The 113,608-nt window shown below is 71.2% G+C and carries 100 protein-coding genes, 3 tRNA genes, 1 pseudogene and 2 riboswitches (2 of these 106 cut by a window edge); of the genes and pseudogenes, 64 read left to right on the top strand and 40 right to left on the bottom strand.

The features are described 5' to 3' along the window. Window positions 1-1,045: the 3' portion of an RDD family protein gene (locus ACLJPL_RS04570; RefSeq protein ID WP_411079332.1), read on the top strand. 584 nt of this gene lie to the left of the window's left edge; the window shows 1,045 of its 1,629 coding nt (coding positions 585-1,629); its start codon lies off the left edge, out of view; the stop codon is at window positions 1,043-1,045. A 290-nt stretch (window positions 1,046-1,335) separates the two neighbouring features. Further along, a complete protein-coding gene (locus tag ACLJPL_RS04565) occupies window positions 1,336-2,001 on the top strand; it encodes an RDD family protein (RefSeq protein WP_411079331.1) in 666 nt (221 codons plus the stop codon). A gap of 33 nt (window positions 2,002-2,034) precedes the next feature. On the opposite strand, the gene ACLJPL_RS04560 is transcribed toward ACLJPL_RS04565, so the two are convergent. Beyond that, on the bottom strand, window positions 2,035-2,307 hold the full coding sequence (locus ACLJPL_RS04560; protein ID WP_411079330.1) for a hypothetical protein: 273 nt from the start codon (window positions 2,305-2,307) through the stop codon (window positions 2,035-2,037). Between the two features lie 371 nt (window positions 2,308-2,678). Here ACLJPL_RS04560 and ACLJPL_RS04555 point away from each other — a divergent pair, with 371 nt between their 5' ends. Both ACLJPL_RS04555 and ACLJPL_RS04550 read left to right on the top strand, forming a co-directional pair. Continuing rightward, the gene (locus ACLJPL_RS04555; RefSeq protein WP_411079329.1) at window positions 2,679-5,087 is read left to right on the top strand and encodes an immune inhibitor A domain-containing protein; all 2,409 of its coding nucleotides are present in this window, start codon (window positions 2,679-2,681) and stop codon (window positions 5,085-5,087) included. 124 nt (window positions 5,088-5,211) lie between these two features. Continuing rightward, on the top strand, window positions 5,212-5,637 hold the full coding sequence (locus tag ACLJPL_RS04550) for a hypothetical protein (protein WP_411079328.1): 426 nt from the start codon (window positions 5,212-5,214) through the stop codon (window positions 5,635-5,637). A gap of 72 nt (window positions 5,638-5,709) precedes the next feature. Here the strand turns inward: ACLJPL_RS04550 and ACLJPL_RS04545 are convergent, their stop codons facing one another. Both ACLJPL_RS04545 and ACLJPL_RS04540 read right to left on the bottom strand, forming a co-directional pair. Next, the gene (locus ACLJPL_RS04545; RefSeq protein WP_411079327.1) at window positions 5,710-6,306 is read right to left on the bottom strand and encodes an isochorismatase family protein; all 597 of its coding nucleotides are present in this window, start codon (window positions 6,304-6,306) and stop codon (window positions 5,710-5,712) included. A 296-nt stretch (window positions 6,307-6,602) separates the two neighbouring features. Next, window positions 6,603-7,940, bottom strand: coding sequence for a nicotinate phosphoribosyltransferase (locus ACLJPL_RS04540; RefSeq protein ID WP_411079326.1), 1,338 nt, complete (start codon window positions 7,938-7,940; stop codon window positions 6,603-6,605). 79 nt (window positions 7,941-8,019) lie between these two features. Between ACLJPL_RS04540 and clpS the strand changes: the two genes are divergently transcribed. The 10 genes from clpS (at window position 8,020) to ACLJPL_RS04490 (ending at window position 16,157) form a co-directional block, all read left to right on the top strand. Then, a complete protein-coding gene (clpS, locus tag ACLJPL_RS04535) occupies window positions 8,020-8,337 on the top strand; it encodes an ATP-dependent Clp protease adapter ClpS (protein WP_030567742.1) in 318 nt (105 codons plus the stop codon). A gap of 48 nt (window positions 8,338-8,385) precedes the next feature. Then, entirely contained in the window at window positions 8,386-9,003 is a 618-nt protein-coding gene (locus tag ACLJPL_RS04530) for a DUF2017 domain-containing protein (RefSeq protein WP_411079325.1), read from the top strand. A gap of 332 nt (window positions 9,004-9,335) precedes the next feature. Further along, complete coding sequence (locus ACLJPL_RS04525) at window positions 9,336-10,781, top strand: amino acid permease (protein ID WP_411079324.1); 1,446 nt, start codon at window positions 9,336-9,338, stop codon at window positions 10,779-10,781. 240 nt (window positions 10,782-11,021) lie between these two features. Next, window positions 11,022-11,444, top strand: a complete 423-nt coding sequence (locus ACLJPL_RS04520) for a Mov34/MPN/PAD-1 family protein (protein WP_411079323.1) — start codon at window positions 11,022-11,024, stop codon at window positions 11,442-11,444. Between the two features lie 107 nt (window positions 11,445-11,551). After that, a riboswitch (cobalamin riboswitch) is annotated at window positions 11,552-11,655 on the top strand. 59 nt (window positions 11,656-11,714) lie between these two features. Then, entirely contained in the window at window positions 11,715-12,713 is a 999-nt protein-coding gene (locus tag ACLJPL_RS04515) for an ABC transporter substrate-binding protein (RefSeq protein WP_411079322.1), read from the top strand. Then, complete coding sequence (locus ACLJPL_RS04510) at window positions 12,710-13,750, top strand: FecCD family ABC transporter permease (RefSeq protein ID WP_411079321.1); 1,041 nt, start codon at window positions 12,710-12,712, stop codon at window positions 13,748-13,750. The genes ACLJPL_RS04515 and ACLJPL_RS04510 overlap by 4 nt, the downstream gene beginning before the upstream one ends. Before the next feature lie 61 nt (window positions 13,751-13,811). Further along, on the top strand, window positions 13,812-14,609 hold the full coding sequence (locus ACLJPL_RS04505; protein WP_411079320.1) for an ABC transporter ATP-binding protein: 798 nt from the start codon (window positions 13,812-13,814) through the stop codon (window positions 14,607-14,609). Window positions 14,610-14,678: 69 nt separating this feature from the next. Then, window positions 14,679-14,795 carry a putative leader peptide gene (locus tag ACLJPL_RS04500; protein ID WP_411079319.1) on the top strand — a complete coding sequence of 39 codons (117 nt, stop codon included), beginning with the start codon at window positions 14,679-14,681 and terminating at the stop codon, window positions 14,793-14,795. Between the two features lie 124 nt (window positions 14,796-14,919). After that, a complete protein-coding gene (locus ACLJPL_RS04495) occupies window positions 14,920-15,207 on the top strand; it encodes a MoaD/ThiS family protein (protein ID WP_384337962.1) in 288 nt (95 codons plus the stop codon). After that, window positions 15,207-16,157: a PLP-dependent cysteine synthase family protein gene (locus ACLJPL_RS04490; protein ID WP_128847410.1), complete on the top strand. Its 951-nt coding sequence runs from the start codon at window positions 15,207-15,209 to the stop codon at window positions 16,155-16,157. The genes ACLJPL_RS04495 and ACLJPL_RS04490 overlap by 1 nt, the downstream gene beginning before the upstream one ends. 242 nt (window positions 16,158-16,399) lie before the next feature. On the opposite strand, the gene ACLJPL_RS04485 is transcribed toward ACLJPL_RS04490, so the two are convergent. Next, window positions 16,400-16,921, bottom strand: a complete 522-nt coding sequence (locus ACLJPL_RS04485) for a type II toxin-antitoxin system PemK/MazF family toxin (RefSeq protein WP_411079318.1) — start codon at window positions 16,919-16,921, stop codon at window positions 16,400-16,402. Between the two features lie 248 nt (window positions 16,922-17,169). Between ACLJPL_RS04485 and ACLJPL_RS04480 the strand changes: the two genes are divergently transcribed. Further along, entirely contained in the window at window positions 17,170-17,922 is a 753-nt protein-coding gene (locus tag ACLJPL_RS04480; RefSeq protein WP_411079317.1) for an MBL fold metallo-hydrolase, read from the top strand. Between the two features lie 43 nt (window positions 17,923-17,965). After that, complete coding sequence (locus ACLJPL_RS04475; protein ID WP_411079316.1) at window positions 17,966-18,478, top strand: GNAT family N-acetyltransferase; 513 nt, start codon at window positions 17,966-17,968, stop codon at window positions 18,476-18,478. A gap of 110 nt (window positions 18,479-18,588) precedes the next feature. Here the strand turns inward: ACLJPL_RS04475 and ACLJPL_RS04470 are convergent, their stop codons facing one another. Continuing rightward, complete coding sequence (locus ACLJPL_RS04470; RefSeq protein WP_411079315.1) at window positions 18,589-19,854, bottom strand: PTS transporter subunit EIIC; 1,266 nt, start codon at window positions 19,852-19,854, stop codon at window positions 18,589-18,591. 258 nt (window positions 19,855-20,112) lie between these two features. Next, window positions 20,113-21,372, bottom strand: a complete 1,260-nt coding sequence (locus tag ACLJPL_RS04465; protein ID WP_411079314.1) for a PTS transporter subunit EIIC — start codon at window positions 21,370-21,372, stop codon at window positions 20,113-20,115. Window positions 21,373-21,595: 223 nt separating this feature from the next. Here ACLJPL_RS04465 and ACLJPL_RS04460 point away from each other — a divergent pair, with 223 nt between their 5' ends. From ACLJPL_RS04460 to rdgB, 4 genes are all read left to right on the top strand, one after another. Then, entirely contained in the window at window positions 21,596-21,829 is a 234-nt protein-coding gene (locus ACLJPL_RS04460; protein WP_015608814.1) for a glucose PTS transporter subunit EIIB, read from the top strand. 181 nt (window positions 21,830-22,010) lie between these two features. Beyond that, window positions 22,011-22,748, top strand: a complete 738-nt coding sequence (gene rph / locus ACLJPL_RS04455; RefSeq protein ID WP_411079313.1) for a ribonuclease PH — start codon at window positions 22,011-22,013, stop codon at window positions 22,746-22,748. A gap of 123 nt (window positions 22,749-22,871) precedes the next feature. Next, the gene (locus tag ACLJPL_RS04450; RefSeq protein ID WP_411079312.1) at window positions 22,872-23,261 is read left to right on the top strand and encodes a hypothetical protein; all 390 of its coding nucleotides are present in this window, start codon (window positions 22,872-22,874) and stop codon (window positions 23,259-23,261) included. 120 nt (window positions 23,262-23,381) lie between these two features. Beyond that, window positions 23,382-23,984: an RdgB/HAM1 family non-canonical purine NTP pyrophosphatase gene (gene rdgB, locus ACLJPL_RS04445; RefSeq protein WP_411079311.1), complete on the top strand. Its 603-nt coding sequence runs from the start codon at window positions 23,382-23,384 to the stop codon at window positions 23,982-23,984. Window positions 23,985-24,040: 56 nt separating this feature from the next. On the opposite strand, the gene ACLJPL_RS04440 is transcribed toward rdgB, so the two are convergent. The 3 genes from ACLJPL_RS04440 to bcp form a co-directional block, all read right to left on the bottom strand. Further along, a tRNA-Leu gene (locus ACLJPL_RS04440) sits at window positions 24,041-24,125 on the bottom strand. Window positions 24,126-24,533: 408 nt separating this feature from the next. Then, complete coding sequence (gene proP, locus ACLJPL_RS04435) at window positions 24,534-26,030, bottom strand: glycine betaine/L-proline transporter ProP (protein WP_411079310.1); 1,497 nt, start codon at window positions 26,028-26,030, stop codon at window positions 24,534-24,536. A 372-nt stretch (window positions 26,031-26,402) separates the two neighbouring features. Continuing rightward, window positions 26,403-26,870, bottom strand: a complete 468-nt coding sequence (gene bcp / locus ACLJPL_RS04430; RefSeq protein WP_411079309.1) for a thioredoxin-dependent thiol peroxidase — start codon at window positions 26,868-26,870, stop codon at window positions 26,403-26,405. 141 nt (window positions 26,871-27,011) lie between these two features. Between bcp and ACLJPL_RS04425 the strand changes: the two genes are divergently transcribed. From ACLJPL_RS04425 to ACLJPL_RS04415, 3 genes are all read left to right on the top strand, one after another. After that, entirely contained in the window at window positions 27,012-27,329 is a 318-nt protein-coding gene (locus ACLJPL_RS04425) for a DUF3618 domain-containing protein (protein WP_411079308.1), read from the top strand. A gap of 70 nt (window positions 27,330-27,399) precedes the next feature. Next, window positions 27,400-27,741, top strand: a complete 342-nt coding sequence (locus tag ACLJPL_RS04420; RefSeq protein WP_411079307.1) for a GroES family chaperonin — start codon at window positions 27,400-27,402, stop codon at window positions 27,739-27,741. A 141-nt stretch (window positions 27,742-27,882) separates the two neighbouring features. Beyond that, window positions 27,883-27,946, top strand: a riboswitch (guanidine-III (ykkC-III) riboswitch). Between the two features lie 36 nt (window positions 27,947-27,982). Then, window positions 27,983-28,303: a DMT family transporter gene (locus ACLJPL_RS04415; protein ID WP_018488630.1), complete on the top strand. Its 321-nt coding sequence runs from the start codon at window positions 27,983-27,985 to the stop codon at window positions 28,301-28,303. A 61-nt stretch (window positions 28,304-28,364) separates the two neighbouring features. On the opposite strand, the gene ACLJPL_RS04410 is transcribed toward ACLJPL_RS04415, so the two are convergent. Beyond that, window positions 28,365-30,752: a transglycosylase domain-containing protein gene (locus tag ACLJPL_RS04410; protein WP_411079306.1), complete on the bottom strand. Its 2,388-nt coding sequence runs from the start codon at window positions 30,750-30,752 to the stop codon at window positions 28,365-28,367. 264 nt (window positions 30,753-31,016) lie between these two features. On the opposite strand from ACLJPL_RS04410, the gene ACLJPL_RS04405 reads away from it, so the two are divergent. The 4 genes from ACLJPL_RS04405 to ACLJPL_RS04390 all read left to right on the top strand — a co-directional run bounded on the left by ACLJPL_RS04405 (window position 31,017) and on the right by ACLJPL_RS04390 (window position 34,674). Then, the gene (locus tag ACLJPL_RS04405; protein WP_411079305.1) at window positions 31,017-31,817 is read left to right on the top strand and encodes an ABC transporter permease; all 801 of its coding nucleotides are present in this window, start codon (window positions 31,017-31,019) and stop codon (window positions 31,815-31,817) included. Further along, complete coding sequence (locus ACLJPL_RS04400) at window positions 31,810-32,688, top strand: ABC transporter permease (protein WP_411079304.1); 879 nt, start codon at window positions 31,810-31,812, stop codon at window positions 32,686-32,688. The genes ACLJPL_RS04405 and ACLJPL_RS04400 overlap by 8 nt, the downstream gene beginning before the upstream one ends. A gap of 80 nt (window positions 32,689-32,768) precedes the next feature. Next, complete coding sequence (locus ACLJPL_RS04395) at window positions 32,769-33,851, top strand: ATP-binding cassette domain-containing protein (RefSeq protein ID WP_411079465.1); 1,083 nt, start codon at window positions 32,769-32,771, stop codon at window positions 33,849-33,851. Between the two features lie 118 nt (window positions 33,852-33,969). Next, complete coding sequence (locus tag ACLJPL_RS04390) at window positions 33,970-34,674, top strand: DUF1707 domain-containing protein (RefSeq protein WP_411079464.1); 705 nt, start codon at window positions 33,970-33,972, stop codon at window positions 34,672-34,674. 137 nt (window positions 34,675-34,811) lie between these two features. Here ACLJPL_RS04390 and ACLJPL_RS04385 read toward each other — a convergent pair whose 3' ends face one another. Continuing rightward, the gene (locus ACLJPL_RS04385; protein WP_411079303.1) at window positions 34,812-36,053 is read right to left on the bottom strand and encodes an SGNH/GDSL hydrolase family protein; all 1,242 of its coding nucleotides are present in this window, start codon (window positions 36,051-36,053) and stop codon (window positions 34,812-34,814) included. Between the two features lie 451 nt (window positions 36,054-36,504). On the opposite strand from ACLJPL_RS04385, the gene ACLJPL_RS04380 reads away from it, so the two are divergent. Beyond that, window positions 36,505-37,971, top strand: coding sequence for a DUF445 domain-containing protein (locus ACLJPL_RS04380; RefSeq protein WP_411079463.1), 1,467 nt, complete (start codon window positions 36,505-36,507; stop codon window positions 37,969-37,971). A 168-nt stretch (window positions 37,972-38,139) separates the two neighbouring features. Here the strand turns inward: ACLJPL_RS04380 and ACLJPL_RS04375 are convergent, their stop codons facing one another. Further along, on the bottom strand, window positions 38,140-38,646 hold the full coding sequence (locus ACLJPL_RS04375) for a MarR family winged helix-turn-helix transcriptional regulator (RefSeq protein ID WP_411079302.1): 507 nt from the start codon (window positions 38,644-38,646) through the stop codon (window positions 38,140-38,142). Window positions 38,647-38,807: 161 nt separating this feature from the next. Here ACLJPL_RS04375 and ACLJPL_RS04370 point away from each other — a divergent pair, with 161 nt between their 5' ends. Then, window positions 38,808-39,440, top strand: a complete 633-nt coding sequence (locus ACLJPL_RS04370) for a YczE/YyaS/YitT family protein (RefSeq protein ID WP_411079462.1) — start codon at window positions 38,808-38,810, stop codon at window positions 39,438-39,440. A gap of 95 nt (window positions 39,441-39,535) precedes the next feature. After that, window positions 39,536-40,102 (top strand): NADPH-dependent FMN reductase, encoded by a 567-nt coding sequence (locus tag ACLJPL_RS04365; protein WP_411079301.1) that lies wholly within the window; start codon window positions 39,536-39,538, stop codon window positions 40,100-40,102. A gap of 81 nt (window positions 40,103-40,183) precedes the next feature. Here the strand turns inward: ACLJPL_RS04365 and ACLJPL_RS04360 are convergent, their stop codons facing one another. Next, window positions 40,184-40,489, bottom strand: a complete 306-nt coding sequence (locus ACLJPL_RS04360; RefSeq protein WP_411079461.1) for a hypothetical protein — start codon at window positions 40,487-40,489, stop codon at window positions 40,184-40,186. Window positions 40,490-40,681: 192 nt separating this feature from the next. Here ACLJPL_RS04360 and ACLJPL_RS04355 point away from each other — a divergent pair, with 192 nt between their 5' ends. Beyond that, entirely contained in the window at window positions 40,682-41,536 is an 855-nt protein-coding gene (locus tag ACLJPL_RS04355; RefSeq protein WP_411079300.1) for an alpha/beta fold hydrolase, read from the top strand. A gap of 150 nt (window positions 41,537-41,686) precedes the next feature. After that, entirely contained in the window at window positions 41,687-42,532 is an 846-nt protein-coding gene (locus ACLJPL_RS04350; protein WP_411079299.1) for an aldo/keto reductase, read from the top strand. 466 nt (window positions 42,533-42,998) lie between these two features. On the opposite strand, the gene ACLJPL_RS04345 is transcribed toward ACLJPL_RS04350, so the two are convergent. Together ACLJPL_RS04345 and ACLJPL_RS04340 are read right to left on the bottom strand one after the other, a co-directional pair. Then, window positions 42,999-43,655 (bottom strand): hypothetical protein, encoded by a 657-nt coding sequence (locus ACLJPL_RS04345; RefSeq protein WP_411079298.1) that lies wholly within the window; start codon window positions 43,653-43,655, stop codon window positions 42,999-43,001. Next, the gene (locus ACLJPL_RS04340) at window positions 43,652-44,599 is read right to left on the bottom strand and encodes an ATP-binding cassette domain-containing protein (RefSeq protein WP_411079297.1); all 948 of its coding nucleotides are present in this window, start codon (window positions 44,597-44,599) and stop codon (window positions 43,652-43,654) included. The genes ACLJPL_RS04345 and ACLJPL_RS04340 overlap by 4 nt, the downstream gene beginning before the upstream one ends. A gap of 325 nt (window positions 44,600-44,924) precedes the next feature. Here ACLJPL_RS04340 and ACLJPL_RS04335 point away from each other — a divergent pair. The 3 genes and pseudogenes from ACLJPL_RS04335 to ACLJPL_RS04325 all read left to right on the top strand — a co-directional run. Continuing rightward, window positions 44,925-45,142, top strand: a pseudogene (locus ACLJPL_RS04335) (hypothetical protein); the annotation flags it as partial. 106 nt (window positions 45,143-45,248) lie between these two features. Further along, entirely contained in the window at window positions 45,249-46,616 is a 1,368-nt protein-coding gene (locus tag ACLJPL_RS04330) for a VanZ family protein (protein WP_411079296.1), read from the top strand. A 238-nt stretch (window positions 46,617-46,854) separates the two neighbouring features. Then, the gene (locus ACLJPL_RS04325; protein ID WP_411079295.1) at window positions 46,855-47,178 is read left to right on the top strand and encodes a hypothetical protein; all 324 of its coding nucleotides are present in this window, start codon (window positions 46,855-46,857) and stop codon (window positions 47,176-47,178) included. Between the two features lie 62 nt (window positions 47,179-47,240). Here ACLJPL_RS04325 and ACLJPL_RS04320 read toward each other — a convergent pair whose 3' ends face one another. Together ACLJPL_RS04320 and ACLJPL_RS04315 are read right to left on the bottom strand one after the other, a co-directional pair. Beyond that, window positions 47,241-47,840, bottom strand: a complete 600-nt coding sequence (locus ACLJPL_RS04320; RefSeq protein ID WP_411079294.1) for an Imm21 family immunity protein — start codon at window positions 47,838-47,840, stop codon at window positions 47,241-47,243. 1,568 nt (window positions 47,841-49,408) lie between these two features. Next, the gene (locus tag ACLJPL_RS04315; RefSeq protein WP_411079293.1) at window positions 49,409-50,413 is read right to left on the bottom strand and encodes an endonuclease/exonuclease/phosphatase family protein; all 1,005 of its coding nucleotides are present in this window, start codon (window positions 50,411-50,413) and stop codon (window positions 49,409-49,411) included. 177 nt (window positions 50,414-50,590) lie between these two features. On the opposite strand from ACLJPL_RS04315, the gene ACLJPL_RS04310 reads away from it, so the two are divergent. After that, window positions 50,591-51,748, top strand: coding sequence for a hypothetical protein (locus ACLJPL_RS04310; protein WP_411079292.1), 1,158 nt, complete (start codon window positions 50,591-50,593; stop codon window positions 51,746-51,748). Between the two features lie 33 nt (window positions 51,749-51,781). Here the strand turns inward: ACLJPL_RS04310 and drmB are convergent, their stop codons facing one another. The 5 genes from drmB to ACLJPL_RS04285 form a co-directional block, all read right to left on the bottom strand. Next, entirely contained in the window at window positions 51,782-53,626 is a 1,845-nt protein-coding gene (gene drmB, locus ACLJPL_RS04305) for a DrmB family protein (RefSeq protein WP_411079291.1), read from the bottom strand. Further along, window positions 53,623-56,847 carry a helicase-related protein gene (locus ACLJPL_RS04300; RefSeq protein ID WP_411079290.1) on the bottom strand — a complete coding sequence of 1,075 codons (3,225 nt, stop codon included), beginning with the start codon at window positions 56,845-56,847 and terminating at the stop codon, window positions 53,623-53,625. Before ACLJPL_RS04300 ends, drmB begins: the two co-directional genes overlap by 4 nt. Continuing rightward, a complete protein-coding gene (locus ACLJPL_RS04295; protein ID WP_411079289.1) occupies window positions 56,844-58,757 on the bottom strand; it encodes a UvrD-helicase domain-containing protein in 1,914 nt (637 codons plus the stop codon). Before ACLJPL_RS04295 ends, ACLJPL_RS04300 begins: the two co-directional genes overlap by 4 nt. Then, window positions 58,754-63,523, bottom strand: coding sequence for a DEAD/DEAH box helicase (locus tag ACLJPL_RS04290; RefSeq protein ID WP_411079288.1), 4,770 nt, complete (start codon window positions 63,521-63,523; stop codon window positions 58,754-58,756). Before ACLJPL_RS04290 ends, ACLJPL_RS04295 begins: the two co-directional genes overlap by 4 nt. A 150-nt stretch (window positions 63,524-63,673) precedes the next feature. After that, complete coding sequence (locus ACLJPL_RS04285) at window positions 63,674-64,024, bottom strand: hypothetical protein (RefSeq protein WP_411079287.1); 351 nt, start codon at window positions 64,022-64,024, stop codon at window positions 63,674-63,676. A gap of 621 nt (window positions 64,025-64,645) precedes the next feature. Between ACLJPL_RS04285 and ACLJPL_RS04280 the strand changes: the two genes are divergently transcribed. From ACLJPL_RS04280 to ACLJPL_RS04270, 3 genes are read left to right on the top strand one after another with little or no spacing between them, the layout of a single operon-like run. Beyond that, complete coding sequence (locus tag ACLJPL_RS04280; protein WP_411079286.1) at window positions 64,646-66,769, top strand: helix-turn-helix domain-containing protein; 2,124 nt, start codon at window positions 64,646-64,648, stop codon at window positions 66,767-66,769. After that, window positions 66,766-67,758 (top strand): hypothetical protein, encoded by a 993-nt coding sequence (locus tag ACLJPL_RS04275; protein WP_411079285.1) that lies wholly within the window; start codon window positions 66,766-66,768, stop codon window positions 67,756-67,758. The genes ACLJPL_RS04280 and ACLJPL_RS04275 overlap by 4 nt, the downstream gene beginning before the upstream one ends. Further along, entirely contained in the window at window positions 67,755-68,657 is a 903-nt protein-coding gene (locus ACLJPL_RS04270) for a DUF6339 family protein (protein WP_411079284.1), read from the top strand. Before ACLJPL_RS04275 ends, ACLJPL_RS04270 begins: the two co-directional genes overlap by 4 nt. On the opposite strand, the gene ACLJPL_RS04265 is transcribed toward ACLJPL_RS04270, so the two are convergent. From ACLJPL_RS04265 to ACLJPL_RS04250, 4 genes are all read right to left on the bottom strand, one after another. Then, entirely contained in the window at window positions 68,579-69,916 is a 1,338-nt protein-coding gene (locus tag ACLJPL_RS04265; RefSeq protein WP_411079283.1) for a DNA cytosine methyltransferase, read from the bottom strand. The two genes, ACLJPL_RS04270 and ACLJPL_RS04265, sit on opposite strands and share 79 nt — an antisense overlap. A gap of 69 nt (window positions 69,917-69,985) precedes the next feature. Then, window positions 69,986-70,939, bottom strand: coding sequence for a DNA cytosine methyltransferase (locus tag ACLJPL_RS04260; protein WP_411079282.1), 954 nt, complete (start codon window positions 70,937-70,939; stop codon window positions 69,986-69,988). Further along, entirely contained in the window at window positions 70,936-71,337 is a 402-nt protein-coding gene (locus ACLJPL_RS04255) for a very short patch repair endonuclease (RefSeq protein WP_411079460.1), read from the bottom strand. Before ACLJPL_RS04255 ends, ACLJPL_RS04260 begins: the two co-directional genes overlap by 4 nt. A 48-nt stretch (window positions 71,338-71,385) precedes the next feature. Then, window positions 71,386-72,393, bottom strand: coding sequence for an SEC-C domain-containing protein (locus ACLJPL_RS04250; protein WP_411079281.1), 1,008 nt, complete (start codon window positions 72,391-72,393; stop codon window positions 71,386-71,388). Between the two features lie 754 nt (window positions 72,394-73,147). Here ACLJPL_RS04250 and ACLJPL_RS04245 point away from each other — a divergent pair. From ACLJPL_RS04245 to ACLJPL_RS04230, 4 genes are all read left to right on the top strand, one after another. After that, window positions 73,148-73,846, top strand: a complete 699-nt coding sequence (locus ACLJPL_RS04245; RefSeq protein WP_411079459.1) for a class E sortase — start codon at window positions 73,148-73,150, stop codon at window positions 73,844-73,846. A gap of 178 nt (window positions 73,847-74,024) precedes the next feature. Beyond that, complete coding sequence (locus tag ACLJPL_RS04240; RefSeq protein ID WP_411079280.1) at window positions 74,025-74,360, top strand: DUF6412 domain-containing protein; 336 nt, start codon at window positions 74,025-74,027, stop codon at window positions 74,358-74,360. A 116-nt stretch (window positions 74,361-74,476) separates the two neighbouring features. Beyond that, on the top strand, window positions 74,477-75,259 hold the full coding sequence (locus ACLJPL_RS04235) for a YidC/Oxa1 family membrane protein insertase (RefSeq protein WP_411079279.1): 783 nt from the start codon (window positions 74,477-74,479) through the stop codon (window positions 75,257-75,259). Window positions 75,260-75,396: 137 nt separating this feature from the next. Further along, window positions 75,397-76,257 (top strand): fumarylacetoacetate hydrolase family protein, encoded by an 861-nt coding sequence (locus ACLJPL_RS04230; RefSeq protein WP_411079278.1) that lies wholly within the window; start codon window positions 75,397-75,399, stop codon window positions 76,255-76,257. 67 nt (window positions 76,258-76,324) lie between these two features. On the opposite strand, the gene ACLJPL_RS04225 is transcribed toward ACLJPL_RS04230, so the two are convergent. Then, window positions 76,325-76,804 carry a heme-degrading domain-containing protein gene (locus ACLJPL_RS04225; RefSeq protein WP_411079277.1) on the bottom strand — a complete coding sequence of 160 codons (480 nt, stop codon included), beginning with the start codon at window positions 76,802-76,804 and terminating at the stop codon, window positions 76,325-76,327. Further along, window positions 76,801-77,916, bottom strand: coding sequence for a Gfo/Idh/MocA family oxidoreductase (locus tag ACLJPL_RS04220; protein WP_411079276.1), 1,116 nt, complete (start codon window positions 77,914-77,916; stop codon window positions 76,801-76,803). Before ACLJPL_RS04220 ends, ACLJPL_RS04225 begins: the two co-directional genes overlap by 4 nt. 265 nt (window positions 77,917-78,181) lie before the next feature. On the opposite strand from ACLJPL_RS04220, the gene ACLJPL_RS04215 reads away from it, so the two are divergent. Next, the gene (locus ACLJPL_RS04215) at window positions 78,182-79,258 is read left to right on the top strand and encodes an ROK family transcriptional regulator (protein ID WP_411079458.1); all 1,077 of its coding nucleotides are present in this window, start codon (window positions 78,182-78,184) and stop codon (window positions 79,256-79,258) included. A gap of 48 nt (window positions 79,259-79,306) precedes the next feature. Here ACLJPL_RS04215 and ACLJPL_RS04210 read toward each other — a convergent pair whose 3' ends face one another. Further along, on the bottom strand, window positions 79,307-79,717 hold the full coding sequence (locus tag ACLJPL_RS04210) for a hypothetical protein (RefSeq protein ID WP_411079275.1): 411 nt from the start codon (window positions 79,715-79,717) through the stop codon (window positions 79,307-79,309). Between the two features lie 116 nt (window positions 79,718-79,833). Between ACLJPL_RS04210 and ACLJPL_RS04205 the strand changes: the two genes are divergently transcribed. The 14 genes from ACLJPL_RS04205 (at window position 79,834) to ACLJPL_RS04140 (ending at window position 94,500) form a co-directional block, all read left to right on the top strand. Next, entirely contained in the window at window positions 79,834-80,451 is a 618-nt protein-coding gene (locus tag ACLJPL_RS04205; protein ID WP_411079457.1) for a TetR/AcrR family transcriptional regulator, read from the top strand. Between the two features lie 234 nt (window positions 80,452-80,685). Further along, window positions 80,686-81,951 carry a peptidase gene (locus ACLJPL_RS04200; RefSeq protein WP_411079274.1) on the top strand — a complete coding sequence of 422 codons (1,266 nt, stop codon included), beginning with the start codon at window positions 80,686-80,688 and terminating at the stop codon, window positions 81,949-81,951. Window positions 81,952-82,073: 122 nt separating this feature from the next. Beyond that, a complete protein-coding gene (locus ACLJPL_RS04195; RefSeq protein ID WP_411079273.1) occupies window positions 82,074-82,883 on the top strand; it encodes a GntR family transcriptional regulator in 810 nt (269 codons plus the stop codon). 149 nt (window positions 82,884-83,032) lie between these two features. Further along, window positions 83,033-84,157 (top strand): TIGR03364 family FAD-dependent oxidoreductase, encoded by a 1,125-nt coding sequence (locus tag ACLJPL_RS04190; RefSeq protein WP_411079272.1) that lies wholly within the window; start codon window positions 83,033-83,035, stop codon window positions 84,155-84,157. Between the two features lie 5 nt (window positions 84,158-84,162). Further along, window positions 84,163-84,879, top strand: a complete 717-nt coding sequence (locus tag ACLJPL_RS04185) for a phosphonatase-like hydrolase (RefSeq protein ID WP_411079271.1) — start codon at window positions 84,163-84,165, stop codon at window positions 84,877-84,879. Then, a complete protein-coding gene (locus ACLJPL_RS04180; protein WP_411079270.1) occupies window positions 84,876-86,204 on the top strand; it encodes an ATP-binding cassette domain-containing protein in 1,329 nt (442 codons plus the stop codon). Before ACLJPL_RS04185 ends, ACLJPL_RS04180 begins: the two co-directional genes overlap by 4 nt. Further along, on the top strand, window positions 86,197-87,105 hold the full coding sequence (locus ACLJPL_RS04175; protein WP_411079269.1) for a 2-aminoethylphosphonate ABC transporter permease subunit: 909 nt from the start codon (window positions 86,197-86,199) through the stop codon (window positions 87,103-87,105). Before ACLJPL_RS04180 ends, ACLJPL_RS04175 begins: the two co-directional genes overlap by 8 nt. After that, complete coding sequence (locus ACLJPL_RS04170; RefSeq protein WP_411079268.1) at window positions 87,092-87,889, top strand: ABC transporter permease; 798 nt, start codon at window positions 87,092-87,094, stop codon at window positions 87,887-87,889. The genes ACLJPL_RS04175 and ACLJPL_RS04170 overlap by 14 nt, the downstream gene beginning before the upstream one ends. A gap of 80 nt (window positions 87,890-87,969) precedes the next feature. Next, window positions 87,970-89,034 (top strand): 2-aminoethylphosphonate ABC transporter substrate-binding protein, encoded by a 1,065-nt coding sequence (locus ACLJPL_RS04165; RefSeq protein ID WP_411079267.1) that lies wholly within the window; start codon window positions 87,970-87,972, stop codon window positions 89,032-89,034. A 145-nt stretch (window positions 89,035-89,179) separates the two neighbouring features. Beyond that, window positions 89,180-90,724 carry an alkaline phosphatase family protein gene (locus ACLJPL_RS04160; RefSeq protein WP_411079266.1) on the top strand — a complete coding sequence of 515 codons (1,545 nt, stop codon included), beginning with the start codon at window positions 89,180-89,182 and terminating at the stop codon, window positions 90,722-90,724. 74 nt (window positions 90,725-90,798) lie between these two features. Further along, window positions 90,799-91,605: an HAD-IIA family hydrolase gene (locus ACLJPL_RS04155; protein WP_411079265.1), complete on the top strand. Its 807-nt coding sequence runs from the start codon at window positions 90,799-90,801 to the stop codon at window positions 91,603-91,605. Between the two features lie 102 nt (window positions 91,606-91,707). Further along, window positions 91,708-92,274 (top strand): hypothetical protein, encoded by a 567-nt coding sequence (locus tag ACLJPL_RS04150; protein WP_411079264.1) that lies wholly within the window; start codon window positions 91,708-91,710, stop codon window positions 92,272-92,274. 1 nt (window position 92,275) lies between these two features. Beyond that, complete coding sequence (locus ACLJPL_RS04145) at window positions 92,276-92,935, top strand: class F sortase (protein WP_411079263.1); 660 nt, start codon at window positions 92,276-92,278, stop codon at window positions 92,933-92,935. A gap of 500 nt (window positions 92,936-93,435) precedes the next feature. Continuing rightward, the gene (locus ACLJPL_RS04140) at window positions 93,436-94,500 is read left to right on the top strand and encodes a glycoside hydrolase family 6 protein (protein WP_411079262.1); all 1,065 of its coding nucleotides are present in this window, start codon (window positions 93,436-93,438) and stop codon (window positions 94,498-94,500) included. Window positions 94,501-94,566: 66 nt separating this feature from the next. On the opposite strand, the gene ACLJPL_RS04135 is transcribed toward ACLJPL_RS04140, so the two are convergent. The 3 genes from ACLJPL_RS04135 to ACLJPL_RS04125 all read right to left on the bottom strand — a co-directional run bounded on the left by ACLJPL_RS04135 (window position 94,567) and on the right by ACLJPL_RS04125 (window position 99,041). Next, complete coding sequence (locus ACLJPL_RS04135; RefSeq protein ID WP_411079261.1) at window positions 94,567-96,501, bottom strand: galactose oxidase-like domain-containing protein; 1,935 nt, start codon at window positions 96,499-96,501, stop codon at window positions 94,567-94,569. Continuing rightward, the gene (locus ACLJPL_RS04130) at window positions 96,498-98,417 is read right to left on the bottom strand and encodes a glycosyltransferase (protein ID WP_411079260.1); all 1,920 of its coding nucleotides are present in this window, start codon (window positions 98,415-98,417) and stop codon (window positions 96,498-96,500) included. The genes ACLJPL_RS04135 and ACLJPL_RS04130 overlap by 4 nt, the downstream gene beginning before the upstream one ends. 550 nt (window positions 98,418-98,967) lie before the next feature. Beyond that, a tRNA-Lys gene (locus ACLJPL_RS04125) sits at window positions 98,968-99,041 on the bottom strand. A gap of 192 nt (window positions 99,042-99,233) precedes the next feature. Here ACLJPL_RS04125 and ACLJPL_RS04120 point away from each other — a divergent pair. From ACLJPL_RS04120 to ACLJPL_RS04110, 3 genes are all read left to right on the top strand, one after another. Continuing rightward, window positions 99,234-100,526: a peptidoglycan-binding protein gene (locus tag ACLJPL_RS04120; RefSeq protein ID WP_411079259.1), complete on the top strand. Its 1,293-nt coding sequence runs from the start codon at window positions 99,234-99,236 to the stop codon at window positions 100,524-100,526. A 440-nt stretch (window positions 100,527-100,966) separates the two neighbouring features. After that, window positions 100,967-102,661, top strand: coding sequence for an SPFH domain-containing protein (locus tag ACLJPL_RS04115; RefSeq protein WP_411079258.1), 1,695 nt, complete (start codon window positions 100,967-100,969; stop codon window positions 102,659-102,661). Between the two features lie 225 nt (window positions 102,662-102,886). After that, a complete protein-coding gene (locus ACLJPL_RS04110) occupies window positions 102,887-103,477 on the top strand; it encodes a lytic polysaccharide monooxygenase (protein ID WP_411079257.1) in 591 nt (196 codons plus the stop codon). A gap of 157 nt (window positions 103,478-103,634) precedes the next feature. On the opposite strand, the gene ACLJPL_RS04105 is transcribed toward ACLJPL_RS04110, so the two are convergent. After that, window positions 103,635-103,708, bottom strand: a tRNA-Lys gene (locus ACLJPL_RS04105). Between the two features lie 405 nt (window positions 103,709-104,113). On the opposite strand from ACLJPL_RS04105, the gene ACLJPL_RS04100 reads away from it, so the two are divergent. Beyond that, the gene (locus ACLJPL_RS04100; protein ID WP_411079256.1) at window positions 104,114-104,572 is read left to right on the top strand and encodes a hypothetical protein; all 459 of its coding nucleotides are present in this window, start codon (window positions 104,114-104,116) and stop codon (window positions 104,570-104,572) included. A gap of 121 nt (window positions 104,573-104,693) precedes the next feature. Here ACLJPL_RS04100 and ACLJPL_RS04095 read toward each other — a convergent pair whose 3' ends face one another. The 6 genes from ACLJPL_RS04095 to ACLJPL_RS04070 form a co-directional block, all read right to left on the bottom strand. Beyond that, complete coding sequence (locus tag ACLJPL_RS04095; RefSeq protein ID WP_411079255.1) at window positions 104,694-105,452, bottom strand: IclR family transcriptional regulator; 759 nt, start codon at window positions 105,450-105,452, stop codon at window positions 104,694-104,696. Window positions 105,453-105,619: 167 nt separating this feature from the next. Beyond that, the gene (ehuA, locus tag ACLJPL_RS04090; RefSeq protein ID WP_411079254.1) at window positions 105,620-106,465 is read right to left on the bottom strand and encodes an ectoine/hydroxyectoine ABC transporter ATP-binding protein EhuA; all 846 of its coding nucleotides are present in this window, start codon (window positions 106,463-106,465) and stop codon (window positions 105,620-105,622) included. Beyond that, entirely contained in the window at window positions 106,455-107,099 is a 645-nt protein-coding gene (ehuD, locus tag ACLJPL_RS04085; protein WP_411079253.1) for an ectoine/hydroxyectoine ABC transporter permease subunit EhuD, read from the bottom strand. The genes ehuA and ehuD overlap by 11 nt, the downstream gene beginning before the upstream one ends. Further along, window positions 107,096-107,827 (bottom strand): ectoine/hydroxyectoine ABC transporter permease subunit EhuC, encoded by a 732-nt coding sequence (gene ehuC, locus ACLJPL_RS04080; protein ID WP_411079252.1) that lies wholly within the window; start codon window positions 107,825-107,827, stop codon window positions 107,096-107,098. Before ehuC ends, ehuD begins: the two co-directional genes overlap by 4 nt. 18 nt (window positions 107,828-107,845) lie before the next feature. Continuing rightward, window positions 107,846-108,748, bottom strand: coding sequence for an ectoine/hydroxyectoine ABC transporter substrate-binding protein EhuB (gene ehuB / locus ACLJPL_RS04075; RefSeq protein ID WP_411079251.1), 903 nt, complete (start codon window positions 108,746-108,748; stop codon window positions 107,846-107,848). 246 nt (window positions 108,749-108,994) lie between these two features. Continuing rightward, window positions 108,995-109,996, bottom strand: a complete 1,002-nt coding sequence (locus ACLJPL_RS04070; protein ID WP_411079250.1) for a D-2-hydroxyacid dehydrogenase — start codon at window positions 109,994-109,996, stop codon at window positions 108,995-108,997. Between the two features lie 232 nt (window positions 109,997-110,228). On the opposite strand from ACLJPL_RS04070, the gene ACLJPL_RS04065 reads away from it, so the two are divergent. Together ACLJPL_RS04065 and ACLJPL_RS04060 are read left to right on the top strand one after the other, a co-directional pair. Then, a complete protein-coding gene (locus ACLJPL_RS04065; RefSeq protein WP_411079249.1) occupies window positions 110,229-110,996 on the top strand; it encodes a decarboxylase in 768 nt (255 codons plus the stop codon). A 120-nt stretch (window positions 110,997-111,116) separates the two neighbouring features. After that, a complete protein-coding gene (locus tag ACLJPL_RS04060) occupies window positions 111,117-112,241 on the top strand; it encodes an LLM class flavin-dependent oxidoreductase (protein WP_411079248.1) in 1,125 nt (374 codons plus the stop codon). Between the two features lie 24 nt (window positions 112,242-112,265). On the opposite strand, the gene ACLJPL_RS04055 is transcribed toward ACLJPL_RS04060, so the two are convergent. Then, a protein-coding gene (locus ACLJPL_RS04055; protein ID WP_411079247.1) for a putative bifunctional diguanylate cyclase/phosphodiesterase crosses the window boundary here: on the bottom strand, window positions 112,266-113,608 show its 3' portion. The gene runs 589 nt beyond the window's last position; 1,343 of the gene's 1,932 nt are visible here — the last part of the coding sequence; its start codon lies off the right edge, out of view — the gene reads right to left on this strand; the stop codon is at window positions 112,266-112,268.

The following is a 113,608-nucleotide window of genomic DNA, read 5'->3' as shown; positions in this document are numbered from 1 at the left end:
GAACGCCGTACGGGCGAACGCCCCGCAGCCCTCGACCCCCCGGGCCCTCCCGGCGGCGCAGCCTCTGCCGGCACAGGCGCAGGCCCAGGCGCAGGCGCAGGCCCAGGCCCAGGCCCAGCAGCCTGCGGCCCAACGGCCACAGGCCCAGGCACCGGCTCCGGCACTGACTCCAGCCCGGACCCCGGCCCCGATTCCTGCCGCCGCCCCGGCTCCGGCCCCCGCCCCCATCCCCGTCCCGCAGGAGAACCGCCAGGGACCGGTCCAGGCCCCCGCCACCCCCGTACCGTCCCCGGCTCCCGCCCCCGCTCCCGCCGCGCCCACCCCCGTACCTCCGGCAGGTCTGCGCACCCCCATCACGCCGGGACCCGGCGGCGGTTCGGCGTCCTGGGCGCAGCAGCCCCGCCAGCACCAGCCGCCACAGTTCCCACAAGCGCAAGGGCAAGGGCAAGGGCAAGCGGGGGCAGGACCGGGGGCCGGAGCGGACCAGCCCGTCGTGCCCTGGAAGCCCCCGGCGGCCGACGACCCCTTCCAGCAGCTCGCACGCGCGCAGACCTCGGCCAGGCCCGCCGGGCTCGGCAAGCGGTTCGCCGCCCGGCTGGTCGACACCGTGGTGCTCGGCGCGGCCGTGGGAGCGGTGGCCGTCCCCCTCGCCACCCGGGCGCTGGACCACATCGACCGGAAGATCACCGCCGCGAAGCAGACCGGCGAGACGGTCACCGTCTGGCTGCTGGACTCCACGACCGGGACGCTGCTCGGGGCCCTGCTCGGAGCCTTCCTCGTCCTCGGCGTCCTTTTGGAGGCGCTGCCCACCGCCAAGTGGGGCCGCACGCTCGGCAAGAAGCTCTGCGGGCTCGACGTACGGGACATCGAGTCCCACGACACGCCCTCGCTCGGGGCGGCCCTGCGCCGCTGGCTCGTCTACGGGGTGCTGGGGCTCCTCGTCATCGGCGTGGCCAACGTGCTCTGGTGCCTGGTCGACCGCCCCTGGCGGCAGTGCTGGCACGACAAGGCGGCCCGCACCTTCGTCGCCGGCCGGACGGGCTGACGCCGGCCGACACCGGCCGACCAGGCTGACCCGACGTCATACGGCTGACCCGTGGCCATATGGCTGACCCGTGGCCATACGGCTGACCCGTGGTCATACGGCGGGCCCGTCGTCATACGGCTGGGCCCCTCGTCCTGCGACTGACCCGACGTCATACGGCCGACCAGGCGGGGTGCATACGGCTGAACGAGCGCGGTCGGCGGCCCCGATCTAGACTCGTATGCCGCCCCGCGTCCCCCATACGCACCTGAGCCGTTGCGGGCCCCCGTGGCACGGGGTGCACTGCCCCCATGAGCAACGACCAGCCGACGCCCGGCCAGCCGCCCGAGGACGACGATCCGTTCCTCAAGAAGCCGCAGGAGCCCCCGCCGCCGCCGTCAGCGGGTCAGCCGTACGGCAGCGCGCCGCCCCCTCCGCCGCCCCCGCCGAACGACCCGTACGGCGGCGGTGGCTTCGGTGCGCCCGATCCGCTGGCCGGAATGCCGCCGCTCGCCGAGCCGGGCAAGCGGATCCTGGCGCGGCTGATCGACTTCCTCATCATCTCGATCCCGCTGTACCTGATCTCGCTGCCCTGGGGCGGCGCGGTCGACGTGACCTCCGACGACGGCGACTCCGGGTTCGGCGACGCGATCAGCAACTCCTACAGCGGCCACCAGTTCCTGTGGTCGCTGATCGGCCTGGTCGTCTACGTCGCGTACGACACGTACTTCACGCACAAGGACGGCCGGACCCTGGGCAAGCGGCTGCTGAAGCTGCGCGTGGCCATGCTCAACGACGGCCGCGTGCCCGACGTCGGCGCGTCGCTGATGCGCGCGGTCGTGCTGTGGCTCCCGGCGCTGCTGTGCTGCCCGTGCCTGTGGTGGCTGATCAACATCGTGCTGATGTTCACCGACAAGCCCTACCGGCAGGCGCTCCAGGACAAGGCGGCCAAGACCGTGGTGGTCACGGTCCGCTAGGCCGACCAGGCACGGAGGGGAACGGCACGACGCTCACCGGCGCAGCGAGTGCTCCCGCGCCCGGACGGGCTGCGTACGGGCGGCGGCCGCCGCCCGTACCGCTGTCGTCCTGGACGCCGGCCGGGCCGGTGCGGGGGCGGGCTGGGGCAGGCGCACGGCCACCAGCAGGCCGAGCGCGAGTGCCGTGGCGGCGCTGAGCGCCACGCCGAGGCCCGATTCCGTACCGGAGAGCAGCAGCAGGGCGAGGGTCGTCACGACGACGGTGGCCGAACCGTAGACGAGCTGTGCGGCAGTCGGACGCGGCATGGCGGTGTTCCGTCCTCGGGACGTCGGATGGGCGGTCGGTCGGCGCATGCACAGACGCCTTTCCGACCCTACGACGGTGGATGCCCGACCGGGACCCGTAGTAAGCGTGACCTAACCCACGGTGCCGTTGCACAGGGGGCGCACGGAGTCACGCCTCTCACCAAGTGGACGGTGTGACGCGCCTGTTGGCGGCGATCTCGTCCGCATACCGGTAGCGCGGTCCTGCATAGTGCACTTGGTCTGTTCAAGTCAAGGTCTGTCTTTTCTCTCGCAACTCCGATCGAATGTCGTCACTTGTGACGCGTTTACGCGCACGGCCCTCTCCATACCCCCCTGGCCGCTGCGCGGACGCCCGGGGAGGACTGCATCAAGTGACCAATCAGAGACGGGCGCTTCGCGCCGCTGCTGTTGTCGTGGCCATGGCCGCCACCGCAGCGACGGCGTCGACCTTCGCCACCGCCCAGGCGCATGACACCGCATCAGGTTCCACGGCCTCCGCCGCCCCCGCCGACCGCCGCGACCCGGCGCCGGCCAAGGGGCATGTGGAGCACAACCTCGAAGGCCCCTTCAGCGAGCAGCAGGCAGCGCAGCGGGAGGCCGCGCTGGAGCAGGTGCTCGCCGGGGACAAGAAGGTGTCGAACCGCAGCGGTTCCAAGGTCGTCAAGCTCGGCGACAAGAAGTACGTCGAGCTCGGCCGGGAGAAGACCGACAAGATCTTCACCATCCTGCTGGAGTTCGGCGACAAGGTCGACGACACCACGCTGTTCGACCCGGACGGCGACGGCCCCAAGCCGCCGGTCAAGAAGTACGGCGGCACCCCGGGACCGGCGCACAACAAGATCGCCAAGCCGGACCCGAAGAAGGACAACAGCACCGCCTGGAAGGCCGATTACAACCGGGCGCACTTCGAGAAGCTGTACTTCGGCGAGGGCAAGGGCGTCCACTCGCTCAAGACCTACTACGAGAAGACCTCCTCGGGCCGCTACTCGGTCGACGGCGCGGTCTCCGACTGGGTGAAGGTCGACTACAACGAGGCCCGTTACGGCTCCAACTACTGCGGCTCCAGCAACTGCGCCAACGTCTGGGACGCGGTCCGCGACGGCGTCAACGCCTGGGTCGCGGACCAGAAGGCCAAGGGCCGCACCACCGCGCAGATCAAGGCGGACCTGGCCGAGTACGACCAGTGGGACCGCTACGACTACGACGGCGACGGCGACTTCAACGAGCCGGACGGCTACATCGACCACTTCCAGCTGGTCCACGCCGGCGAGGACGAGTCGGCCGGCGGCGGCGCGCAGGGCGGCGACGCCATCTGGGCGCACCGCTGGTACGCGTACGGCACCAACGCGGGTGCGACCGGCCCGGGCGACAACAAGGCCGGCGGCGCGCAGATCGGTGACACGGGCGTCTGGGTCGGCGACTACACCGTGCAGCCCGAGAACGGCGGCCTGGGCGTCTTCGCCCACGAGTACGCCCATGACCTCGGCCTCCCGGACCTGTACGACACCTCCGGCGGCGGCGAGAACTCGGTCGGCTTCTGGTCCCTGATGTCGGCGGGCTCCTGGCTCGGCACCGGCAAGGGCGAGATCGGCGACCTGCCGGGCGACATGACCTCCTGGGACAAGCTCCAGCTGGGCTGGCTCGACTACGACACGGCCAAGGCGGGCAAGACCTCGCTGCACAAGCTGGGCGTCTCGGAGTACAACACCAAGGACCCGCAGGCGCTCGTCGTCGAGCTGCCGAAGAAGTCCGTCACCACCACGGTCGTCAAGCCCGCCGAGGGCACGAAGCAGTGGTGGAGCGACCGGGGCGACAACCTGTCGAACACGCTGACCCGTTCGGTCGACCTGACCGGCAAGTCCTCGGCGAAGCTCGACCTTTCGGGCTGGTACGACATCGAGGCCGACTACGACTACCTCTACACCGAGGTGTCCGACAACGGCGGCGGCAGCTGGACCGCGCTCGACGGCACGGCCGACGGCCGGGCCATCCCGCGCGACGCCAGTGACAAGCCGGCCCTGACCGACGTCTCGGGCGCGTACAAGAAGCTCTCCTTCCCGCTGGACGCCTACGCGGGCAAGAAGATCGACCTGCGCTTCCGCTACCAGACGGACGGCGGCGCGGGCGGCAACGGCTTCGCGGCCGACGGGATCACCGTCACGGCCGATGGCGCGACGCTCTTCTCGGACGACGCCGAGGGCGACGACAACGGCTGGACCGCCAAGGGCTTCTCGCGGATCGGCGAGTCGTTCACGCAGGACTACCCGCAGTACTACATCGCGGAGAACCGCCAGTACGTGTCGTACGACGAGACCCTCAAGGTCGGCCCGTACAACTTCGGCTTCTCCAAGACCCGCCCGAGCTGGGTCGAGCACTACGCGTACCAGACGGGTCTGCTCGTGTGGCTCTGGGACACCTCCCAGAAGGACAACAACACCTCCGTCCACCCGGGCGAGGGCCTGATCCTGCCGGTCGACTCGCACGCGAAGCCGCTGAAGTGGAAGGACGGCACGATCGTGCGCAACAAGATCCAGCCGTTCGACGCCCCGTTCAGCTGGTACCCGAACAAGGGCTTCACGCTGCACAACGCGGACGTGCCGCTGAAGATCCAGCCCTCGCTGGGCAACCCGGTCTTCGACGACCGCAAGGGCACCTACTGGTACAAGGAGAACCCCACGGGCAGTGTCAAGGTTTCTGACACCAACACCCGCATCTCCATCGTGCACGAGCCGCTCAACGGCTCCACGCTGAGCCTGCTCGTCAGCCCCTCGGGCCGATGATCCGGTAAAACCCCAGGTCAGAGCATGATCGGCCGTCGCCCCCTAGCGGGCGGCGGCCGATCGTGTTTAGGTGCGTCTTGTTCACATCCTTATTGACACGACGTCTCACGGGGGAGTGCGGAGCATGGCAGGCGGAGGTTTCTGCAGATTGCCGAACGGCACGGTGGTGGTGGCCCTCACCCTGACCCGGCCGGCCGGGGACACGGTCTCCCGCGGCGGTACGGGGGCGGGCCCAGGAGCGCCCGTACGGGTCCTGGTCCACGCGGCGAACCGGGCGCGCGCCCTGACCAGGCTGCGCAACCTGGGGCTGCGGGCGGTCTATCTCCGGGGCAACGACCGGCCGCCCACGCCGGACGAGGTCACGGCGGTGCTGCACCACCCGGACGGCCTGCTGTGGCGGGCGGCCCCCGAGCCCGGCCCGTCCGGCCAGGCGGCGGGCCCGCCCGGCCAGCCGCCCCGCTCGCTCCAGACCGCCCAGGAGCTGTGGCACCCGATCCGGGCCCTGCTGGGCCCGGCGGGTTACGCGGGCCCGGCCCGCCCGGCGGCGTAAGGGGACGCCCGGGCGGCTCGCGGGGGCTTCCGGGCGGCCCGCGAGGGGCTCGCTGTAGCCCCGGCGCCGGGGCTACAGCGCCTCGGCCACCACGGGCTTCCCGGAGAGCTTCACGCCCGCCGTCCGGAGCTCGTCGAGGGCCCGCTCGGTGGTCGCCGGCGAGACCCCGGCGGTCAGGTCGAGCAGCACATGGGTGACGAAGCCCTCGCGGGCGGAGTCCAGGGCGGTGGCCCGTACGCAGTGGTCGGTGGCGATGCCGACCACGTCGACCTCGGTCACGGACCTCTCGCGCAGCCACTGAGCGAGACCGGTCCCGTTCTCGTCGGCGCCCTCGAAACCGCTGTACGCGGCCGAGTACGCGCCCTTGTCGAACACGGTGTCGATGGCCCCGGAGGCGACGGCGGGCGCGAAGTTCGGGTGGAACCCGACCCCCTCCGTACCGGCGACGCAGTGCACCGGCCAGGAGTCCACGAAGTCCGGGGTCTCGGAGAAGTGACCGCCGGGGTCGACGTGGTGGTCGCGGGTGGCCACCACGTACCGGTAGCCGGGCTGGGCCTCACCGATCAGGTCGGTGATGGCGGCGGCGACATCGGCGCCACCCGCCACCGCGAGGCTGCCGCCCTCGCAGAAGTCGTTCTGAACGTCCACGACGATCAATGCGCGGTGCATGGCGGGTGTCCTTCGGTGGGGGAGGGGAGGGGGAGGGGGAGGGTGGCGCTTCAACGTTCACAGGGATGACATCGAGCGTAGAGACTAGAGGCCCACAATCAACCCCCACCCCGCCCCAGCTCGCACGGCCCCACTCTCCATTCCGTCCGCCCGCCCAGCTACCCAGCCCGTCCGGCGTTTGAGGACGGAACCCTCGCGGCGGGGCCCCCGCACCTGCCGGGCCCGGCCGCAAGGCCCACCCCGCCCAGCCCGTCCGGCGCTTGAGGACGAAGCGGCCCGCCGGACGCCCCCGGCCCTCACACGTACTCCGTCGAAAGCACCGGCTCCCCCCGGGACAACTGCATCGCCGACATCGGCAACCGCCCCCGAGCCAGAACATGCCGCTCCCGAGCCGCCTCCAACGGCTCCCGGGCCACCACGACCCCACCCCGCACCAGCTCCACCAGCAGCTCCCGCCCCGCCAGCTCCGCCGGCACCTCCCCCGTGCCGAGCACCTCCGCCTCGGCGACCCCCTGCTCGTCGGCCCGGCGCGCCGCCCACTTGCGACCCCCCACCGACGACTTCGCGCCCATCGACTTCTTCGCCACCGGCACCAGCGGAGCATCCGCGTCCGCACCCGCCGGCCCGGCAGCCCGCGCCACCAGCTTGTAGACCATCGAGCACGTCGGGTGCCCGCTCCCGGTGACCAGCTGCGTGCCGACCCCGTACGCGTCCACCGGCGCGGCAGCCAGCGAGGCGATCGCGTACTCGTCCAGGTCCGAGGTCACCACGATCTTCGTGCCCGTGGCCCCCAGCTCGTCCAACTGCTGCCGCACCCGGTGCGCGACCAGCAGCAGATCCCCGGAGTCGATCCGTACGGCCCCGAGCTCGGGCCCCGCGATCTCCACCGCCGCCCGCACCGCCTCGGTCACGTCGTACGTGTCGACCAGCAGCGTCGTGCCCCGCCCCAGCGAGTCCACCTGCGCCCGGAACGCGTCCCGCTCGGTGTCGTGCAGCAGGGTGAAGGCGTGCGCGCTGGTGCCGACCGTCGGGATCCCGTACCGGAAGCCGGCCGCCAGATCCGAGGTGGCGTCGAACCCGCCGACGTACGCCGCACGCGCCGAGGCCACCGCCGACAGCTCGTGCGTGCGCCGCGCGCCCATCTCGATCAGCCGGCGGCCCCCGGCGGCGGCCGACATCCGCGAGGCGGCGGCCGCGATCGCGGAGTCGTGGTTGAGGATCGAGAGGATCACCGTCTCCAGCAGCACGCACTCGGCGAAGGACCCCTCCACCCGCAGGATCGGCGAGCCCGGGAAGTACACCTCGCCCTCCGGGTAGCCCCAGATGTCGCCGCTGAAGCGGTAGCCGGCCAGCCATTCGAGGGTCGGCTCGTCCACGATGCGCTGCTGCCGCAGGAAGGCGATCATCTCGTCGTCGAAGTGGAAGTTCTCCACCGCGTCCAGCACCCGCCCGGTGCCCGCGACGACCCCGTACCGCCGCCCCTCGGGCAGTCGGCGGGTGAACGCCTCGAAGACCGAGCGCCGGTGGGCGGTGCCGGCCTTGAGGGCCGCCTGCACCATGGTCAGCTCGTACTGGTCGGTGAAGAGCGCGGTCGACGGAACGCCGACCCGTCGCCCGAGGTCCGCTGAGTTCATGGCAGGGATGCTACCCCCTATTCGTCAAAGTGACGAGATGTGGGGTCCGTTTGTGCGCCCGGGCCGCTCGGGTGGCAGCATGGGACAGGTGAGCGTTGCTACCCCCGTAGAGATCGAACGTCCTGATTCGGCCGAGGAGACCTTCGCGGTCCCGGAGCCGGACGTCCCGTGGGTGACGCTCGTCCACAACGACCCGGTCAATCTCATGAGCTATGTGACCTACGTGTTCCAGGCGTACTTCGGGTACTCCAAGGACAAGGCGCACAAGCTCATGCTCGACGTGCACCAGAAGGGCCGCGCCGTCGTCTCCAGCGGGAGCCGCGAGGAGATGGAGCGCGACGTCCAGGCCATGCACGGTTACGGGCTGTGGGCCACCCTCACCCAGGACCGCAACTAGAACCCCTTCAGCGCCCCCCGCCCCGTTCGACCCACCATCGGAGAACCCATGGCCGGCCATTTCGAGGCCACCCCCGGCGGCGGCGCGGCCGTCGCGCTCGACGAGGTCGAGATCTCGATCCTGCGCTCCCTCGCCGTACAGCTGCTCGAACTGATCGGCCCGGGCGACGAGCCCGCCGAGGGCGAGGACCCGCTCGCCGCGCTCTTCACCGAGGGCCCCAGCAAGCCGCCCTCCGACCCGGCCCTGGCCCGGCTCTTCCCGGACGCGTACGGAGGCCCCGACGCGCTCACCCCGCAGGAGGGCGGCACGTCGCCGGAGGGGCTGCGGGAGCTGTCCGCCGAGTTCCGCCGCTTCACCGAGAACGACCTCCGCTCCCGCAAGCGCGACGACGCCCTCGTCGTCGTACGGACGCTCGACGCGCTCTCGCCCGCCGGCGACGGCGGAGCCGTGCTCACCCTCACCGGCGACGAGTGCCGCTCCTGGCTCGGCTCGCTCAACGACCTGCGGCTCACCATCGGCGCCCGGCTGGAGGTCTCCGACGAGGACGAGGGCGAGGACGGGTCCCTCTACCGGCTCCCCGACAGCGACCCGCGCAAGCCCATGGTGATGGCCTATCTGTGGCTCGGCGCGCTCCAGGAAACGCTCGTCGAGACCCTGATGCCGTAATCCACGGAAAAGGCGTTCCGGCCCGCGGGCGGTCACTCCGTTCGCTCAACGGACGCTCAGATCCGGGTAACGATCCCCCCAAGTCATCGACGGCATTCGTGGGGGATGAAGTTTCTTGTCCCCATTTGCCTGTGGGGTGCGCCACAGAATGTCCCATGGTGTCCTGTGACGGCCGTGATAAATCTTCACGATCGCCCGGGGACGCCACCCCTGTTCCCGGGGTCGCCACAAGCCGGCCGAACGCCGGCGGCACTCCATCCATATCCGGGGGGATCAGGACCTGATCCGCAGCCTTGAGGGCGCGGATCGGCGTGGAGAAAGGCGCACCACACATGACATCGGCACAGGTCGACGAGGGACAGGCCGACAACGGAAAGCCAGGCGCGGACGCCGGCGAGGCCGTGACCAGTGGCGAGGGGTACCAGCGCGGTCTGGGAGCCCGTCAGATCCAGATGATCGCCATCGGCGGAGCCATCGGCACCGGGCTCTTCCTCGGCGCGGGCAAAGCGATCGACCGGGCCGGACCCAGCCTCATCCTGGCTTATGTCCTCGCGGGCCTGGTCATCTTCTTCATCATGCGGGCCCTGGGCGAACTCCTCATGTACCGCCCGGTTTCCGGCTCCTTCTCGGAGTACGCCCGCGAATTCATCGGGCCCTTCTTCGGATTCGTGACCGGCTGGACGTACTGGCTTTTCTGGGTCGTCACCGGAATCACCGAAGTCACCGCCGCCGCCACCTATATGACGTACTGGTGGGACATTCCGCAGTGGCTGTCCGCCCTCGTCTTCACCGTCATTCTGTACGGCGCGAACCTGATCTCCGTGAAGCTCTTCGGCGAGCTGGAGTTCTGGTTCTCCATGGTCAAGGTCACCGCGATCGTCGGCATGATCCTCATCTGCGCCGGCGTCCTGACGCTCGGCTTCTCCGACGCCGGTGACACCGCGACCGTCTCCAACCTCTGGAACGACGGCGGCTTCTTCCCCAACGGCATCGGCGGCATGCTGATGACGCTCCAGATCGTCATGTTCGCCTTCCTCGCCGTCGAACTCGTCGGCGTCACCGCCGGCGAGTCCAAGGACCCCAAGACCGTCCTGCCCAAGGCCATCAACACCGTGCCGTGGCGCATCGCCGTCTTCTACGTCGGCGCGCTGATCATGATCCTGTCGGTCGTGCCGTGGTCCACCTTCAAGCCGGGCGTCTCGCCGTTCGTGAAGGCGTTCGAGGAGATGGGGCTCGGCATCGGCGCCGCCATCGTCAACTTCGTCGTCCTGACCGCGGCCCTCTCCTCCTGCAACTCCGGCATGTACTCCACCGGCCGCATGCTCCGCGACCTGGCCATGAACGGACAGGGCCCGCGCGCCTTCACCAAGCTGACGAAGAACGGCCTGCCGCTCGTCGGCACCACCTTCTCCGCCGCCCTGATGCTCGTCGGCGTCTGGATCAACTACCAGTGGCCCGGCGAGGCGTTCAACTACGTCGTCTCCTTCGCGACCATCTCCGGCATGTGGGCCTGGATCATGATCCTCTTCAGCCAGATCCGCTACCGCCGGCTGGCCGACCGGGGGGACCTCCCGCAGTCCTCGTTCAAGGCCCCGGGAGCCCCGTACACCAGCTGGTTCGCGCTCGCCTTCATCGGCATGGTCATCGTGATGATGGCGGTCGACAAGGACGCCAGGATCTCGCTGTACTGCGCCCCGCTCTGGGCGCTCGTCCTCGGCGTCTCCTACCTGGTGCTCAAGTCGCGCAACCCGGAGAACACCGCGTTCGTCAAGCGCTGACCTTCGGGCGGGCCGGTCACTCCCGGCCCGCCCGCCGACCCCGAGGGCGGGCCCCCACCCAGGGCCCACGACCACCCTCCTCCCGGACCGCCCCGGCCTCCCCACGGCCCCGGCGTCCACCATGCGGCCCTCTCCGTACCACCCACCGGTACGCAGAGGACCGCATGCTCAGACCGGCCGGCAATCGGAGGGGCGGCGTCGCCCAACCCCCCGATTGCCGGTCGGTCTTATCCTGACGCCATGCTGACCATCACCCAGGCGCTCCACGACCGGATCGTCGCCCACTCCCGCGCCGACCATCCCGACGAGGCGTGCGGCGTGGTGGCGGGCCCGGCCGGAACGGACCGCCCCGAGCGCTTCATCCCGATGCTCAACGCCGCCCGCTCGCCCACGTTCTACGAGTTCGACTCCGGCGACCTCCTCAAGCTGTACCGCGAGATGGACGACCGCGACGAGGAGCCCGTGATCATCTACCACTCGCACACGGCGACCGAGGCGTACCCCTCCCGCACCGACGTCTCGTACGCGAACGAGCCCGGCGCCCACTACGTCCTGGTCTCCACCGCCGACACCGACGACGCGGGCCCCTTCCAGTTCCGCTCGTACCGCATCGTGGACGGCGAGATCACCGAGGAAGACGTGCAGGTCGTCGAGGCGTACTGAGCGCCCGGCCCCCCGCCCCGCCTCCTTCCGGTTACCGGCCACCGCCGCACGGGGCCGCCGCACGGGTCTGGCACACTGCACCCCAGACCCGAACACAAGGCAGCGGGAACCAGGAAGCCGGTGCGATTCCGGCACGGTCCCGCCACTGTGACCGGGCCCCCTCCCGTACGGAGTCATCCGCACCGGAGGGCGGCCCGGAAGCCAGGAACTGGCCCGCCGCCTTCTCCGCATCGACCAGGGGACGCGGAAATCCCCCGGAGAGGCCCCGCCATGTCCCGGCGCACCCCCGCGCTCATAGCCGCCGCCGTGCTGCTCCCGCTCGCCCTCACCGCCTGCTCCACCTCGGAGAGCACCGGGTCCAGGAGCAAGCCCGCCGCCCCGGCCGAGAACGACGGCTTCCCGTACACCGTCACCAACTGCGGCGTCACCACCACCTACAAGGCCCCGCCGAAGCGCGTGGTCACCATGAACCAGCACGTCACCGAGATCATGCTGGAACTGGGCCTGGCCAAGTCCCTCGTCGGCACCGCCTACCTCGACGACAAGGTCCTCCCGAAGTACGCCGAGGACTACGCGTCCGTCCCGGTCATCGCCAAGGAGTACCCCTCCTACGAGCAGGTCCTCGCCACGAACCCCGACTTCGTCTACGGCGGCTACAGCAGCGCGTTCACGGCCGGCGACGGCCGGAGCCGCGAGGCGTTCAAGAAGTCCGGCATCGAGACCCGGCTCAACACCGAGAGCTGCGCCAAGGCCGACACCCCGATGGAGACCCTCTACGAGGAGATCCGCGAGGTCGGCCGCACCTTCGGCATCACCGACCGCGCCGAGGCGTGGATCAAGCGGGCCAAGGCCGACAACGCCGCCACCGCCGAGAAGCTGGCCGACCTCAAGCCGGTCTCCGTCTTCGTCTACGACAGCGGCGACAAGACCGCGTTCACCGCCGGCGGCAAGGGCATCGGCAACGAGCTGATCAAGCGCGCCGGCGGCGCCAACGTCTTCGCCGACCTGGACAAGTCCTTCGGGGACGCCTCCTGGGAGAACGTCGTCGCCCGCAAGCCCGAGGCGATCGTGATCTACGACTACGGCTCCACCACCGTCGCCCAGAAGAAGAAGCGCCTGCTGACCGACCCGGCCCTCGCCGACGTCCCCGCCATCAAGAACAAGCGCTTCGCGGTCATGCCGCTCTCCGACGCGGTCCTCGGCGTCCGCGTCCCCGCCGCCGTCGACAAGCTCGCGGCCCAGCTCCACCCGGCGGCCACCACCTCGTGACCTGCCGCACCCCCGCACCGCGGCGGCTGCTGCGCTACACCCTGGTCGTCGGCGTCCTCGCCGTACTCCTCGCAGCCGCAGTGGTCGCCGCCCTCGCCCTCGGCTCCGTCCGCATCCCGCCCGGCCAGGTCCTCGACATCCTGACCGGGCGGGCGGAGGCGAGCCCCTTCCGCACGATCGTCCTGGACGTCCGGCTGCCCCGGGTCCTGCTCGGCGTCGTCGTCGGCGCCGGACTCGCCGTCATCGGCACCGTCCTCCAGGCCCTCGTACGCAACCAGCTGGCCGACCCCTTCCTCCTCGGCGTCTCCTCCGGAGCCTCCACCGGCGCGGTCCTGGTCATCGTCCTCGGCATCGGCGCGACCCTCGCCACCACCGTCACCATCCCCGCCGCCGCCTTCGTCGGCGCGCTGCTCTCCCTGCTGCTCGTCTACACCCTGGCGCGCGGCGGAGGCGGCCTCACCACCAACCGGCTCGTCCTCGCCGGAGTCGCCGTCTCCTACATCCTCTCCGCCCTGACCAGCCTGATCCTGGTCACCTCCGCCCGCGCCGACCACCTCCAGGAAGTCCTGTACTGGACCCTCGGCGGCCTCGGCGCGGCCCGCTGGGACATGCTCGCGCTCCCCGCCGTCACCCTCGTCGCCGGTACGGCCCTGCTCCTCACCCTGGCCCGCCCCCTCGACCTGCTCCTGGTGGGGGAGGAGGGCGCGACCGTGCTGGGCCTGGACACCGCCCGCTTCCGGGCCGCCGTCTTCGTCCTCGCCTCACTGATGACCGGGGCGCTCGTCGCGTACAGCGGGGCGATCGGCTTCGTCGGCCTGATGGTCCCGCACATGGCCCGGATGGCGGTGGGCGCGTCGCACCGCGCGCTGCTCCCCGTCGTCGCCCTCGGCGGGGCGGTGTTCCTGGTCCTTGCCGACCTGGCCGCCCGGACGCTCGCGGCCCCGCAGGACATCCCGGTCGGCGTGCTCACCGCCCTGACCGGCGGCCCGTTCTTCCTGTGGATGCTGCGCCGCCGCCCCGAGGCGGCACCCGCATGAGGCCCCTCTCCGCCGGGAGCGCCCGCATGACGACCGTACGCACCGCTGAGGGAGCCCGCCCGTGACCACCCTGCGCACCGAGGCACTCTCGTACGGCGTCGGCGAGGGCCGCCACCTCGTCGACGCCGTCGACCTCACCGCCGCCGGCGGCGAGACGGTCGGCCTGGTCGGCCCCAACGGCAGCGGCAAGACCACCCTCCTGCGCTGCGTCTACGGCACCCTGCGCCCCACCCACGGCCGGGTCCTCCTCGACGGCGACGACCTCGCCACCCTCCCCGTGAAGGCCCGCGCCCGCCGCATCGCCACCGTCCCGCAGGAGAGCCAGGCGGGCTTCGAGCTCACCGTGGGCCAGGTCGTCGCGATGGGCCGCGCCCCGCACAAACGGTTCTGGGAGGCCGACACCGCCGCCGACACCGCGCTCGTCACCGACGCCCTCGCCCGGGTCGGGATCGCCGCACTCGAACCCCGTACGTTCGCCTCCCTCTCCGGCGGGGAACGCCAGCGCGCCCTGGTCGCCCGCGCCCTGGTCCAGCAGCCCTCGCTCATCGTCCTGGACGAGCCGACCAACCACCTGGACATCCGCTACCAGCTGGAGATCCTCTCCCTGGTCCGCGACCTGGGCACCACCAACCTCCTCGCCCTGCACGACCTCAACCTGGCCGCCTACTACTGCGACCGGATCTACGTCCTCAAGGACGGCCGCGTCGTCGCCTCCGGCGCCCCGGAGGAGGTCCTGACCGCCGAACTGCTGGGCGAGGTGTACGGCGTCGCCGCCGAGGTCAGCACCCACCCCAAGACGGGCGCGCCCACGGTGGTCTATCTCCCGGAAGGACCCGGCCGCCCCGCTCTGTCCGCATAGTGGTCGCTCACCATCCATCATGCGAGATCACACTCGGGTTTCCCGACCGGGAATCGATACGATGCCCGCATGGTTCCCCATGACGTGAGCAACAGGACGCCGGGCCCGCCGCTCGTCGCGCGGCTGCACGTCGACCTGTGCAGGCTCGCCAGCGCGATCTGTCCGCCGCCCGCGGCCTGTCCGTGAGCCGCCCGGCCTGAGCCGCGGTCCGCGCGAGCCCCACCCGTACGCACCACGCACCACACCCCCCGCGCGAGGGAAGAAACGCGCGCCCCACGCCACCTCCCCGCTTCCGACAGGAGCCCACGCCATGGCCATCGAGGTCCGCATCCCGACCATCCTCCGCACCTACACCGACGGCGCCAAGGCCGTCGAGGGCAACGGGGACACCCTCGCCGACCTCTTCGCCGACCTGGAGAGCCGCCACACCGGCATCCGTGAGCGCATCGTCGACGGCGCGAACGGCGAACAGCTCCGCCGCTTCGTGAACGTCTACCTCAACGACGAGGACGTCCGCTTCCTCGACGGCATCTCCACCAAGCTCAGCGACGGCGACAACGTCACCATCCTCCCGGCCGTCGCCGGCGGCATGCGCTGATGCGGTACGACTCCCCGCTGGCGGCCGTGGGGAACACCCCCCTCGTCCGCCTCCCGCGGCTGTCCCCGTCCGAGGACGTCCGCATCTGGGCCAAGCTGGAGGACCGCAATCCCACCGGCTCGATCAAGGACCGCCCCGCGCTCCACATGGTCGAACAGGCCGAGAAGGACGGCCGGCTGACCCCCGGCTGCACCATCCTGGAGCCCACCAGCGGCAACACCGGCATCTCGCTCGCCATGGCGGCCAAGCTCAAGGGCTACCGCATCGTCTGCGTCATGCCGGAGAACACCTCGCAGGAACGGCGCGACCTCCTCGCCATGTGGGGCGCCGAGATCATCTCCTCCCCGGCCGCCGGCGGCTCCAACACCGCCGTCCGCGTCGCGAAGGAACTGAGCGCCGAACACCCGGACTGGGTGATGCTCTACCAGTACGGCAACCCGGACAACGCGGGCGCGCACTACGCCACCACCGGCCCGGAGATCCTCACCGACCTCCCGTCCATCACCCACTTCGTGGCGGGCCTCGGCACGACCGGCACCCTCATGGGCGTCGGCCGCTACCTCCGCGAGAACCGCCCGGGCATCCAGATCGTCGCCGCCGAACCGCGATACGACGACCTCGTCTACGGCCTCCGCAACCTCGACGAGGGCTTCGTCCCCGAGCTCTACGACGCCTCGGTCCTCACCACCCGCTTCTCGGTCGGCTCCGCCGACGCGGTCACCCGCACCCGCGAACTCCTCCAGCAGGAGGGCATCTTCGCGGGCGTCTCCACCGGCGCGGCCCTCCACGCGGCGATCGGCGTGGGCAACAAGGCGGTCAAGGCGGGGGAGAGCGCCGACATCGTCTTCGTGGTGGCGGACGGCGGCTGGAAGTACCTGTCGACGGGCGTGTACACGGCCGAGACGACGGAGGCGGCGATCGAAACGCTACAGGGCCAGCTCTGGGCGTAGGCGCCCTTCAGCCCGTTCGGGGGCGCCCTCTCCGGCCCCTTTCGGGGTGCCGTCCCAGCCCGTCCGGCACCACTCCAGCCCGTCCGGCACTGCTCCAGCCCGTCCGGCACCACTCCAGCCCGTCCGGCGTTTGAGGACGTCTTTTCAGCCCCTCCGGCGCTTGAGGAGCGGGACCCGGGGCAGCGCCCCGAAACCCGAGCCCCGCTCCTCACCCCCGCAACCGCAACCGCAACCGCGAACGGTCACCCCGCCCCCAACCCCCGCACCCGCTCCCAGAGCTCCGCGTCCACGGCCCCCACCCGCCGCCGGAACCCGCCGATCCGCACCTCCCGCAGCTCATCCGTCTCCAGGAAGCTCTGCCGCCCCCGCTGATCGCCCACCGCCCCCGCCGGCAGCGCGATCACCCCCGGCCGCTCCTCGTGATGCTTGCTGGTGATCTTGGCGACGAGCGCCGTACGCCCCCGGCCCCGCCCCCGTACGGACAGGACCAGGCACGGCCGGTCCTTGGACCCGGGCCCGTCCTCGTACGGCACATCGGCCCACCACACCTCCCCGGCCCGCGGCGTGCGCCCGTCCCCACGCCCGACCGGGCCCGAAGGCCGTGACGGCCCGGACGGCTTTCGAGGGGGACGCGTCGACCCCACCGGCTGCCGGGGCCGCCGCGACCGGGGTCCCCGGTCCGAGCGCCCCCGCCCGTCCACCACCGCGGCGACGAGCGCCAGCAGAACCACGGCGACCAGCGCCACCCACCAGAACGTGTCCATCCCCCGACCGTACCGGCGGCGGCCGCCACCCGGCCCCGCCCGGCCGCCACGCCCGGGACCCCACCGTGGACGCGCTTCCATCGAACCGGTGACAGAGCAGGTGAGTTCCCCCACAACGGCCGCCGGCAGAGGAGCGACGCGGAGTTTTGCGCCTTACGCTCGACAAACCGCAAAACGTTCCGGCAGGAATTGCACGACCCCTTCCGCACGAACCCTCCCCGTTCCCACGCCTCGGAGGTTCACGCTCCATGAAGCTCACCGTCGTCGGCTGCTCCGGCTCGTTCCCGTCACCGGGTTCGGCATGCTCGAGCTACCTCGTAGAGGCCGACGGCTTCCGGCTGCTCCTCGACATGGGCAACGGCGCCCTGGGCGAGTTGCAGCGCCACGTCGGTCTGTACGACCTCGACGCGATCTTCCTCAGCCATCTCCACTCCGACCACTGCATCGACATGTGCGCGTACTTCGTCGTGCGCTACTACCGCCACGACGGCGCGCGCCCCGTCCCCCTTCCGGTCTACGGACCCGAGGGCACCGAGCAGCGGCTGACCGCCGCCCACGGAGACACCCCCTCCGACCGGGCGATGAGCGAGGTGTTCGACTTCCACACCCTGAAGGCCGGCTCCTTCGAGATCGGCCCCTTCGCGGTCCGCACGGAGAAGCTCCGCCACCCCGTGGACACCTTCGGCATCCGGCTCGAACACGGCGGCTCCACCCTCGCCTACTCCGGCGACACGGGAACCTGCGACGCCCTGGAGGAGCTGGCCCGGGACGCGGACCTGTTCCTGTGCGAGGCGTCGTTCGTCGACGGCAAGGAAGACATCCCCGACCTGCACCTCAACGGCCGCGAGGCCGGCGAGGCCGCCGCCCGCGCCGAAGCACGCCGCCTCGTCCTCACCCACATCCCGCCGTGGACCGACGCGGACCGCAACGTGGCCGACGCCCGTGCGGTCTACCCGGGCCCGGTGGAACTGGCCGCGCCCGGTGCGGTGTACGAGATCTGATCCGGCCCGCCGCCACTCCCGCCGCATCTGCGAAACTGCTCGGATGATCACGATCAGACCCGCTCGGGACGGCGACCTCGACGGCTTCCTGACCCTCGCGTCCCAGGTCGAGCACTGGTTCGGGCCGATGGTGGCGGAGCCGGGCTTCCACCGGGCCGTGGAAGCCTGCATCCGTGACGCGGCGGCCCTGGTCGCCGAGTCCACGACCGCCCCCGGCATCGTCGGCGGCCTCCTGTTCGGCGCGGACCCGCCGACGTACCACGTCCACTGGCTCGTCACCTCCGAGCGCTGCCGGGGCGAGGGCGTGGGCCGCCTGCTGATGGCGGACGCGATGCGCCGGTACGTCACCGGGCCGGGCGTCGTCGAGGTCGTCACCTTCGGGCCCGACCACCCCGGGGCCGTGGAGAGCGGGGCCCGTACGTTCTACGAGAAGCTGGGCTTTTGCCCCGGTGAACCGACCGACCCGGGCCCGGAGGGCGGCTCCCGCCAGATCTACCGCCTGCCGGTTCCGGCGCCCGGGGCCGCAGACGCGCTCGCGGACGCGCCCCGGACGTAGGGCGCGGACGGCACCCCGTACAGACGACGAGACCCCCACCTCCGCAGGGGAGGTGGGGGTCTCGTGTGTACGCGTACGGGTACGCGTACGGGTGCGGGTGCGGCTGAGGGCTACTTCGCCTCGGCCTTCTGGAGCTCGGCGAGCTCCTCGTCCGACTCCCGGCCCGGGGTCGGGATGTTGAACTTGATGATCGCGAACCGGAAGATCACGTAATAGACCACCGCGAAACAGAGGCCGACCAGGACCAGCAGCCAGGGCTTGGTCGCGATGCCCAGGTTCAGCCCGAAGTCGACCAGACCGGCCGAGAAGCCGAAGCCGTCCTTCATGCCGAGCGCCCAGGTCAGGGCCATCGACACACCGGTCAGCACCGCGTGGATCGCGTACAGCACCGGGGCGATGAACATGAACGTGAACTCGATCGGCTCGGTCACACCGGTGACGAACGAGGTCAGCGCGAGGGAGAACATCATGCCGCCGACGACCTTGCGGCGCTCGGGGCGGGCACAGTGGACGATCGCGAGGCAGGCCGCCGGGAGGGCGAACATCATGATCGGGAAGAAGCCGGTCATGAACTGTCCGGCGGTGGGGTCGCCCTCCAGGAAGCGGGCGATGTCGCCGTTCTTGCCGTTGTACTCGCCCGCCTGGAACCACGGGAAGGAGTTCAGCAGGTGGTGCATGCCGACCGGGATCAGCGCACGGTTGGCGACACCGAAGATGCCCGCGCCGACCGCGCCCGAGCCGACGAGCCACTCGCCGAAGTTGTGCAGACCCGCGCCGAGGACCGGCCAGATCAGACCGAAGACGATGCCGATGACCAGACCCGCGAGGGCCGAGAGGATCGGGACCAGACGCCGGCCGCTGAAGAAGCCGGCCCAGTCGGGCAGCTTGGTCCGGTAGAACTTCTGGTAGAGCAGGGCCACGACGATGCCCATCACGACACCGCCGAGGACCTTGGCGTCCACCGGCGCCTCCGTCATCACGATCTTGCCGTCGACGACCTCGGCCACCTTGTCCAGGTTCGGGTCCGTGAACGTGGCCAGCACGTTCTTGAAGACCAGGTAACCGGTGACGGCCGCGAGGGCGGTCGAGCCGTCCGACTTCTTCGCGAAGCCGATCGCGATGCCGACGGCGAACAGCAGCGCCATGTTGTCGAGGAGCGCGCCGCCACCCGCGGCCATGTAGCCGGCGAGCTTCGTGATGAAGGTCGGGAACGACTCGCGGCCCAGCATGTCACTGTCGCCGAGGCGGACCAGGAGCGCGGCGGCCGGCAGCACGGCGACCGGCAGCATGAGGCTGCGGCCGATGCGCTGCATGACCGCCATCACGGCAGCGCCCTTCTTCTTCCCGTCCGCGGGTGCGGTCTCAGCCGTGGTCATCAAATCCTCCATGGGGCACGGTGCCGCCCGGGTCATTGATGCGGGGAGGCGGCGACTCGACAGACGCGGCACGACAGCCGTGGTCTGGACCACTCAGTGGTGTAGACCAGTTTTAGCACGGTGAGGGTTAGATAAGGAACCTGCAATTCCCCTTCAATGTGCAGTAGCAGACCCGGCACGTTCGGTGACATGCGCAAGGCCCCCGGACCGGGCGGTCCGAGGGCCTTGCGCGAGCGGGGTGAAACCCCCTCTGTCCTGCTACTTCGTGAGGTCCCGCGCGATCTCCTTCTCGATCTCCTCCGGTTCGCGCCCGGGCGTCTTGAGGTTGAACTTGGTGATCGCGAAGCGGAAGACGATGTAGTAGACCACCGCGAAGCACGCGCCGATCGGGATGATCAGCCACGGTTTCGTATCCAGATGCCAGTTCACGACGTAGTCGATCAACCCGGCCGAGAAGGTGAACCCGGCATGCACCCCCAGCAGCCAGGTGATGCCCATCGACGCCCCGGTGAGCACCGCGTGCGCCCCGTACAGCAGCGGCGCGACGAACATGAACGAGAACTCCAGCGGCTCGGTCACCCCCGTGACGAACGAGGTCAGCGCCACCGAGAACATCAGGCCGCCCACCTCCTTGCGGCGCTCGGGCCGCGCGGTGTGGGTGATGGCCAGGGCGGCGGCGGGCAGGCCGAACATCATGATCGGGAAGAAGCCCGAGGTGAACTGCCCGGCCGTCGGGTCCTCGGCGAAGAACCGGGAGATGTCGCCCTGGACGGTCGCGCCGTCCGCCCCCGTGAACTCGCCCGCCTGGAACCAGAAGAACGTGTTCAGGAACTGGTGCATGCCGATCGGGATCAGCAGCCGGTTCGCGAAGCCGAAGATCGCCGCACCCCACGAGCCGAGGTCGATCAGCTGCTTGGAGAACCAGGTCAGCCCGTCGCCCACCGGCTGCCACAGCAGCCCGAACAGCACGCCCAGGATCACGCAGAGGAACGCCATCAGGATCGGCACCAGCCGTCGGCCGTTGAAGAAGCCGAGCCAGTCCACCAGCTTGGTGCGGTGGTAGCGCTGCCAGACCACCGCGGTCAGCAGGCCGATCAGGATGCCGCCGAGGACGCCGGGGTTCTGCGGCTCGCCGGCGGGCAGCTCGTCCGTCACCGTGCCGTCCATGGGGAACGCCCCGAGGACGCCCCGGTAGACGAGGAAGCCCACCACGGCCGCGAGCGCGGTGGAGCCGTCCGCCTTCTTCGCGAAGCCGATGGCCACGCCGATGCAGAAGAGCAGCGGCAGGCCGACCTTGCCGTCGAGGATCGCGGTGCCGCCGTTGAGCAGGACCGAGGCGGTCTTCTCCCAGAAAGCGCCGTGGAGGGAGGAGGCGAAGAGGTTGCCGAGGCTGACGAGCAGGCCCGCCGCCGGGAGGACGGCCACCGGGAGCTGGAGGCTGCGGCCGACCTTCTGCAAGCCCTGGACCGGCCCGTTCCACCATTTTGGCTGCGGTGCCGCAGCGGCGCTCGAACTCATCGGCGTCCTTCCCGGAACAAGCCTCGTTTGGCGGTCGTCGCAAACTGGTGTAGACCAGTTGCGTCACGGTCCGGGACCCGCCCCGAAGACAGGGCACCGGTGATCGTTATCTTTGGTGATAGTCCGGTTACCCGCCCGCGAAGTTGGGCCAACCGTGCGTTACCGTGACGAAACGGACCCGCAGCGGGCGGCCCGTCTGCACGCGAAAACCAGGGAGAAGGACATGGCCACCAAGGCTGAGAAGATCGTCGCCGGGCTCGGCGGCATCGAGAACATCGACGAGATCGAAGGCTGCATCACCCGCCTCCGCACCGAGGTCCACGACGCCAGCAAGGTCGACGAAGCCGCCCTGAAGGCCGCCGGCGCCCACGGCGTCGTCAAGATGGGCACCGCGATCCAGGTCGTCATCGGCACCGACGCCGACCCCATCGCCGCCGACATCGAAGACATGATGTGACCGGCTGACACCCCGCCGGACACCGCGGAAGCCGCAAGGCCGTCCGCACCCGCAGGCCCCGCACCCCCACCGTGGACGGGGCCTGTGCCGTACCCGCCCCGCGGACGCTTGCCCCACCCACCCCGCCGGCGTCCCCCACACCCGAACGGACCCACCCCCGCCAACGGATAAAGTCGGCCCCATGTCTCGCATCGACGGCCGCACCCCCGAACAGCTCCGCCCCGTCACCATCGAACGCGGCTGGAGCAAGCACGCCGAAGGATCGGTTCTCATCTCCTTCGGCGACACCAAAGTCTTCTGCACCGCCTCCGTCACCGAAGGCGTCCCGCGCTGGCGCAAGGGCAGCGGCGAAGGCTGGGTCACCGCCGAGTACTCCATGCTGCCCCGCTCCACCAACACCCGCGGCGACCGCGAAGCCGTACGCGGCAAGATCGGCGGACGCACCCACGAGATCAGCCGCCTGATCGGCCGTTCGCTGCGCGCCGTCATCGACTACAAGGCGCTCGGCGAGAACACCATCGTCCTGGACTGCGACGTCCTCCAGGCGGACGGCGGCACCCGCACCGCCGCCATCACCGGCGCGTACGTCGCCCTCGCCGACGCCGTCGCCTGGGCCCAGGGCAGGAAGATCGTCAAGGCCGGCCGCAAGCCCCTCACCGACACCGTCGCCGCCATCAGCGTCGGCATCGTCGACGGCACCCCCCTCCTCGACCTCTGCTACGAGGAGGACGTCCGCGCCGAGACCGACATGAACGTCGTCTGCACCGGCGACGGCCGCTTCGTCGAGGTCCAGGGCACCGCCGAGGGCGCCCCCTTCGACCGCAAGGAGCTCGGCGCACTCCTCGACCTGGCCACCGCGGGCTGCGTCGACCTCGCCACCCTCCAGACCGACGCACTCGCCCGCACCCAGGACGCGTGACGACACACGCTCCCCGGGTAAAGAAGCAACCAAGTACGCACCACACAGCGTCGTTACGAGCACGGGCGCACGGGTCGAACCGTGCGCCCGTCCGCGTACCGATTCCCGGGGAGGGACCGCACCATGGCTTCGCGCCGCCACCAACGCCTCGCACTCGCCACCGCCGCCGCTCTGCTGACGCTCACCACGGCCGCGGGCTGCGCCGGAATCGACAAGGCCCTCGACTGCGTCCGCACCGCCGACGCCATCGCCACCAGCGTCGGCAAGCTCGAACGGGCCGTCTCCAACGCCTCCGAGGACATCACCCAGGCATCGGAGTCCCTGGACGAGATCGACCGCGAGCTCAAGAACCTCGGCGACACCACGGACGACGCCGACCTCTCGAAGGCGATCGACGACCTCCAGGCAGGCGTCACCAACGTCCGCACCGCCATCGAGAAGGGCGACGCGACCCCCGACATCACCCCGGTGACGAGCGCGGCGACGGAGATCGGCAAGGTCTGCACGCCGTAGGTCCGCACGCCGTAGGGGGGAGGCGGGCCGTTACGGGCGCGGGGCGCGACCGGCCGTGGCGCCGGTGTACGGGGGGAGGGGCGCGGCCGGCTGCCGCGTCGGCCCGGCGATAATCGCCGTATGAAGCGCCTGATCCTCGCCACCCGCAACGCCGGGAAAATCACCGAACTCCACGCCATCCTCGCCGACGCGGGACTCGACCACGACCTCGTCGGCGCGGACGCGTACCCGGACATCCCGGACGTCAAGGAGACCGGCGTCACCTTCGCCGAGAACGCGCTCCTCAAGGCCCACGCCCTGGCCCGCGCCACCGGCCTCCCGGCCGTCGCCGACGACTCCGGCCTCTGCGTCGACGTCCTCGGCGGCGCCCCCGGCATCTTCTCGGCCCGCTGGTCCGGCGTCCACGGCGACGACACGGCCAACCTCGACCTGCTCCTGGCCCAGCTCGGCGACATCGCCGACGCCCACCGCGGCGCGTACTTCGCCTGCGCCGCCGCCCTGGCCCTCCCGGACGGCACCGAACGCGTCGTCGAGGGCCGCCTCAACGGCACCCTGCGCCACACCCCGTCCGGCACCCACGGCTTCGGCTACGACCCGATCCTCCAGCCGGAGGGCGAGACCCGCACCTGCGCGGAGCTGACCCCGGCGGAGAAGAACGCGATCAGCCACCGCGGCAAGGCGTTCCGGGCGTTGGTGCCGGTGGTGCGGGAGTTGGTGGGGTAGGGCCGGAACGACAAACGGCCTGCGCATCAGTGCTTCGATTCGCAGGCCGTTCTCGGTGCGGCGGAAGGGATTCGAACCCTCAAGCCGTTTCACGGGCCACAGATCCTAAGTCTGCTGTGTCGCCAGCTGCACCACCGCCGCTAGACGCATGTCATCGTACCGGGCGAATCGGCCGGGGTGGAGTGAGCGTTCCTGGCGTGGGATCGCGCGTGCGCCCCCTCGGCGCCAAGTAGTGCTGACCGTATGGCAGTTGGGGCACAGCAACCGGAGGTTCTCGGCGCGGTCGTCGCTCCGGTCGCCTGCTGATGTTGCTGTGGTGGCCCCCCACAGTCTCCAGACCGAGACGCCGCAGCACCTCATAGACGCTCGTCGACACGGCGACCACAGGCGCAAGGACCTCCTTCGTATCCGGCCGCGCGTTCGCGGCCTCGTACGGATCAACGAACCGCTTATCGGAGAGGCACATCCGCTGTACGACAAGATGCGGAACGGCCCGCACCGCTTCGCGTCGACCGAAGCGGTGCGGGCCGTTCGCCCGGGCGGGAGGGATTAGAACTTGGGTTCGGGAGCCTGTGCCTGGACCAGTTGTGCCGCCTCCTCGTCCGTCTCCACCGAGGGCGGGGAGCCGATCAGGGGCTGTTGGGCGGTCTCCTTCATGCAGGCGACCGCGATCACGCCGACCAGGGCCGCCGCCATCGCGTAGTACGCGGGCATCAGGTTGGAGCCGGTCCAGCTGATCAGGGCCGTGATCACCAGCGGGGTCGTACCGCCGAAGATCGACGCGGAGAGGTTGTAGCCGACCGACAGGGATCCGTAACGGACGTGCGTCGGGAACAGGGCCGGCAGGGCCGCGGACATCGTGCCGAGCATGCAGACCAGGGAGAGGCCCAGCAGCAGCATGCCGACCGTGATCGGGAGGATGCCGTCGATCCGGATGAGGAGGAACGCCGGCAGGGAGAGGAAGAGGAAGCCCAGCATCCCGGTCATGAGCAGAGGTTTGCGGCCGAAGCGGTCGGAGAGCTTGCCGACCTGGCTGATGATCGCCATCAGGAACAGCATCACCGCGAGCAGGATCAGCAGCCCGTGCGTCTCGCTGTAGCCGAGTTCGTCGGAGAGGTACGTCGGCATGTACGACAACAACATGTAGTCGGTGATGTTGTACGCGCCCACCAGGCAGATGCAGAGGATCAGCGTCGGCCAGTACTGCCGGAAGATCTTCGCCAGGTCCCCCTTGGCCGTCGTCTCCACCCCGTCCGCCGCCTCGGTCGCGTGGGCCGTGCCGCCCTCCAGCTTCTGGAAGGCCGGGGTCTCGTCCAGGCGCAGTCGCAGATAGAGGCCGACCAGGCCCAGCGGGCCCGCGACGAGGAAGGGGATGCGCCAGCCCCAGGACTCCATCTGCGCGGTGTCCAGGAGGGCGTACAGGGCCGTCACCAGCCCGGCCGCGCACACGTAGCCCGCCAGGGTGCCGAACTCCAGGAAGCTGCCGAAGAAGCCGCGGCGCTTGTCGGGGGCGTACTCGGCGATGAACGTGGACGCGCCGCCGTACTCGCCGCCCGTGGAGAAGCCCTGGAGCATGCGGAAGAAGATCAGCAGGACGGCGGCCCAGACGCCGATCGTCTGGTGCGAGGGGATCAGGCCGATGGCGAACGTGCCGATCGCCATCAGGATCATCGTCAGCGCGAGGACCTTCTTGCGGCCGATCTTGTCGCCCATCGGGCCGAAGAACATGCCGCCGAGCGGGCGTACGAGGAAGGCCACGGCGAAGGTCGCGAAGGAGGAGAGGAGCTGCGTCGTCTCGTTCCCGGACGGGAAGAACACATGGCCGATGGTCACGGCCAGATAGGAGTAGATGCCGAAGTCGAACCACTCCATGGCGTTGCCCAGCGAGGCCGCTTTCACGGCGCGCTTCACCGCGGCGTCGTCCGTGACGGTGATGTCCGTCCGGCGCAGCCGTGGATTCCTGCGCTTGCGGACCGCCCGGAAGAGCGTGGGATGGCGTTTGACCGCTTGGGGGTCGGCCGCCTGGTGGGGGTCGGGGGCCGCCATGGCCGGGTCCTTTCCTCGGAGGGTGTTCCAGGAAAGGCTTCTGCGCGGTCGTGGCGGTCGCAAACCGACTTCTTGGTCGGATGCGATCTCCCTCACATGTTCCCGGCGTGGTTCCGGGGCAGGAGTGGAAGCTGGGTGTCGGCCAGTATGGCCGGAAACGGTCATAGAGGGGCGTGGGAGCGTTCCGGGGGCGATACCCGCTCCCGTGCCGCCCCGGCCCCGGGGTCGCGGGGGAGGGCGTTCGGTTCGCCCGCCCCGGATGGCCCATCCGGGGCGGTGCGGGGGCGGGGCCAGGGCCGGGACCGGCCAGGGTTGGAGCCGGAGCCGGAGCCGGAGACCGGCCAGGGCTGAGGCGGGCCGGGAGCCCGGGGGTCAGACGCCCAGATCCCTGATGATCTTGGCGACATGGCCGGTCGCCTTGACGTTGTAGAAGGCGTGCTCGACCTTGCCCTCCTCGTCCACGACGACGGTCGAGCGGATGACGCCCGTCACCACTTTGCCGTAGAGCTTCTTCTCGCCGAAGGCGCCGTACGCCTCCAGGGTCTCCTTGGACGGGTCGCCGACCAGGGTGACCTTCAGGTTCTCCTGCTCGCGGAACTTCGCGAGCTTCTCCGGCTTGTCGGGGGAGACGCCGATGACGTCGTATCCGGCGTTCGCCAGGACGTCGAGGTTGTCCGTGAAGTCGCATGCCTGCTTGGTGCAACCGGGGGTAAGAGCCGCCGGGTAGAAGTAGACGATGACCTTGCGGCCCTTGTGGTCCGCGAGCGAGACCTCGTTGCCGTCGGCGTCGGGAAGGGTGAAGGCGGGAGCGGGGTCGCCGGGCTTGAGTCGCTCGCTCATGTGGTTCTCCTCGGGTGGTGCACGGGTCGGACGGGACCGAGCGTAATAGGGGTGCCGCCGGGTGCGCGGGGGGTTGAGCTGACAGACTGTCGACGAAGGTTCAGATGAAGGTTTACCGGACACGACCACGGAGGCGGCGCAGTGTCGGATGCCAGGACCCCTGCGCAGATCGAGGCGGACATCATCAGCAGGCGCGAGCAGCTCGCGGTGGTGCTCGATGAGATCGGGGTGCGCGTACACCCGAAGACGATCATCGGCGACGCGAAGGCGAAAGCGGTCCAGAACGTGGACCGGACGGCCGGGCGGGCGTTCGTCGCGGTGAATCGCTCGGTGTCGAACGTGAAGGCGCAGTTCGTCGCGGAGGACGGTTCGCCGCGGCTGGAGCGGGTGATTCCCGCCGCGCTGCTGGTGGTGGGCGTGGTGGGGCTGCTCACCGTGTCCAAGCGCCGCCGCGCGTGACCGCTCTCCGGCGGGCGGCGGACGGGCCCCTCGGGCATGGGGCCCGGGGCGGTGGCGGTAGGTTGCGGGCGTGAGCGAGAAGACCCACGACGACAAACTGCCCATCCGCATGCTGCACGACCGTGTGCTGGTGCGGAACGACGCCGCCGAGGGCGAGCGGCGTTCCGGCGGCGGCATCCTCATCCCGGCGACCGCCGCGGTGGGCCGGCGGCTGGCCTGGGCGGTGGTGGTCGCGGTCGGTCAGAACGTGCGGACGGTGGAGCCGGGGGACCGGGTGCTGTACGACCCCGAGGACCGTGCCGAGGTCGAGGTGCGGGGCGTGGCCTACGTGTTGATGCGGGAGCGCGATCTGCACGCGGTGGCGGCGGACCGGTTCGAGGGTTCGGTGGATTCGACCGGGCTGTATCTGTAGCGACCTGTGGCGATCCGTGGCGACCTGTAGCTGTATGTAGCCGTCTATAGCTGTCTGTAGCGATACCCGTAGAGGCACCCGCAGCGACATCCGTAGCGGCGGGTGGGGGCGGTGACCGTGGTCACCGCCCCCACCCGCCGTTCCTTGCTACGGTGGAAGCACCCCGACGAGACGCGCCGTACCGGGCAGGAAAAGACGACGCACCCGTGTTGTTCGCGTGTTCGTCGTCGGAGGTTCTGCCGTGGCCTGGGTTCTGTTGATCATCGCCGGTCTGCTCGAAGTGGGCTGGTCGATCGGGATGAAGTACACCGAGGGGTTCACCCGGCTGTGGCCGAGCGTGTTCACCGGCCTCGGGATCGTGGCGAGCATGGTGCTGCTGTCGCACGCCGCGAAGACGCTGCCGATCGGGACGGCGTACGGCGTATGGGTCGGCATCGGCGCGGCCGGTGCGGCGATCCTCGGCATGGTCGTCCTGAACGAGCCGGTGACCGCCGCCCGGATCTTCTTCGTCTGTCTGCTGCTGGTCGCCGTGGTGGGCCTGAAGGCGACGTCCGGGCACTGACACCCCCGGTGCGCCTCCCGGTGCGCCCCTCCCGCTACGCCCACCCGCTCACCCCGGCGCGTCACTCGCCGCCGGAGGGGCGGGTGCCGCGTACGCCTTCGATGAGGCCGCTGATGGTGTTCGGGTCGCCGTTGCCGCCGTCGCCGGTGGTGGCGCCGCTATCGCCTCCCGTTCCGCCGTCGCCTCCGCCGTCCCCGCCGGTCGTGGTTCCTTCCGCGTCCCCCGCGCCGCCGTCCGCCGCGCCTTCGGTCCCGGCGTCGTCGTCGCCGCTGGGCCGGGCGGGGGTCGTCGGCGCCGCGGGGGCGGTGTCGGCCGGTGAGCTGGGGGTGGCGTCGGCGGGGGTGGAGGGGCCGGTGGTTCCGGTGCTCTCGTCGCCGGGCTCCTGGGGTTCGTCGGAGCCGGGGGCCTGTTCGAGGTCGAACTCCTGGGCCGGGGAGGAGCGCAGGGCCGCTTCCGTGTAGGCGGCCCAGGTCTCGGCCGGAGCGCCGCCGCCGTTGATGCGGGGCATGCCGAGGGCTCCGTACAGCGGGGTCTGCGCGCCGCTGTCGGGGTCCTGGCCCATGACGGCGACGACGGTGGCGAGGTCGGGGGTGTAGCCGGCGAACCAGGCGGCCTTGTCCTCCTCGGCCGTGCCGGTCTTGCCCACGGCGGGGCGGCCGACGGCCTGGGCGGCGGAGCCCGTTCCGCCTTCCACGACGCTGCGCAGGACGGCGGTGGTGGTGTCGGCGGCCTCGCGGGTGACGGCCTGCTTCGCCTTCCGCTCGGGCAGCTCGATCTCCGTACCGTTCTTGCTGATGCTGTCGACGAGCGTGTACGGGCCGTGCCGGCCGTGGTTGGCGAGCGTGGCGTACGCCTCGGTGAGGTCCAGGACGCTGGCGGTGGCGGGGCCGAGCGCGATGGAGGGGGAGGCGGTGAGGTCGGGGGTGGAGGCGGGGATGCCGAGGGCGACGGCGGTCTCCTTGACCTTCTGGGGGCCGACGTCCTGGGCCATCTGCGCGTAGACCGCGTTGACGGACTTGTCGGTGGCGGTGCGGACGGTGATCTGCCCGTAGTCGACGTCGTCCTCGTTGGCGGGGGCGTAGGCGGTGGAGCTCTGGAAGCCCTGGACGGTGCGCTTGTTGGTGCCGTCGTAGTAGGACTCGGGGGTGATGCGGCGGCCGTCCTGGGTGGTGGAGTCGTGGGCGACGGCGGCGGTGAGGACGAACGGCTTGAAGGTGGAGCCGACCTGGTAGTCGCGGCGGGTGGCGTTGTTGACGTACTGCTGGGTGTAGTCGATGCCGCCGTACATCGCGACGACCTCGCCGGTCTGCGGGACGATGGACGCGCCGCCGACGCGGACGTTGCGGTCGGCGTCGCGGTCGTCGCTCCGCTTGGACGTCACGTTGGCGTTGACGGCCTCGACGAAGGCGTCCTGCTTCTTCTTGTCGAGGGTGGTGGTGATGCGGTGGCCGCCCGTGGCGAGGGTCTTCTCGTCGATGATCCCGTTGCCGGTGAGGTAGTCCTCGACGGCCTGCACCAGATAGCCGCGCTGGCCGGAGAGGCTGGTGGGGGGCTTGGCCTCGCCGGGTACGGGGAATTCGGTCGTCCCCCGTTCGGCGGCGTCCAGCCAGCCCTCCTTGACCATGCCGTCCAGGACGTAGTTCCAGCGGTCCAGGGCCGCGGGCTTGCTGTCGGGGTGGGCGACGACGTCGTAGGCGCTGGGGGCGTTCAGCAGGGAGGCGAGGTACGCGCCTTCGGCGGTGGTGAGGTCCTCGACGTTCTTGCCGTAGTACGCCTGGGCGGCGGCCTGGATGCCGTAGGCGTTGCGCCCGAAATAGCTGGTGTTGAGGTAGCCCTCGAAGATCTGGTCCTTGCTCTGCTCGCGGTTGAGTTTGATCGCGATGAAGAACTCCTTGGCCTTGCGGACGACGGTCCGTTCCTGGCCCAGGTAGTAGTTCTTGACGTACTGCTGGGTGATGGTGGAGCCGCCCTGCTTGCCCTTGCCGGTCGCGGTGTTCCAGCCGGCCCGGAACATGGCCCTCACGTCGACGGCGGGCTGGGAGTAGAAGTCGCGGTCCTCGGCGGCGAGTACGGCCTGCTGGACGGTGCGCGGGACCTGGGAGAGCTTGATCTTTTCCCGGTTCACCTTGCCGTCGCGGGCCAGGACGGTGCCGTCCTCGTAGAAGTAGACGTTGGACTCGGCGTCCGCGCCGGCGTTGGCGGCGGGGATGTCGACGAGCTGGTATCCGGCGAAGAACCCGCCGCCGAGCAGGAGGGCGAGGCCGACGACGGCGGCGAGGGTCATCCGCCAGGTGGGGACGAGGCGTCGCCATCCGGTCCTCTTGGGTCGCCCCTTCCTTCCCGCCTTCCCCTTCTTTCCTGGAGTCTCCCCCTCCCGCGCACCGTTCCCGGGGGTCGCGGAGGCGGCTGAGGGGTCCCGAGGGGCCCAGTTCTGTGGCTCGTCGCTCATGTCGGTGCGGGCTCCTCGGGTGCGGTCAGTGTTCCCATAGTGCCCGTTTCGCCGGGAAACCCTCGTATCATCCTTCGATCTCCCCCGTTCTCCCCCGTTCTCCTTCTCTGTCCCCCGTCGTCCCCCCGTCCCCGCCCCCATCCCCGTCCCCCGGAAATCCGGTCGCGGCGGTCTCCGTCCGTGCACTAAGGTCGTGCGCTTTGGTGTCCGGAACCGGAGCGCGGCCTTGCGTCCGTGCGGCCCGGCGGGGGAGAGGGGACGGGCGTGCGGCTGTACGCAGTGGTGGCGGCGGGCGGTTTCCGGCGCTACACCACATATCGGACGGCGACGGCCGCGGGGGTGTTCACCAACACCGTCTTCGGCTTCATCCTGGCGTACACCTACACCGCCCTGTGGGACCAACGCCCGCAGCTCGGCGGGTACGACATGTCCCAGGCGCTGGCGTACGTCTGGATCGGGCAGGCCCTGCTGGCGGCCTGCGCCATGATGGGCGGCGGCTTCGAGGACGAGCTGATGGAGCGGATCCGTACGGGGGACGTCGCCGTGGACCTGTACCGCCCCATCGACCTCCAGCTGTGGTGGCTGGCCGGGGATCTGGGCCGGGCGGCGTTCCAGCTGCTGGGGCGCGGGGTGGTGCCGATGCTCGCGGGGGCGCTCGCCTTCGATATCGCGCTCCCCGGTTCGCCGTGGATCTGGCCCGCGTTCCTCCTCTCCGTGCTGCTGGGCGTCGTCGTGAGCTTCGCCGTGCGCTTCCTGGTCGCGCTGTCGGCGTTCTGGCTGCTGGACGGGGCGGGGGCGACCCAGATGTCCATGCTGCTGGGGCTGTTCTTCTCCGGGATGCTGCTGCCGCTGCCGCTGTTCCCCGGACTCCTGGGCGAGGTCGCCCGGATGCTGCCGTGGTCCTCGCTGCTCCAGATCCCGGCCGATGTGTTCCTCGGCAAGTACACGGGGTGGGGGCTGCTGGAGGCGTACGCGTTCCAGGGCGGCTGGGCGGTGGCGCTCCTGCTGGCGGGGCGGCTGCTCCAGGGCGTCGCGACGAGGAGGGTGGTGGTGCAGGGTGGCTGAGACGGTTGCGGTGCGGCCCGAGGAGGGCGGGGATCCCGGCGGCTTCGCGTACGAGGACCGGCCCCGGCTGCTGGAGGGGCTGCGTGCGTACGGGCTGATCGTGGCGATGTGGGTGCGCTCGACGATGGCGTACCGGGCCTCGTTCGTCATGACGACGTTCGGGAATCTCGCGGCGACCGCCTTCGACTTCCTCACGATCGTCCTGATGTTCACGCACGTCGACGCGCTGGGCGGCTACACGCTCCCGGAGATCGCCCTCCTCTACGGGGTGTCGGCGACGGCCTTCGGGGTGTGCGACCTGCTGCTGGGCTCGATGGAGCGGCTGGGCCGCCGGGTACGGGACGGAACACTCGACACCCTGCTGGTGCGGCCGGTCCCGGTGCTGGCGCAGGTGGCGGCGGACCGGTTCGCGCTGCGCAGGATCGGGCGGATCCTCCAGGGCCTCGCCGTGCTCGGCTATGCGCTGATCACCCTGGACATCGCGTGGACGCCCCTGAAGGTGCTGATGCTGCCGGTGATGCTGGTGAGCGGGGCGGCGGTCTTCGGCGCGGTCTTCGTGGCCGGGGCGGCCTTCCAGTTCGTCGCCCAGGACGCCTCGCAGGTGCAGAGCGCCTTCACGTACGGCGGGGCGACGCTGCTCCAGTACCCGCCGACGATCTTCGCGAAGGACCTGGTGCGCGGGGTGACGTTCGTGGTCCCGCTGGCCTTCGTCAGCTGGCTGCCCGCGCTGTACCTGCTGGACCGGGAGTACCCGCTGGACCTGCCGCAGTGGGTGGCGTTCCTGACGCCGGTGGTGGCCGCGGCGTGCTGCGCGCTGGCGGGGCTCGCGTGGCGGGCGGGGCTGCGGACGTACCGGAGTACGGGGAGTTGAGCGGGGCGAGTGGGATGAGCGGGGCGAGTGGGGCGAGTGGGGCGACGGAGGAGGGTACGGGCATGGGTGACGGTACGGGTATGGGTACGGGTGACGGCGTGGGTACGGGGACGGGAGCGGGGGTGGACGTGGGCACGGGCGTGGGCGTGGGGACGCGTACGGTCTCCGGCACGGCCCGGGGTGACGACGGCTTCATCACCCTCGACGGCGTCGAGAAGGTCTTCCAGGTCAGCCGCCGGACCGGCCTGCTGCGCCGGGAGCGGCGTGAGGTCCGGGCCGTGGACGGCATCAGCTTCCAGGTGGCGCGCGGCGAGATGGTCGGCTACATCGGCCCGAACGGGGCCGGCAAGTCGACCACGATCAAGATGCTGACGGGCATCCTCACCCCGAGCGGCGGCCGGCTGCGCGTGGCGGGCATCGACCCGTCCCGGGAGCGTACGCGCCTGGCTCACCGCATCGGCGTGGTCTTCGGCCAGCGGACGACGCTGTGGTGGGACCTGCCGCTGCGCGACTCGTACCGGCTGATGCACCGCATGTACCGCATCCCGGACCGCCGTTACCGGGAGAACCTGGACCGCTGCGTCGAACTGCTGGACCTGGGAGAGCTGTTGGAGGTTCCCGTACGGCAACTCTCCCTCGGTCAGCGGATGCGGGGCGACATCGCGGCGGCCCTGCTGCACGACCCCGAGGTGCTCTATCTCGACGAGCCGACGATCGGGCTCGATGTGATCTCGAAGGCCAAAGTGCGCCAGTTCCTCCAGGAGTTGAACGCGGAACGGGGAACCACGGTCCTGCTGACGACGCACGACCTGACCGACATCGAGCAGCTCTGCCGGCGGGTGATGGTGATCGACCACGGCCGTCTGATGTACGACGGTTCGCTCGCCGGGCTCCATGAGGCGGGGGAGAGCGAGCGGATGCTCGTGGTGGACCTGGAGCGCGAACTCCCGCCGATCGAGCTGACGTCCGACGGACCGGGGCCGGCCCTGCGGGCGGTCAAGGTGGAGGGCCCGCGCCAGTGGCTGGCCTTCCCCGCCTCCGCGTCGGCCGCCCCGCTGGTGGCGCGGATCGCGGCGGAGTACCCGCTGATGGACCTGTCGGTGCGGGAGCCCGACATCGAGGCCGTGATCGCGAAGATGTACGAGGGCGGGGTCACGCCGTAACCCGGAGGGCGCCGGTCGGGGGCCCGGGGCCGACGCGCGCAGGTCGTGGGCCTGCAGGTCTGTGCCGGGAACGGGTCTGTTCAATAGGCTGCGCAGTATGACAAGTGAACGTCCGGAAATGCGCGCCTCCGATGCTGAGCGTGAGCGGATCGCCGAGTTGCTGCGCGAGGCCGTGGCCGAGGGCCGCCTGGAGATGGACGAGTTCGAGCAGCGCCTCGACACCGCCTACAAGGCGCGTACGCACGGGGAGTTGGAACCGCTCGTCCAGGACCTTCCGGCTCCGGGTTCGGCGGTGGCCCGGGTGGGCTCGTCCGCGCCCGCCCCGGCCCGTGGTTCCGCCGCGAACTGGCCGGCCCGGGTCGGAGGGGCGGCGACGTCGAAGGGGGCGTTCGCCTTCTGGGGCGGCTTCAACCGGAAGGGCCGCTGGACGGTGGCCCGGAAGTTCACCGCGTTCGCGATGTGGGGCGGGGGTGAGATCGACCTGCGCGAGGCGAACTTCGAGGACCGCCAGATCGTCATCCGCTGCGTCACGATCATGGGCGGCGTCCATGTGACGGCCCCGCCCGAGCTGAACGTGGAGGTCCGGGGCATCGGCATCATGGGCGGCTTCGGCGAGGGCTCGAACGAGGAGGGCGAACCCGCCCCGGACGCCCCGCACGTGGTGGTCACCGGGTTCGCGCTGATGGGCGGCGTCGGCGTGGACCGCAAGCGGACGAAGGCGGAGCGCCGCCGTCTGAAGGAGGCCGAGCAGGCCGAGCTGGCGGCCCGCGAGCGCAATCGCCTGGAGGGCCCGGAGGACGGCGGCCGCAAGGAGCTGGGCTGAGGGCCGGGGGGACGGGGGCGGCCGCAAGAAGCTGGGCTGGGTGGCCCGGAGGACGGCGGCGGCGGCCGCAAGGAGCTGGCTGAGGCCCCCGCCGTACGCCAGCACGTCACCGCGTCAGCACATCAGCTCACAGCAGCTCACAGCTCGTCGGACTTCGGCGTGCGGGCCCGCTCCACGGACGCCAGGTCCACCCGCTCGCCGAGCGCCCGGTACCCGGCGTCGTTGAAGTGCAGGTGGTCGCCGGAGTCGTACGCCGGGTGGATCCGGTTCGGCGCGCCGGGGTCGCGTACCGCCTCGTCGAAGTCGACGTACGCGTCGAAGACGCCGCCCGCCCGTATGCGCTCGTTGACCGCCAGCCGTACGGCGTTGCGCTCCGGCGTCCAGCTGGAGAAGCCCTCGAACGGGGTCAGCGTCGCGCCGACCACCGTCAGCCCGCGCGCCCGTGCCCGCTCGGTGAGGGAGCGCAGCCCCTCCACGATGCGCTGCGGGTCGGTCTCCTGGGGTGTCTGCTGTACGTCGTTGATGCCGAGGGCCACGAACACGGTGCGCGCCCCGGCGACCGAGAGCACGTCGCGCTCGAACCGGTCGACGCCGCCCTGGCCGCTGGTGCCCGGCCGCAGGAGCCGGTTGCCGGCTATGCCCGCGTTGGCGACCCCGTACCGGCCGTTCAGCCGGTCGGCGAGGATGTCGGGCCAGCGGGAGTTGGCGTCGGTGGTGGAGCCGCTGCCGGCGGTCAGTGAGTCCCCGATGGCGACGACGGCGCCGGGCGCGGCCTCGTTGAGGACGTCCACGCGGGTGAGGTAGCGCCAGTGGGTGGTGCTCCAGGTGCCGCGGCCGTCGATCAGGTAGGACGTCTGGTGGGTGTTGGGGTGGTAGGTGACCGGGCCGCCCGGGCGCGGGGTGCGGAAGCTGACCTCCAGGTCGGAGTCGGCGGCGACGGGCACGGTCACCGGATCGCTGACGACCTGCCCGCCCGCCGCGACGGTGACGACGGCGGCGCCGCCGAAGGTCACCGGGCGGGTGTTGACCGTGGCCCGGTCGACGACGAGGGGCACGGTCCCGAAGAGGTTGGAGACCGTGATGCGCGCGGCGTCCCCGCCGACGCTTGTGTGCACGATGTTACGGATGGTGTTTCCGGGGAATCCGTTCTCGGTGTTGGGCTCCGCACCGACAGGCGCCATGGTCCAGGTGGCGACCCAGTTCCCGCCGGCGTTGGCGGGGGCGACCGGGTTACGGGCGGCCGCGTGCGTCTCGGCGGGCGGGCGCGGCGTCGGCCGGCGGTCGGTGAACAGCGTCGTGCCGAAGGCGGCAGCGACCGCGAGTACGGCGGTGCCCGCCACGAGGGCGATGAGCAGGGCGTACCCCTGGCGCCTGGGCATGTGCGGTGGTTCTCCTTGTGATGATCGTGCTGATCCCATGATGCGACAGACCGTGGGGAACTCGACGTGCGCCCCGGGAGTAGGTGAGGCAGGGACAATGCGTAACGCACGGGGGCGTGGCGTACGCGGACGGGCGGAGCGGATGGAGCGCATGGAACGGAGCGGTTCCGGAGAGCAGGACGCGGTGCATGGGCCGGGACAGGAGCCGGGCCAGGACCCCGAAGGAACCGGGAGCGGGACGGAGGAGGAGTCCACCCCGGCGACGGGGAGGGAGCCCACCCCGGCGAAGGAGAAGGAGTCCGCCCCCGCGACGGAGAGGGAGGCCGCCCCCGGGACGGGGAAGGAATCCCTTCCCTCGACGGGGAAGGATAACGGCGCTGACGGCCTGTCGGCCAATGACGAGGACGGGGTGCGCGCACTCGCGGCGGGCACGCCGAAGGCGTCGCGGGGGATGTCGCGGGAGGATGCCGGGACGGGTTCCGGACCCGGCTCCACGCCCCCTCCACCCGGCCCCACGCCCCCTGCCGACCCGGAGCACCGGCCGGAATCAGGCGCGGGACCCGGGGCGGGGTCCGGCGCGGGACCCGGGACGGGACCCGGGGAGGGATCCGGGGCGGCCGCCGGAGCCGGGCCGCTCGGCGCGGTGCCGCTCGCCTCGTTCTCGTACACCGCCGCCGACGAGGAGAAGCAGCGCGGCGTACGGCGTATGAAGATCACGGCCACCGGTCTCCTTCTGCTGGTCGCGCTCGTGTACGTCCTGGCCACCTGGGCGGAACACTCAGGTGTGACGGGCTGGCCGGGCTACGTCGCAGCGGCTGCCGAGGCGGGGATGGTGGGCGCTCTGGCGGACTGGTTCGCCGTCACGGCGCTCTTCCGGCGTCCGCTCGGCCTGCCCATCCCCCACACCGCGATCATCCCCACCAAGAAGGATCAGCTGGGGCAGTCACTTGGTTCCTTCGTCGGGGAGAACTTTCTCTCCGGAGACGTCATTCGTGACCGAATTCACGCTCTGGGCGTGGGTCGGAGGGTCGGCGCGTGGCTGGCGGAGCCGGAACACGCCGACCGGGTCACCGCCGAGCTGGCGACGGCGCTGCGCGGCGCGCTGACGGTGCTGCGGGACTCCGACGTCCAGGCGATCGTCGGCGAGGCCATCACCCGCCGGGCGAACGCGGCGGAGGTCGGGCCCGGTCTCGGCAAGATGCTGGAGCGGGTCGTGGCGGACGGCGGCCATCGCAAGGTCGTCGACCTCGTCTGCGTACGGGCGCACGACTGGCTGGTGGAGCACGGCGACTCGGTGATGGACGCGGTGCAGGGCGGCGCTCCGGGGTGGACGCCCCGGTTCGTCGACAAGCGGGTGGGGGAGCGGGTCTACAAGGAGCTGCTGCGGTTCGTCACGGAGATGCGGGACATGCCGGGCCACCCGGCGCGCGGCTCCATCGACACCTTCCTCACCGACTTCGCGGCCGACCTCCAGAGCGACGCCGACACCCGGGCCCGGGTGGACCGGCTGAAGTCGGAGATCCTGGGCCGCGGCGAGGTGCAGGACGTCATCGCGTCGGCCTGGTCCTCCGTCCGTACGATGATCATGGCGACGGCCGAGGACGAGCGCAGCGAACTGCGGCTGCGGGCCCGGGCGTCGCTGATGTCGCTGGGAGCCAAGCTGGCGAGCGACGAGCGTCTCCGGGGCAAGCTGGACGGCTGGCTGGAGGACGCGGCGGTGTACGTGGTCACGACGTACCGGGCCGAGATCACCTCACTGATCAGCGAGACCGTGGCGAGCTGGGACGCGGACCAGACGTCGAAGAAGATCGAGGCGCACATCGGCCGCGACCTCCAGTTCATCCGCATCAACGGCACGGTGGTCGGCGCGCTGGCGGGCCTGGCGATCCACACGGTGTCGCAGGCGCTGGGGGCCTGAGGGCTTGAGGGACTGAGGGGCCTGAGGGCTTGAGGGACTGAGGGGCTGAGGGGCCTGAAGCGCCCTCTGTGACCGGGGTTCCGGGTGCGTACCCGTCCTGTCGTACGGGTACGCACCCGGCTTACGCGGGGGAGGTGCCCGGTAGTACGGGCGCGGCGCGGCGGGTGTTCAACGCCGCGCCGCCTTCTTTTTCGCCGGGCCGCTCGTGCCGGTGTCCGCCGCCGTCAGCCCGCCCACGACCGTCTCGCCGATCTCGGCGAAGGCGTCGATCTGCTCGGGCGTGAGCAGATCGATGAAGTACCGCCGTACGGACTCGACGTGCGGACCCGCCGCGTCCTCGATCGCGCGCAGCCCCTCCTCGGTGAGGACGACGACGGCTCCGCGGCCGTCCGTCGCGCACTCCTCGCGCACGAGCAGACCGCGCTGCTCCATACGGGCCAGGTGGTGGGAGAGGCGGCTGCGGGACCAGAGCATCCGGTCCGCGATCTCGCTGACACGGCCCCGGTGTTCCGGGCGGGACCCGAGGTTGGACAGGACGTCGTAGTCGGCGTCGGACAGCGAGCTGTCCCGGGCGAGATCGCGCGACACCTGGGCGTTGAGCAGCAGGAACATACGGCGGTACGCCTGCCATGCGCGCTGTTCGCGGTCGGAGAGCCAACGAGGTTCGGGGTTCACCGTTCCACGATCCCACAAAGTGATTGACGTGTCATTCATATGCCCTCTACGGTGATGCCCATGCCAGTGAGTGACACGTCAACTAGTTGAGGGGAGGGCCTGTGATCCGGGCGCTGTATCTCTCGTGCGGTCTCGTCCTGTTCGGCGTCAGCGTCGCGCTGATGATCACCGCCGGACTCGGCGTCCCTTCCTGGGACGTGCTGCACCAAGGGCTCGCCCACACCACCGGGCTGCCGTTCGGCCTGGTGGTGAACGGGGTGGGCGTGCTCGTCCTGCTCCTCTGGATACCGCTGAGGGTCCGGCCCGGCGTCGGCACGCTCGCCAACGTGCTCGTGGTCGGCCTGGCCGCCGACGCCGCACTGAGCGTGCTGCCCGAACCGGACGGCCTCGCGGTACGGATTCCCCTGCTCCTCCTGGGGATCGGGCTCAACGCCTTCGCCACGGGCCTCTACATCGGGGCCGGACTCGGACCGGGCCCGCGTGACGGCCTGATGACCGGCCTGGCCGAGCGGGGCGTCTCCCTGCGGCTGGCGCGCACGGTGATCGAGGTGGTGGTCGTCGCGGTCGGCTGGCTGCTCGGCGGCACGGTCGGGATCGGCACGCTGCTGTTCGCGGTGCTGATCGGCCCGCTGGCCCAACCGGCGGTACGGAGGCTGGCGCTGGATGGGGACGGCGGTGGCCCGGGTCGCGGTCGTCCGGGTCGCGGTCGGCCGGGCCGGGCCCGTGCGGACGGTGCTCGTGGGGGCCGGGTGCGTCCGAGCGGTGTTCGTACGGACGGTGCTTGTGCGGGGTGAGCCCCTGCCCTCCTTCTCCTCCCCGCCTCTCCCTTGTCGCCTCCCCTCTCCCCCCGCCTCTCCCTTGTCCTTCCTCTCCTGAACAGGATCGGTACATGTCTCGTCTGCACGTCATCTCCGCCAGCACCCGTCCGACGTCCCTGGGGCGTTCTGTGGCCCGCTGGATCACCGAACTGGCCACCGGCAACGCCTCGTTCGACACCAGGCTCGTCGATCTCGGGGAGGTCGCCCTCCCGTTCCTGGACGAGCCCGAGCATCCCTCCGAGCGCCGCTACATCCACCGGCACACCAAGGAGTGGAGCGTGATGACGGACGCCGCCGACGCGTTCGTGATCGTGATGCCGATGTACAACGGCGGCTTCGGCGCGCCCCTGAAGAACGCGATCGACTTCCTGTACCAGGAGTGGCAGGGCAAGCCGGTGGGCCTCGTCAGCTACAGCGCGGGGGCCTCGGGCGGCGCGCCGGCGGTGGAGATGATCCGGCCCGTCCTGGGCCGCGTCGGACTGCGCCCGGCTGTCACGTCCCTGTCGATCCCGGGGATCGAGGACCGGATCGAGCAGGACGGGCGCTTCGACCCCCTGCCCGAGCACGAGGAGGGGGCCCGGGCCGTACTGGCCGAGGTGGCGGAGCTGCTGACGGCCCCGCAACCTCTTCCGGCGTGACGGCGTGACGGCGTGACGGCGTGATGGGGTGGCTGTACGGCCGCACGGGGGACGGCCGTACAGCCTCACAGGAGGTCCGTCCTAGCGGGTGGCGCGGCGGGTGACGGCCCAGGACGCGGCGGCCACGCCGCCCGCGACGCTGAAGACGGCGGGCCAGGCTCCGACCTTCTTGGCGAGCGGGTGCGAACCGGCGAAGGCGGCGACGTACGCGACGGTCAGCGCGGTGGCCGCGCGGGGACCGGCCTGGCGGTTCCACTCGTACGCGGCCAGGGACCCGGCGGCGGCGAGCGCGACCCCGCCGAGCGGACGCTTTTTGGTCCACCGGGCGACGCCGTAACCCCCGACGAGCCCGCTCGCCGCAACCACCGCTGCCGGAACCTTCGCCATCTCCGCCACCATCGCCTTCATGTCCGTAGCCGTAGCCGTGTGCATAGCCGTGTCCGTGTCCGTGTTCGTGTTCGTGTCCGTACGGTCGGTCCGCATCCGGGGCCGTCTCGCCGGCACGCACCACCGAGGCTAACCTCTGGTCCGGCCGCGTCGACGGGCGGCCGGACGGGCGGGAAGGACAGGGGGCATCGCATGAGGACGATCACGGTGACCGGGGAGGACGAAGACGCCCACCCCGTACGACTGTTCTGCACCGACAGCGGCGGCGACCGCGATACCCACAGCGACACCCACAACGGCGCTGACGGCCCGCCGCTGCTCCTGCTGCACGGCCTGGCCGGCCACTGCGGCGAATGGGAAGCCCTGGCAGGCCGGTTCGCCACCACGCACCGGGTGGCGGCCTTCGACGCCCGGGGCAGCGGGGCGAGCACGCGACGCCCCCGGGACGTCTCCCGCGCCGCCCACGTACGGGACGTGGTGGAGGTCGTCGACCACCTCGGGCTCCCGGCCGGGGAACTGGTCCTGGTGGGCCAGTCCATGGGCGGTCTCACCGCCCTGCTCACCGCCGCGGCCCACCCGGAACTGGTCCGGGCCCTGGTCCTGATCGAGGCGGGTCCCGGCGGCCCCAGCCCCCGCCTGCCGGACATCATCGGAGGCTGGCTGGACTCCTGGCCGGTCCCGTTCCCCGACGCCGAGGCGGCGGCCGCGTTCTTCGGCGGCGGAGCGGCGGGCCGCGCCTGGGCGGCCGGTCTCGCCCCGGGCCCCGGCGGCCTGCACCCACGGGTCGACCGGGACGTCATGGTCGCCACGGTCCGGGAGAACGCCCGGCGTGACTTCTGGGACGCGTGGGACCTGGTGCGCTGCCCGGTCCTGGTGGTGCGGGGCGGCCGGGGGACGATGGAGCGGGAGGAGGCGGACCGGATGGCCGAGCGCCACCCGGAGACGCGGATCCGCGTGGTCCCGGACGCGGGGCACGACGTACACCTGGATGATCCGGCGGCGGTGTACGGGGAGATGGCGGCGTTCCTGGCGGAGCTGCGGGGCTGATCCACCGCGCGGTCAGGGCGGCACCTGCGGAATCGACGTGAACAGGCTTCGCCCTATAGGGTTTTGGCCCGGCGCACGAGGGGGCGCGAGGGAGCCTCACGCCTGCTTGCAGGGGGAACGGCCGTATACCAACTGGGGAGACGAGCAACGTTGAGGAACAGCACGCGGACGCTGCGCATCGGCGGGGGCCCGGAAGTGCACCGGCTCGGATTCGGAGCTATGCAACTGCCCATCGAGCAGGGCCCCGACCGTGAGAGGTCCCTCGCGGTGGCCCGCCGGGCCGTGGAGTTGGGCGTCACCCTGATCGACACGGCCCACATGTACGGCTGGGGAGCCAACGAGGAGCTGCTCGCCGAGGCGCTGCACCCCTACCCGGACGGGCTGTTGATCACCACCAAGGTCGGCGTCGCGCGCTCGGCCGACACCGGGGAATGGGGCTTCGATGCCCGCCCGGCCGCGCTGCGGGACCAAGTCGACGCAGCCCTAAGGCGGTTGCGCGTCGAGCGGATCGAGCTGTTGCAGCTCCATCGCATCGACCCGGAGACCCCGCTCGCCGAACAGCTGGGAACTCTGGGGGAGTTGCAGTCCGAGGGGAAGGTCGGGCATCTCGGCCTCTCCGAGGTGACGGTCGACGAACTCGACGCGGCGCGGGCCGTCATCGACGTGGGGAGCGTGCAGAACCGCTACAACCTCCTGGATCGCGAACACGAACCGGTCCTCGCCGCCTGCGAGTCGGCCGGTATCGCGTTCCTGCCCTGGCGTCCGGTCGCCCACGGGGACGCGGGCGAGAACGCCGAGGTCGCGGCGGTGGCGGCGGAGCTCGGGGCCACCTCCACCCAGGTCTCGCTGGCCTGGCTCCTCGCCCACTCGCCGGTCATGCTCCCCATCCCGGGAACGGCCCGGCTCGCCCACCTCGAAGAGAACATCGCCGCAGCCGGGATCACCCTGACCGAAGCCCAGTACGACCGACTGAACGGGATCGGCGGTCAGGCGTAGCCGTAGCCGAAGCCTGTTCCTCGTCGCCGGCTCCCGGCATTGATCACGCCCCGCCGCCCTCTCGGCCCTGGTGGCCCTGTTGGCCCCTTTGGTCTTCTCGGACGTCTTCGTGTCCCGCCTCCCGCACGTGCTGTTGGTACTCTCGCTCGACGCGACGCCGCACCGCTGCCACGCCCGGCCCCATGAGCCCGTAGAGGACCGAGAACATCACGCAGCGAGGTACCAGCTCAGAGCTCCACGCCCTGTCGGTGATCAGAGTCGTGAGGGCACCCGCCGCGATGCCCAGGACGATCGCAGTGATTACCCACCTCCACCAGCGCTTCATGAAGGGCGGGTACCCCGTTCCGCGGTGATGACGTCGAGGGCGGCCGGTTCAGGCGGGGTTTCCGCCGAAAGGTGACCGCTTCACCCGGCCCCTTGGCCCGGCCACCGGTCCCCGGCCCCGGCACCCGCCCCCCGGCAGGCTTCACCCCTTCCTGAGGGTGATCGCCTGAGTGACGGCGACTCCTGTCGCCAAGAGACCCGCGGCGGCAGCGAGCGATACGCCGGTGGGCATCAGGGCCTCCACGGAATCCGAGGTGCCGTGCAGGTCGGTGAGCATGATGTTGACCGGGGAGAGGCCCTTGCCCAGGAGTACGGCCAGCAGGAGCACCAGGGCGAGGACGAGCGCGTGACCCTGCCGCCGGAACACCAGCCGTGAGCACACCAGCCCGATGGCCATACCCGCGAAGGCGCAGGTGAGTTGGGCTTCGACCCCCAGCACCAGGTCCGCGACGCCGGGTGCGTGGGACCCGAATATCAGCGGCAGCACCAGACCGGCAGCCGTCAGCAGCAGGCACCACACAGCCGCCGCCCCGACCGTTCCGAGCAGGACGCGGAGGTGGCTGCCGGCGCTGACGACGACGATCGAGCGGTGCGCCGGGTCGTCGAGGCCGACCAGCGCCATGGTCAGCCAGACCGAGCACAGCAGCGTGGCTCCGGCCACCGAGGCGTAGGTCGCGGCGAGCGGGCCGGTGTCGCTGCTGGTCAGCACGGCCACCAGGCCGAGGAACAGCAGGAGCGGCGCAAGGTAGCGCTGGGAGAGCAGCAGCACCGTGAACTGGTAGCGGACCAGGGCGATCACGGGGCGGCCCTCCCGGCCTCGGCCCGGGAACCGCGTTCCTCCGTGGCCCCGGTCAGGCCCTCCACCGACCACCGGTGCCGCAACGCCGTCAGCAGCACGGCGTCCGAGTGCTCCCGGGCCACCCGCAGGACGACGGCCCCGTCGCGTCGGGCGCTGCCCACGACACCCGGCAGCGTGGGCCAGTTCACTTCAAGGGGCACGGCACCGGCGGACGGCACGGTCAGGACCAGTTCGACCATCGGGGTACGTTCTTCCGCCGCGTGCGGGTCAGTGTGCACGTCTCCGTGCCGGCCGGCGTGCGGGTCATTGTGCACGTCTCCGTGCCCGCCGGCGTACGGGTCACCGTGCACGTCTCCGTGCCCGCCGGCGTGCGGGCCACCGTGCCGGGCAGCGCGTCGGGTGACCCGGCCGCCCTCGCTGATGGCGTAGATGGCGTCCGCGCGCGTCTCGGTGCTCGCCTCGCCGTGGTCGGTGAAGACCACCGCCCCGCCCTGCATGACCACTTCGTCGATGAACTCGGCGAGGACACCGTGGGCCGAGGCGTCCAGACCCGACCAGGGCTCGTCGAGGACCAGCAGTTCGGGCCGGATGAGCAGGGCCTGGGCGAGCGCCACTTTCTGCGCGTTGCCCTTCGACAGGGTGCGCAGCGGCGAGTTCCGCCCGCCCACCAGCGACAGCCGTTCCAGCAGGTGGTGGCTTCGGGCGCGGGCAGCGGGGACCGACAGGCCACGGATGCGTCCCATGTGGGTGAGGTAGGAGACCGCCGAGATCCGGTCATGGGCGGTGAAGCGGTCCGGTACGTAACCGATGTGCCGAGGCCGGCCCGACACGGCCCCGGAGGTGGGGTGCGAGAGCCCGACGAGGATCCTCAACAGGGTCGATTTCCCCGAGCCGTTGGCACCCACCACCGCGAGGACATCGCCTGCCGAGACCTCCATGTCCACGTCACGGAGGATCCATCGCCCCCTGCCGTGACGTTTGGCGACGCCTTCGCAACGTAACAACTCGCCTCCCGGAGCGTCTGCGGACCGATCCTACCGAGGTCCGCCTACGGGGAGTTGAAGCCTTGTTGATCAAATCGTTGCCGCACCGGGCGCAACCGCGTGCGGCTTTCTCCTGTCCCACAGTCAGTCGTGAGGATCAACCTCCGACCGGTGCGCCTACGGCGCTCGGTCCAGGGTGCGGGGGAAGGGCAGGAGCCGGGAATGGGGAAGAAGACGTGGAGAGCGGTGGAGGGCGGGAACACGTCGCACGACTCCGTCATCCCCTTCCGTCATCACCAGCGACTGCGAGGTCGTGAACAAGGCGCAAGGAGTCTGCGACTTCTCGCCGGCGACGCAAACGAATTCGACGACAGGAACTTCCCCTCGCAGGTCAAGCGGGCCACTCGCGTCACCCGAGGCACCCGCGTCACCGTCAACGCCTCGCCGGAGCCGGTCACGAAAGGCAAGACCATCACCGTGGCCAGGCGGGTCGCTCGGGCGAACTGAGACACCCATACGTACCAGGGCTACGCGGGCCGCACGGTGAGCCTTTCGTCTCACGTCGGCACACCCCACTGATGTCATCTTCCTCAGATCGGCCAGACGCTTTATGATCAACGCCATTTTTAACGGGCAAGAAGCCTTCATCGTCACGATGTTGATATGTGCTTCGATTGCCGCCGCCCTAGGATATCTGGCCGCCAGAAGAATATCCGTTCCCGTATTTCCCGCTGCGGCTCTGGCGGCCGCTCTTGTCGGTGAGTTGGCGCTGACGCTCTTCATGGGGAGTGGCAACAGTGACAGCCGGACATGCGTGGTCAACCGCAGCTTGGAAGAGCCTTTTCTGACCGAGCAGGGATGGCTCAACATAGCGTTGTTCGTCCCTATCGGATTCTTCGGTGTCCTCACCCTGCGACGTCTGGCGCCCGTCGTGAGCGCATGTCTCGCGCTGACGCTCATGACCGAGCTGGGGCAGGCCCTTCTTCCCGGTGTCGGCCGTGGCTGCGACACCAGTGATCTCCTGACCAACTTCTCGGGCGGTCTGCTCGGGATCGTGGTGGCGTGGTGCTGGCTGAGCGCGCGCGGCCGGAATAACGACGCCCTGTACACCTGGGTGCGCCCATCCGTCATCGCCGCTGTCGCCGCCGTCGCCCTCTCCGGCGTCATGGCCGCAGCATTTCTCACCCTGGTCCCGATGGACGCCACGACTCTGCGCCCGGGAGGGGCGAAAGAACGCGAGGTGGCGGAGAAGGCGCTGAAGTCGGCGTTCGGCGATCGGTACGACATAGCCAATGTGCAGATTCAGCCAGGAATGGACGGGATGTCGGATAGGCTTCTGGTCGCCCTCGGCGAAAGCGGCTCTGTCGAGGTGAGCTGGCCGGACGGCAACGAGATGACTGCCTATCTGGACCGGTTCGATTCGGATATCCCGGACGGGTTCCCTGTCGAGGGCGTCACCGAGAAGCCCGCGAGTGACGAGGACGCGTTGAGGATCGCCCGCCGCTATGCGGGCCAGGCATTCCCCTGGGGGCTGGCGGACTCGCGAGCCACGGTGGAAGCTCTGGGGGACAAGGGGAAGAAGGGGTGGATCGTACGGTGGCGACGGAGCGACAGCGCCGGGGTGCTCATGCCCATGCGGCTTGATGTGCAGATCACCCGCGCCGGGCACGTATCCCAACTTCTCGCACGGCACATCGAGAACCCGACGAACCTCCCTTCGGCGAAAATTGGCCGCAAGAAGGCCGAAAGTCTCGCCGTGGCTTCGGTTGCGGGCCCCGAGGGTCTTTCCGAACTCAAGGCGGCCGGGAGTGAGTTGATCGCTGTGAGGAGGAGCGGAACGTGGAAAGCGCAGTGGCTGGTGGGAGTCACGTCAAAAGACGGCCAACTGCCCGCCGCTCCCGTCTACATCGATGCCGTGACCGGTGATGTGGACAATGGCGCGACAGGAAACGACCGGCTGGAGCCTCTCGTCGACTGAACTCGTTCTTCGACATTCTCGGTCTCAAGCGTGCTGCTGAGGGAAGCCGGTGAGCCGGGTGCGCGTCGGACTTCGGCGTCGAGCAGCGGCCGGCATTCCCCGCACGGGGCACGCCTCCCGCCCGCGACGACGCAGCCGCGTGGTGCCCGTCTCGCTGCGTAGACTGCTGGCTCGTATGCCTGTCTGTGATGGCTACGGGCACACTGACGGGTTCCCGTTCGACCCGAAGGACCGAGCCGTGACCGACCGACCTGAGATCGTCTGCATCTGCGGCTCTGTCCGGTTCGTGGACGAGATGAGCGCGGCGAACCGTGATCTGACCTTCGCCGGTGTCATCGTCGTCGCGCCGGGCGTCTTCCTGCGCGCCGGGGATCATGAAGCGGACGGGTCGATCACCGACGAGCAGAAGGCCGCGCTGGACGCCCTCCACCTGCGCAAGATCGACCTGGCTGACCGGGTGCTGGTCGTCAATCCGGGCGGGTATATCGGCGAGTCCACGAGCAGGGAGATCGCCTACGCCCACGCCACCGGCAAGCCGATCTCGTTCACCGACCCCTTCTGACCAGTACCGGACCGCAGGCGAGGAAGTGCCCGCAGGGAAGCAGGGCCCGAGCCCCTGCCCGTTCAGGACGGCATGAGCGTGGGCATGGGCAGGAGCTGGACCAGGCCGACCCGGTTCCCGTCGTCCGCCCTGGTGTGCGTGGCACGGACCTTCCAGCGGCCGGCGGCCAGCGGGATCGACGCCTGGGCGGGCATCCCGCCCCCGGGATAGGCGATGCCCAGGTCGGCTCCTGCTTCGGCGGAGTCCATGAGCGTGGCTGGACCGTCCGACGCCCAAGTGCCGCACTCCTCCCACTGCGTGCCCGCATCTGCGAGAACAGCCATGGCCGCAGCGGTCAGCTCGGCTTCGGATGAGGCGGCAAACCACCGCAGGAAGGCTCGGTGTTCGGGTAGAAAGCAACTGGTGGCGGGCTCGTCCGCCAGCACCAGCGCCTGCGCACCGCTGTCCCCGACAGCGATCGCACCGGCCAGATCGTCCACGGCGCAGGCCCGGTCGTAGTCGTCGGGGTCGGTGCCATCCCCTGCCACGACGCCGGTCGCAGTACTCCCGCGCCATGCGGCCAACGCGGAGACGGGGACGACGATCAAGGGCCCGCCCATCGACTCCACCCAGACAGGAGGGACAGGGGACGCATCGGCTGCGGTGGACGAAGAGACGCTCATGCCGTCAGTGTGCCCGCGCCCACTGACAACGCGCGCACGGCGTGCCTGACAGCCGCTGGCCCCCGACTCCGTCCCCACGCCCCCGGCTCCCTGCCTCCCGCCCCCCCCGGCTCCCCGCCTCTCAACTCCCGTACGAACTCCCGTTCGCGTGGTAGCAGATGACCTCGGTGCGGTACGGTGACGAAGTCATCACCCTCTGTGTGCACCCGCACGCGCAGGGCGGCCCCCGGAGGTGCGACAACACCACCCGAGGGCCTTACACCCTCAGTGGAAACGAGCCACCAAGAATGCTGCGTCATGTTATCGCGCCCTCTTCGGGCTGGACCAAGGCACCGAACGTCGTCGTACGCGATCGGCGGATGAACAGCGACGCCAAGGTCCTCCTTCTGTACGTTCAGGGCCTCCCCGACTCCGCCACCGACCGCCCGCTCAGCGAACTGGCCCTGAAACTGGACCTGAAGGGCCGCTCGTACCAGCAGGCCAAGAAGCAACTGGTCGAGCACGGCTTCCTCCATGAGTGGCGGGCCCAGGGCGATGGCGGCCGCTGGGCCACGGACCAACTCCTCACGAATACGCCGCTGACGCGGGACGAGGCCAGGGCGGTACGGGTCGGGCTGTCGCCGGACGCCGGAGAGCCGACGCGGACGGACCCGCCCTCGCCGCCACCGAGTGCGCAGTCTCCGGCGGTCGGTCGACCGACTCCCCGGTCGGTCGGCGGCTATGTACCGGAGGAAGACCACAATGATGAGACCACTTCCCACCCGCCCTCCGAAGCCGAGCGGCAACAGGGAGGGCGACAGGGACGGCAACGGGGACGGCTACAGCGACAGCAGCCGCGACCGGGTCCGGGTCCGGGGCCGCAATCCCCACCGCGACCGGAGCCCGGGGCGGATCAGGAGCGGCCCCCGACTCCCGTACGGGACGGAGCGGAACCGGGCGAGTCGGCGTTGCCGCGACCGCATCACGCGCCGATCCCCGCCCAACTGGTCCGAGCAGAAAAGACGTTGCTGTCCCTGCGTCACTCCCGCCGCGACCTGCTCCTGGGGGTGGGCGAGGCTCGCGCCCTGGCGAGGGAGGCGGTCACGTGGTTGGAGCGGGGTCTGACGGAGTCCGACCTGCGCCAGGCGCTCCTGGCCGAGCCTCCCGAGGGCGGTGTGCGTTCGGCGTTCGGCTTCCTGCGCCACCGCCTGGCCCGGAAATGCCCACTGCCGCCTGCCTCCGCTCCCGCCCCGACCGGCCTCCCGGCCCAGCAGCCCTCACCCGTACGCGAGTTGCTCGTCTGCGCGGGCGAGGGCGCGGAGGAACACCTCTTTCGGCCCCGGGGCGAGGAGACGGAATGCGCCGACTGCCGCCGGGCCACGGCGTATGGGACCTGGATGGTCGACACGGACACGTGCGAGTTCCCGGCGGGCATGTCCTGGCGGCAGCGCGTCGTGGCGGTGCGGACGGCGGACGCTCTGCGCGAAGCGGCACGGGGGGCTGAGGACAGGAGAGACGAGGACGGCGGGGACCGCAGGCGCGGCGAGGAGGGCGGAGGCGGCAGGGACGGCGGGGACCACGGGCGCGGCTCAGCTCAGCGTGACGCGGGCGGCGACGGGGAGATGGTCGCTGCCGGTGGCGGGCAGGGTGCGGATATCGCGGACGATGGCGGTACGGGCCATGACCTGGTCGATCCGGGCGAGCGGGAAGGCAGCAGGGAAACTGAGGGCGAAACCCCGCTCGGCCACGCCCAGTTGTGAGGTCAGCGGGTCCAGCCCGCGATCGTCGACGGTGCTGTTGAGGTCCCCCAGGAGAAGCACGGGCCCCACCGCCTCGGCCTCGATGGCCTCGCCCAGCAACCCGGCGCTCTCATCGCGCAGGGAGGACGCGAGGCCGCCCGCGCCGAGGCGGACGGAGGGCAAGTGGGCAACGTACGCCGCGACGTCACCGTACGGAGTGTGCACCACGGCCCGCAGGCCACGGCTCCAACTCTCCGTGATACCCCGGGGTTTGATGTCCACCGCCCGGGCGTCGGTGAGCGGGTGCCTCGACCAGAGCCCGACCGTGCCGCGTACGACGTGGTGGGGGTAGTCCGGCCCGAGGACGTTCTCGTACGTGGACAGCGCGGGCTGCACCAACTCCTCCAACGCGATGAGATCGGGCTCGGCCCGGGCCAGCGCACGAGCGGTCCCCGCCGGGTCGCGGTTCTCGTCGCTGACGTTGTGCTGCACGACGACCAGCTCCCGCCCCCCGGCCTCGGCCCCCGGCAGAAGCAGCCCGCCGAACCCCTGCACCCAGGCCGCCACCGGCAGAAGGAGGGCAACGAGAGCGACACCCGAACGCCGCACCACGGCGACGACCAGCGACAGCACGACGCCCACCCCGGCCCACGGCAGGAAGGACTCCACCAGACTCCCCATCCGCCCGGGCCAGTTGGGCACAAGGGCAGGGAACGCCAACACCCCCGCCAGACCGACCGCGACAACGGCGAGCGCCCACCCCCGCCGGCCCACGCCCGGAACCCGCCCACGCGCCCCCCGCACCGGAGCCGCCGTCACCGCCGCGCCCACGCCCCTGCCAACCCGCTCCACCATGATGTCCCGTCCACTCGTCCTTGCCCCACAGGACGAGCGGCCGGGCGAGACGGGTTCCGAGCTCCCGCGACGGTGCTCCGGCACCCAGTCATACTCACCGTGGCGCCAGCAGGATGAGGATCGATCACGCAGCGCCCCCCGCCCGCACCCCGCGCCCCGCCCCTGGGAAGGCCCGCCATGACCCGCACCACCCCGCCGCGCCCCCTCGACGTCGAAGCGCTCTTCCCCGCCCTCGCGGCCCACCGCCGCACCGCCACACGCCTGCACCCCCGGCACGGTGCGCCGGGGGTGGGTGACAGCTCGGTGGCGGGCCCCCTGCTGTGGCCGGCCGACGAACCGTGGCCGGTGTGTACGGCCGTGCACCCGGAGGGCAGCGGGCACTCCCTCCCCGAGGTACGGCTCCGTCGCCGCATCCTGGACGACGCGCGGGGGCGCGACTTCACGGAGGACGAACAGCGCCTGCTGGACGGTACGACGGCGGCGGCCCACACCCCGGAAGCCCGCGCGGGCGAAGACACCCCCGCCGACCCTGCCGGCCCCGCAGACACGGCCGCCCCCGCCGACACTGCCACCCTCGCCGACCCGGCCGCCTTGCCGCTGCTGGCCGTCGCCCAGCTGTACACGCGGGATGTCCCGGATCTCGTGGGGCCCGAGGGCAAGGACCTGCTCCAGGTCCTCTGGTGCCCGTTCGAGAGCCACGGGCCCGGGCGCACGATCGACGTGGTGCTGAGGTGGCGGCGGGCGGCCGACGTCGGAGCCGTACTCGTGCCGCAGCCCGAACCCCCGGTGGCCGGCCGCGAGGAATGCGTCCCCACCACGTGCGTCCTGCACCCGGAACAGGTGGTGGAGCACGAGTACGTCGGGCTGCTGGACGAGGGGCTTCAGGAGGAGATATCCGCCTGGGAGGAGGGGCTGCTCGACGGCGACGACGATGACGACCGGGCCGGCCCCTCCTCGCCGGCGAGCTACGCGACGTACGAGGAGTACGAGGCGGCGATGACCGCGGCGCGCGCCGTGCAGCCGGACGAGATCGACTACATGAGCGACCTGTCGATCGCCCCGGGCTGGAAGGTCGGCGGCTTCGCCTCCTGGCACCTGACCGACCCGGCCCCCGTCGACTGCCGGACGTGCGGGACCGCCATGCCGCCCCTGCTCACCGTGGACAAGTGGGAATGCGACGGAGCCTCGCGCGGCTGGCTGCCGACCGAGGACCAAGACGCCGCCGCCGACCCCCGCGTCCTCGCCCCGACCGGCGTCCACCTCGGCCGCGGCCTGATGCGCGTACACACCTGCCCCACCGACCCGTCCCACCCGCACCGGCTGAGCTTCCAGTAGCGCACCACGGCCACGGCCCTCGCCGTGGACGGCTCAGGGGCCGAGGACGTCGCTGAAGAATCCGATCGACGGGTTCTCCGGGGTCCCGATGAGAAGCGCCCGGTCGAGCAACCCGTTGTTGTGTTCGCAGCTCGTCTCCGGCAGGAGCACGCACGCATGGCAGGCCGCGAGGTTGATGCCGCCGACACCGCTCCCCTCGGACTCGACGCAGAGCGGGTCGGAGGAGCACCACCGCGCCCTGTCGAGGGCCGAGTCCAGGGACTGTTGGAGGCGGCTGGGTTCGCCCTGGGCGACCAGGCCCCCCAGGCTGCCCGCGGAGTCGCTGGTCGCGGTGCAGATGAGGATGCCCGCCATGGCGTCGCTCGCGTAGAGGCGTTCGCGCAACGAGGCCGCCGGGTAGCCCCCGTCGAGGCTCCACTCGTTGATCAGAGCGTGCGCCAGGGTGTGGAGGAGAACCATCCGGGGGGTGGCCGGCGACGCGGGGACGGCAGCCGGGTCCTGGGCGCGGTCGCGCATCATGCGCGTGTGGTTGTCCCGTACGCGGTCGGCCCGCGCGGCGACGGCCACGCTCCGGGCCCAGGAGTCGAGCCGGTGCTCGTCGAGCCGGAGGAAGACGCCCTCGCCCTGGACCTCCATCGCGGGCAGCCAGTCCAGGTTCTTCAGGGACAGGGCCGCTTCGTGGACGTCCGTGCGCGTCTCGGGGGTGTCGACCCGCGAGAACGCCTTCAGCGCGCGGACCTCGCGCAGCCGCTTCACCAGCATCGGGCCGGTGATCCCGTACGGTCCCAGCACGGTCGGGGACGACCGGGGCGGCTCGCAGACGAACTGGCCCTCGTGGTCGGTCTCGCTCTCGGGCCGCCCCTCGACCAGCCGCTCGTACTCCTGCTTCCGCAGGGCGACATAGGCGCTGTCCGCTGTGGCTTCCTCGTCGGAGCCGGCGTCCTGCTGGTTCTCCGCCTCGAGCAGCGCGATGACCTTGGCGGCGGAGAACTCGTACTTCTCCGACACCGTGACGGCCTTGAGGTAGACCTCGAACCCGTTGGTGTTCCCGGCCTCGTACAGTTCCCGGAGCTCATCCATGTGGCCGTGGAGCCGGATGAAATGGCCGTCGCTCCACGGGGGGATCGACAACGCCGTCCGGACGATCGGCTGCCAGGCGACGGACGAACCGCGTTGCAGGGTGCGCGGCCTCTCCGAGCACTGCTCCGGCGGCGCGTCCTTGAGCCAGGGACGCCTGCCGGAGCAGAACACCTTCAGGTCGGACAGGGCCGTGCCGCTGAAGGCCCCCTCCATGGACACCTCGGGCACACCGCAGGTGCAGGAGATCAGGATCGAGCGGAGGGACGCCGTCTTCCCGGTGGTGCGCAGCCGCATCTCCCCGCCGCAGAAGCCGGCCCCGCCCTCCTGCCGGTTCTTGCGGTGGGCCCACTTCCAGTACGGGAAGTCGTCGATGTGCCCCTTGCCGCAGGCCATCACGAAGCGCGAGGGGACGAGATCCTCCTCGCAGTCGCCGCATTCGTTCTTTCCCGGCGGGGAGTTGAACTGTCGCACGTGCTGGAGGGCGTTGCAGGTGGGGCACGAATGCCACAGGGGGAAACGGCGCACGTGCACGCCGTCCTTGCTCCTCTCGTTCGACGCCGGAGGCAGGCGGAACGACTTCACGCCGAGTACGCGGGCCAACCGGTGCTCGTGGATGGTCGGCGCGTCGCTGATGTTCCACGAGTCGATGCCGGTGACCATGAACGACTCGTTGTCCACGGCGACGAGCGACCCGACTCCGTACGTCGTGATCATCTGGGCGCGGCGGACGGCGCCGCGACGGGGATAGCTGCGCTCCGGTGCGCCGGTCCTGCGGCGGCGGGCGGGGGGAGGGGTCATCGGGTTGCCTCCATGAACAGGGCGGATTCGGCGTCGACGTCGCGCAGGCTCCACAGGGTGGGCCAGGCATCGGCGGTGACGTCGTCGAAGCCGCACAGCAACGACGGCGTCCTGCTGCCCCGCTTGGCCTCGTAGAGCAGGCCGCCGCTGATCTCGGCCTTCCCCGCCCACCAGTCGACGAACTCGTCGAAGGCGTCGGCCGTCGCCTCGTACTCGTCCGGATCGACGGCCCGGGCCCGGGCCAGCAGCGGTTTCCGCACGACCTCGTGCAGTTCGTCGCGGAACTCGTCGATCCGCCCGGCGCCGTCGTTGGGACGGGCCGCGGGAATCAGGATGCGGGCCAGCGCCACGACGACGGCGTGCAGGCCCCGGTCGCGGGAACGGGAGGAGAAAGGCGTCACGCTGGTCGACTCGACCTCCCGGTACAGCGCCGAGTGGTAGTGCTGAAAGCTCTCGTAGTGCGAACGGTCCCTGGAGCGGTTCGCGTTGAGCATCACCGCCACCAGGCCGGGGTGGCGGCGGCCCACGCGGCTGGTCGCCTGGATGTACTCGGCCGTGGTCTGTGGCTGCCCCATGACGGCCATCAGACCGAGACGGTCCACGTCGACGCCGACGGAGATCATGTTGGTGGCCAGCAGGACGTCCACGACATCGGGGTGCGGCAGCCGCTGTTCCACCTGCTTGAGTCGCTTGGGCACCTCGCTGGAGTTCGCGCGGCTGGTCAACTCCGTCTGTTCCAGGATCTTTCGGCGATCGGAGTCGTCCCGGTCGGCCAGGAAGCCGAGCTGGGCGTCGACGTCGTCGTGGACCTGTAGCTCGGCGGCGGCCAGCAGCCGGAGGCTGTTGAAGTAGCCGACGAGCGTCCAGTACGCGTCACGCACCTCGTCCGGGGCCCCGCCCCGCGCGGCCCGGTGCAACAGGTTGGCGTAGGTGCGGATGAGCAGGGTGGACTGGCTCGTGCTCGGCGTGAGCAGTCCGACGTACTGTCGACTCGCCTTGCGTTCCCTGGGAGTCTCCACGGCGAACCACGAGTCCCTGGCGTCGATGCCCGCCGGCGGGAACTGGGCGACCTCACGTGCGAAGAGCTTCTTGCCCTGGTCCCCGGCCCGGCGGATCGTCGCCGTCGACGCGATGATCTTCGGTTTCCTCGCGAGCAGGTCCACAGCCGTCTCGTACAGACCGGTGAGGGTGCCCAGCGGCCCCGAGATGAGGTGCAGCTCGTCCTGGACGATCAGCTCGGGGGGCGGTGTGCCGTCCTGGCGGTCCAGGTTGAACAGCGCGGCGGTCTGCTCGCGCCACGGCATGGCGGCGAACTTGTCGACCGTGGCGATCACCAGCGTGGGCCGGGCGTCGTAGACGGCCTCGTCGATCAGGTGGACGGGCAGTCCGTCGCGGAAGTCGCACCACGTGTCGGGGCAGCGGACGTGCATCCGCTTCGCTGTTTCGTCGACCTCGTACTGGAAGGCGTCGATGCGGGTGCCGCACCAGGGGCAGGCGTGCAGCTGGACCGGGTTCTTCTCCTGGAGCTCCTTCTCCTTCCGCAGCTCCACGAGGCTCTCCTCGGCGACCGACAGCTTGTTGGGCGTGGCGGACTGGCCCACCCACATGCCGATGGAGATGGTCTCCGTCCCCAGGGTGCGTTCGTCACCGAGACGAAGGCGCTCCATGGCGCAGATCAGCGACGCGGCACGCTCGAACTGTTGCAGGGTGAGCAGCCGCAGGGTGTAGCGCATGAGGACCGTCACACCGCCGCCCCGCTCCTTGAGCCGGATGCGCCGCAGGAAGGTCGTGAAGGCGATCAGACCGAGGTACGCCTCGGTCTTGCCGCCGCCGGTCGGGAACCAGAGGAGGTCGGCGATCCGGCGGTCCTCGTGCTTCGGATCCACGATCCCTTCGACGCACAGGAGCATGAAGGAGATCTGGAACGGCCTCCACCGTCCCGCGGCCGTGTCCGGAGAGCCCTGCCGGTCCTTCTTCACCCACTCGCTGCGGGCCCGCTGCTCGGCCATCGCACGGTTGGCGAGGCGGAATGCCCGCATCGCCTCGCCGTCCGTGCCGAGAGCCCGGATGCCTCGACGCATCCGGGCCAGAGCCGATCGACAGTGCTCGATCTGCGCCCGCGCCGGAGCCTCGTGCGGGGAGCCCCGGAACGCGTACGCCTCCGCCTCCTTGCGGTCGATCCACTCCGCGTATCGGGCCATCAGATCGTTGAGGGCCGCCAGGACCTCGTTCTCGGGCCGGGTCGCCAGGTCCTGCATGCTGAGCGCCGAGTCGTCGATGTCGGGGTTGGAGTCGGTGAGCAGCACATCGTGCGCCGGCAGGAACTCGGTGCGTACGGTGGCGATCGCCGCGCGATCGACGTTCGGGGCGCCGATGGGCGGCGGAGTCCAGTCCCAGTCCGCCGAGCAGCCGTGCCCCACGGCGAAGGTGGGCGCGTGCCGGTGCAGCAGCCGGCCCGTCGCGACCTCGGGGTCGATCACCCTGCGCTCGGACGGGCGATCGACCAGGCCCGGCGCACCGGACTCGGTGGTGACGGTCAGGCGGGGCTGGTAGAGGCAGAACGCGTCCTGGAGGGCGTGTTTGCCCACCCGTTGGGTGTTGATCAGCGTGACGGTCACGGTGACCGTTCCGCTCGCCGGGGCCTTCGGCCGGACGACGACGTCCAACGCCGCGCCCTCGGGCAGATCGTCCACCAGATAGCGGCGGGGCACCGTCACATCGACGGTCACCGGGGGCACGGACAGCTCTCGGCGGCGCCAGCGCTCCTTCCGCTCCGAGACGGTCCGGGCCTCCGCGCGTTCCGCGGTCACCTTTCGTCCGTCCTGGTCGATCGGATCGTAGGCCGCGGCCTCCGTGCGGACGACGAGCCGGGTGGAGAGCTCGGGGTCCACGGCGAACGTCAGCCCCATGGACGAAGGGCGTCGGTCGCCGACATGGGCCGCGCCGAGGTCGGGCAGGGGATCTTCGACATCCCGGCCCCTCCGTGCGAGCGGGACGTCGTCGAGCCCCTCGTTCTCGGCCGCGTCCTGAGCCAACGCCCGCTCGGACTCGGCATCCGACGCCCTCGGGAACAGGACCCCCATCGGGTAGGCGGTGATCGGCGGGTCCTGGGTGAGGATCTCGTCGGGGGAGCGGGGGCCGAGCAGGTCCTCGCGGAGTTGTGTGACGAGCCCCTCCCGAAGCGCGTAGTGGGCGGCGTGAACGCTCGTGTCGTCCGTCATCCGACGATGCCTTCCTGCGTGGTCCTTCTGGCGCGCCTGTAGCGCCCGAGCCCCGACATGCGGGGCACCGTCCATACGCCGTGGTCGCCCAGCCCGGCGCGGGCGCCGGAGGCCGTGCTGCCCGCGACGCTCTCCAGGCAGTCGACCCGGAAGCCGGTGATCTCCACCGGCCAGTTGATCTCCCAGGTCTTGTTGATCTTCAGTGACGTGTGGAGATCCTTCCGGAACCGCTCCGAGACCACCGCGATCGGTCGCTCCCCGTGGAAGACCGTGTACGGAGGGCTCTGGTCGGCGGCCATCGTCATCTCGTGCTGCGGCCGGAGGGTCAGCGCGTCGCCCGGCGACACCGACGACGCCAGATAGTCCTGCACGGCCGACGCGTCGTCGGCGAAACCGTCCGTGCCGGGCGGGTGCTCCCGGCACACGTCCTGACCCGAGGCCACGATGCCGTCGCGGATGTAGGGCCTCCACCCGCCGAGGTACCAGCGTTCGGTCTCCCTGTCCCGGCGTACGAGCGCCGTGTCGGGCGCGGCGATACGGAACAGGTCGTCCCGGGCGCGGGTCATCGCCACGTACAGCGAACGCGCCTCGGCCGCCGGATCGACATGGCTGTGCTGCTTGCGCAGTTCGGCCGTGGTGGCCGGTTCGACCACGATCACCCGATCGAACTCGAGCCCCTTGGCGCGGTGCACGGTCGACACCACCAGGCTCGCGGGTTCCACGGCCACCAGGTCGTCCGGAAAGCGGCCTTCCGCGACCAGACGCCGAACCGCCGCCACGTCCATCAGTCCTCGGGGGGCGCGGGCGGCCCCGCGCAGCGAGCGCCAGATCCGCGTACCGTCGCCGACGGGAGCGGGTGGACCGGCGGAGAGCAGCTCCTGGAACCGCTCCTCGGTCAAGGTGGTGGTACCGGTGCGGCGCAGGACCGAGGAGACCCAGGCCGGGACCGGGCGGTCCTGGAGGGCGCGCTGGACCCGGTGGGCCACCCCGAGGGAGAACAGCGTCTCGGACAGCACCAGGGCCTGGCGGTTGTCCCTGCAGAGAACGGCGCAGGTCCCCGGGTACGCCTGGAGCGACTCGACCGTGAACCGCGCTTCCAGAGGCCCGAAATCGGGGCACGAGCGCAGGAGGTCGGTCAACCGCCGGTGGAACTTCTCGCCCGCGGCGTCGGACTCGGCGGGCTCGGACGGCAGCCTCTTGAGTTCGGCCCCGAGGGCGAGCGCCGTACGGGCCTCTTCCGTGCGGGCCCGGAAGTTGGTGGTGAGGTGCAGCTCGACCAGATCGTCCGGGTAGGAGGCCCGGAGCCAGTCGAAGAAGTAGTTCGTCTCGGCGGCGCGGGCGTCCTCGTCGGAGACCTGGAAGCCGAAGATGGCCTGGGCGCCGTCCCCCACCACCGTGAATCCGCAACTGTCCTGGAAGCGGTCCAGCAGCGTCTCCACCATGTCCCGGCGATCACCCACCAGGTCCTGGACCTCGTCGATCACCACATGGGCCGGGGCGCCCTGCTCGCTCTCCTCGATCGCCCCCCGGAGGATGGCCTCGGTCGTCTCCTGGATCCGCTCGTCGAAGCGCAGCACGCCCCAGTCCCGGTCGGGCTGCTCCCCGCGCAGCACTCCGTAGGCCCAGGAGTCGAAGGTCTGCACCCGGACGCGACGGGCCTGCCGGGCGTGCTGGGCGATCCGCTCGCGCAGCTCGCGCACCGCCGCACGGGAGAAGCTGAGCACCAGGATCTCGCCCGCTTCGAGAGCGTCCTCCTCGTGGCCCATGAGGGCGTCGAGGCGGCGGACGAGGGTGTGCGTCTTGCCCGCGCCCGCCCCGGCGGTGACCAGCAGCCGGGCGTCCCAGGGCTGCTCGACGACGGCTCGCTGTTCCTCGGTGAGGGGCGGGCTGTCGTGGTACGCGTCGGTCACTTGGCCCTCCACAGGTGCTCGAACTGCGTGAAGGCGAGCGCCTTGCCGTAGTTGGTGATGTTGTCACGGACGTTGAGGATCAGGCAGGTCTCCTTGCCCCCGTTGCCGGGGCCGCGCAGACCGCGACCGATCATCTGCTGGTAGACGTTCGGGCTGTAGGTGGGGCGGGCCACGACCACGGCCCGGGTGGCCGGTGCGTCGAATCCCTGTGTCAGAACACCGTAGTTCGTGAGCACGCGCACGCGGCCGCGGCGGAAGTCGTCGACGCTCCTGCGGCGCTCGCCCGTGGGGGTGGCCGAGTCCACCGAGGCGGCGGTGATGCCGCGGTCCTTGAGCTTCGCGGCGAGGAACTTGGCGTGCGCCACGGAGGTGGCGAAGACCAGGACCGGCCAGTCGGCGGGCATCTCGGCGATCTCCTCCAGGATGCGCTTGTTACGGTCGTGGTCGTCGGCGAGGCGCTGCTCGGCGGCCTTGGAGAGCAGGCTCATCTGGTCGGCCCGCTCCTTCTCGTCATGCGTCAACTCGATGGTGCCGCCGAGGAGTTCGCGATGGGTGACCCGGGCGAGCATGCCGAGATCCTGCAACTCCCCATAGGCGTCCCCGGAGGGGAAGACCCCGTCGTCGAGACGCCGGCCGCCGAAGCGCTGGACCAGGCGCCTGGTCTCCTCGTCGTTCGTGTTGCGGAACGGTGTCGCGGTGAGGCCGAGCAGATGGCGATGCGTCTCGCGCGCGGTCAGGCCGAGCTGTTCGAGGATCTTCGTGTACTGGGGGGAGATGGCGACGTGCGCCTCGTCGACGATGACCAGACTCGCCTTCCGGAGCCACGCGTACCCCTCGGTCCCGAGGCAGTTGCCGAGCTTCGCGTCCGTCGCGACCACCAGGTGCGGGCGGCCGCTCACCGGCCCCGCCTCGTTGGTCGTCCACAGCCTGCTGATCGTCAGGGGGCTCTCCGCGCCGACCTTCGACCACACGAAACTCCAGCTCTGGACCGCCTGTTCGCAGAGTTCCTCGGTCTGGGCGATCCAGACAACGGGGCCCTCCAGCTCTCCCACGGACTTGATCCAGCGAATCACCGCCTCCGCAGCCACCCGGGTCTTGCCCGCGCCGGTGGGCAGCGACAGCATGCCGCGTTGGGGCGCGAACCGGTCGAGCATGGCGAACACCTTGCTCGCCAGGCGCTCCTGGTAGTCGTGCAGCCGGGGGAACTCGGTGGGTCCGGGGATCTCGACCCTCGGCGGCAGCGACGGGGCCCTGGTTCCGGCGAAGGAGTCCGGGAAGCCGAAGTCGGAGACGAACTTCACCGCGGGCGAGGAGCCGGTGAAGCTCGACGGCGCGTGGCTCGGGTAGGCGGCCAGCAGATCGCGGGTGTGCGTCTGCAGCACGCCGTCGCCGTGGGCGTTGTACGCCATCCGCGCGATCCGGCGGGCCGACGGCTCGACGCCCCCGAGTTCGACCCGCTCGCTGTCCAGCAGACCGGGCGGCAGTCCGGCCCGCAGCGCCGCCTCTCCGATGAGCAGCTCCAGCTTCTCCTCCACGGTCTCCGCCTCCCGGACCCGGCGCAGCGCGGCCTGGAGCTGCTGATCGGCCTCCTGCCGTTCCTGGGCCTCGAGAACCGCCCGGCACCCCGCCTCTCCCAGTCCCCAGCGCAGCTCACGGTCGACGGCCATCAGAGCCGCGAGCCTGTCCTCGGGCTCGAGGACGAGCACGGTGTCGCCCTGGAGGGCGCTCTTGAGGGGGGTGGGCCGGCTGCCCTGGGGGGTACGGGTCACCTCTTCGAGCTCGGAGCAGCGCTGCAACCGGTAGTTGTTGACCACGTTGCCCTTGCGCAGGCGCAGCGTGGGGAACTCGTCATGCAGGGAAGTGGGCTCGCCGATGCCCACATGGCGGGTCTCCTTGCTGATGACGTCGGCGTGGCGCAACATCCCCCATGTCTTGACGAGCAGGGCCGCGTCCTCGGGGCTGCCCGCGAGCAGCGCGGGGATCTGCTCCGCGCGCAGGGCCCGGTACTCCGCCTCGGAGGCCGCGACGGCGATCTTGTCGTCCTCCTGCGCGGACCACTCCGTCCCGATGCGGCAACGGGTGAGCTCCCCCTCGGGGAAGTCGACCCCGAGCTGGGTCAGCATCACATACGTACGGCCGACGAAGGCGTCGTCGTCGCTGGTGCGGAGCTGATCGAGCAGGCGGTCCCACTGCTTCGCCGGGACGTCGTCCACCACGGTCGGCAGATGCAGTTTGCGGGCCTTCTCGGCGCTGATGTCCGCCACCGGCAGGACGTCGGCGTACGCGTGGAGCTGAGGGCCCACGGCGTCGGAGACGGGCACGACGCCCTGCGAGGTGGGGACGCGGCCGTGGCGGCCGAGCATCCAGCGCAGCGGGGAGTGCACGGGCTTGCGCGTGGACACCTGGACGCCGAACTGCATGGTCCAGGTGTCGATGACGCTCGCCTCGGGCAGCGCCTTCACGAAAGCGGCCCGCCCCTCGTCCGACAGCCGCTCCAGGAGGTGCAGCGGCCCGCCGATGGGGGAGCCCTCCAGCTTGAGCCTGTTGAACTGCGGACGCGTCGCCTTGCTGCCCAACGTCCGGCAGTAGCTGTCATAGATCGCCGTGGAGTAAGCGGCGAACCAGGCTTCGTCCGACGAGGGGCGGTGCCCCGCGGTGGGCACAGCACGGAGCCCGAACTCGTGGAAGACCATCCTGTCGTCGGAGTGGAAGACCAGATCCACCGCCACCGAGTCGTCCCGGGTTCCGTCACCGGGCACCACGGCTCCGGGCAGAAGGCAGTCCCGCATACGGTGGAAACGGCCGTCCACCGTGCGTACGTGCAGCGTCGTCATCGGGTCGGGGAACCGGGCGATCACCTCGCCGCTGACCTGGCTGCCGCCCGCACTGTGGAACAGCTCCCAGAAGCGCCCCCAGTCCTGGGGTCCGTAACCGGCGAAGCCCTGCTCCAGGACTCCGATGAAGCGGCCGCGGGAGTCCGCCTCCCGGATGCCGATGGTGGTGAGGTCGCTGATGAGCGACTGGTCCTCGGAGAGGGCGGCGTCCACGTACGTCGTGCCGTCCCGCAGACCGTCCTGGGCGGCCCTGCGGTAGACCTTGGCCACCACGGGGGGCACCAGTCCGCTCTCCTCGGTCAGCACGATGCGCGCCTTCCGGGCCTCGTCCGCGAAGGGCGACCCCTCCCGGACCATCGCGGCGAGAATGCGGATCGCGACGGCAGACGCCTCGGCCGTGCCGTCGGTGACCAGCGCCTCCAACCACTCCCGGACGGTCGCCCGGCCCTGCCTGGTCTGTTCCAGGATGTGCCCCACCTTGCCGGGGCGGAACTCGGCGGCCTCCACGGAGGGGTGGACCCAGTTCGCCGGACGCCCGGGGTAGGCGTTCCACATCCGCAGCCAGTCGAGCTTGAGGGGCGACTTTCCGATCGGCGCGGGGTGGACGCGCAGTTCCCGAGGAACCCGCAGGACGCCGTCCTGATCGGGAAGGGACGGCAGCTGTGCGGTCAGCTTCCAGATCTGCTCGGTCAGATACCTGTCGGCCCAGTTGAGGGTCTCCGACTCCCTGGTACGGCCGGGCAGCAGCGGGAGATAGGCGCCGGGGTCCTCGGCGGGGGCCAGCCGAGGCAGCGATTCGACGACCAGCTTCGCCGCGACCTGGATGATCTCCTCGTTGAAGGGGCTGGAGTCCAGAAGGTTCTGTCGATCCTCGTTCGTCTTCCAGGCGCCGTTGAGGATGCCCGCCAACGTCATCGGATACTTGGTCGGGAAGAACGACCAGAACTCGCCGCGCCCCTTGGGAACGGTGAGGACGGTGTCACCGGTGTACTCGGGAACGGCCCACGAGACGTCGATCGTCCCCCGGTCGTGCATCTCGCCCGCGCTGGCCCTGGCCCGGTCGGTGGGCCGGTGGGCGTGGGTGAAGACCTTCCAGGTGGCGCGGGATTCCGGCTTGCCCGTACGGGCTTCGTGGATCGTGTGCACGATGTCCTCGTGCTCGACCGTGATCTCCCGCCGGATCTGCGGCATCACCCGGCGGTTCTCCAGGACCACCGTTCCCACGTGGTGGGAGAAGAGCTGGAAACGGGCGGGGAACTCCCGCTGGATCTCCTGGCCGGCGACCGTGTGGATGTCGTGGCCCAGGCGATCGGCCGCGCCCGGCAGGAGGGGCAGCCGGACCACGGTGGTGGCCCAGCCGAGCAACTCGTCCAGGACGGGGTCCGCCGATCGCTCCTTCCCGGCCTCCAAGGGGCGGGCCATCCGCAGCACCGGGGCCTCGAAGTCGCCTTCGAACGCGTCGCCGCCGGCCTTCCTGATCTCCTCGAACGACCACGCCCGGTCGAATCCGAAAGCGCCGGAGCTGCTGAAGAACTGAGGAGCGTCGGTGACGGCGAGGACCGATTTCACCCCCACCCCGAAACGGCCGATCTGCCCGCCGCGCTTCTTCGAAACGCTCATCCGGAGAATGGTCTCGGCGCCTTCCGCCGTGACTTCCCTGCCCTCGTTCGCGCAGTAGAGGTGGGTGTTCGTGAGTATGACGTGCACTTTCCCGCCCGGAGAGTGCGCGATCTCGTCCGCCGCGTTCTGTACGAGTTCGAACAACTGGCGGTCCCCGTAACCGCCCTGCGTGATCCGCCGCTCACCATTGGCGTGTTCCAGAATCAATCCCGGGTCGACGCGATACGTCTCCAGCACGCGCGCCGACTGCTCGATGATCGTCTGGATGACGGACGCTTCGCCTGAACTGTCCGTCACATTGGGGTGGTTCAACGTATTCCCATTCCGTGGCTGTGAGCTGAGCGCGGGAGGAGCCGGGGGGCCGGCCGCTGCGGGGGAAGCGGCCGGCCGTCGACTCAACGATAGGAGCTCGGAGTCCGACGAGGTGCCGGGATGGTCGAGCCCGAAGACACTGACGACGAGCTAGGGATACTCACGGTTCCGGCGACGCCTGTTCCGGCTGATGCCGCCCGTGTTGTTGGGCGGACGGGTGTTGGCGGTGCGGGAACGATTCGGCAGGGGAGGGACGGGCCGCTGCGCACCCTTCCCGTCGTCCGGTCCGGGAGCCTGCGGAGCGACTTCGTCCGGTGCGGGGGTCGACGAGCCTCTGGGGGCCGCCCTGTCGCGCCGGAGCCGCAACCAGTTGATGTACGAACGCGTCGTGCCGACGGCGTCGAGGAACTCGGACCGCAGATACGGGTCGTCCTCGATGGAGTCGTACTGTTCGACGAGTCCGAACGCGGCATCGTCGGAATCGGGCGGGTTGGCGTCCATGGCGGGCCCCCTGGGCTCTCGTGAATGTGTACCGGGCGTGACGGGAAATGGCGCACGTGCGGAAGGGCGGGAAAGCGCACGAAAGGTGAGCTCGTTCGCCAGGAGGAAGGTTTCTTCGGGCGGCTGGGAAAACTGGACGGGAGGGATCGAGATAATCTCCTGAGTGAGGAATGTGGAAGAAGCCAAGCGCATGTGACCGACCGGGGCAAGGGGTTTGTCGAATTACTTCAAAAATTCGCGTCCCGGGGGTCACGGAGGAATGCAGGGCATGCCGAATAAGCCCTCGAAAGGAGAGGGTCGGTCGCGCCCGGTGAAGGCGTCCCCGATTTCACGCTACAGGATCGGAAGGCGCTGCCACAAGCATCCGGGGCGTGCGGGAATGGAGCTTTTCGCGGCGCCGCCGCCGTGTGCGACGGGGGGGGCAATCGGATAATTCGGGACGAATGGGGCAGATCCTTCGATTCCCTCTCTTTGTGGAGTATCAGCGTCATTTGTTCAAGAGGTGAGGGAGTCAATGAAGGCTCCAGGGTGCGGTGTCAAACGCCATTGTCGGACGGAGTGTCAGTGTCAAACGAGTCGGTGTATCGTGCAGTACACGGGCGACGCCGCAGCTGAGGAGTGATGAGGTTGGACACCGGCATGGACTTTGGTCCCTGGCTGGCCCGGCAGCTGAAGCAGTCGAACATGAGCCAGGCCGACCTGGCCCAGCGGATCGGGCTGACCCGAGCCGCCGTATCGGCCTGGATCACCGGCCGGGCGTCCCCCCGCGAGGAGACGATCAACAGGATCGCCGAGGCGCTCGGCACGGACCTGGGGACGATCCACACCCGGACCGCCGACACCCTCGCCGGCCTGCCGATCTCCTGGTACCACCGCCCCGGACACGCGGACGGCGGACGGGAGTTCGGCAACGCGGCGGCCTTCGCCTTCGAGGCCGACGTCGAGGTGCTGGCCCGGGAGGCGACCCAGAACAGCCTCGACGAACGGCTCGACACCGCCCAGCCGGTCCGGGTCCGCTACACCCTGCACGAACTGTCGGGCGAGGCCCTGGCCCGGTTCCGCGACGAGATCCGCTGGGACGACCTGCTGCCCCACTACGAGGCGGCCGCGCAGCAGGACCAGAAGGTCGGACGGATGATCGCGGCCGGCCTGAGCGACATGTACGACCGGGACCGGCTGGTGCTCCTGCGCATCGACGACTACAACGCCTCCGGCCTGACCGGCGACGACTACGAGACCGGCCGTTTCGCCGCCGTGGTACGTCGCCAGCTCGACAGCCAGAAGTCGGTGAGCGGCGCCGGTGGGTCCTACGGCCTGGGCAAGGCGACGCTCTGGGCGACCAGCCGCCTCGGGCTGGTCCTCATGAACTCCACCCTGTCGGAGTCGCACGAGGGGCGGACCGAGCGTCGTCTCGTCGGTCGCCTCGACCTTCCCTGGCGCACGGTGGGCGACAGGCCGTGGGCCGGACCCGCCTGGTTCGGTCGGCCGGACCCGGACGCGGAGGACGTCAACGTCGCCCGCTCGTGGTGGGCCGACGAGGAGAGCGTCGAGCGTCTGCATCTCACGCGGGAGAGCGCCGAGCCCGGCACGTCCTTCCTCATCGTCGGTGCGCACGACGTCGCCAGCCTCGTCGAAGGAACCGACGGGAACGCGGACGTCGAGGACGAGGACAGCGTGCATCGCATGCACCATCGCCTCAAGGAGGCGCTGGGACGGAACTTCTGGGCGGCCATGACCGGCGGGGGCAAGCAGCGACCTCTCCTGGAGGCGTCCGTGAGAACGCTCCGCAACGGGGTGGAGATCATTCCCGAGACGCGGGTCGACCCTCGGGAGACCCAACCGTCGCGGACACGCGCCCTCCAGGCGTTCCTGGACGGTACGACCGTCGACAGGATGACGGAGGCGGGGCAGGTGGCCATGGCGACCGTCCCGCTGATGGTGCCGGGGCGCTCCGGTCGGGGGAACGGCGGTGAGCACCGGGCGGTCGTGCTGGTCACGGAGGCCGACGACCGCGACCACGGAAAGCCGAACAGGGTGACCACGATGCGGGGCAACCGCATGACGGTCAAGATCGGTTGGGTGCCCGGCCTGCCGGTGGGCGTCAACCCCTTCCAGGCCGTCCTGCTCGCGGGCAGGGCGGCCGGGGACGACGCACCCTTCGCGGACGAGGCCGAGGCGTTCCTGCGCGCCGCCGAACCGCCCGAGCACGACAAGTGGGGGCAGACGGAGGAGTTGCGGATGCTGTATTCGCCGTCCGCCTACCGACGTATCGGCGCGCTCACCGGCCAGGCGAACAAGGCCGTGCGCGATCTGGTCGCCCTGCCGAAGAAGGGGCGCAAGGTCGGCGCGGAACGGCTGCGCAGGCGACTGACCGTGGGGGGACGCAGAACGACCCGGCCCACGCCGGCGGCGGGCCCGCCCACGCTGGAGGAACTCGACGCGCGGATCGACGACAACGGTGCGTGGTGCGTCACGGCCGAGATGAAGATCCCCGCCGGCGGCGACGCCTGGCGCCCCACACCCGTTGCCAAGCTCGACGTACGCTCCGGATCCCGACCGGTTCTGGCCTGGTCCGAGCTCGTCGCCGTGCACAACTGCGAAATCGTCGACGGCGCGGTCCGCTTCGCCCCCGGTGCGCGCTCCGCGACCTTCCGGGGAACCACGGACGTGTCCACCCATCCGGTACGGGCCCGGTTCAGCGGCCTCGTCGTGGAACTCCGCACCGACAAGGGGGCCCAGGCATGAGGGCGTACCCCTACCGGCGACTTCCCGGTGTGGTCTCGCTCCGGGTCGCCTCCGTCGAGCTGCGGGGTCCGGACGACATCAGGGACCCCCTCGACACCAGCGCCTTCTCCGCCGTCGAGCAGGTCGTCGCCCCCGGCGCGACGGGACGGGACGACTGGGAGTGGCTCCGTATGAAGGTCACGGCCACCGTGCCGGGCAGTGCGACCGCTCCCGACAGCCCCTGGACCGACCTCGCGGTCGTCGTCGTGCTGAGCGAGGGGGCCACCAACACCCGGGTCACCGCGACCCTCGCCCCCGGGGCGGAGGGCGGACGACAGTGGGTGGGGCACCTCGACCTGTGGCGTGCGGACCATCTGGACCGCGCCACGATGTCCGTCCATGTCGTCGCCACGGTGGACGGCGTGGCGGGACGTGAGATCGCCGCCTCGACCAAGGACTGGATCGTCGACCTGAAGGCCGAAGCCCCGCTGCGCGATCGGGAACTCGACGTCGTCGAGGTCGGTTTCCGCGAGGGCCCGCAATGGCTGCGTCGCTTCCATGAGGTGCCCTGGGCCGTGGACACGTCCGGTGACCTTCCCGTCGTGCACATCAACACCGATTTCGAGGGAGTTTCCGACCTCATCGGCGGCAACGGCACCTCGGTCGACAACATGGTGCGGGATCTGCTCCTCGCCCAGATGTGCACGGACGTGTGGACGGCCGTCTTCCACACCGCCATCGGTGATCTGGAGATCGAGGACGACGGAACCCCGCTGTTCCCCCGTGATTGGAGAGGCGAGGTGCTGCGCGAGATGCTGCCCGACGTCGTGCCCGACCGCCCCGTGGAGGACGCGCTGGGCGAGGTCCACCGACGACGGACCGGAACCTCCGGGTGGACCGACCTCCAACCGCGCATCCACTACGCCGCCACCCGCAGGGCCGACGTGCCCAAGGCGCTGAGCACCACCATCCGTGGCCTGGAGGGCCTTCACCGAGGGGCCGACGCATGACCGACAAGCCGAGCTTCCTCCCGGAACGCCTGGCGCTGCTCGCGGACCTCAACGCGGCGCAGTACCTCACCGAGGGGCTGCTCTCCGGCAAGGAGGACGTACCCGCCATAGCGCTCAACAAGACCACCGAACCACTGCCGCACGACGGCGAGAGCCGCGCGGAACTGGCCCCGGTGCGTGCCTTGGTCGAGGACGCCATGTACCAGTTCCGGGACGACAGGCCGACTGCCGCGGACGGTTGGCTGGCTCCTCGCCTGCACGCGACGCTCAGGCTCACGCGACGTGAGGCGGCGGACCGCCGGATCTGGAACTACCTGGCGCTGGGGGTGGCCCCGGACTACGTCGTCTGGCGCCACCTGGCGGCCAAGTCGGAAGGCGGCGCATCGAAGGTCGCCGTTCGACGGTTCCGCGGACCGGGGGACATCCAGGCGTTCGCCCGACTGTGGTGGGCCGCCGAGTTGTTCCGCGACGGACCCGACTACGGTCCGGTGGTGACCATGTGCACGAACCAGGACATGCTGAACACCGCGCTGCGGGTCGACGTGATGGACCATCGACCTACGGCGCAGGCCACGGTGCGCCTGCTGGAGCGGGGCGCCGTGCGGACCGGACGAGAGGTGAACGCGCTGGTGGCGGCTGTCAACGCCTCCGCCGCGACCCTCATGTACGACGTCGTCGCGCCCGATGCCGACCGGGACGGCAGGCCACTGCGGGAGTGGATCGAGGCGGCGGAGTCAGCCCCGGCCGTCCCCCGCAGGGACCTGCCCATCGGGCCGTACGAGGAGAAGACCCCGGAGCGATCGGTGGACGTGCTCGTCGATCACTTCGCCGAACTCTTCGCCGAAGCGCCGGTACGAGGACGGCCGGACGCCGACGAGGGCGCCGCGGGCGAGGTCTGAGGCGGCGCCGACCGCCGAACGGTCACCGGCGGGGCCGCCAACAGCGGTGGCTCTCCCTGCGGTTGCCACTCCTGCAACTGCCTGTACCACTTCTCCCGCGGCGGTTCGCGGAGCAGCGCCATGCTCAGGATGTGCAGCGACAGGCGCGGCGGAATGGCGTTGCCGATCTGCTGCGCCACGTCGGTGGAGCGCCAGGGGTAGGCGGCGGGGAAGGTCTGGAGCAGTCCGGCCTCCGCCGGGGAGAGGCGTTCGAGTTGCTCCTCCTCCCTGATCACGATCTCGCCGGACCCGTTCTTCCGCAGGGGGTAGAGGCGGTTACGACGCACCTTGCCGGTGATCGTCGGGGCCGGCTCCCCGGACTCGCGGCGTCCGCGGTTCTTGGGATCGCCGCCGGAGCCGTAGTTGGACACCATGACGAACTCGGACGTCCGCGTGGCGCGGAGCGCGTCCCCCATGGACACCCAGGGCTCGACGTCGCCCCCGCTGTGCGAGGTGCGGAACAGCGATCCGTCCCGGTGGTCGTGTGTCGGGGGCAGACGTTCGGCCCCCTTCCGGTACCGCTGATGCGTCGCCTCGGGGAACCGGACCTTCCGGCCTTCGTTCCCCGGGGCGAACTGAGCGATCAGGACCGCCCTGCGCCGCGTCTGCGGGACGCCGTAGTCCTCGGTGTGCAGCACATGGGCCTCGGCGGCGTAGCCGGTCCTCCGGAGGAGGTCCGCGAAGTGCTTCCACACCGGCAGCACCGTGGGCACCTGCTCCAGCACGATCACCTCGTACGGCCGGTGGCGCTTGAGCTTCGCCTCCATGATCCACCGCAGCGGTTGCAGCACGAACCCCGTCCGGTCGTCCGTCATGGCGTCGGTCTCGGCCTTGACCTCTTTCCACGCGACGTCGAACGACGCCTCGTCCTCGTGGCCGGCCAGTCGCGTGGCCAGACGCAGCACGTCGTCCAGAGCCTGATGGCCCTTGCGACTCCCCGCCACGGAGAACGACTGGCAGGGGGGACCGCCGGTGAGCACCGTCGCCTCGACGACCGAGGGGTCGCACGGGCCGAGCTCCGCGACGTCCCTGACCTCGGTGGTCAGCAGGCCCGCGGCGGCCCGCGTGGAACGCGTGGCTTCGTCCCATTCCACGCCGATGCTCTCGACGCCCTCGTCCTTCATGATCGTGGCGGCGATGTCGAGGCCGCCGGGCCCGGCGAAAAGGTCCACGATCGCGAACTTCGCAGGGGGAAGTGAAGGGGGGGAGGGATGGGTCATGGTGTGCAAGTGTAGCCAGGGATCAAGACGCGCCGTCCGCTCATGTTCAAGGTCCTCGCCCCTCCTGGATCAGCTGCTCAGGGCGGCGGCGATGGACCGTCCGAGCGCGGTGCCGACCGGGGGAGGGGAGGCGTGGCCGATCTGTCGGTACCGCACGGTCTTCTTCCCGGCGAACACCCAGTCCGGAGGGAAGGACTGCAGGAGGGCCGCCTGCGGAACCGTGATCGTGATGACTCCGGAGGGGCTGTCGTCCGGGCCCGGGACCTCGTTGCCGAGTGTTCCTCCGTTGACCCTCATGCGCGCCCACGCCTTCTTCGTCCCGGTCGGCCCCAGGTCCGCCCCGCCGCGCTTGTCCGAGCCGCCCACCAGCGTCGGCGCGACGCTCAGGGCCTGTGCCGCCCACGCGTCCGCGCCGGGCCAACCGCGTGCGGCCATGGAGCGGCGCAGCGCCCGCCCCACCGGGATGTGCTCGGAGACCGTCGGAACCGGCGGGCTGAACGCTGGGAAGTACCGCTCCTTCAGGGCGACGAGCACGCCCTGCTTGCGGTCCTGCGGCACGCCGAAGTCGGCGGCGTTCAGGACGAACCAGCGGAACCGGTAGCCGAGATGCTCGAGCTCCTTGCGGATGAACTCCCGTACGCCCTCGAAGTTCGGGGAGTCCACCAGCCCGGGAACGTTCTCGATGAGCAACGCACGGGGCTGGATGGAGTGGGCGAGCAGAACCGTGGCCTCCAACAGGCGCAGCTCCTCCTCCGTCTCCGCCCGCGCCACGGTCGCGCTGGACTTCACGCGGGGCAGCCCGGCGGAGAGGAGGTCCACGTCGTAGGTGTGCTGGTGCTCCGCCGGGTCGAAGTCCAGGAGGTCCGTCTCCAGGACGTTCCACGCCGGTCGGTTCAGGCGCAGCGTCTCGCAGGCCACCGCCTTCCGGTCCAGGAGCAGCGCGGGATCGAATCCCGCCTTCTCCAGTCCCAGCGCCAACCCGCCCGCGCCCGCGCACACATCGACGAACCGCAGCTTGCTCATAGGCCCCCGCCCTTGTTCCGTGTCTGCCGCTCCTGCTCGACGACCGCCGCCACCAGGTCGGCGGCGCCGACCGGGGCCTCGTGCTCCCAGAAGCGCAGCACCGTCCACCCCGCGGCGGCGAGATGCTCGGTCGTCTCCCGGTCGCGAGCCATGTTCCGGTCCAGCTTGTCACGCCACCACTGGGCGTTCGCCTTCGGTTGCGTGGCGTGCACGGGGCAGCCGTGCCAGAAGCAGCCGTCGATCATGACGGCCACCTTGGCGCGCGTGAAGGCGATGTCGATCGTCCGTCTCGCCATGCCCGGCACGCGCGCGTTGACCCGGAAGCGGTAGCCCGCCGCATGCAGGAGCTTGCGCACCGCGACCTCGGGGGCGGTGTCACGGCTCGACTGGCGGCTCATGCGGACGGAGACGCCGGGGGAGGAGGGTTTGGCCGTGCTCACTGCTTTTCACCCGCCCCCGTGGCACACCCCGTATGCCTGCCCCGATCCGCACCAGCAGGCGGCCGTGCGGGGCGGGGGCCAGGGGGTGGCGCGGCCTCGGGCGGCGAGGGTGGTGGCGTATTGGGGGAGGAGGCTCGGGGTGGTGGGGGAGGTGGCCTCGGAGGCGGCGAACGCCTCGTACGAGGGGACCGTGCCCGTGACGATGCCCAGGTTCGGGGTGCCCGTGGCCTGGAGGTCGCGCAAGGCTGCCTCCAGGCGGGTCAGGTGCGTGGCGTGGTCCACGTACTCCTCGGTCAACTCCGGGTATGCGGTGAGGAGTTCGCCCAGTTCGGTGGCGGGCCAGTGCAGCACCGCCACCGGGAACGGGCGGGAGAGCGCCGTGCGGTACGTGCCCAGCTCCGCCCGCAGGCGGGTGATCTCCGCCTTCAGCTCGGCCGGGTCCGAAGAGCCCAGCGACCACAGGCGCTTGGGGTCGTGGAGTTCGTCCAGGGGGACCGGGGCCGTGTGCAGGGCCCCGGCCAGCTCGTCCCACGCGTCGTGGTCCAGGCCCATCAGCCGGCGCACCCGGTGCCGGCCGGTCAGCAGGGACTGCGTGGCGTACGGGACCTCCTCGCCCGGGGCCAGCAGCAGGGTCAGCGCGGCGGAGAGGACGTCGTGCGCCGACTCCAGTTCGTCGTGCGCCTCCAGGGTCTCCGCGGCGACCTGCCAGGGCGCCGCGGCCGGCGGGGCCGCCGTGCGGATGCCCTCGATGATCGCGCGGGCCTCGGCCTCGTGCCCGTACTCCCAGAGGTTGGCCGCCTTCAGGGCCTTGATCAGGTGCGGGTTCTCCACGGTGGACCCGGGGGCGGCGAGCAGGTCGTCGTAGAGGGTGCTCGCGCGGGCACGGTCACCGGCGAGTTCCAAGTGGGCCGCGGCCCGGAGAACCAGCGGTTCCTGGTCCTCGGGGTACTGCGCCGCGGTGCGGAGCAGGCGCTCGGCTTCGGTGGTGTGGTCGGCAGGCGTGTCGGGGCGCATGGACCACACGGTACTGCCGGATCGCGACCGCCGGGGGAGGGAGGTGGGGAGCGGTGGAGGGGGGTGTGAAGTGGGTGTGAAGGGCCGATCGACTGGAGACGTATGGAGAGTTACGGGCTTTGGCCCTATCGTGCCCGCCGTGTCGGAGCGGAAGCGTGAGCCGGAGCCCGAGCGGAAGCGTGAGCGGGAGGTCCAGCCGGAGCGGAAGCGTGAGCGGGAGTGGGGGCCGGAGCCCGAGCGCGAGTGGAAGCGTGAGCCGGAGGCCCAGCCGGAGCCCGAGCGGGAGCCGGAGCGCGAGCGGAAGCGTGAACCGGAGCCGGAGCGCGAGTGGAAGCGGGAGCCCGACCCCGAGCGCGAGTGGAAGCCCGAGCCCGGGCCCGGGCCGAAGCGTGAGTCGGCGTGGTCCTGGGGGCGTGGGCTGGGCCGGGGGTCGAAGCGGAAGCGGATTCCCGTGCCTGGCGTGGTCTGGCGCGCGCGGGGGGCGCGGCGGGATGCCCGTGCGCGGTACGCGCTCGCGCGGCTCGTCCCTGCCCGATACATCCCTGCGCGGCTCGTCCCTACGCGGTACGCCCATGGGCGCCCCGCCCCCACCCGATACGTCCCCGCGCGGTACACCCATGGGCGCCCCGCCCCCGCGCGCCCCGCCCCCGCGCGCCCCGCCCCCGCGCGACCCGCCCCCGCGCGGCCCGCCCCCGCCCCCTACCTCCTCGCGCGGGGGCTCTGGGTCTTCGCCGAGCTCGTCGTCACCCTCGGTCTGGTGCTTCTTCTTCTTGTCGTCCATCAGCTGTGGTGGACCAACCGGGAGGCCCGCCAGGATGCCGGGCGTACCGTCCAGGCCCTTCAGCGGGAGTGGGGCCCGCCTCCGCCGGCCGCCCCGAGCGGCGACCCCGTGGTGCCCGAGCCTCTGCCCTCCGCCGCCGGCTCCGCCGGTACACGTGGCCCCGACGCGCCGGCCCCGACCGCCGCCACGGCCCCCGAACCCGCCCGCGCCTCCCCCCGCTGGGACCAGGCGTACGCCGTCCTGCGCATCCCCCGCATCGGCCTCACCGCCCCCGTCGCCGAGGGCACCGGCAAGGGCGGCGTCCTCGACCGCGGGTACGTCGGGCACTACACGCGCACCGCCCAGGCCGGGCGGGCCGGGAACTTCGCCCTCGCCGGGCACCGCAACACCCACGGCGAGCCCTTCCGGCGCATCGACCGGCTGCGGCCCGGCGACCGGATCACCGTCGAGACCCGGGACGCCGTCTACACGTACACCGTCGACAAGAGCCTCGCGCGGACCCTCCCCTCCGACAGCGGGGTCATCGCCCCCGTGCCCCGCAGCAACATCACGACCTCCGCCGGCTACAGCGAGCCCGGGTACTACCTGACGCTGACCACCTGCACCCCCGAGTTCAGCTCCCGCTACCGGCTCGTCGTCTGGGCGAAGCTCACCGCCATGCGCCCCCGGTGATCGACAGCCATCACAGCCATCACAGCCATCACAGTCCCCGCAGCCCCCGCAGCCATCACAGCCCCCGCAGGCCCCTCGGGCGCGGCTGAGCCCAGCGGATCCCGGCCGATCATCGTGTATAACGAATGGAGTGCCAGGATCGACGGCAGACCGTACGGACAACGGAGAGGAGGCGCCCATGCGTGACGCGAGCCGTCTGCGCGGTGTCTTCGCCCGGCTGCTCCGGCCCGCCGGCCTCCTGGTCCTCCTCCTCACCGAGGTCCTCCTCGCCGAGGGCGGCAGCCTCTCTGCCGCCGTCGCGCTCGCCGCCACCGCCGCGGCCGGCTCCGCGCTCCTCGCCTGCTCCGTCATCAGCGCCCGCTGCGCGCCCCCGGTGCCCCGCACCCGGGTCCGGACGGCGATCAGGGACCGGGAGAAGCGCACCGCCTTCCTGCCCCAACGCGACCCCGACGCCCGGGGCCGCACCCGGCCCCGAGCGCCCGGGCACGCCCTCCTGACGGCCGCCGCCGCGTAGGGCACTCCCGCACGTCCATCCCGTAGCGCCCCCGCACCGGCCGTCCTGCCGCGTACCGCGTACCGCACGCGTACGTCCTCACTCCCGGCACGACGAGACCCCCGGAGGGCTCACCCATGTCCGCCTTCATGTCCGCTTTCGCGAGCCTGGTCGGCTCCCTCGCCGACCTGCTCCAGCCGCTGTTCCAGAACGCGTCCACCGCCGCCGCGATCATCCTGTTCACCGCCCTCGTCCGGCTCGCCGTCCACCCCCTCTCGCGGGCCGCCGCACGCGGGCAGAAGGCCCGCAGCCGGCTCCAGCCGCAGATCGCCGAACTCCGCGAGAAGCACGGGAAGAACCCCGAGCGGATGCAGAAGGCGATCATGGAACTGCACGCCGCCGAGAAGGTCTCGCCGCTCTCCGGCTGCCTGCCGAGCCTGCTCCAGATGCCCGCGTTCTTCCTGCTCTACCACCTGTTCTCCAGCGGCTCCATCGGCGGCGAGCCCAACTCCCTCCTGCGCCACGACCTCCTCGGCGCGCCGCTCGGCGGGCGCTGGCACGACGCCCTCGCGCAGGGTGGGGTCTTCGGGCCGCAGGGCTGGGTGTACGTCGGGTTGTTCGCGCTCGTCCTCGCCGTGGCCACCTTCAGCTACCGGCTGACCAAGCGGCAGATGGCGGCCAACCCGATGACCCCCGCCGCCGGTCCGGACGGGCAGCCGGTGCCCGGCATGGGCGCGATGACGAAGATGATGCCGCTGCTCTCGTTCGCCACCCTGATCACCGTGGCCGTCGTCCCGCTCGCCGCCGCGCTGTACGTCGTCACCACCACCGCCTGGAGCGCCCTTGAGCGGGCCTGGCTGTACCGCGACATGTACCGGGACACGGCTGCCCCGGGCGGCGCCATGGCCAAAGCGGCGTAGTCGGGGCGGGCCACCGCGCCGGTCCAGTGTGTGAACGCGGTCTTGCGGAGTGATCGCGACTCTTGGAGGATCGGCCAAGCCCTTCGCCGGCCGCACCCCGCCGAAGGGCCCCACCTCGAACAAGAGGAGTTGGACCGTTGAAGCTGCTTCGAGTCGGTACGGCGGGCGCGGAGCGCCCCGCACTTCTCGACCGGGACGGGACTCTGCGTGACCTGTCGGGGATCATCCCCGACGTCGACGGCGACCTGCTCGCCGACGCCTGGGCCCTCGCCCGGGTCCGGGCAGCCGCCGACAGCCCCGGTGTGCTGCCCGCCCTCGACCCGGCGGGGTTGCGCGTGGGTCCGCCGCTGGGGCGCATCGGCAAGATCGTGTGCATCGGGCTGAACTACCACGACCACGCCGCCGAGACCGGTGCGGACATCCCGGCGGAGCCGATCCTGTTCTTCAAGGCCCCCGACACCGTCGTCGGGCCCGAGGACACGGTGCTCGTCCCGCGCGGCAGCCGTAAGACGGACTGGGAGGTCGAGCTCGCCGTCGTCATCGGGCGCACCGCCCGCTACCTGGAATCCGCCGAGGACGGACTCGCCCACGTCGCCGGGTACGCCACCGCCCACGACGTCTCGGAGCGCGAGTTCCAGATCGAGCGCGGCGGCACCTGGGACAAGGGCAAGAACTGCGAGACGTTCAACCCGCTGGGCCCCTGGCTGGTGACCGCCGACGAGGTCCCCGACCCGCAGGCCCTGCCGCTGCGCCTCTGGGTCAACGGCGAGCTGAAGCAGGACGGCACCACCGCCGACCAGATCTTCCCGGTCGGCGAGGTCGTCCGCTATCTCAGCCACTTCATGACGCTCTACCCGGGCGATGTCATCAACACCGGTACGCCCGCAGGGGTCGCCATGGGGCAGCCCGAGCCGAAGCCGTATCTGAGGGCCGGAGACGTGGTGGAGCTGGAGGTGGAGGGCCTCGGTCGGCAGCGGCAGGAGCTGAAGGGCGCGTAAGCCGAGGCGAGTGGGCCCGGGGGCCGCTGCGACCACGCCCCCGGCCCCGTACGCGTGCGTACGCCCCTCAGCCCCCCGCCGTCGCCGTGAACTGCTCCAGCGCCTCGACCACCATCGCGTGGTCCTCCGCCTGCGGCAGACCGGAGACGGTGACCGTGCCGATCACGCCCGCGCCCCGCACCGCGATCGGGAACGATCCGCCGTGCGCCGCGTACACGTCCGGGTCCAGGCGTGACGACTCCTCGAAGGTGGTCCCCTTCGCCCGGAACCGGGTGCCGACCAGATACGAGCTCTCGCCGTACCGCTCGACCACCTTGCGCTTGCGGTCGATCCACGCGTCGTTGTCCGCGCTCGAACCCGGCAGCGCCGCGTGGAACAACTGCTGCGCCCCGCGCCGGATGTCGATGGCCACCGGCGCGTGCCGCTCCCGGGCCAGCGCCACCAGCAGGCTGCCGAGCGTGAACGCGTCGTCGTGGGAGAAGCGGGGGAGCGTGAGCCGGCGCTCCTGGGCGATCAGCTCGGAGATCGTGGGGGAGGTGGTGGTCATGAGGTGTGCAGCTCCTCGCCGGACGGAGTCGCGGGCAGGGTTACGGCGGTGCCCTCGCGGGCCGAGCGGCGTGCCGCTTCCAGTACGTCCAGGGCCGCTGCCGCCTGGAGCGCGGTGACCGGGTTCCCGCCGGTGCCGCGCAGGGCGGCGGTGACGGCGGCGTAGTACGCGGGGTAGTCGCCGGGCAGCGTGCGGACCGGGGTGCCGCCGCCGGTCAGCGGGGACTCGCCGGAGCCGATCCGGCCCCACAGCGTTTCCACCTCCTCGCCCCACGGCTCACTGCCGGCCCCCGGACGCCGGCCCTCGCGCAGGGCGGCCTCCTGCGGGTCCAGGCCGTACTTCACATAGCCCGCCGTCGAGCCGAGCACCCGGAAACGCGGGCCGAGCTGGGCCGTGGTGGCGCTGACGTACAGATGGGAGCGGACCCCGTTCACATGCGTGATCGCGATGAACGTGTCGTCGTCGGCCGCCGCGCCCGGACGCCGTACGTCCGACTCCGCGTACACCTGGACCGCCGGGCCGAACAGCACCAGCGCCTGGTCGACGACATGGCTGCCCAGGTCGTACAGCAGACCGCCGATCTCCTCCGGGTCGCCCGACTCGCGCCAGCCGCCCTTCGGGTGCGGCCGCCACCGCTCGAACCGGGACTCGAAGCGCTGTACGTCACCCAGCTCGCCGTCCGCGATCAGGGCGGCGAGCGTGCGGAAGTCGTTGTCCCAGCGGCGGTTCTGGAAGACCGAGAGCAGCAGTCCGCGCTCCTTCGCGAGGGCCGCGAGCTCGCGCGCCTCGGCGGCGGTCCCGGCGATCGGCTTGTCCACGACCACCGGCAGCCCGGCCTTGAGGGCGGCCGTCGCGAGCGAGACGTGCGTCTTGTTCGGGGAGGCGATCACGACGAGGTCCAGCTCGCCGGCGCGCTCCCACAGCTCGTCCGGCGAGGCGGCGAAAGCGACCTCCGGGTAGGCGGCGCGGGCCTCGGCCCGGCGCTCCTCGTTCGACGTGACGACCGTGTCGAGGACCAGGCCCTCGGTCGCGGCGATCAACGGGGCGTGGAAGACGGAGCCGGCCAGGCCGTAGCCGACGAGGGCCACGCGGAGAGGGGCGGTAGCAGTCATGCGTTCCACTTTGGCAACGCTGTTGCTGAAGTGCAAGCGACCGGCACAATGGGGCGGTGAACAGGGGTGAAGAGTGAGGGGCGAAGAAGCGAGGGGCGAAGAGGTGAGGGGTGGCGCGGTGAAGGTGAGCGGAGGCGGAGGCGGACAGGAGCGAACCGTGCACGGGAGCAGCCGGACGAAGACAGCGGCAGGGGCCGAGGTAGAGGCAGGAGCAGGAGCAGGAGCAGGAGCAGCGGCAGAGGTAGGGGCCGGAGCCGGGGTCAACCTGCCGGCGCTGCGCCACCACAACGCGGCGCTGGTCCTGGACCTGCTGCGGGCGGCCGGGACCGAGGGCATCAGCCGTCTGGAGCTCGCCGAGCGCACCGGCCTCACCCCGCAGGCCGTCAGCAAGATCACCGCGCGGCTGCGGGCGGACGGGCTGGTCGTGGGCGCGGGTCTGCGCCCGTCCACCGGCGGCAAACCGCGTACGGTGCTCCGCCTGGTCCCCGACGCCCGGTTCGCCGTGGGCCTCCACCTGGACCGGGACGGCCTCACCGCCGTCCTCGTCGACCTCGCGGGCCGGTCCGTCGCGGTCACCACCGCGCCGCTCGACTTCGGCGCTCCGGCGGACCGGGTCCTCGCCGGCGCGGCGGAAGCCGTACGGGACCTGAGCGCGGCCGAACCGCACAAGCCGGTGCTGGGCGTCGGCGTCGCCGTGCCCGGCCCGCTCGACCACCGGGGCGGAGTGCTCCACCGGGTCACCGGGTTCCCGCAGTGGGACGGCTACCCGCTGCGCGACGCGCTGGCGACGCGCACCGGGCTCCCGGTCGTCGTGGACAAGGACACCAACGCCGCCGCCCTCGCCCTCGCCCTGTCGCCGGCCGAGCCGCGCGGCGACTTCGCCTACCTCCACCTCGGTACGGGGCTGGGCGCGGGCCTCGTCCTGGGCGGCGAGGTGCACCGGGGGGCGCGGACGGGGGCGGGGGAGTTCGGCCACCAGACCCTCCAGCTGGACGGGCCCCTGTGCGGGTGCGGGGGGCGCGGCTGCATCGAGGCGTTGTGCCTGGCCGCCGAGGCGCGCGGCGACCGGGCGGAGGCGGCGCGGGTGCTGGGCGCGGGTGCGGCGAACCTGGTGGGGCTGCTCGACATCGACCGGGTGGTGCTGGGCGGCCGCACGGTGGCGGCCGACGAGGACGCGTACGTACGGGGCGTCCGCGCCGTGATCGAGGAGCGGGCCGCCCGGGGCGGGGGCCGGGCGGCCGTTCCCGTCACCGTCGCGGGGGGCGGCGACCGGCCCGTCGCGGAGGGCGCGGCCCAGCTGGTCCTCGCGCCGGTGTTCGGACGGGTGGGGGCGCGGGGGTAGGGGGCGGGCGGGGCCCGGCCGGGTGAGTGGGGCGGGGCGGGGTGGGGGTCAGGGTGCGCGGTCGCCCGCCGGTGTGCCCGGAGTCGACGACCGTACGGAGGCAGCGGCGGCGCCCACCAGCAGTGCGGCGAACACGAGGGGGGCCACCGTCAGGTACGCGATCCATATCTCGCCCCCGAGCGTGCTGCCCTGCCAGGCCGTCACCAGGGCGAGGGCCGTCGCCAGCACCCAACCGCCGTCGTAGGCGATCATGAGCCGCAGGCAGGTGGCCATCGCGCGGCGGCGCACGTACCTGACCTCGATCCCGCCGCCGATCAGCAGGGCCGCGCCCGCGATGACCAGCGACCAGGCGGGCACGCCGAGCAGATCGTCGAACCGTGCGCTGCCGACGACGAGGACCGCGCCGAGCACCACCTTGAATACGCCGTCTCCGATGGCTCCCGCCAGCATGGGTGTCATGGGGGTTCCTCTCTGATCTGATGCTTGCTCGCCCTGGGTGCTCTGTCGCACGCACGGTGCTCTTCCGTACTCACACTCTTTCGTAATCTGATTACTAGGATAATGGAATTATGAGACTGACGAGAGCCGAAGCCAAGGAACGCAACCGCCGTGCCCTGCTGGACGCCGCGTTCCGCGTCGTCTCCCGGGACGGCTACCGCGCCCGGCTCGACGAGATCGTCGAGCGGGCCGGGCTGACCACCGGGGCCGTCTACTCGCTGTTCGGCAGCAAGAGCGGCCTGCTGGTGGCCCTGGTCGACGACTATCTCCAGCCGCACTACGAGGAGATCGAGCAGGTGGTCCCCGCCGGTGCGGATCTCCTGGGGGCGGTCGACGCCTTCGCCCGGCACTACCGGCGGACCTGTGACGCCGGCGGCGCGTCGGCCGACCAGTCGTTGCAGTTCACCCTGCTGGACCTGGCCCTGCACGACCCCGAGGTGGGCTCCCGGCTCGCCGAGTCGATCCGTGCCCAGGAGGCCCGGCTGGTCGCCCTGTTCGCCGGCAGGCCGCACGGCGGGGGACTCGTGACGCCGGAGCAGGCGCACCACCTGGCCACCGCGCTGCGGGCGGTGCTCATCGGGCTCAGTCAGGGCGTCCTGCTCGGCCTCGCCCCGGCCGCCGACGAGCAGTACTTCGCCGACACCGCCCGGGCCCTGGTGTCCGGTGCGAGTCTGATCGGCCCCGAAGACGCCTGAGGGGTCGAGGAGTTCGAGATGCCTGAGGGTCCGGGGGCGAGGGGGCCGAGACGCCTGAGGGGTCTGAGGGGCTGAGGTCCTCTGGTGCTGGCGGCTCGGAAAGTCCGTCAGTCGGGTGATCGTATGAACGGTGTCGGCATGTCGACTCTCTGAGTCCGCGCGCGCGTGCTTGCGTCGGAGGCCACAACCGGAGCCCCCGCCCCGGTCGTTCGCGAGCAGCGAAGGGTGCCCCCCATGTCCCCCACCTCCTGCGCGCGGCTGCGTGACGCCCGTGCGCTCGCCGCCCTCGGGCTGGCCGCCGGGATCGCGGTGCCCGCCGCGCTCCTGGGCGGTTCGCAGGCCGCCGCCCGCCCGGCCCCGGACGTCATCCCCGCCTCCTTATCCGCTGCCGGGGCCGCCGACGAGCAGCCCGCCTGCGGTGACCGGGACGCCAAGGAGTTCCCCGTCGAGACCCGGATCCACGACGCCCCGAAGACGTACGCCTCCGGCGGCGGGTACGGGACCTGGCTGCTCGACCTCACCAACACCACCGACGCGCCCTGCCGTGCCCTGCACCCGGTGCTCGTGCTCACCGACGAGGACCGCAGGCTGACCGCCGAACAGATCCAGGTGAAGTTCTCCGAGCCCGGCCACCCCGGGACGGAGCACCGCGTCAGCTGGGAGACCACCGACCGCCACGAACAGATCGGGGTCTTCGGCGGCGGCGGAACCGGCGCTTCGAAGGGCACCGGCGCTTCGGGAGGCACCGGTCCTTCGGGAGGCACCGATGCTTCGGGAGACGCCGGTGACTCCGCAGGCACCGGCGACTCCGGCGACTCCGGCCACTTCGGCGACGACTTCCTCGGGGTCACCGTTCCCGCCGGCGGCACCGTCAGCGTCCGGGTCCAGATGGCCTTCACCTCCGACGCCGTGCCGGGCCGGGTCACCGCCCACGCCGCCGTCGTCCAGCGCCGCCACCAGGACAAGGCCAAGGGCGGCGGCCGGGAGGACGGCGACTGGGTGGGGGAGTCGGGGGAGTACCGGTTCGTGATCGTCGACGGCGCGACGGGCGAGGTCCCCCGGCCGGAGCGTACGGAACCGGACATCGGGAGCCGTACGGACGTTCCCGCCGAGCCCCGCCCCCGTACGGAGGCATCCCCCTCCGCGTCCTCCACACCCGCGCCCACCACCGCACCTACGACCACCCCCGCGCCCACGGGTACGGGTACCGCCCCCACGGGAACGCCCACCGCTCCTGGCTCCCGCGCCCCCGAACCCGTCCGCACTCCCGAACCCGTCCGCCCCGGGAACCCGGACAGCTCGACGCCTCCCCGGGTGGACGGCGGCGGCAAGGAGCGGCCCGCGCTGCCGCCCCACTACGGGACCGGACGCCCGCTGCCCGAACTCGCCCGCACCGGACCGGAGCTCCTGCCCTGGGCCGGAGCCGTCGCCGCACTGCTCGTCCTCTGCGGCGGGGCGCTCGTGGCGAAGGGCCGCCGGATGCGTACGACGGCGGGCTGACCACGGCCCTCGGCTCCACGCCTCACGGCTCCACAGCCCCACGCTCCACGGCTCCACGCCCCACGCCCCCAATCCCCACGGCCCCCACCAGGCCGTTCACCCGCGTCTGCCACCATCGGGCGGTGGACTACCCGAACGACCAGGCACCTGGCGCACCGATCCGCTCCGGCATCCCGGAGCACGGCCGCATCCCCAAGTACTACGCGGTCAAGGCACAAATCTCCCTGCTGCTCGACGAGTTGGGCGAGGGCGGGCTCCTGCCCACCGAGCGGGACCTCGCCCTGCGCCACGAGGTGTCGCGCGAGACCGTACGGCAGGCGCTGCGCGAACTCCTGCTGGAGGGGCGGCTGCGGAGGCAGGGGCGCGGCACCGTCGTCGCCGGGCCCAAGCTGGAGCAGCCGCTCTCGCTCGCCAGCTACACCGAGGGGGTCCGGCGGCAGGGCCGGCGGCCCGGCCGGCACCTCATCGGCCTGGAACGCTTCCCCTGCCCCGAGGCGCTGGCCGCCGAGATCAGGATCGGCCGGGGCGAACCCGTCTGGCACCTGGAGCGCGTGCTGCTCGCGGACGACGAGCGGGTCGGGCTGGAGAGCACGTATGTCAGTGTCGCCCGACTCCCGCGCCTGGACGTGGAGTTCGAGCCCGACTCCTCCTTCTACGCCTACCTCCGCGAGCGGCTCGGCATCGCGTTCGGGGACGCCGACGAGCGGATCGAGACCGTGCTCGCCACCCCCCGCGAGGCCCTGCTCATCGGGACCCCGCCCGCCCTGCCGATGCTCCTGCTGCACCGGCTCTCCCGGGACACGGAGGGGCGTCCGGTGGAGCGGGTGCGGACCCTGTTCCGGGGGGACCGGTTCTCCTTCACCACGCATCTGGGCGGCACCACGCATCCGGGCGGCACCGCGCATCCGGGCGGCACCCACGCGTCGGGGTGACAGCGGGCGCTGACCGGCCCCGCCGGGCACATGCCGACTTCCTCCGATAACGAAAACGTAACGGGTCTAGTCCAAGCTTGGGGGGTCGTTCACCATCCCGTCGTCGACCGGACGTGTCCGGGACACCCGCCCCGAGGAGCGTGGCCGCCGTGAGAGTCATCGTCGTAGGAGCCGGCGTGGTGGGAACCATGCACGCCTGGCACGCAGTCAGCCGCGGCCACGAGGTCGTACAGATCGAGCGCGAGAGCGAGGCGCGCGGGGCATCGCTCCGCAATTTCGGACAGATATGGGTCAGTGGCCGAGCCGGTGGCGAGGAGCTGGAAACCGCCCTGCGGGCACGGGAGTTGTGGGAGGAGTACGGGCGGCGGGTGCCGGGTCTCGGCTTTCGGGCCTGTGGCTCGCTCACCCCGCTGCGCACCGCCCGGGAGGTCGCCGTCGCCGAGGCGGCGCTCGCCCGGCCCGACGCGGCGGCGCGCGGCTACAAGCTGCTCACCGCCGAGGAGGCCCGCGCCCTCAACCCCGCCCTGCGCGGCACGTTCAGCGCCGCTCTGTGGTGCGAGCGCGATGCGGCGGTCGAGCCGCGCACCGCCCAACTCGCCCTGAAGGAAGCCCTGCTCGCCTCCGGCCGCTATACCTACCTCGGCGGTCGCGAGGTCCGCGAGGTCGTCGGAGCCGCCTCCGTGGGCGACGACCACGGCGACGTCCACACCGGTGACGCCGTGATCCTGGCGACCGGGGCCTGGCTCGGCGGGCTCGTCCGCGAACTGGCCGGGCCCGAGCTGCCCGTGCGCCGCGTCCGCCTCCAGATGATGCAGACCGACCCGCTCGGCGAACCCCTCACCACCTCGGTCGCCGACGCCGACAGCTTCCGCTACTACCCCGCATATCGCAGCGAGGCGCTCGACGCCCTCAACGCCCACCAGCCCCAGGACCCGGTCGCCGCCGAGCACCGCATGCAGCTCCTCATGGTGCAGCGCGAGGACGGCGGGCTGACCATCGGGGACACCCACGAGTACGAGCACCCCTTCGCCTTCGACACCGTCGAGGAGCCGTACGAACACCTCACCCGGGTCGTCGAGTCCTTCCTCGGCCGCCCGCTGCCCCGCGTCAGGCGTCGCTGGGCGGGCGTCTACGCCCAGTGCACCGACACCTCACGCGTCGTCCACCGGCAGCAGGTGCGCGACGGGGTCTGGCTGGTGACCGGACCAGGCGGCCGGGGCATGACCTGCTCGCCCGCCATCGCCGAAACGACCGCCGACGAACTGGGCTGGTGAACCACATGACTTCAGCAACACGGACAGCGAACGACAACCCCTTCAACCTCGTCGTCCTCGACATGGCCGGCACCACCGTCGCTGACGGCGGTCTCGTCGAGCAGGCGTTCTCCGCCGCCGCCGAACGCCTCGGCGTGCGGCCCGGGTCCGACGAGCACGCCCGCCAACTCGCCTACGTACGCGCCACCATGGGCGAGTCCAAGATCTCCGTCTTCCGCCACCTCTTCGGGGGCGAGGAGAAGGCCCAGCACGCCAACACCGCCTTCGAGGAGGCGTACGGGACACTCGTCGACGCGGGCCGCATCGCGCCGATTCCCGGGGCGCGGACGGCAGTTGAGCGCCTTGCCGCCGAAGGCCGTACCGTCGTCCTGACCACCGGGTTCGCCCGCACCACCCAGGACGCCATCCTCGCCGCCCTCGGCTGGCAGGACCTCGTCCCGCTCACCCTGTGCCCCGCCGACGCGGGCGGCCGGGGCCGCCCCTACCCGGACATGGTGCTGGCGGCCTTCCTGCGCACCGGAGCGGTGGACGACGTGCGGCGGATCGTGGTGGCGGGGGACACCTCGTACGACATGCTCAGCGGCGTACGCTCCGGCGCCGGGCTCGTCGCCGGCGTCCTCACCGGCGCGCACGACCAGGACCAACTGGCCCGGCACGGCGCGACCCACGTCCTCGGGTCGGTCGCGGAGCTGCCGGACCTGATCGCGCGGGCCGAGGCATGAGCGGCGGACCCACCACCGCGCCGAGCGGCACCGCACACCCGCCCGCCACCACCGCGCCGAGCGGCACCGGACAGCCGTCCACCACCACCGCGCCGAGCGGCACCGGACAGCCGTCCACCACCACCGCGCCGAGCGGCACCGCACACCCGCCCGCCACCACCGCGCCGAGCGGCACCGGACAGCCGTCCACCACCACCGCCCCCACCACCACCGCCCCCAGCGGCATCCGCTTCGACGGCGTCAGCGTCGCGTACGGGCGGCACACCGTCCTGGACCGCCTCGACCTCACCGTCGAACCCGGCGAGGTCATGGCCCTCCTCGGGCCCTCCGGCTCCGGGAAGACCACCGCCCTGCGGGCCGTCGCCGGGTTCGTCCGGCCCGCCGCCGGACGTGTGCTCATCGGCGGGCGCGACGTCACCCAACTGGCCCCGAACCAGCGGGGCATCGGCATGGTGGTCCAGCAGTACGCCCTCTTCCCGCACCTCAAGGTGAAGGACAACGTCGCCTTCGGCCTCAAGGCCCACCGCACCCCCAAGGCCGAGATCGCCGGGCGGGTGGCCGAGGCCCTCGAACTCGTCGGCATGGCCGCGTACGCCACCCGCTACCCGCGCGAGCTCTCAGGCGGCCAGCAACAGCGCGTCGCCATCGCCCGCGCCCTGGCCATCCGTCCCGGCGTCCTCCTCCTCGACGAACCGCTCTCCGCGCTCGACGCCCGGCTCCGCTCCGGCATGCTCGCCGAACTCGCCCGGCTGCACCGCGAGTTGCCGGAGGTCTCCATCCTGTACGTCACCCACGACCAGGTCGAAGCGCTCACCCTGGCCGACCGGATCGCCGTCATGGACCGCGCCCGCCTCCAGGACTGCGGCACCCCCGAGGAGCTCTACCGCCGACCCCGTACGGAGTTCACGGCGTCCTTCGTCGGCAACGCCAACCTCCTCCCGGCCACCGTCACGGGCGACGGACGCGTCACGCTCGGCGGCCACCCGCTCGACGTCCCCACCGGTGCCGCCGCCCCCGGAGCCACCGCCACCCTCTGCGTCCGGCCGCACCTGGTCGGCCTCGGCCCCGGGCCCAACGCGCTCACGGGCACGGTCACCGAGGTCCAGTGGCGCGGCTCCACCCACCGCGTCCACGCCGACATCGCCGGCCACCGCCTCATGGCCGACCTCCGAGAACTGCGGGACCCGCCGGCCCTCGGCGAGACGGTCACCCTGCACTTCGCGGCGGAGGACGCGATGCTGCTCCCGGCGGGGGCGGCCCCGGAGGCCCCCGAAGCCTCGTACGGCCAAAGGGACCGGCGAGCAGAGGAGTCGGCCGGTGGCTAGCCCCGCGACCCTCCGCCGGAAACCGGCCGCCCGCACAGACGCACCCCCAACCGCCCCCGCCCGCCCGGCAGGGACCCCCACCTGGGCCTGGGCCCTCCCGCCCGTCCTGGTCCTCGCGCTCGGCTTCCTCTACCCCCTGGCCCTCGTCGTCCGGCAGTCCTTCACCCCCGACGACCTGGAGGACGGCGGCGGCGCGTCCCTCGCCCCCTACACCGAGGTCTTCGCCTCCGCCGCCTTCCGCGACGCGCTCACCACCACCGTGTGGCTCGCGGTCGGCGCGACCATCGGATGTCTCGTCCTCGGCTTCGTCCTCGCGCTGGTCATCGCCTTCGTGCCGTTCCCCGGCGGCAAGGCGGTCGCCCGGTTCATCGACGTCTTCCTCTCCTTCCCGTCCTTCCTCATCACGCTCGCCCTGCTCTTCATCTACGGGTCGGTCGGCATGGCCAACGGAGCCTGGACGGGCGTCACCGGAGCGGCCGAAGGGCCCTTCCACTTCCTGACCACCCCCTGGGGCGTCCTGCTCGCGGAGATCACGTACTTCACGCCCTTCGTGATGCGCCCGCTGCTCGCCGCGTTCTCCCAACTCGACACCGCCCAGCTGGAGGTGGCCTCCTCGCTCGGCGCTCGGCCCCTGCGGATCGTGCGGCAGGTGATCCTGCCCGAGGCGCTCCCCGCACTCGCGGCGGGCGGCAGCCTGGTCCTGGTGCTCTGCCTCAACGAGTTCGGGATCGTCCTGTTCACCGGAGCGAAAGGGGTCACGACCCTGCCGATGCTCGTCTACAGCAAAGCGATCCTGGAGTCGGACTATCCGGCCGCCTGTGTCGTCGCCGTCGTCAACATCGTTCTCTCCGTGGGCCTTTACGGCCTCTACCGGGTGGTGAGCCGTCGTGCTGGTGCATAGCCGGACGGGCAAGTGGGCCACCTGGTCCGCGTTCGCCCTCCTCTTCGTCCCGCTGTTCGCGGTGCCCCTCCTGGTCATCCTCGCCGCCTCGTTCGCCACGAACTGGTCCGGCGCGCTGCCCTCCGGCCCCACCGCCGAGCGGTACGCCGCCGCCACGAGCGGCGACTCCCTCCAGGCGCTGACCACCAGCCTGGTGACGGCCCTGTGCGCGAGCGTGCTCGCCCTGGTCCTCGGCGGCTGGGCGGCGCTGGCCGCGAGCTCCCTGGGCGCGCGCGGCAAACGGCTCCTGGACGCGCTGTTCATGCTGCCGGTCGCCGTGCCGTCCGTGGTCGTCGGCCTCGCGGTGCTCGTCGCCTTCAGCCGGCCGCCGGTGCTCCTCAACGGCACCCGCTGGATCGTGATCATCGCCCACACGGTCCTGGTCACCGCCTTCGCCTACCAGTCCGTCTCGGCCGCCGCCCGCCGGCTGGACCCGATGTACGAACAGGCGGCGGCCAGCCTCGGCGCGAGCCCCGCCCGCGTCCTGTGGCGGGTCAGGCTGCCGCTCCTGCTGCCCTCCCTCACCGCGGCCGCAGGGCTCTGCTTCGCCCTGTCCATGGGGGAGTTGAGCGCCACGATGATGCTCTACCCGCCCGACTGGACCCCGCTCCCGGTGCAGATCTTCGCCGCCACCGACCGGGGCTCCCTCTTCACCGGCGCGGCCCTCGCCGTGGTCCTGATGACGACGACGCTCCTCGTCCTGACCGCCGTCTCCCGCATCCGGACCCGCGCCTCCTACCGCTGAGAACCCGAACCCCTTCACGTAACCGCTCCAGTTCACGCAACCCCTCCAGTTCACGCAACCGCTCCAGGAGAAGACATCCCATGCGCACCCATGCCCTCATGCAGCCCGTCGCCGTCCTCGGCGCGCTCTCCCTCGCCGCCGTCACCCTCACCGCCTGCCAGGGCTCCTCCGCCGCGTCCGACGAGAAGGTCGTCACCGTCTACAGCGCGGACGGCCTCAAGGGCGAGAGGGGCGACGGCTGGTACGACAAGGTCTTCAAGGACTTCGAGAAGGAGACCGGCATCAAGGTCGAGTACGTCGAGGGCGGCTCCGGCGAGATGGTGCAGCGCACCGTCCGCGAGAAGTCCAACACCCAGGCCGACGTGCTCGTCACCCTCCCGCCCTTCATCCAGCAGGCCGACGCCAAGGGCCTCCTGACGGCGTACGCGCCGAAGGGCGCGGACCACGTCGACACGGCGGACAAGGCGCCCGACGCCAAGTGGACCTCCGTCGTCAACAACTACTTCGGCTTCATCCACAACAAGAAGCGGCTCACCACCCCGCCCCGCACCTGGGAGGACCTGCTGGACCCCGCGTACAAGGAGAAGGTCCAGTACTCCACCCCCGGCGTCGCCGGCGACGGGACCGCCGTCCTCATCAAGGCGATGCACGACTTCGGCGGCAAGGAGCCGGCGATGGACTACCTGAAGCGGCTCCAGACCAACAACGTCGGCCCGTCCGCCTCCACCGGCAAGCTCGCCCCCAAGGTCGACAAGGGTGAACTCCTGGTCGCCAACGGGGACGTACAGATGAACTTCGCCCAGTCCAAGGACATGCCCAACCTCGCCATCTGGTTCCCGGCGAAGGGCGACGGGAAGCCCACCACCTTCGCTCTGCCGTACGCGGCCGGGCTGCTGGCCAAGGCCCCGCACAGCGACAACGGCAAGAAGCTGCTCGACTTCCTCCTCTCCGAGCAGGCCCAGCGCGACGTCAGCGCGGTCGGCGGAGGCTTCGCCGCCCGTACGGACATCGAGGCCGCCGACGCCAACGCCACCGAACTCAAGGGCCTGTTGGAGGGCGTGGAGGTCTTCGAGCCGGACTGGTCGGACATCGGCGCCAACCTGGACACGTACATCGACGCCTGGAAGACGGCCACCGGAAGCTGACCGGCCATCTTTCGGCCACGGTTTCCTGCGAAGGTCTCATCCCGCACCCCGAAGGTCTGGACGCGGCCCGCTTATCTCGCGAAGGTAACGGGTCTGGTCCAGAAGGCAGTTCATGCCCCATCCCCCTCGCCCCCTGGAGGATCACGTGTCCCGAGGCATGTCCCGACGCTCCGTGCTCGCCACCACCGCCGCAGCGGCCTCCGCCGCAGCCGTGGGCTCCCTCGCCGCCGCGACCACGGCCCACGCCGCCCCGCCCACCCTCCCGAACGGCACCAGCAAGGACAAGGTCCTGGTCGTCGGCATCGACGGCCTGCGCCACGACGTCATCGCCGCGGCGGGCGCCCCGCACCTCAAGGCGATGATGGCGAACGGCACGTACGGCACCTCGCTGCTGTACACGAACCCGATGGCCGCCACCTCCTCCGGCCCCGGCTGGTCGACCGTCTCCACCGGCGTCTGGCCCGACAAGCACGGCGTGAAGGACAACTCCTTCGCCGGCAAGAACTACGCCAGGTACCCCGGCTTCCTCGCCCGCCTCGCCCAGGTCCGCCCCCAGCTCTCCACGTACGCCGCCGTCGACTGGAAGCCCCTGGACGCCCAGGGCACGGTCACCGCCGGGGCCGACGCCAAGCTCGTCCTGGACGGCGACCGCGACGGCTACACCGGCCACGACGCCACCATCGCCGCCGACACCGAATCCATCCTGCGCGATCAGAACCCGGACGTCCTCTTCGTCTACCTCGGTCAGGTCGACATCGTCGGCCACAACCTCGGCGCGGCCAGCCCCCGCTACCGCGAGGCGATCGACGTCGTCGACGGCTACCTCGGCCGCCTCCTCGCCGCGATCAGGGCCCGCCCGACGTACGCCACCGAGCGGTGGACGGTCATCGTCGCCACCGACCACGGCCACACGAACGCCGGCGGCCACGGCGGCAGCTCCATCGAGGAGCGCCGCACCTTCGTCCTCGCCCAGGGACCCGGCATCGCCGCCGGCGCCAAGCCCGCCGACACCCGGCTCGTCGACGTCGCCGCCACCGTCTTCAAGCAGCTCGGCATCACCCCCGACCCGGCCTGGGGCCTGGACGGCAAGCCCGTCCAGGAGCGCGCTGCCGACCCCTTCGAGAGCCTGTACCCGGCGCTCGCCGGCCGCGTCGACGAGACCGGCATCCCGGCCGGGGTCCTCGGCTGGACCCACACCGCGCCCAGCGGCTGGTCGGTCATCAACTCCGCGATGGGCACCGGGGGAGTGGCCGAGTGGCGCGGCTGGTCCTTCGCCACCGACGAGTTCTGGAGCCGTACCCAGCGCGACCAGTCCCGCGAGCTGAACGTCCGCTCGCGCGGGATCTTCGCGGTCGCGGACTCCGACGAGTGGGACGACAAGGCGTCCTCCGGCCCGTTCGACTCGACGCTGGTCACCCCGGCGTACGCGGTCGGCGGCAAGTCCTCCGTGACGCTCGACTTCACCACCCTGTACCGCCAGGAGGGCGGCCAGAGCGCCCGCGTCCTCGCCTCCTGGAACGGCGGCACGCCGACCGTCGTCCGCTCCTACACCTCGGACGTGATCTCCCAGCCGCAGTCGCTCGACCTCGCCGTCCCGGCGGGCGCGACCAGCGTGAGCTTCCGGTTCCACTACACGGGCAGAAACAACTGGTACTGGGTGATCGACGGGGTCAAGATCGTCACCGGCTAATTATGCTGGGGGTGCCGGGACGGCGTGGTCCGGGCACCCCCAGCGTGCAGTACGTACGGCAGGAGTCCCCGCACATGGCAGAGCGCAAGCCGATCACTTCCTGGCTCACCGACATGGACGGCGTCCTGATCCACGAGGGCACCCCCATCCCCGGCGCCGACGCCTTCATCAAGCGGCTGCGGGACTCCGGGCTCCCCTTCCTGGTCCTCACCAACAACTCCATCTACACCGCCCGCGACCTCCACGCCCGCCTCGCCCGCATGGGCCTGGACGTGCCGGTGAAGAACATCTGGACCTCGGCGCTCGCCACCGCCCAGTTCCTGGACGACCAGCGCCCCGGCGGCACGGCGTACGTCATCGGCGAGGCCGGTCTCACCACCGCGCTGCACGACATCGGGTACGTGCTGACCGACCACGCCCCCGACTACGTGGTGCTCGGCGAAACCCGTACGTACAGCTTCGAGGCGCTCACCAAGGCGATCCGGCTGATCAACGCGGGCGCCCGCTTCATCTGCACCAACCCGGACGAGACCGGGCCGTCCGCGGAGGGGCCGCTGCCCGCCACCGGCGCGGTCGCCGCGCTGATCACCAAGGCCACCGGCAAGAAGCCGTACTTCGCGGGCAAGCCCAATCCGCTGATGATGCGGACCGGGCTGAACGCCATCGGCGCCCACTCCGAGACCAGCGCCATGATCGGCGACCGGATGGACACCGACGTGCTGGCGGGTCTGGAGGCGGGGATGCAGACGTTCCTGGTCCTCACCGGCCTCACGACGGTCCCGGACATCGACCGCTACCCGTTCCGCCCGTCCACCGTCGTCGAGTCGATCGCGGACCTGGTCGACCTCATCGACCTGCCGGACCAGGCGGACCGCCCCTGACCTGCGCGTATCGCATCCGCAGTCGCTGGAGCCTCACTCCAACGGAGGACTGCGGATGCGGGTCGGGGCACCAGGCGTGAACCTTCCCCTAGGAGGTTCACGATGCGTTCACTGCCCACCACGTTCTGTGCCGCAGCGGCGGCCGCGCTCATAGCCCTGCCCGTGCCCGCCGCCGCGGCACACCCGGCCGCCCGGGCCGGCGACGACGACCGGAGATCCGGCGTCGTCTCGGTCACCCCGTCCACGATCGCCCCGGGCGGGCAGGTGGAACTCTGGGTCGACGCCTGCGGCAAGGGCCGGGAGGCGAAGGGCAACTCCGACGCCTTCGCCTCGGTCGCCCGCTTCCGGCCCGCCGACGACAAGGGCCTCTTCGCCCAGGCCACCATCCGCTCCGATGCCGAACCCCGCACCTACGACGTCTGGGTGACGTGCGAGAACGGCAGGGGCAAGGCGACCGGCGCCGTCACCGTCATCCACCACACCCGCCCCTCGCCCGTGGCCCCCGTCAAGGCGGGCGGCGGAGGCGCCGCCACCCTCGCCGAGCGGGCCGAGGAGTCCCAGGGCCCCGGCACCCGGCACGCGGTGATCGGCCTCGTCCTCGCCGCCGTAGCGTCCGTGGCCGTCGCCCTGCGCACCTCGCGCCGCCGCCGCGACCCGGCCGCCGACTGACATGGCCGCCCCGGACCGCCCGGCAGGCACCGGGCGACTGCTCACCGGAGTGGCCTGGGCCGTGCTGCTGCTCGGCCTGTGGCTCTGGGGGCGCGACGCGTCGGGCGGCATGTCGGCCCCCACCACGGGGGACATCGCCGCGGTCGGCCGTCCGCTCGGGGCCCCGCTGCCCCCGGCGCACGCACCGATCGAGGGCGCGGCCCCGCGCGGCGTGGAGGTCCCCTCGGTCGGGATCGACGCCCCGGTCGTGCCGCGCGGCCTGGATGAGGACGGGGCCATCGACCCGCCCCCGTACGACCTGCCGCAGACGGCCGGCTGGTACGGCAAGGGCACCCGGCCCGGTGCGGAGGGGGCCGCCCTGCTGGTCGGCCATGTCGACACCGAGACGAAGCCGGCCGTCTTCTACGGGCTCAGCGCGGTGAAGCCGGGCGAGAAGATCCGGGTGACCCGGGACGACGGAAGCGTCGCCGAGTTCACCGTGGACGACGTCCAGGTCGTCACCCGGGAGCGCTTCGACGCCGAGAAGGCGTACGGGCCCCGCGTGGACGGGCGGGCGGAGCTCCGGCTGCTCACCTGCGGCGGGAAGTACGACCAGAAGACCCGCTCCTACACGGCGAACGTGGTGGTGTCCGCCTACCTCACGGGGACGAAGGGCGCGTAGGAACGACGAGGTCCGCCGAGCGAAACGACATCCGGTCCGGCCGGCGCCCCTCCAGGGGGCGCCGGCCGGACCGGTCCTCGACCGCGTGCACCGGGCCGGCCGCGTGCATCGGAGGGCCCGCGCAGCAGCGTGGCCGGGTGCCGCCCGAGGGCACACGCCCGGCGCTCTGCGCGCCCGCGCCCGACCTCTGCCACCCGCACCAACAGCACCCGCCCTCACGCCTCAGGCCATGGCTGCTACGGCCCACCCCCTGCTCGTCACGGGGCCGCCACGGCGCACCAGGATCGAGAACAGGTTCGCAGCGGCTTTCGAGCGGGATGTCCGGAACCGATGCCTCTGTGTGACCGTTGTCCGGGTGGGCAGGAGCCCGTAGTCACCGCTGCGGAGCGGGGCCGGGCGCTCGCGTCGGCTCCGGGTCGCTGTGCCAGGATGGCCCGGACCGGCGGCGCATCGGTGCGACCAGTGAGAACAGTGCAGGCAGTGCACCCAAGGGGGAGTGGATGTACGGCAGTTACACCGGCCGGTCCCGGACGCGCAGGCGTGCGACGGCGGGCTTCCGGGCGGCCGGTACGGCGGCGGCCCTCTGCGCCGCCCTCCTGCTGGCCGGTTGCTCCGGCGACGGCGGCAGCGGGGGTGACGGCGGGGACGGTCAGGACAGTCCCGCGGCCGTCGAGCAGCAGCCCAAGGCCACCGACCCGTACTGGGTGAACCCCGAGGGGAACGCGGCCCGGCAGGTCGCGGCGTACACCAAGGACGGCGACGAGAAGAACGCCGCGCTGATCCGGAAGATCGCCGAGCAGCCGGTCGGCGAGTGGATCAGCCCGGACAACGCCGAGGCCCAGGTGAAGGGCGTGACCGAGGCGGCCGCGAAGGCCGACCGGGAAGCGCTGCTGGTCCTCTACAACATCCCGCACCGCGACTGCGGCCAGTTCTCCAAGGGCGGGGCCGCGGACGGCGACGCCTACCGGGCCTGGGTGGACGGCGTGGCCAAGGGGATCGGGGACCGCCCGGCGACCGTGATCCTGGAGCCGGACGCCCTGCTCCACCTGGTCGACGGCTGCACGCCCCAGGAGTTCCACGAGGAGCGCTACGACCTGCTCAAGGGCGCGATCGAGCGGCTGAAGCAGCAGCCCGCCGCCACGGTCTACCTGGACGCGGGCAACGCGGGGTGGCAGACGCCCGACGCGCTGTTCCAGCCGCTCCAGCGGGCGGGCATCGCGGCGGCGGACGGCTTCTCGCTGAACGTCTCCAACTTCCAGACCACGGCGGTCAGCACCGAGTTCGGCAAGAAGCTGTCGGCGAAGATAGACGGCAAGCCCTTCGTCGTCGACACCAGCCGCAACGGCAACGGCCCCTACCAGGGCGGCGACCCGGCCGAGACCTGGTGCAACCCGCCGGGCCGCGCGCTGGGCGAGGTCCCGACCACGAAGACCGGCGACGAGCTGGTCGACGCCTACCTGTGGATCAAGCGCCCCGGCGAATCGGACGGCGACTGCAAGGGCGGCCCGAAGGCGGGCGACTGGTGGCCGGAGTACGCGCTCGGTCTGGCCCGCGCCACGAAGTAGCGGCAGGGCCGTGCCCCGGGAGCGGGTCTCCCGGGGCACGGCCCTGCCGTCATCGCGTACGTACGCCTACGGGATCTCCACCCACATCCCCTCGGACGGGGTGCCCTTCGCGTCGGTGACGAACAGCATGTACCAGCCCGCCGGCACCAGCGCCCGGTTGTCCGGCACGGTCACGGTGATGCCGTCCGCCGACTTCTTCAGCTCCAGTGCGACGGTGCGCTGGTCGGTGTCGGTGACATGGGTGACCGCCGAGGGCCGCATCAGCTTCGCCGAGGTGATCGAGGAGGCGTGCTGCGTGGTGAACATGCCGGTCCCGCCGCGCCTGATGCTCTTGGGTCCGGCCGTCAGCTCCGGCCGGGAGTCCCGGTAGAGGTAGGGCGGGGTGTAGATCTCGATGCGCTGTTCGAAGACGCCGGGCCGGGTGTTGGCCTGGTCGGAGAAGAGCGAGTCCGAGCCGAAGATCATCACCCGCCCGTCCGGCAGCAGCAGGGACCCCGAGTGATAGTTGCGGCCCACCGCCGGGTCCGCGACGCGCCGGTACGTGTCGCTCTTCGCATCGTAGAGCCGGGCCTGGAGCACGTCGGAGCCGCCGCGCCCCCGGTAGTCGTTGGAGCCGCCGGTGACGAGCAGCGAGTCGTCGGGGAGCAGGGAGGCGCTGGGGTAGCGGGTGCCCTCGGAGAGCGCGGCCCCATCGGTGAACTTCGGGTTCTTCCGCTGGAGGTCGACCAGCCGGGACTTCTCGCTGGACTTCTCCGACTCGCCGACCCCGCCGCCGCCGATCACCATGAACTTCTCGTCCTGGGCGGGAGGCAGCCGTACGGTCGCCGAGGTCTCCATCTGGTCCGGGTCGCTGAGCCCGGGGATCTTCGTGAACCTGTTGGTGGCCAGGTCCCAGACGCCCGGGTCGCGGCCGACGTCGGCGGGGCCGTATCCGGCGTTGGAGCCGGAGTAGAAGAGCTTGCCGTCGTTCAGGAGGAAGACCGCCGGGTAGGTGGGGAACTTCCGGACGATGCCGGTGTACTCCCACTTCTTGGTCTCGGGGTCGTAGACCTCGTCCTTGCCCGGGACGATCTGCCCGATCTCGTCCAGCCCCGACAGCGAGAGGACCTTGCCGTCCTCCAGCGTCGTGAGGGTCGGATACCAGCGGGCCTCGTTCATCGGGTCGACGCTGATGTACTTCTCCGCGACCGGATCGAACTCGAAGGCGTCCCGGATCCCCTGGAAGTCCTTCTTGTCCAGGGCGAGCTTCTGGGCGATCCCGTAGACGTTGCGGGTATCGGAGCCGGAGAGTCCGGCGACCCGGTAGTTGTCCTCGGTCCCGGTCTCGTACTCCTTGCCGCTGTTCTGCGCCTCGACGTAGATCCGGCCGAGGCCGGGGTCGTTGCGGAGGAAGGCGCCGGTGTTCTTGTCGAAGACCTTGGTGGCCTTCTCCACCAGGACCGGGTCCTTGGAGATGAACGTCTTCCCGTTCTCCTTGCCGGTGAAGCGGGTGCCCGCGGGCAGGGTGACCGGCTTGTCCGGGTCCTCGTTGTGGACGATCATCAGGCCGCCGGCCTTGGTGACGTCGCCCTGGAGCTTCTCGTAGCGCTTGGTGCCGCCGGCTATGAGGAGCTTGCCGTCCGGCAGCTGGGTGTGGCCGGCGCAGAACATGTCCTTGGGGGTGGCGATGTCCTTGAAGACGTTCGTCTCCGGGTCCCACAGCACCGAGCGGAAGCTCTTGGCGTCGAAGTTCTTCTGGTTGTTGCCGGAGCCCGCGACGAGCAGCACCTTGCCGGTGTGCAGCAGCGCCGCGTGGATCGTGTTGATCCGGTGCTCGGAGGGGACGTCCAGGAAGTCCCAGTGGCCGTTGGCCGCCTTGTACTCCGGCTTGTTGATCGTGTACTCGTGGTAGCGCTCGGTGCTGAAGCGGTACAGCCACGGCCCGTTCGCCCCCGCGAGCGCCAGAACCACCGCCGTACTGATCGCCAGGCGGCGGGTACGGCGGCTCGGACGGTACTTCATTTCTTACGTCCCCCAAGGGCGATCTGCATGGTCTGGTCGTTGCCGGGCGTCCCGGGCAGGGGCTGCGGCCTCGGCGCGGGGGCCGGTCCGCCGCTGCGGTGCGAGCCGCCGGTCCGGCGTTTCTTCTTCTCGGCGCGGATCGTGTACCGCCAGCCGATGATCGGCGCGGCGGTGATCAGCAGCGCCAGGGTGGCCCACGTCAGCATCGCGGGATGGTTGTGGCCGAAGAAGAACGAGGAAACCATCGACGCGCCGAAGACGACGATGAAGAACAGGTGGATGCGGAAGGTGCCGAAGAGGGTGTCCGGGCTGGACGAGTCGCCCTTGGGGGTCACCACGAACGAGCTCTTGCGGCGCAGCACCGCGTCCATCAGCGAGCGGGCGTAGATCGGCGCGGAGAGCGCGGACATCACCATGCCGGCCAGCCCGCCGGAGCCCTCGGGCTCGTGCGGCGAGACGTTGTGGCGGCGGTTCCAGATGTAGAGGCCGATCTGGAGCGCGGAGGCGTTCCCGTACAGCATCATCCAGATCGTCGGGTCGATCTGGACGCCGGACGCGCCCATGCCGAGGAAGAGGGCGCAGCTGAGAGCCGCGAGGATCCAGTTCATCGCCGACATCGGATAGAAGATGATCATCATGGTGTAGTTGAAGAGCTTGCCGGCGGGCATGGTGCCGAAGCCCTTCCAGAACTGCCCGATGATCGTCTCGTACGTGCCCCGCGACCAGCGCAGCTGCTGGGTGAAGAAGTCCGTCCACGCGGTCGGGCCCTCGCCCACGGCCAGCACGTCCGGGGTGTAGACCGAGCGCCACTTCTTGCCGGTGACCGGGTTGCGGTGGCGGTGGATCTCGAAGCCGGTGGCCATGTCCTCGGTGATCGAGTCGTACAGGCCGCCGATCTGCTTGAGCGCGGAGATGCGGACCGCGTTGCTCGTGCCGACGAACATGGGCGCGCCGTAGCGGTTGCCGGCGCGCTGGATCAGGGCGTGGAAGAGGAACTGCTGCGACTCGGCGGCCTTGGTGACGAAGGTGTCGTAGTTGCCGTAGACCTGCGGGCCGATGACGAAGCCGACGTCCGGGTCGCGGAAGTAGCCGAGCATCCGCTCCAGGTAGTTCGCCATCGGGATGTGGTCGGTGTCGACCGAGGCGAAGAAGTCGTAGTCGCCGCCGTGCGCGTCCAGCCAGGCGTTGTAGTTGCCGTGCTTGGTCTTGGCGCGGTGCGGGCCCTTGGCCTGGTTCCAGTGGGCCACGCCCTTGCGGGAGAAGTGGTGGACCCCGAGGCGGGCGCACACCTCCTTGACCGCCGGATCGTTTCCCTCGTCCAGCAGCCAGACGTGCATCAGCCCCCGGTGGCGGATCTTCACGGCCGCCTCCAGGGTCTTCGTCACCATCTCCAGCGGTTCCTTGCCGGGAACGAAGGAGGTGAGGAAGGCCACCTTGGTGCCGGTCTCGGGAACCACCGGGACGGGGTCCCGGGCGACGAGGGTGGCGTGCGCGTTGGACAGGACGTTCATCGTGCGGAACAGCTCGATCAGTCCGATCGAGACCAGCATGACGATGTCGAGGACGAGCAGGAGGTCGTTGTCGAGGTTCGGATCGCGGTCGGTCCAGTGGCTGGGCTGCATCAGCCAGGCGAAGAGGCCGAGCGAGACGAGCGGAGCCGCGCCGAGCAGGAGCGCCGCGCGCACGCGGTGCGGCTCCTGGGATATGAGCGAGCGGTACTGGACCTTGTACGGCTTGCCCGCGGGAGGCTGCGTCAGCGGTCCGGCCAGCCGGCTGTAGTGCTCGTAGTCGTAGCGCGGCAGCTCTTTCCCGGCTCGGCGGCGCGCGCCTCCGGTTCTCAGCTGCGGCGGTATCCGGAGCTGTGTGGTCCGGGACGCGTCGTTCTCCTGCCGGTCGCCTGGCGGCGTCGACGTCATGGGTCATCCCCCCGCACGCACAGTGGTGCGTGACTGGTCGGTCTCTACGTGTGCGGCGGGATCCCGGTCGGTCACCGGGCACGCACACGGTGGCGGGCCACCGTTCCCACAGACATGGTTGGCGGCCCTCCGGTTGCATGATGCCGCCTCGGCATCCGTCTCCGAGCGGGACCCCCACCCGCGGAACGGATAACCGGAACTTCACACTCTGCTGATCCAACTGTACGGATCACCAGCCCCCTTGAAGCCCGTCGGCTCCCAGACAGATTGTCCGACACTGGACGGTACCGCAAGGGTGAAACAGGCTGTTTACCGGTCATACGCACGATTTGCGGGGCGTGTGGGGAGGGGGCGTAGGGAAGTGATGATCGGCGCTCGCCCGCCCTCCCGTCACCGCTTTGCCTTTTCGTCTCTGCTTTGTGATGACCGACGCGTCCCGGATGTCACGGTGCGTGCGTGGCGTGCATGGCGTGCGGGGGTGTGGGCGGTCGCCGCGCAGCAGAAATGACCAAGGCCCTCTCACTCTGAGTGAGAGGGCCTTGGTTGTGCGTGCGCCGTCAGGGACTCGAACCCCGGACCCGCTGATTAAGAGTCAGCTGCTCTAACCAACTGAGCTAACGGCGCGTGCTGACCTGGAGAACTCTACCCGACTCCGGCGGGTGCTCCGCACCATTTACCTGCCGCCACACCCCGTCAGATGGTCGTTTTTTCCCATTGGTCAGTCAAAATGCCTTATGTCGGGAGAGTTGAGACACTGACGCCCGTCACGGCTGCGCCCAAAGATCTTGACGAGTGACGAGTGCGGAGGGGAATCGCATGACTGTGCCGGTCTTCGAGGAGTACGAGCCCGCCATCGACTGCACCTGTGCGGGGTGCGCCCTGCAACGGCGCACCGCCGCGCGGGCGGTCGCGGTGCGGTACGGCGGCCACCCCGCCGCGCACGGCGCCCGCCGCGCCCTGGTCCTGGCCACCGCCGCGGGCGTGGTCCTCTCCTGCGGGGCCGCCGGAGCCGCGGCCGCCGCCGACCGGGGCGCCGGGGCGGCCCGGGCCGGCCAGGACACCGACCCCGAACCGGCCACCCCGCAGGGCGAGAGGGGACCGTTGCAGGGCTCCGGCGCGTCCGGCCCGCCGTCCGACGCCTCGGTCCTGCGCAAGACCACCCGGGCCGAGATCATGGAGCGGGCCCAGAGGTGGGTGGCCGCGAAGGTCCCGTACAGCATGGAGAAGCACTGGTCGGACGGGTACCGCCAGGACTGCTCCGGCTATGTGTCGATGGCCTGGAACCTCGGCGGCAACGAGTGGACCGGGAGCCTCGCCAAGTACGCCACCCGCATCGCCCGCAACGACCTCCAGCCCGGCGACATCCTCCTCTTCCACAACCCGGCCGACCCCTCCCAGGGCTCCCACGTCACGATCTTCGGCGGCTGGACCGACTCCACGCACAGCCGTTACGTCGCCTACGAGCAGGCGCGCCCGCAGACGCGGAAGCAGTCGACGCCCATGGCGTACTGGAACAACTCCGACCGTTACGTCGCCTACCGCTACAACGGCGTCAGCGCCGGTTCTCCCGGCTCGGGCTCCTCCACCGCCTTCCCCGGGGCCGGCCAGTTCGGCCCCGGCGCGAACAACGCCCATGTCACCCGGCTCGGCGAGATGCTGGTCGCGCGCGGCGGCAAGCGGTTCTACGCGGTCGGCCCGGGACCCGTGTGGAGCGCGGCGGACCAGCGCGCCACGCGGGCGTTCCAGCAGGCCCAGGGGTGGAAGGGCGCGGAGGCGGACGGCATCCCCGGCCCGGACACCTGGCGTCTGCTGACCACGGGCACCGGACGCGACATCCCGGCCGCCGGCGCGGGCGGCAGCCCGAACACCGCCGTGGTGTTCCCGGGGGCCGGTTATTTCCAGCCGGGTCAGTACAACAGCCATGTCGACCGGCTCGGCGAACAGTTGGTGAAGAAGGGATACGGCAAGCACTACGTGTCGGGCCCCGACCCGCGCTGGACCGAGGCGGACCGCCGCAATGTCGAGGCGTTCCAGCGTGCCCAGGGCTGGCGCGGCGGCGCGGCCGACGGATATCCGGGGCCGGAGACCTGGCGCCGGCTCTTCGCCTGACGGACCTGACGGAAAGGAACCGGGAACCGGTGACCCCAGACCAGAACCCCCAGCCCCTGACAGACCACGACCCCCTGGTCGCCGCCGGCGACCTCTTCCTCCCACCCAGATTCGGCGAGACCCCGATGCCCCTGGTGGACGGCGTCGCCCTGCACCCGACCCCGCAGGCGACCCCACCACCACTGTTCCGGCCGAAGGAGGAGGAGCCGGTTTCGGTTTCGGCTGCGGCTGCGGCTGCGGCTCCGGTTTCGGTTTCGGCTGCGGCCTCGGATTCGGTCTCGGCCTCGGCTCCGGTTTCGGCCTCGGATCCGGCTCCGGCCTCGGCTGAGCGTCCGGCTCCGGTCGCGACTTCGGCTGAGCCTCCGGCCTCGGCTTCGACTTCGACTTCGACTGAGCCTCCGGCTCGGGTGAGTAAGCCGGGGGGCGAGTCTCCGACTCAGGTGGCGACTGCGACTCCGCCGTCCAACCCGGTACGCCTGGACCACCCGGGCCGAAGCCTCCACCTGAACCCGGCACCGGGGGAGGGGGCCCCGGAGGCGGGGGGCGCGGGGGGCGCGGCCCCGGACGCCAAGCGCGCGGTCCTGGAGACGGGGGGCGCGGCCCCGGGGGCCAAGCGGGTTGGCCCGGCGCCGGGGGTGCCGCACGTCAAGCCCGTCAACCTGGACAGCCGTACGCTCCCCGAGCCCGCACCGGCCTCACTCCCGGACGAGCCCGCGCGCATCCAGGCCCCGCACATCCAGCCCGTCCGGCGTTTGAGGACGGAACCCTCGGCGGAGTGGACCCCGCTCCCGGCTTACGGCGAAGAGGCAGGGCCCCGCCCCACAGGCACCGGCCCCGCCGACACCGGCCCCGACACCGAGCTGGACCTCGTCCTCGACCTCGCCCCCGGCGTCCGGGCCGCCTCCGCCACCTTCTCCGTACCGGCCCCCGCTCCGGCCCCCGCTCCGGCCCCCGCCCCCACCCCCGTACTCCCTCCGCCCCACGCCCGCCGCCACTCCGTCATCGCCAACGAGTCCACCGCCTCCATCCCCGTACACCTGCTCTTCCGCGACGACCCGGAGTCCACCGAACCCGCCGCCCTCCCCACGACCGTCGCCCGCCCCGGCACCCCGGGCAACGGGAACGGGAACAGCAACAGCAACGGCAACCGCGCCCGAACCCCCGGCACCCCCCGCCCCCGCTCCCCCCACCCCCGCGTCGAGCCCGCCACCCGCCCCGCCCCCCTCGCCGACCCCCGTCTCGTCGAGCGCCCGGGGCCCGCCCTGTCCGGCTACGCCGCGCTGCTCACCGCCGTGGCCGGACTCGCCGGCGGGCTGGCCGTCCTGTGGTGGCAGGGCGCGCTGCCCGCCGCCGCACAGAGCGCCGTGGGCCTCACCCCCCGTACGTACACAGGCGTCGGCACCGGAGCCTGGGCCCTGCTCGGCCTCCTGGCCGCCGTGGTGATCCTCGCGGTCGGCGGCCTGGGCCGGGGCCGCGTCGGGTACGCCTGGGTGCTGACGCTCTTCGGCGACTACCGGGGGAGCGTCCGGCGCACCGGCCTGGTCTGGGTCTCGCCCCTGCTGCTGCGCCGCCGCGTCGACGTACGGCTGAGGCACTGGCGCAGCGAACCGCTGCCCGCCGTGGACGCGAACGGCACCGCGCTGCGCGTCGTCGTCCTGGTGGTCTGGCGGATCAGGGACACCGTGCGCGCCGCTCTCGGGATCGAGGACCACGAGGCGTACCTCAGTGCTCAGGTCGAGTCCGCGATGGCCCGGGTCCTGTCGCAACTGCCCGCCGACGCGTTCCACGAGGACGCCCCGACTCTGCGTAACGCGGAGGCGGTTGGGGACGCCCTGACCCGGATGCTGAAGGCGGACTGCGAGCCGGTCGGCGTGGAGGTGTACTCGGCGCAGCCGACCGGGATCGAGTACGCCCCCGAGGTCGCGGCGGCGATGCAGCGGCGGCGGATCGCCGCCATCGACGCCAAACACCGTGACAGCGTGCTGACTTCGGTGGTGGACGCGGTCGACGACACCGTCAACCGACTCACCACGCGCGGCATCGTCGAGCTCGACGACTACGAACGCAAGGCGCTGGTCAAGGATTTGACGGTCGCGTTCTACACCGGCCGCAGTGGCGGGGGCGACGGCGCCTGAGCCGTCCCCGAACGTCCCAAGGGGCCCGGATGCACGATCCCGGGCCCCTTGGGGTCTGTCCAGGCCGCTTCCGGAATCCGATGCTCATTGGTCTGGACATGTTCACGTCGCGTCAATAATCTAAGACTTGGTCTAGACCGCAGTACCCACCCACCCAGCATCAAGCGCGCAGCATGTCGAGCAGTGCTCATGGAACCTCCCCCACGTTCTAGAGGAGCGACAGCAATGCGGAAAAAGGCAAGCGCGGCCGTGATCGGCCTGGCGATAGCGGGCGCTTCCGTGCTCGCGACCAGCAGCGCCAGCAGCCACGGCTACACGGACTCCCCCATCAGCCGTCAGAAACTCTGTGCCAACGGCACCGTGACCGGCTGCGGCAACATCCAGTGGGAGCCCCAGAGCGTCGAGGGCCCCAAGGGCTTCCCGGCCTCGGGGCCGGCGGACGGCAAGATCTGCTCCGGCGGCAACGGGCAGTTCGCCCAGCTGGACGACCCGCGCGGCGGCAACTGGCCCGCCACCCAGGTCACCGGCGGTCAGGGCTACAGCTTCCGCTGGCAGTTCACCGCCCGCCACTCCACCAGCGACTTCCGCTACTACATCACCAAGAACGGCTGGGACTCCACCAAGCCGCTCACCCGGGCCGCGCTCGAGTCGCAGCCCTTCATGACCGTGCCGTACGGGAACCAGCAGCCGCCGGCCACCCTGACCCACCAGGGCACGATCCCCACCCAGAAGAGCGGCAAGCACATCATCCTCGCCGTGTGGAACGTCGCGGACACCACCAACGCGTTCTACGCGTGCTCGGACGTGAAGTTCTGATCACCCACGGGTAGCCCCCAGGGCGCCTGTGATCTCCGCTGTGGCTCGACACGGCGGCCCTGAACCGGGGCCGCCGTTGCGGTGGGCGGCTGCTGAACCGGGCCGGAAACAGCACTGTGGGCGGTCTCCGCGAAGGAGACCGCCCACAGACATGTCGTGCGCCGTCAGGGACTCGAACCCCGGACCCGCTGATTAAGAGTCAGCTGCTCTAACCAACTGAGCTAACGGCGCCTGCTGACTCGAAAATAATACCTGGTCCCGAGGGGTGCTGATGACACCCCCGCCGGAGGCCGCCCGTGAGGCCGGGGACCGGGAGCCGGGGCCGGCGGTTCGTCGGGTGAGGAGGGCCGCCTGCGGCCGCATCGCTGTCGGAGAACTCCCGAAATCGTGCCACAGGTCGGAGTCATCAGATTTAGCGTAAATCAATCGGCCATTATCCGGTATAAGCAGGCGGGGCCCCGGACTGCTGAGAATGATTGGCTGAAACAGGTGGTTTCATTGAGGTTGCCGATTGATAGGTTCCCTGGTCAGAAGATTGGTTCCCGGTTTTCTCGCGTCGTGCTCCGCTTTTTCGGAAGCGGTGCGAGGTCGAAAGGGATTCAATAAGCCGAATGACTCGGACGGGGAGAGTTCTGTATGTCGCTCAAGCGCACAGGGCCGATGTTCGCCGCAGGTGCCGCCGCATTGCTGATGGGGATTCCCTTGGCTGTCCCGGCGTCGGCCGCACCCGCTGACTACACGGAATACGCCAAGGTCGCCGGGGCCTCGCCGCCCTCGAACGCGTACTGTCAGACCATCTACTACCCGAATCCCAACGTCGCTGCCGGTAGGGCGTGTTTCCAGAAGTACGGCGATGTCTTCTGGCTGAGGGACCGCAAGGCGGACGGTCATCACGTGGAGATGCGCGGCCAGATGCCGTCCAACGGCAAGAAGTTCCGTTGCCATGAGGGGCGCGGCTCCGCCGTGGGCTGGCAGAAGTGCACGGGATTCGCGAGCAAGATACCCGAGCGCGACAAGATCTTCTGGTGGCTCTCGGTTTATGAGGGGAGCAACGCTCTGAACACGACGAACGTCCAAGAGGTGGCCACCACCTGATAGGGCCTGGATATTCAGGGCTCCCACCGGATCGCCGGCGGGAGCCCCGATCCTGTCCCGGACGGTGCTCTCGGGGGAGGGGCGGGCGCTCTCGGGGCGGGGCCGGGCGCGCGTGCGCGGTCTACAGCGCCAGCGACAGCAGCACCGGGGCCGCCCGCCGGTTCAGGGTGTCCGCCGCCTCGCGCAGCCGGTGGGCGTCCTCGATCGGCAGGGAGAGGGCCAGGCAGCCGGCGGCGCCCCCGGCCGTCAGCGGCACGGCCGCGCAGACGGTGCCCAGCGCGTACTCCTGGAGGTCCAGCACCGGGACCGTCGCGGGCTGGGCGTCCAGCTTGGCGAAGAGGACCTTCTCGTTGGTGATCGTCCGCGAGGTGAGCCGGGCGATCCGGTGCCGGGAGATGTGGTCGCGCCGCCCCTCGTCGTCGAGCTGGGCCAGCAGGCACTTGCCGACCGCGCTGGCGTGCGCGGAGGAGCGGAAGTCCACCCACTCGTTGACCGCCGGGGTGAGCGGGCCGTCCGAGACCTGGGTGACGCTGACCTCGCCGTCCACGTACCGGCTGAGGTAGACGGCCGCGCCGACCGCGTCGCGCAGCTGGTCCAGGGCGTGCTGGAGCCGGCCCTCCAGCGCCTCGCGGCGGGCCGCCCCGGTGCCGAGGAGCAGCAACGAGGCGCCTATCACGTACGCGCCGTCGCCGATCTGCTCGACGTACCCTTCGCGGCGCAGCGTCAGGAGCAGGGCGGCGAGGCTGCCGGCCGGCAGGCCCGTCTCCCGGGAGAGCTGCGCGTCGGTCACGCCGTCGCCGTGCTTGGAGACCGATTCGAGCACGCGCAGGGCGTACTGCACCTCGTGGAACGGCGCGGTCGGCTCGGGTTTCAACGCCACGGTGTTCCCCTAAGAGGTTGTGACCGCAAGCTTCAGCCCCACGATAGCCGCCGGGTCCCGCTTTCGGGGCGGCAGTTGACAAGCCGGTGGGGGCACCCCGGCCCCGCTAGCTGGGGCGCACCCGTCCGGCATATGCCAGCGTCATGGTCGATTTCTCAACTGTGAGGTCACAGCACCGCGTTGAGGAACTCGCGCGTACGTTCGTGGGACGGATCGGAGAAGATTTTCTCCGGCGTTCCGGACTCCACGACCCGGCCCGCGTCGAACATCAGCACCTTCTCGGAGACGTCCCGGGCGAAGTTCATCTCGTGGGTCACGCAGAGCATGGTGATGTCGGTGTTGCGGGCGATGTCCCCGAGCAGCTCCAGCACCCCCGCCACCAGCTCCGGGTCGAGCGCCGACGTCACCTCGTCCAGCAGCAGGATCTCCGGCTCCATCGCCAGCGCCCGGGCGATGGCCACGCGCTGCTGCTGGCCGCCGGAGAGCTGGGAGGGGTGCGCGTCGACCTTGCCGGAGAGCCCCACCAGGTCCAGCAGCTCCCGGGCCCGGGTCTCCGCCTCCTCGCGGCTCTTGCCCAGGACGCTGATCGGGGCCTCGGTGATGTTCTGGAGCACCTTCATGTTCGGGAAGAGGTTGAACTGCTGGAACACCATCCCGATCTTCTTCCGGGACTCCCGCAACTGCTTCTCGCCGGCGGGCTTCAGCGCACCGCCCGAAGTGCGGACGTGCGACAGCGGGGAGCCGTCGACCCAGATCACCCCGTCGCTGACCTTCTCCAGCGTCATCAGCAGCCGCAGGATCGTGGTCTTGCCCGAGCCGCTGGGCCCGATCAGGGTGACATGCTCGCCGCGGTCGACGGTGAAGTCCAGCTGGTCCAGGACCACATGGTCGCCGTAGCGCTTGACCACCTGGTCGAAGCGGACCAGCGGCTCGCCCGTGCTCCCGGCCGCCGGGACGGCGTCCTCGGGGGCCGGGGCCGCCGTCTTCTCAAGGGGGAGGGGTTCAGTGGCCAAGGCGCTTCTCCAGCTTTCTCATCAACAGCGACGTGGGGTAGCTCGCCACGAGGAAGATCAGGCCCGCGAGCGTGAACGCCTCGGTGTAGTACCCGAAGTGATCGGCCCCGTACTGCCGGGCCTCGTAGACCATCTCGTGCACCGTGATCACGGCGAGGAACGGGGTCTCCTTGAACATCGAGATCGCGTAGTTGCCGAGGGCGGGCAGCACGTTGCGCACCGCCTGCGGCAGGATCACGGCCTGCCAGGTCCGCCGGGGCGGCAGGGACAGCGCGCGGCACGCCTCCCACTGGCCCTTGGGCACACTGTCGATCCCGGCCCGGTAGACCTCGGAGGTGTACGCGGCGTAGTGGACGCCCAGCACCACGATGCCGATGGTCAGCGGCTCGACCGAGGTGAACAGGGCTGCTGCCCCGACCAGTTGGACGAGCAGCGGGGTGGAGCGGACGAACTCCATGACGAACCGCACCGGCACCGTCACAAGCCGGCTGGGGGTCCGGCCGGCGATGGCGACGGCCAGTCCCAGCACGGCCGCCACGGCGGTGCCGAGCACGGTGGCGAGCAGGGTGACCCTGAACCCTTCCAGCAGGAGGGGCCAGACCTCCCCGGCGGCGTTCCAGTCGAAGCCGTTCACCCGGCACCTCCGGCAGCGGTCGTGGTCACCCTGCGGCTCCTGAACAGGCTGTTCGTGCCGGTCTCCAGGCCGAGCCGCCGCTTGGCGGTCCGCTCCAGCAGGTTCATCAGCATCGTCAGCGCGTAGGCCAGCACGAAGTAGACGGCCAGCAGGGTCAGATAGGCGGTGAGGGTCTCACCGGTGCGGTCGCGCAGCTGCTGGATCACCGTCATCAGATCGGCGGCCGAGATCAGCCACAGCAGCGGCGTCGCCTTCAGCAGCTGGATCAGCAGATTGGTGAAGCTCGGGATCATCTGCACCCAGGCTTGCGGCAGGATCACCTTCCGCAACCGCCTGGCCGGGCTCAGGTTGAGCGCGATCGCCGCCTCGTACTGCCCGCGCGGTACGGAGTTGACCGCGCCGCGCACCACTTCGGCCCCGTACGCACCGAAGTTGAGGCCGAACGCGACCACCCCGCAGACCAGTGGGGTGAGTTCGTACCCCGTCAGCGGGGGCATCGCGTAGTAGAGCCAGAACAACTGGACGTAGAGGGAGGTCCCCCGGAAGAACTCCACGACCACCCGGGAGACCCCGCGCGCCAGGAGCAGCCGGCTGCCCGCCATCAGACCCAGCGCGAAGGCCAGGACCAGGGCCAGCAGGGAGCCGAGGACCATGGCCTCCAGCGTCACCCACAACCCCGAGCGTATCTGCGGGAGTTCGTCCACGAATGTGGAGAAGAAGTCATTCATGCGTGTGCGTCCGCCCCGTCAGCCCTTGCACAGATCCGCGGTCTTCAGCGTGGCCGGCGGGATCTCCGTCTCCCCGAAGCCGTACGGCTTCAGCAGCTGCACATAGCGCGAACGGTCCGACACGATCTTCTTCAGCTCGCGGTTGAAGGCGTCCCGCAGGTCCTCGTTGCCCTGGCGGAAGACCGCGCCGCCCGGCGAGAACTGCTGCTTGCCGTCCAGCTCCGGCACGAACGCCTCGGTGACCTCGGTGGTGGGGTTGGTCTTCGCCAGCCAGCGCAGCGAGATGCCGGTGAGCAGGAACGCGTCGATCCGGCCGCCCTTGACGGCGTCGGCCCCGTCCTGCGGCTTCTGCAAGGTCTTGATCCTGCCCTCGTCGATGCCCGCGCCCTTGGCGTACGAGCCCTCCACCGCGCCCGACATCACGCCGACGGTGATCCCCGCCTCCTTGGCGGAGGCCAGGTCGGTGATGTTCTTCGGGTTGCCCTTCTTCACCATCAGCGCGGTCGGCGAGATGAACTCCGGCTCGGAGAAGATCGCGTTGCCGCAGCGCTCCGGGGTGATGGCCATGCCCGCGCTGACCACGTCGTACTTGCCCGCCTGGAGCCCCGGGATCAGCCCGTCCCACTCGGAGAGCGTCGGCTTGAGATCGTCCACGCCGAGCGCCTTGAAGATCTCCCGGTGCAGGGTCGGGGCCTCGCCCTTGAGCTCCTTGCCCTCCAGGTAGCCGTACGGCGCCTCGTTCGCGTACGCCACCCGTACGAAGCCCTGCTTGCGGAGCTTGTCGAGGGCGCCCGCGCCGGTCGCGGAACCGGCGTCGGTCTTGCTGCACGCGGTGAGCAGCCCGGGCACGACGAGGAGGCCGCCGATGGCCGCCGATCGATTGAGAAAGCCTCGACGGGAAAGGTGAGGGAAGTCAGCCATGGGTCGCGATCTCCTGGAGGTCGAACAGTCCGGACAGGGTGAGTGCCTGCCCGATCCCGTACGTCTATGCAGGAAGCCGGGGCATGTAACCGAACGGTGGCCGGAAGGTGACCTTCCCGTGGCCCAGGCGGGCGGAGGGTGACGGCGTCGCTGCGGTGAGGCGTCCCCGGGGTCTCCCCGGCCCCCGGCGGCCCCGGCGTTCCCCGGGCCCCTGGCGGCCGTTGCGGCCTCCGCGACCTCCTCGGCCTATGCCGCCCCGGGGCCCGCGGAGGGCTCTGCGGCCTCCTGCGCACCGGAGTTGTCGTTGGACGGGACGTAACCGCGTTCCTTGTCCACCACGTTGGGCAACGGGGCCCCGTCCGCCCACCGTTCGTACATCGCCACGAACTGCTCACCGAGCCGGTCGCGCCAGCCGACCGTGTCCCCGCTCATGTGCGGCGACACCAGCAGCCCCGGCACGTCCCACAACGGGCTCTCCTCGCCCAGGGGTTCCTCCTGGAACACGTCCAGCGCCGCCCCCGCCAGCCAGCGCCGCTCCAGCGCCTCCACGAGGTCCGCCTCCACCACGCTCGCCCCGCGCCCCACGTTGATGAACCGGGCCGAGGGCTGGAGCAGCCCGAAGAAGCGCGTGTCGAACATCCCGTACGTCGAAGGCGTCAGCGGCACCGCCGAGATCACCCAGTCCGCCCGCGCCGCCAGCGGGCCCAGGTCCGCGACGCCGTGGATGGTGCGCCGGGCGGTCCGCCCCACCAGCGCCACCTGGACGCCCAGACCGTGCAGCAGCCGGGTGATCTCGCGCCCGATCGGACCCGCCCCGACGACCACCGCCCGCGAACCGGCCACCTGCTGCCCCTCGCGGTGGCGCCAGCGCCGCTCCCGCTGGAGCGCCAGGGTGGCGGGCAGATCCTTGGCGAAGGCCAGGACGAGCCCCGCCACGTACTCGGCGATCGGCCGCTCGAAGATCCCCCGTGCGTTGGTGAGGACGGTGTCGGAGGCGGCCAGCTCCGGACAGAGCAGCCGGTCCACGCCCGCGCTCGCCGTGTGCACCCAGCCCGGCCGGGGCCCGCCCCCGGGCCAGGCGCGGCGCACCGCGTCGGAGGTGAAGTCCCACACCAGCAGCACATCGGCGCCGGGCAGCCGGCCGGCCAGGCCCGCCGCGTCGGTGCGCACGACACGGGCCCGGCCGGTCAGCCGCCCGAGGCGCGGGGGCGGATCGGCGTCGAGGACGAGGACGACGGGTTCCGGCATCGGTGGCTCATCACTCCGCAACGTCGCAGGCAGGCGTCAGGTACGCGTGACCATGATCTCCGTACGGACCACGCTCGCAGCAGCACCCGCCCCCGTCAACACGGCCGGAGCACGGCCGGAACACCGCCGGGGCGCACCCCGTCCACCCTCCACCGCCGCCCCGCCGGGGGAATACTTGACAGTGGCAGGGGCACTCGTGGCTTTCCGCGCCCGACGCGAAGGAAGGGTGAACATGACGACGACCGTAGGGCTTCTCTACCCGGGCCACGCCGCCGAGGACGACTTCCCGCGGATCGAGATCACGCTCGACACGGACATCAGGCTGCCGCTGTTCCACACCGGGGCCGACGAGGACTCCTACCGGCGGGGCTCCCTCCTGGAGTCCGGCGCGCCCGACCGGCTCGCCGAGGGCGTCGAGGAGCTGCGCCTCGCGGGGGCGGAAGCGCTCGTCTGGGCGAGCACCGGCGGCAGCTTCGTGTACGGCTGGGCGGGCGCGCACAACCAGATCGCCACCCTCGCCCGGTCGGCGGGCCTGCCCGCGTCCAGCGCCTCCTTCGCCTTCGTCCACGCCGTACGGGAGCTGGGCGCGCACCGGGTCGCGGTCGCCGCGGCCTGGCCCGAGGACGTCACCGCGCTCTTCACCGACTTCCTGGTGGCGGGCGGCACCGAGGTGGTGGCCGCCCGGAGCGCCGGTCTGAGCACGGCCGCCGAGGCCGCCGGCTGGGAGCCCGCGCAGGTCAAGGAGCTCGCACTCGCGGCGGACCACCCGGACGCTGAGGTGCTGCTGCTCCCGGACGCGGCCCTGCGCACGGCCGCGTACATCCCGGAGCTGGAGGAGGCGGTGGGCAAGCCGGTCCTCACGGCGAACCAGGTGTCGGTGTGGGAGGGGCTGCGGCTGACCGACCGCCGCGTCTGGGCCCCGACGCTCGGCACCCTGTTCGCCACCCGCCAGCCGGTGCCGGGAGCGGTGGAGCCGAAGGGCATCGAGGTGCGGGAGTAGCCCGGCCCGCCCCCGGGACGGCCCACCCGGGACAGGTCCCGGAATAAACGGAGACTCCCTCCTGTTGTACGCCTCCGATACGCGTACGCACGACGAGCAGCACCGGGAGAGGGCCGACACGTGGACGAGATCCGAGGCGGGAACACGGGCGACGGGACGGACGGCGACGGAATCCGGGGTACGGCCACCGGCACGGCCCCCGTACCGCTCTCCGTGCTCGACCTGGTGACCGTGGGGCAGGGCCGCACCGCGACCCAGGCCCTGCGCACCGGCGTGGAGATCGCCAGGCTCGCCGAGAGCCGCGGGTTCCACCGCTACTGGGTCGCCGAGCACCACTCCATGCCCGGGGTCGCCTCGTCCTCCCCGGCCGTGATCCTCGCGCACATCGCCGCCCACACCGACCGCATCCGGCTCGGCTCCGGCGGCGTGATGCTGCCCAACCACGCCCCGCTGGTGATCGCGGAGCAGTTCGGCACCCTGGAGGCGATGGCCCCCGGCCGCGTCGACCTGGGCCTCGGCCGGGCCCCCGGCACGGACGGCGCGACGGCCGCCGCCCTGCGCCGCAGCGACCGGCTCAACGAGGGGGCCGACGACTTTCCGCAGCAGCTCAGCGAGCTGGTCCGGTTCCTGGACGACGACTTCCCGGACGGGCACCCCTACCGCCGCATCCACGCCGTGCCCGGCCCGGTCCAGGCGACCGCCCCCGGCGGGGTGCAGTCCGCGCACCGGCCGCCCGTCTGGCTGCTGGGCTCCTCCGGCTTCAGCGCCCGGCTGGCCGGGTCGCTCGGGCTGCCGTTCGCCTTCGCCCACCACTTCTCGGCGCAGAACACGATCCCGGCGCTCGACCTGTACCGGGACTCCTTCCGGCCCTCCGCCGTGCTGGACGCCCCGTACGCCCTGATCGGCGTCTCCGCGCTGGCCGCCGACGACGAGCGCGAGGCCCGCCGCCAGGTGCTGACCGGAGCGCTGTCGATGGTCCGGCTGCGCACCGGGCGGCCGGGGCTGATCCCGAGCCCCGAGGAGGCGGCGGCGTACGACTTCTCCCCGATGGAGCGGGAGTTCGTCGACGGCTGGCTCTCCAACGTGATCCATGGAACCGCCGACGAGGTCCGCGGCGGCCTGGACGACCTGGCCAAGCGCACCGGCGCGGACGAGCTGATGATCACCGCCAACGCGCACGGCGGGGACGCGCGCCTGCGCAGCTACGAGCTGATCGCCGACGCGTACGGGCTGCCGAACGCCTGAGCCGTACGGAATCCCCGGCGCGGGTCAGCCCGGCTCCGCCCCGGGCCGGGCCGTGATCAGCGCCGCGATCAGCTCCGGCGCCACGGCCCGCGAGTACAGCCACCCCTGCCCGGTGTCGCAGCCGATCCGGCGCAGCCGCTCCGCCTGCCCGGCCGTCTCCACGCACTCCGCGGTGACGGTCAGGCCCAGGCGGTGGGCGAGCTGCACCATCGCCTCCACGATCGTCTCGTCGGCGGGGCTGGGATGCGTGCCGTCCTCGTACCGGAAACCCTTCACGAACGCCCCGTCCAGCTTCAGTACGGAGACGGGCAGCCGGCTCAGATAGGCCAGGTTCGAGTACCCGGTGCCGAAGTCGTCGATGGCGATCCGTACGCCCATGTCGCTCAGCGCCTGGAGCGCGCGCAGCGGGCGGCCGCCGGAGCCCATCACCGCCGACTCGGTCAGCTCCAGCTGGAGCAGCCCGGGGGCGAGGCCCGTCTCGGTGAGGATCTGCGCCACGTCCGCCACCAGGTCGGAGTCCCAGACCTGCCGTACGGCGACGTTGACGCTGATGAAGAGCGCGGGCTCGTCCGGGTGGTCCAGCTGCCAGCGCCGGGCCTGCCGGCACGCGGTGCGCAGCACCCACCGGCCGAGCTGCACGATCGAGCCGTCCTCCTCCGCGATCCCGACGAACCGGTTCGGTGACAGCACGCCGAACTGCGGGTGGTTCCACCGCACCAGCGCCTCCACCCCGCGCACCACTTCGTCCGCCATGCCGACCAACGGCTGGTACTCCAGGGTGAATTCACCGCGCTCCACGGCGGGCCGGAGGGTGGAGGACAGCGCCTGGCGGGTCATGCGGTGGGCGTTGCGCTCGGGGTCGAAGAGGGTCCAGCGGGCCTTGCCGTCCGCCTTCGCCCAGTACAGCGTGGTGTCGGCGGCCTGCATCAGACCGGTGGGCGAGGTGCCGGCCACCGGCCGCTCCACCACCCCGATCGAGGCGGAGACCGAGAGCCGGTGCCCGGCCAGGTCGAAGGGGTGCTGGAGGGCGGCGAGGACGGAGCGGGCCAGCTCGGTCAGCGCCTCCGTGCCGCCCGAGTCCTCCACCAGGATCGCGAACTCGTCGCCGCCCATCCGCGCCACCAGCCGGCTGCCGCCCACGCTGCGGCTCGCGTCGCTCTCGGCGCAGTCGGTGAGCCGCCCGGCGACGGCGGCCAGCAGCCGGTCCCCGATCCGGTGGCCCAGGGTGTCGTTGACCGCCTTGAAGCCGTCCAGGTCCAGATAGACGAGCCCGACCCGGCCGTGCGGGGGCAGCATCGAGTCGTCCTGGTACGGCGGGGTCTCCAGGGCCACCGACAGCCGCTCGAAGAACAGGGTCCGGTTGGGCA

The organism is Streptomyces sp. cmx-18-6 (genome assembly GCF_046548915.1).
GTDB lineage: Bacteria > Actinomycetota > Actinomycetes > Streptomycetales > Streptomycetaceae > Streptomyces.
The sequence above is the reverse complement of the archived record's forward strand: the minus strand, read 5'-3'. Positions and strand labels throughout refer to the sequence as shown.

Bases quoted from the DNA above. Each gene is read 5' to 3' on its own strand.
- ACLJPL_RS04565 (WP_411079331.1), top strand. From the start codon at position 1,336: ATGAGCAACGACCAGCCGACGCCCGGCCAGCCGCCCGAGGACGACGAT.
- ACLJPL_RS04560 (WP_411079330.1), bottom strand. From the start codon at position 2,307: ATGCCGCGTCCGACTGCCGCACAGCTCGTCTACGGTTCGGCCACCGTC.
- ACLJPL_RS04550 (WP_411079328.1), top strand. From the start codon at position 5,212: ATGGCAGGCGGAGGTTTCTGCAGATTGCCGAACGGCACGGTGGTGGTG.
- ACLJPL_RS04545 (WP_411079327.1), bottom strand. From the start codon at position 6,306: ATGCACCGCGCATTGATCGTCGTGGACGTTCAGAACGACTTCTGCGAG.
- ACLJPL_RS04540 (WP_411079326.1), bottom strand. From the start codon at position 7,940: ATGAACTCAGCGGACCTCGGGCGACGGGTCGGCGTTCCGTCGACCGCG.
- clpS (WP_030567742.1), top strand. From the start codon at position 8,020: ATGGGACAGGTGAGCGTTGCTACCCCCGTAGAGATCGAACGTCCTGAT.
- ACLJPL_RS04530 (WP_411079325.1), top strand. From the start codon at position 8,386: ATGGCCGGCCATTTCGAGGCCACCCCCGGCGGCGGCGCGGCCGTCGCG.
- ACLJPL_RS04525 (WP_411079324.1), top strand. From the start codon at position 9,336: ATGACATCGGCACAGGTCGACGAGGGACAGGCCGACAACGGAAAGCCA.
- ACLJPL_RS04520 (WP_411079323.1), top strand. From the start codon at position 11,022: ATGCTGACCATCACCCAGGCGCTCCACGACCGGATCGTCGCCCACTCC.
- ACLJPL_RS04515 (WP_411079322.1), top strand. From the start codon at position 11,715: ATGTCCCGGCGCACCCCCGCGCTCATAGCCGCCGCCGTGCTGCTCCCG.
- ACLJPL_RS04500 (WP_411079319.1), top strand. From the start codon at position 14,679: ATGGTTCCCCATGACGTGAGCAACAGGACGCCGGGCCCGCCGCTCGTC.
- ACLJPL_RS04495 (WP_384337962.1), top strand. From the start codon at position 14,920: ATGGCCATCGAGGTCCGCATCCCGACCATCCTCCGCACCTACACCGAC.
- ACLJPL_RS04490 (WP_128847410.1), top strand. From the start codon at position 15,207: ATGCGGTACGACTCCCCGCTGGCGGCCGTGGGGAACACCCCCCTCGTC.
- ACLJPL_RS04485 (WP_411079318.1), bottom strand. From the start codon at position 16,921: ATGGACACGTTCTGGTGGGTGGCGCTGGTCGCCGTGGTTCTGCTGGCG.
- ACLJPL_RS04480 (WP_411079317.1), top strand. From the start codon at position 17,170: ATGAAGCTCACCGTCGTCGGCTGCTCCGGCTCGTTCCCGTCACCGGGT.
- ACLJPL_RS04475 (WP_411079316.1), top strand. From the start codon at position 17,966: ATGATCACGATCAGACCCGCTCGGGACGGCGACCTCGACGGCTTCCTG.
- ACLJPL_RS04470 (WP_411079315.1), bottom strand. From the start codon at position 19,854: ATGACCACGGCTGAGACCGCACCCGCGGACGGGAAGAAGAAGGGCGCT.
- ACLJPL_RS04465 (WP_411079314.1), bottom strand. From the start codon at position 21,372: ATGAGTTCGAGCGCCGCTGCGGCACCGCAGCCAAAATGGTGGAACGGG.
- ACLJPL_RS04460 (WP_015608814.1), top strand. From the start codon at position 21,596: ATGGCCACCAAGGCTGAGAAGATCGTCGCCGGGCTCGGCGGCATCGAG.
- rph (WP_411079313.1), top strand. From the start codon at position 22,011: ATGTCTCGCATCGACGGCCGCACCCCCGAACAGCTCCGCCCCGTCACC.
- ACLJPL_RS04450 (WP_411079312.1), top strand. From the start codon at position 22,872: ATGGCTTCGCGCCGCCACCAACGCCTCGCACTCGCCACCGCCGCCGCT.
- rdgB (WP_411079311.1), top strand. From the start codon at position 23,382: ATGAAGCGCCTGATCCTCGCCACCCGCAACGCCGGGAAAATCACCGAA.
- proP (WP_411079310.1), bottom strand. From the start codon at position 26,030: ATGGCGGCCCCCGACCCCCACCAGGCGGCCGACCCCCAAGCGGTCAAA.
- bcp (WP_411079309.1), bottom strand. From the start codon at position 26,870: ATGAGCGAGCGACTCAAGCCCGGCGACCCCGCTCCCGCCTTCACCCTT.
- ACLJPL_RS04410 (WP_411079306.1), bottom strand. From the start codon at position 30,752: ATGAGCGACGAGCCACAGAACTGGGCCCCTCGGGACCCCTCAGCCGCC.
- ACLJPL_RS04395 (WP_411079465.1), top strand. From the start codon at position 32,769: ATGGGTACGGGTGACGGCGTGGGTACGGGGACGGGAGCGGGGGTGGAC.
- ACLJPL_RS04390 (WP_411079464.1), top strand. From the start codon at position 33,970: ATGCGCGCCTCCGATGCTGAGCGTGAGCGGATCGCCGAGTTGCTGCGC.
- ACLJPL_RS04385 (WP_411079303.1), bottom strand. From the start codon at position 36,053: ATGCCCAGGCGCCAGGGGTACGCCCTGCTCATCGCCCTCGTGGCGGGC.
- ACLJPL_RS04380 (WP_411079463.1), top strand. From the start codon at position 36,505: ATGTCGCGGGAGGATGCCGGGACGGGTTCCGGACCCGGCTCCACGCCC.
- ACLJPL_RS04370 (WP_411079462.1), top strand. From the start codon at position 38,808: ATGATCACCGCCGGACTCGGCGTCCCTTCCTGGGACGTGCTGCACCAA.
- ACLJPL_RS04365 (WP_411079301.1), top strand. From the start codon at position 39,536: ATGTCTCGTCTGCACGTCATCTCCGCCAGCACCCGTCCGACGTCCCTG.
- ACLJPL_RS04360 (WP_411079461.1), bottom strand. From the start codon at position 40,489: ATGGCGAAGGTTCCGGCAGCGGTGGTTGCGGCGAGCGGGCTCGTCGGG.
- ACLJPL_RS04355 (WP_411079300.1), top strand. From the start codon at position 40,682: ATGAGGACGATCACGGTGACCGGGGAGGACGAAGACGCCCACCCCGTA.
- ACLJPL_RS04330 (WP_411079296.1), top strand. From the start codon at position 45,249: ATGATCAACGCCATTTTTAACGGGCAAGAAGCCTTCATCGTCACGATG.
- ACLJPL_RS04320 (WP_411079294.1), bottom strand. From the start codon at position 47,840: ATGAGCGTCTCTTCGTCCACCGCAGCCGATGCGTCCCCTGTCCCTCCT.
- ACLJPL_RS04315 (WP_411079293.1), bottom strand. From the start codon at position 50,413: ATGGTGGAGCGGGTTGGCAGGGGCGTGGGCGCGGCGGTGACGGCGGCT.
- ACLJPL_RS04310 (WP_411079292.1), top strand. From the start codon at position 50,591: ATGACCCGCACCACCCCGCCGCGCCCCCTCGACGTCGAAGCGCTCTTC.
- drmB (WP_411079291.1), bottom strand. From the start codon at position 53,626: ATGACCCCTCCCCCCGCCCGCCGCCGCAGGACCGGCGCACCGGAGCGC.
- ACLJPL_RS04300 (WP_411079290.1), bottom strand. From the start codon at position 56,847: ATGACGGACGACACGAGCGTTCACGCCGCCCACTACGCGCTTCGGGAG.
- ACLJPL_RS04285 (WP_411079287.1), bottom strand. From the start codon at position 64,024: ATGGACGCCAACCCGCCCGATTCCGACGATGCCGCGTTCGGACTCGTC.
- ACLJPL_RS04280 (WP_411079286.1), top strand. From the start codon at position 64,646: ATGAGGTTGGACACCGGCATGGACTTTGGTCCCTGGCTGGCCCGGCAG.
- ACLJPL_RS04275 (WP_411079285.1), top strand. From the start codon at position 66,766: ATGAGGGCGTACCCCTACCGGCGACTTCCCGGTGTGGTCTCGCTCCGG.
- ACLJPL_RS04270 (WP_411079284.1), top strand. From the start codon at position 67,755: ATGACCGACAAGCCGAGCTTCCTCCCGGAACGCCTGGCGCTGCTCGCG.
- ACLJPL_RS04265 (WP_411079283.1), bottom strand. From the start codon at position 69,916: ATGACCCATCCCTCCCCCCCTTCACTTCCCCCTGCGAAGTTCGCGATC.
- ACLJPL_RS04260 (WP_411079282.1), bottom strand. From the start codon at position 70,939: ATGAGCAAGCTGCGGTTCGTCGATGTGTGCGCGGGCGCGGGCGGGTTG.
- ACLJPL_RS04255 (WP_411079460.1), bottom strand. From the start codon at position 71,337: ATGAGCCGCCAGTCGAGCCGTGACACCGCCCCCGAGGTCGCGGTGCGC.
- ACLJPL_RS04250 (WP_411079281.1), bottom strand. From the start codon at position 72,393: ATGCGCCCCGACACGCCTGCCGACCACACCACCGAAGCCGAGCGCCTG.
- ACLJPL_RS04240 (WP_411079280.1), top strand. From the start codon at position 74,025: ATGCGTGACGCGAGCCGTCTGCGCGGTGTCTTCGCCCGGCTGCTCCGG.
- ACLJPL_RS04235 (WP_411079279.1), top strand. From the start codon at position 74,477: ATGTCCGCCTTCATGTCCGCTTTCGCGAGCCTGGTCGGCTCCCTCGCC.
- ACLJPL_RS04225 (WP_411079277.1), bottom strand. From the start codon at position 76,804: ATGACCACCACCTCCCCCACGATCTCCGAGCTGATCGCCCAGGAGCGC.
- ACLJPL_RS04220 (WP_411079276.1), bottom strand. From the start codon at position 77,916: ATGACTGCTACCGCCCCTCTCCGCGTGGCCCTCGTCGGCTACGGCCTG.
- ACLJPL_RS04210 (WP_411079275.1), bottom strand. From the start codon at position 79,717: ATGACACCCATGCTGGCGGGAGCCATCGGAGACGGCGTATTCAAGGTG.
- ACLJPL_RS04200 (WP_411079274.1), top strand. From the start codon at position 80,686: ATGTCCCCCACCTCCTGCGCGCGGCTGCGTGACGCCCGTGCGCTCGCC.
- ACLJPL_RS04185 (WP_411079271.1), top strand. From the start codon at position 84,163: ATGACTTCAGCAACACGGACAGCGAACGACAACCCCTTCAACCTCGTC.
- ACLJPL_RS04180 (WP_411079270.1), top strand. From the start codon at position 84,876: ATGAGCGGCGGACCCACCACCGCGCCGAGCGGCACCGCACACCCGCCC.
- ACLJPL_RS04165 (WP_411079267.1), top strand. From the start codon at position 87,970: ATGCGCACCCATGCCCTCATGCAGCCCGTCGCCGTCCTCGGCGCGCTC.
- ACLJPL_RS04155 (WP_411079265.1), top strand. From the start codon at position 90,799: ATGGCAGAGCGCAAGCCGATCACTTCCTGGCTCACCGACATGGACGGC.
- ACLJPL_RS04150 (WP_411079264.1), top strand. From the start codon at position 91,708: ATGCGTTCACTGCCCACCACGTTCTGTGCCGCAGCGGCGGCCGCGCTC.
- ACLJPL_RS04145 (WP_411079263.1), top strand. From the start codon at position 92,276: ATGGCCGCCCCGGACCGCCCGGCAGGCACCGGGCGACTGCTCACCGGA.
- ACLJPL_RS04140 (WP_411079262.1), top strand. From the start codon at position 93,436: ATGTACGGCAGTTACACCGGCCGGTCCCGGACGCGCAGGCGTGCGACG.
- ACLJPL_RS04135 (WP_411079261.1), bottom strand. From the start codon at position 96,501: ATGAAGTACCGTCCGAGCCGCCGTACCCGCCGCCTGGCGATCAGTACG.
- ACLJPL_RS04130 (WP_411079260.1), bottom strand. From the start codon at position 98,417: ATGACGTCGACGCCGCCAGGCGACCGGCAGGAGAACGACGCGTCCCGG.
- ACLJPL_RS04120 (WP_411079259.1), top strand. From the start codon at position 99,234: ATGACTGTGCCGGTCTTCGAGGAGTACGAGCCCGCCATCGACTGCACC.
- ACLJPL_RS04110 (WP_411079257.1), top strand. From the start codon at position 102,887: ATGCGGAAAAAGGCAAGCGCGGCCGTGATCGGCCTGGCGATAGCGGGC.
- ACLJPL_RS04100 (WP_411079256.1), top strand. From the start codon at position 104,114: ATGTCGCTCAAGCGCACAGGGCCGATGTTCGCCGCAGGTGCCGCCGCA.
- ehuC (WP_411079252.1), bottom strand. From the start codon at position 107,827: ATGAATGACTTCTTCTCCACATTCGTGGACGAACTCCCGCAGATACGC.
- ehuB (WP_411079251.1), bottom strand. From the start codon at position 108,748: ATGGCTGACTTCCCTCACCTTTCCCGTCGAGGCTTTCTCAATCGATCG.
- ACLJPL_RS04070 (WP_411079250.1), bottom strand. From the start codon at position 109,996: ATGCCGGAACCCGTCGTCCTCGTCCTCGACGCCGATCCGCCCCCGCGC.
- ACLJPL_RS04065 (WP_411079249.1), top strand. From the start codon at position 110,229: ATGACGACGACCGTAGGGCTTCTCTACCCGGGCCACGCCGCCGAGGAC.